This is a genomic window from Flavobacterium sp. (assembly GCF_965277525.1).
Taxonomy (GTDB): domain Bacteria; phylum Bacteroidota; class Bacteroidia; order Flavobacteriales; family Flavobacteriaceae; genus Flavobacterium.
Map to the genome: position 1 here is coordinate 230687 of NZ_CBDIDC010000014.1, position 115343 is coordinate 346029.

General features: G+C 33.2%; 103 protein-coding genes (1 of these 103 cut by a window edge). 32 read left to right on the plus strand and 71 right to left on the minus strand.

The window, feature by feature from the left end:
• Positions 1-113 precede the first annotated feature (113 nt).
• The 7 genes from ACQY44_RS25185 to ACQY44_RS25215 form a co-directional block, all read right to left on the minus strand.
• A complete protein-coding gene (locus ACQY44_RS25185; protein ID WP_428233023.1) occupies positions 114-1046 on the minus strand; it encodes a transglutaminase in 933 nt (310 codons plus the stop codon).
• Positions 1047-1064: 18 nt separating this feature from the next.
• The gene (locus ACQY44_RS25190) at positions 1065-1916 is read right to left on the minus strand and encodes a substrate-binding domain-containing protein (RefSeq protein ID WP_428233024.1); all 852 of its coding nucleotides are present in this window, start codon (positions 1914-1916) and stop codon (positions 1065-1067) included.
• A 49-nt stretch (positions 1917-1965) separates the two neighbouring features.
• Positions 1966-2439, minus strand: coding sequence for a DUF4265 domain-containing protein (locus ACQY44_RS25195; RefSeq protein ID WP_428233025.1), 474 nt, complete (start codon positions 2437-2439; stop codon positions 1966-1968).
• An 11-nt stretch (positions 2440-2450) separates the two neighbouring features.
• The gene (locus tag ACQY44_RS25200; RefSeq protein ID WP_428233026.1) at positions 2451-2843 is read right to left on the minus strand and encodes a VOC family protein; all 393 of its coding nucleotides are present in this window, start codon (positions 2841-2843) and stop codon (positions 2451-2453) included.
• 53 nt (positions 2844-2896) lie between these two features.
• Entirely contained in the window at positions 2897-3766 is an 870-nt protein-coding gene (locus ACQY44_RS25205; protein ID WP_428233027.1) for a nucleoside phosphorylase, read from the minus strand.
• Positions 3767-4026: 260 nt separating this feature from the next.
• Positions 4027-4359 (minus strand): translation initiation factor, encoded by a 333-nt coding sequence (locus ACQY44_RS25210; RefSeq protein ID WP_428233028.1) that lies wholly within the window; start codon positions 4357-4359, stop codon positions 4027-4029.
• A gap of 111 nt (positions 4360-4470) precedes the next feature.
• Entirely contained in the window at positions 4471-5421 is a 951-nt protein-coding gene (locus tag ACQY44_RS25215) for an isopenicillin N synthase family dioxygenase (RefSeq protein WP_428233029.1), read from the minus strand.
• Between the two features lie 175 nt (positions 5422-5596).
• Between ACQY44_RS25215 and ACQY44_RS25220 the strand changes: the two genes are divergently transcribed.
• Together ACQY44_RS25220 and ACQY44_RS25225 are read left to right on the plus strand one after the other, a co-directional pair.
• On the plus strand, positions 5597-7573 hold the full coding sequence (locus ACQY44_RS25220) for an alpha-ketoacid dehydrogenase subunit alpha/beta (RefSeq protein WP_428233030.1): 1977 nt from the start codon (positions 5597-5599) through the stop codon (positions 7571-7573).
• 68 nt (positions 7574-7641) lie between these two features.
• Positions 7642-9384: a DUF885 domain-containing protein gene (locus ACQY44_RS25225; RefSeq protein WP_428233031.1), complete on the plus strand. Its 1743-nt coding sequence runs from the start codon at positions 7642-7644 to the stop codon at positions 9382-9384.
• 165 nt (positions 9385-9549) lie between these two features.
• Here ACQY44_RS25225 and ACQY44_RS25230 read toward each other — a convergent pair whose 3' ends face one another.
• The 4 genes from ACQY44_RS25230 to ACQY44_RS25245 all read right to left on the minus strand — a co-directional run bounded on the left by ACQY44_RS25230 (position 9550) and on the right by ACQY44_RS25245 (position 13006).
• Positions 9550-10521, minus strand: a complete 972-nt coding sequence (locus tag ACQY44_RS25230) for a quinone oxidoreductase family protein (protein ID WP_428233032.1) — start codon at positions 10519-10521, stop codon at positions 9550-9552.
• A 79-nt stretch (positions 10522-10600) separates the two neighbouring features.
• A complete protein-coding gene (locus tag ACQY44_RS25235; protein WP_428233033.1) occupies positions 10601-11176 on the minus strand; it encodes a Crp/Fnr family transcriptional regulator in 576 nt (191 codons plus the stop codon).
• Positions 11177-11190: 14 nt separating this feature from the next.
• Entirely contained in the window at positions 11191-12384 is a 1194-nt protein-coding gene (locus ACQY44_RS25240) for a hypothetical protein (RefSeq protein ID WP_428233034.1), read from the minus strand.
• A 220-nt stretch (positions 12385-12604) separates the two neighbouring features.
• Positions 12605-13006: a glyoxalase gene (locus tag ACQY44_RS25245; protein WP_428233035.1), complete on the minus strand. Its 402-nt coding sequence runs from the start codon at positions 13004-13006 to the stop codon at positions 12605-12607.
• A gap of 60 nt (positions 13007-13066) precedes the next feature.
• Here ACQY44_RS25245 and ACQY44_RS25250 point away from each other — a divergent pair, with 60 nt between their 5' ends.
• Both ACQY44_RS25250 and ACQY44_RS25255 read left to right on the plus strand, forming a co-directional pair.
• Positions 13067-13450 (plus strand): acyl-CoA thioesterase, encoded by a 384-nt coding sequence (locus ACQY44_RS25250; protein ID WP_428233036.1) that lies wholly within the window; start codon positions 13067-13069, stop codon positions 13448-13450.
• An 85-nt stretch (positions 13451-13535) separates the two neighbouring features.
• Entirely contained in the window at positions 13536-13967 is a 432-nt protein-coding gene (locus tag ACQY44_RS25255; RefSeq protein ID WP_428233037.1) for a hypothetical protein, read from the plus strand.
• A 158-nt stretch (positions 13968-14125) separates the two neighbouring features.
• Here the strand turns inward: ACQY44_RS25255 and ACQY44_RS25260 are convergent, their stop codons facing one another.
• Together ACQY44_RS25260 and ACQY44_RS25265 are read right to left on the minus strand one after the other, a co-directional pair.
• Positions 14126-15382: a mechanosensitive ion channel family protein gene (locus ACQY44_RS25260; RefSeq protein ID WP_428233038.1), complete on the minus strand. Its 1257-nt coding sequence runs from the start codon at positions 15380-15382 to the stop codon at positions 14126-14128.
• Positions 15375-15662: a DUF3817 domain-containing protein gene (locus ACQY44_RS25265; protein WP_428233039.1), complete on the minus strand. Its 288-nt coding sequence runs from the start codon at positions 15660-15662 to the stop codon at positions 15375-15377. The genes ACQY44_RS25260 and ACQY44_RS25265 overlap by 8 nt, the downstream gene beginning before the upstream one ends.
• Before the next feature lie 104 nt (positions 15663-15766).
• On the opposite strand from ACQY44_RS25265, the gene ACQY44_RS25270 reads away from it, so the two are divergent.
• The 5 genes from ACQY44_RS25270 (at position 15767) to ACQY44_RS25290 (ending at position 21740) form a co-directional block, all read left to right on the plus strand.
• Positions 15767-16300 (plus strand): DUF6155 family protein, encoded by a 534-nt coding sequence (locus ACQY44_RS25270; RefSeq protein WP_428233040.1) that lies wholly within the window; start codon positions 15767-15769, stop codon positions 16298-16300.
• Positions 16301-16408: 108 nt separating this feature from the next.
• Positions 16409-17953 carry a DEAD/DEAH box helicase gene (locus ACQY44_RS25275; protein WP_428233041.1) on the plus strand — a complete coding sequence of 515 codons (1545 nt, stop codon included), beginning with the start codon at positions 16409-16411 and terminating at the stop codon, positions 17951-17953.
• Between the two features lie 466 nt (positions 17954-18419).
• Positions 18420-19754, plus strand: coding sequence for a DEAD/DEAH box helicase (locus tag ACQY44_RS25280; protein ID WP_428233042.1), 1335 nt, complete (start codon positions 18420-18422; stop codon positions 19752-19754).
• A 74-nt stretch (positions 19755-19828) separates the two neighbouring features.
• Positions 19829-20353: a GNAT family N-acetyltransferase gene (locus tag ACQY44_RS25285; protein WP_428233186.1), complete on the plus strand. Its 525-nt coding sequence runs from the start codon at positions 19829-19831 to the stop codon at positions 20351-20353.
• A 127-nt stretch (positions 20354-20480) separates the two neighbouring features.
• On the plus strand, positions 20481-21740 hold the full coding sequence (locus ACQY44_RS25290) for an NAD(P)/FAD-dependent oxidoreductase (protein WP_428233043.1): 1260 nt from the start codon (positions 20481-20483) through the stop codon (positions 21738-21740).
• Between the two features lie 164 nt (positions 21741-21904).
• Here the strand turns inward: ACQY44_RS25290 and ACQY44_RS25295 are convergent, their stop codons facing one another.
• The gene (locus ACQY44_RS25295; RefSeq protein WP_428233044.1) at positions 21905-23134 is read right to left on the minus strand and encodes a multidrug effflux MFS transporter; all 1230 of its coding nucleotides are present in this window, start codon (positions 23132-23134) and stop codon (positions 21905-21907) included.
• Positions 23135-23288: 154 nt separating this feature from the next.
• On the opposite strand from ACQY44_RS25295, the gene ACQY44_RS25300 reads away from it, so the two are divergent.
• The 4 genes from ACQY44_RS25300 to ACQY44_RS25315 all read left to right on the plus strand — a co-directional run bounded on the left by ACQY44_RS25300 (position 23289) and on the right by ACQY44_RS25315 (position 27065).
• On the plus strand, positions 23289-23708 hold the full coding sequence (locus ACQY44_RS25300; RefSeq protein ID WP_428233045.1) for a hypothetical protein: 420 nt from the start codon (positions 23289-23291) through the stop codon (positions 23706-23708).
• 96 nt (positions 23709-23804) lie between these two features.
• Positions 23805-24182 carry a hypothetical protein gene (locus ACQY44_RS25305; protein ID WP_428233046.1) on the plus strand — a complete coding sequence of 126 codons (378 nt, stop codon included), beginning with the start codon at positions 23805-23807 and terminating at the stop codon, positions 24180-24182.
• 367 nt (positions 24183-24549) lie between these two features.
• Positions 24550-26466 carry a DUF294 nucleotidyltransferase-like domain-containing protein gene (locus tag ACQY44_RS25310; protein WP_428233047.1) on the plus strand — a complete coding sequence of 639 codons (1917 nt, stop codon included), beginning with the start codon at positions 24550-24552 and terminating at the stop codon, positions 26464-26466.
• A 2-nt stretch (positions 26467-26468) separates the two neighbouring features.
• Positions 26469-27065, plus strand: coding sequence for a 3'-5' exonuclease (locus ACQY44_RS25315; RefSeq protein WP_428233048.1), 597 nt, complete (start codon positions 26469-26471; stop codon positions 27063-27065).
• Between the two features lie 133 nt (positions 27066-27198).
• Here the strand turns inward: ACQY44_RS25315 and acs are convergent, their stop codons facing one another.
• From acs to ACQY44_RS25350, 7 genes are all read right to left on the minus strand, one after another.
• Positions 27199-29109, minus strand: coding sequence for an acetate--CoA ligase (acs, locus tag ACQY44_RS25320; protein ID WP_428233049.1), 1911 nt, complete (start codon positions 29107-29109; stop codon positions 27199-27201).
• A 496-nt stretch (positions 29110-29605) separates the two neighbouring features.
• Positions 29606-31075 (minus strand): ketol-acid reductoisomerase, encoded by a 1470-nt coding sequence (gene ilvC, locus ACQY44_RS25325; RefSeq protein ID WP_428233050.1) that lies wholly within the window; start codon positions 31073-31075, stop codon positions 29606-29608.
• Between the two features lie 66 nt (positions 31076-31141).
• A complete protein-coding gene (ilvN, locus tag ACQY44_RS25330; protein ID WP_428233051.1) occupies positions 31142-31663 on the minus strand; it encodes an acetolactate synthase small subunit in 522 nt (173 codons plus the stop codon).
• Between the two features lie 119 nt (positions 31664-31782).
• Positions 31783-33480, minus strand: coding sequence for a biosynthetic-type acetolactate synthase large subunit (gene ilvB, locus ACQY44_RS25335; protein WP_428233187.1), 1698 nt, complete (start codon positions 33478-33480; stop codon positions 31783-31785).
• 126 nt (positions 33481-33606) lie between these two features.
• On the minus strand, positions 33607-35280 hold the full coding sequence (ilvD, locus tag ACQY44_RS25340) for a dihydroxy-acid dehydratase (protein ID WP_428233052.1): 1674 nt from the start codon (positions 35278-35280) through the stop codon (positions 33607-33609).
• A gap of 267 nt (positions 35281-35547) precedes the next feature.
• Positions 35548-36666, minus strand: a complete 1119-nt coding sequence (gene leuB / locus ACQY44_RS25345) for a 3-isopropylmalate dehydrogenase (RefSeq protein ID WP_428233053.1) — start codon at positions 36664-36666, stop codon at positions 35548-35550.
• An 82-nt stretch (positions 36667-36748) separates the two neighbouring features.
• Positions 36749-37924 carry a 2-isopropylmalate synthase gene (locus ACQY44_RS25350; RefSeq protein WP_428233054.1) on the minus strand — a complete coding sequence of 392 codons (1176 nt, stop codon included), beginning with the start codon at positions 37922-37924 and terminating at the stop codon, positions 36749-36751.
• Positions 37925-38079: 155 nt separating this feature from the next.
• On the opposite strand from ACQY44_RS25350, the gene ACQY44_RS25355 reads away from it, so the two are divergent.
• Positions 38080-39624 carry a hypothetical protein gene (locus ACQY44_RS25355; RefSeq protein ID WP_428233055.1) on the plus strand — a complete coding sequence of 515 codons (1545 nt, stop codon included), beginning with the start codon at positions 38080-38082 and terminating at the stop codon, positions 39622-39624.
• A gap of 107 nt (positions 39625-39731) precedes the next feature.
• On the opposite strand, the gene ACQY44_RS25360 is transcribed toward ACQY44_RS25355, so the two are convergent.
• Positions 39732-39914 (minus strand): hypothetical protein, encoded by a 183-nt coding sequence (locus ACQY44_RS25360; RefSeq protein ID WP_428233056.1) that lies wholly within the window; start codon positions 39912-39914, stop codon positions 39732-39734.
• Positions 39915-40218: 304 nt separating this feature from the next.
• Entirely contained in the window at positions 40219-41874 is a 1656-nt protein-coding gene (locus tag ACQY44_RS25365; RefSeq protein ID WP_428233057.1) for a M1 family metallopeptidase, read from the minus strand.
• 179 nt (positions 41875-42053) lie between these two features.
• On the opposite strand from ACQY44_RS25365, the gene ACQY44_RS25370 reads away from it, so the two are divergent.
• Entirely contained in the window at positions 42054-42752 is a 699-nt protein-coding gene (locus tag ACQY44_RS25370) for a sugar-binding protein (protein ID WP_428233058.1), read from the plus strand.
• Positions 42753-42767: 15 nt separating this feature from the next.
• Here ACQY44_RS25370 and ACQY44_RS25375 read toward each other — a convergent pair whose 3' ends face one another.
• From ACQY44_RS25375 to ACQY44_RS25435, 13 genes are all read right to left on the minus strand, one after another.
• Positions 42768-43376 carry a hypothetical protein gene (locus ACQY44_RS25375; protein WP_428233059.1) on the minus strand — a complete coding sequence of 203 codons (609 nt, stop codon included), beginning with the start codon at positions 43374-43376 and terminating at the stop codon, positions 42768-42770.
• A 134-nt stretch (positions 43377-43510) separates the two neighbouring features.
• Positions 43511-44110 carry a bifunctional phosphoribosyl-AMP cyclohydrolase/phosphoribosyl-ATP diphosphatase HisIE gene (gene hisIE, locus ACQY44_RS25380; RefSeq protein WP_428233060.1) on the minus strand — a complete coding sequence of 200 codons (600 nt, stop codon included), beginning with the start codon at positions 44108-44110 and terminating at the stop codon, positions 43511-43513.
• A gap of 112 nt (positions 44111-44222) precedes the next feature.
• Positions 44223-44978 carry an imidazole glycerol phosphate synthase subunit HisF gene (gene hisF, locus ACQY44_RS25385; protein ID WP_428233061.1) on the minus strand — a complete coding sequence of 252 codons (756 nt, stop codon included), beginning with the start codon at positions 44976-44978 and terminating at the stop codon, positions 44223-44225.
• Between the two features lie 102 nt (positions 44979-45080).
• Positions 45081-45392: an NIPSNAP family protein gene (locus ACQY44_RS25390; RefSeq protein ID WP_428233062.1), complete on the minus strand. Its 312-nt coding sequence runs from the start codon at positions 45390-45392 to the stop codon at positions 45081-45083.
• A gap of 72 nt (positions 45393-45464) precedes the next feature.
• Positions 45465-46208 carry a 1-(5-phosphoribosyl)-5-[(5-phosphoribosylamino)methylideneamino]imidazole-4-carboxamide isomerase gene (hisA, locus tag ACQY44_RS25395; protein WP_428233063.1) on the minus strand — a complete coding sequence of 248 codons (744 nt, stop codon included), beginning with the start codon at positions 46206-46208 and terminating at the stop codon, positions 45465-45467.
• A 126-nt stretch (positions 46209-46334) separates the two neighbouring features.
• Positions 46335-46928, minus strand: coding sequence for an imidazole glycerol phosphate synthase subunit HisH (gene hisH / locus ACQY44_RS25400; RefSeq protein WP_428233064.1), 594 nt, complete (start codon positions 46926-46928; stop codon positions 46335-46337).
• A 66-nt stretch (positions 46929-46994) separates the two neighbouring features.
• Positions 46995-48131, minus strand: coding sequence for a bifunctional histidinol-phosphatase/imidazoleglycerol-phosphate dehydratase HisB (gene hisB, locus ACQY44_RS25405; protein ID WP_428233065.1), 1137 nt, complete (start codon positions 48129-48131; stop codon positions 46995-46997).
• Between the two features lie 34 nt (positions 48132-48165).
• Positions 48166-48600: a hypothetical protein gene (locus ACQY44_RS25410; RefSeq protein WP_428233066.1), complete on the minus strand. Its 435-nt coding sequence runs from the start codon at positions 48598-48600 to the stop codon at positions 48166-48168.
• Between the two features lie 4 nt (positions 48601-48604).
• Positions 48605-49663 (minus strand): histidinol-phosphate transaminase, encoded by a 1059-nt coding sequence (hisC, locus tag ACQY44_RS25415; protein ID WP_428233067.1) that lies wholly within the window; start codon positions 49661-49663, stop codon positions 48605-48607.
• 78 nt (positions 49664-49741) lie between these two features.
• The gene (gene hisD, locus ACQY44_RS25420) at positions 49742-51034 is read right to left on the minus strand and encodes a histidinol dehydrogenase (protein ID WP_428233068.1); all 1293 of its coding nucleotides are present in this window, start codon (positions 51032-51034) and stop codon (positions 49742-49744) included.
• Positions 51035-51251: 217 nt separating this feature from the next.
• Complete coding sequence (gene hisG / locus ACQY44_RS25425) at positions 51252-52109, minus strand: ATP phosphoribosyltransferase (RefSeq protein ID WP_072963464.1); 858 nt, start codon at positions 52107-52109, stop codon at positions 51252-51254.
• Between the two features lie 313 nt (positions 52110-52422).
• A complete protein-coding gene (locus ACQY44_RS25430) occupies positions 52423-53820 on the minus strand; it encodes a HAMP domain-containing sensor histidine kinase (RefSeq protein WP_428233069.1) in 1398 nt (465 codons plus the stop codon).
• Entirely contained in the window at positions 53821-54486 is a 666-nt protein-coding gene (locus tag ACQY44_RS25435) for a response regulator transcription factor (RefSeq protein WP_428233070.1), read from the minus strand. It lies immediately after the preceding gene.
• Positions 54487-54687: 201 nt separating this feature from the next.
• Here ACQY44_RS25435 and ACQY44_RS25440 point away from each other — a divergent pair, with 201 nt between their 5' ends.
• Positions 54688-56778 (plus strand): LTA synthase family protein, encoded by a 2091-nt coding sequence (locus ACQY44_RS25440; RefSeq protein ID WP_428233071.1) that lies wholly within the window; start codon positions 54688-54690, stop codon positions 56776-56778.
• A gap of 296 nt (positions 56779-57074) precedes the next feature.
• Here the strand turns inward: ACQY44_RS25440 and ACQY44_RS25445 are convergent, their stop codons facing one another.
• Both ACQY44_RS25445 and ACQY44_RS25450 read right to left on the minus strand, forming a co-directional pair.
• On the minus strand, positions 57075-58073 hold the full coding sequence (locus ACQY44_RS25445) for a zinc dependent phospholipase C family protein (RefSeq protein WP_428233072.1): 999 nt from the start codon (positions 58071-58073) through the stop codon (positions 57075-57077).
• A 169-nt stretch (positions 58074-58242) separates the two neighbouring features.
• Positions 58243-59259 (minus strand): glycoside hydrolase, encoded by a 1017-nt coding sequence (locus ACQY44_RS25450; protein WP_428233073.1) that lies wholly within the window; start codon positions 59257-59259, stop codon positions 58243-58245.
• A 340-nt stretch (positions 59260-59599) separates the two neighbouring features.
• On the opposite strand from ACQY44_RS25450, the gene ACQY44_RS25455 reads away from it, so the two are divergent.
• Positions 59600-60550: a hypothetical protein gene (locus ACQY44_RS25455; protein ID WP_428233074.1), complete on the plus strand. Its 951-nt coding sequence runs from the start codon at positions 59600-59602 to the stop codon at positions 60548-60550.
• 18 nt (positions 60551-60568) lie between these two features.
• Here ACQY44_RS25455 and ACQY44_RS25460 read toward each other — a convergent pair whose 3' ends face one another.
• The 20 genes from ACQY44_RS25460 to ACQY44_RS25555 form a co-directional block, all read right to left on the minus strand.
• Positions 60569-61534, minus strand: a complete 966-nt coding sequence (locus tag ACQY44_RS25460) for a YeiH family protein (RefSeq protein ID WP_428233075.1) — start codon at positions 61532-61534, stop codon at positions 60569-60571.
• Between the two features lie 73 nt (positions 61535-61607).
• Positions 61608-62504, minus strand: coding sequence for a LysR family transcriptional regulator (locus ACQY44_RS25465; protein ID WP_428233076.1), 897 nt, complete (start codon positions 62502-62504; stop codon positions 61608-61610).
• A 217-nt stretch (positions 62505-62721) separates the two neighbouring features.
• Positions 62722-64749 (minus strand): hypothetical protein, encoded by a 2028-nt coding sequence (locus ACQY44_RS25470; protein ID WP_428233077.1) that lies wholly within the window; start codon positions 64747-64749, stop codon positions 62722-62724.
• 79 nt (positions 64750-64828) lie between these two features.
• Positions 64829-65575 carry a 3-oxoacyl-[acyl-carrier-protein] reductase gene (fabG, locus tag ACQY44_RS25475; RefSeq protein ID WP_056253259.1) on the minus strand — a complete coding sequence of 249 codons (747 nt, stop codon included), beginning with the start codon at positions 65573-65575 and terminating at the stop codon, positions 64829-64831.
• A 706-nt stretch (positions 65576-66281) separates the two neighbouring features.
• On the minus strand, positions 66282-67625 hold the full coding sequence (locus tag ACQY44_RS25480; RefSeq protein WP_428233078.1) for a DUF4302 domain-containing protein: 1344 nt from the start codon (positions 67623-67625) through the stop codon (positions 66282-66284).
• Between the two features lie 30 nt (positions 67626-67655).
• Entirely contained in the window at positions 67656-68513 is an 858-nt protein-coding gene (locus tag ACQY44_RS25485; protein ID WP_428233079.1) for a zinc-binding metallopeptidase, read from the minus strand.
• Positions 68514-68533: 20 nt separating this feature from the next.
• The gene (locus tag ACQY44_RS25490) at positions 68534-70021 is read right to left on the minus strand and encodes a RagB/SusD family nutrient uptake outer membrane protein (protein WP_428233080.1); all 1488 of its coding nucleotides are present in this window, start codon (positions 70019-70021) and stop codon (positions 68534-68536) included.
• A gap of 14 nt (positions 70022-70035) precedes the next feature.
• The gene (locus ACQY44_RS25495; RefSeq protein WP_428233081.1) at positions 70036-73752 is read right to left on the minus strand and encodes a SusC/RagA family TonB-linked outer membrane protein; all 3717 of its coding nucleotides are present in this window, start codon (positions 73750-73752) and stop codon (positions 70036-70038) included.
• A 240-nt stretch (positions 73753-73992) separates the two neighbouring features.
• Positions 73993-75108, minus strand: a complete 1116-nt coding sequence (locus ACQY44_RS25500; RefSeq protein ID WP_428233082.1) for a FecR family protein — start codon at positions 75106-75108, stop codon at positions 73993-73995.
• Between the two features lie 90 nt (positions 75109-75198).
• Positions 75199-75810, minus strand: coding sequence for an RNA polymerase sigma factor (locus ACQY44_RS25505; protein ID WP_428233083.1), 612 nt, complete (start codon positions 75808-75810; stop codon positions 75199-75201).
• A gap of 263 nt (positions 75811-76073) precedes the next feature.
• The gene (locus ACQY44_RS25510) at positions 76074-78719 is read right to left on the minus strand and encodes a DUF7619 domain-containing protein (protein ID WP_428233084.1); all 2646 of its coding nucleotides are present in this window, start codon (positions 78717-78719) and stop codon (positions 76074-76076) included.
• Positions 78720-78847: 128 nt separating this feature from the next.
• Positions 78848-79273 carry a hypothetical protein gene (locus ACQY44_RS25515; protein ID WP_428233085.1) on the minus strand — a complete coding sequence of 142 codons (426 nt, stop codon included), beginning with the start codon at positions 79271-79273 and terminating at the stop codon, positions 78848-78850.
• Positions 79274-79412: 139 nt separating this feature from the next.
• A complete protein-coding gene (gene sucD / locus ACQY44_RS25520) occupies positions 79413-80285 on the minus strand; it encodes a succinate--CoA ligase subunit alpha (RefSeq protein ID WP_056253252.1) in 873 nt (290 codons plus the stop codon).
• 84 nt (positions 80286-80369) lie between these two features.
• The gene (locus tag ACQY44_RS25525; RefSeq protein WP_428233086.1) at positions 80370-80732 is read right to left on the minus strand and encodes a nuclear transport factor 2 family protein; all 363 of its coding nucleotides are present in this window, start codon (positions 80730-80732) and stop codon (positions 80370-80372) included.
• Between the two features lies 1 nt (position 80733).
• Complete coding sequence (locus ACQY44_RS25530) at positions 80734-81663, minus strand: UDP-3-O-(3-hydroxymyristoyl)glucosamine N-acyltransferase (protein WP_428233087.1); 930 nt, start codon at positions 81661-81663, stop codon at positions 80734-80736.
• Between the two features lie 134 nt (positions 81664-81797).
• On the minus strand, positions 81798-82364 hold the full coding sequence (gene efp / locus ACQY44_RS25535; protein WP_072970794.1) for an elongation factor P: 567 nt from the start codon (positions 82362-82364) through the stop codon (positions 81798-81800).
• Positions 82365-82457: 93 nt separating this feature from the next.
• A complete protein-coding gene (lpxA, locus tag ACQY44_RS25540; protein ID WP_017497513.1) occupies positions 82458-83243 on the minus strand; it encodes an acyl-ACP--UDP-N-acetylglucosamine O-acyltransferase in 786 nt (261 codons plus the stop codon).
• Positions 83244-83317: 74 nt separating this feature from the next.
• Complete coding sequence (locus ACQY44_RS25545) at positions 83318-84706, minus strand: bifunctional UDP-3-O-[3-hydroxymyristoyl] N-acetylglucosamine deacetylase/3-hydroxyacyl-ACP dehydratase (RefSeq protein WP_428233088.1); 1389 nt, start codon at positions 84704-84706, stop codon at positions 83318-83320.
• On the minus strand, positions 84699-85742 hold the full coding sequence (gene lpxD, locus ACQY44_RS25550) for a UDP-3-O-(3-hydroxymyristoyl)glucosamine N-acyltransferase (protein ID WP_428233089.1): 1044 nt from the start codon (positions 85740-85742) through the stop codon (positions 84699-84701). Before lpxD ends, ACQY44_RS25545 begins: the two co-directional genes overlap by 8 nt.
• Positions 85743-85781: 39 nt before the next feature.
• Positions 85782-87011, minus strand: a complete 1230-nt coding sequence (locus tag ACQY44_RS25555) for an HD domain-containing protein (RefSeq protein ID WP_428233090.1) — start codon at positions 87009-87011, stop codon at positions 85782-85784.
• 221 nt (positions 87012-87232) lie between these two features.
• Between ACQY44_RS25555 and ACQY44_RS25560 the strand changes: the two genes are divergently transcribed.
• From ACQY44_RS25560 to ACQY44_RS25585, 6 genes are all read left to right on the plus strand, one after another.
• Complete coding sequence (locus ACQY44_RS25560; protein ID WP_428233091.1) at positions 87233-88786, plus strand: response regulator; 1554 nt, start codon at positions 87233-87235, stop codon at positions 88784-88786.
• A 134-nt stretch (positions 88787-88920) separates the two neighbouring features.
• Entirely contained in the window at positions 88921-89328 is a 408-nt protein-coding gene (gene tsaE, locus ACQY44_RS25565) for a tRNA (adenosine(37)-N6)-threonylcarbamoyltransferase complex ATPase subunit type 1 TsaE (RefSeq protein WP_428233092.1), read from the plus strand.
• A gap of 102 nt (positions 89329-89430) precedes the next feature.
• Positions 89431-89910 carry a GNAT family N-acetyltransferase gene (locus ACQY44_RS25570; RefSeq protein ID WP_428233093.1) on the plus strand — a complete coding sequence of 160 codons (480 nt, stop codon included), beginning with the start codon at positions 89431-89433 and terminating at the stop codon, positions 89908-89910.
• 251 nt (positions 89911-90161) lie between these two features.
• On the plus strand, positions 90162-90425 hold the full coding sequence (locus tag ACQY44_RS25575; RefSeq protein WP_428233094.1) for a hypothetical protein: 264 nt from the start codon (positions 90162-90164) through the stop codon (positions 90423-90425).
• A 121-nt stretch (positions 90426-90546) separates the two neighbouring features.
• Complete coding sequence (locus ACQY44_RS25580) at positions 90547-91746, plus strand: alanine dehydrogenase (RefSeq protein WP_072963546.1); 1200 nt, start codon at positions 90547-90549, stop codon at positions 91744-91746.
• 36 nt (positions 91747-91782) lie between these two features.
• Positions 91783-92157 carry a DUF4258 domain-containing protein gene (locus tag ACQY44_RS25585; RefSeq protein ID WP_428233095.1) on the plus strand — a complete coding sequence of 125 codons (375 nt, stop codon included), beginning with the start codon at positions 91783-91785 and terminating at the stop codon, positions 92155-92157.
• A 150-nt stretch (positions 92158-92307) separates the two neighbouring features.
• Here ACQY44_RS25585 and ACQY44_RS25590 read toward each other — a convergent pair whose 3' ends face one another.
• Positions 92308-92973, minus strand: a complete 666-nt coding sequence (locus ACQY44_RS25590; protein WP_428233096.1) for a uracil-DNA glycosylase — start codon at positions 92971-92973, stop codon at positions 92308-92310.
• Between the two features lie 132 nt (positions 92974-93105).
• Here ACQY44_RS25590 and ACQY44_RS25595 point away from each other — a divergent pair, with 132 nt between their 5' ends.
• Both ACQY44_RS25595 and ACQY44_RS25600 read left to right on the plus strand, forming a co-directional pair.
• The gene (locus ACQY44_RS25595) at positions 93106-95271 is read left to right on the plus strand and encodes an endonuclease MutS2 (protein ID WP_428233097.1); all 2166 of its coding nucleotides are present in this window, start codon (positions 93106-93108) and stop codon (positions 95269-95271) included.
• A 399-nt stretch (positions 95272-95670) separates the two neighbouring features.
• Positions 95671-96084, plus strand: a complete 414-nt coding sequence (locus ACQY44_RS25600; protein ID WP_428233098.1) for a thiol-disulfide oxidoreductase DCC family protein — start codon at positions 95671-95673, stop codon at positions 96082-96084.
• Positions 96085-96317: 233 nt separating this feature from the next.
• Here ACQY44_RS25600 and ettA read toward each other — a convergent pair whose 3' ends face one another.
• The 3 genes from ettA to holA all read right to left on the minus strand — a co-directional run bounded on the left by ettA (position 96318) and on the right by holA (position 99349).
• The gene (ettA, locus tag ACQY44_RS25605) at positions 96318-98012 is read right to left on the minus strand and encodes an energy-dependent translational throttle protein EttA (RefSeq protein WP_428233099.1); all 1695 of its coding nucleotides are present in this window, start codon (positions 98010-98012) and stop codon (positions 96318-96320) included.
• Between the two features lie 82 nt (positions 98013-98094).
• Entirely contained in the window at positions 98095-98277 is a 183-nt protein-coding gene (locus ACQY44_RS25610; protein WP_035680915.1) for a CAL67264 family membrane protein, read from the minus strand.
• A gap of 67 nt (positions 98278-98344) precedes the next feature.
• Entirely contained in the window at positions 98345-99349 is a 1005-nt protein-coding gene (gene holA / locus ACQY44_RS25615) for a DNA polymerase III subunit delta (RefSeq protein ID WP_428233100.1), read from the minus strand.
• A 96-nt stretch (positions 99350-99445) separates the two neighbouring features.
• On the opposite strand from holA, the gene ACQY44_RS25620 reads away from it, so the two are divergent.
• From ACQY44_RS25620 to ACQY44_RS25630, 3 genes are read left to right on the plus strand one after another with little or no spacing between them, the layout of a single operon-like run.
• Positions 99446-99892, plus strand: coding sequence for a type I restriction enzyme HsdR N-terminal domain-containing protein (locus tag ACQY44_RS25620; RefSeq protein ID WP_428233101.1), 447 nt, complete (start codon positions 99446-99448; stop codon positions 99890-99892).
• Positions 99893-99921: 29 nt separating this feature from the next.
• Positions 99922-100941 (plus strand): glycosyltransferase family 2 protein, encoded by a 1020-nt coding sequence (locus ACQY44_RS25625; protein ID WP_428233102.1) that lies wholly within the window; start codon positions 99922-99924, stop codon positions 100939-100941.
• 34 nt (positions 100942-100975) lie between these two features.
• Positions 100976-101809 (plus strand): OmpA/MotB family protein, encoded by an 834-nt coding sequence (locus tag ACQY44_RS25630; protein ID WP_428233103.1) that lies wholly within the window; start codon positions 100976-100978, stop codon positions 101807-101809.
• 205 nt (positions 101810-102014) lie between these two features.
• On the opposite strand, the gene ACQY44_RS25635 is transcribed toward ACQY44_RS25630, so the two are convergent.
• The 4 genes from ACQY44_RS25635 to ACQY44_RS25650 all read right to left on the minus strand — a co-directional run bounded on the left by ACQY44_RS25635 (position 102015) and on the right by ACQY44_RS25650 (position 107535).
• A complete protein-coding gene (locus tag ACQY44_RS25635) occupies positions 102015-103052 on the minus strand; it encodes a carboxypeptidase-like regulatory domain-containing protein (protein WP_428233104.1) in 1038 nt (345 codons plus the stop codon).
• 80 nt (positions 103053-103132) lie between these two features.
• Positions 103133-103753 (minus strand): L-threonylcarbamoyladenylate synthase, encoded by a 621-nt coding sequence (locus ACQY44_RS25640; protein WP_428233105.1) that lies wholly within the window; start codon positions 103751-103753, stop codon positions 103133-103135.
• Positions 103754-103977: 224 nt separating this feature from the next.
• A complete protein-coding gene (locus tag ACQY44_RS25645; protein WP_428233106.1) occupies positions 103978-106317 on the minus strand; it encodes an ATP-dependent helicase in 2340 nt (779 codons plus the stop codon).
• 450 nt (positions 106318-106767) lie between these two features.
• Entirely contained in the window at positions 106768-107535 is a 768-nt protein-coding gene (locus ACQY44_RS25650) for a sulfite exporter TauE/SafE family protein (RefSeq protein WP_428233107.1), read from the minus strand.
• A 123-nt stretch (positions 107536-107658) separates the two neighbouring features.
• Here ACQY44_RS25650 and ACQY44_RS25655 point away from each other — a divergent pair, with 123 nt between their 5' ends.
• The gene (locus tag ACQY44_RS25655; RefSeq protein WP_428233108.1) at positions 107659-108180 is read left to right on the plus strand and encodes a hypothetical protein; all 522 of its coding nucleotides are present in this window, start codon (positions 107659-107661) and stop codon (positions 108178-108180) included.
• A gap of 15 nt (positions 108181-108195) precedes the next feature.
• Here the strand turns inward: ACQY44_RS25655 and ACQY44_RS25660 are convergent, their stop codons facing one another.
• From ACQY44_RS25660 to ACQY44_RS25670, 3 genes are all read right to left on the minus strand, one after another.
• Positions 108196-108639 (minus strand): hypothetical protein, encoded by a 444-nt coding sequence (locus tag ACQY44_RS25660; protein WP_428233109.1) that lies wholly within the window; start codon positions 108637-108639, stop codon positions 108196-108198.
• Positions 108640-108662: 23 nt separating this feature from the next.
• Positions 108663-109562 (minus strand): patatin-like phospholipase family protein, encoded by a 900-nt coding sequence (locus ACQY44_RS25665; protein WP_428233110.1) that lies wholly within the window; start codon positions 109560-109562, stop codon positions 108663-108665.
• Positions 109563-109815: 253 nt separating this feature from the next.
• Complete coding sequence (locus tag ACQY44_RS25670; protein ID WP_428233111.1) at positions 109816-111876, minus strand: M1 family aminopeptidase; 2061 nt, start codon at positions 111874-111876, stop codon at positions 109816-109818.
• Positions 111877-111970: 94 nt separating this feature from the next.
• Between ACQY44_RS25670 and ACQY44_RS25675 the strand changes: the two genes are divergently transcribed.
• Positions 111971-112714 carry a diphthine--ammonia ligase gene (locus ACQY44_RS25675; protein WP_428233112.1) on the plus strand — a complete coding sequence of 248 codons (744 nt, stop codon included), beginning with the start codon at positions 111971-111973 and terminating at the stop codon, positions 112712-112714.
• Between the two features lie 29 nt (positions 112715-112743).
• A complete protein-coding gene (locus ACQY44_RS25680) occupies positions 112744-113250 on the plus strand; it encodes a hypothetical protein (protein ID WP_428233113.1) in 507 nt (168 codons plus the stop codon).
• A gap of 86 nt (positions 113251-113336) precedes the next feature.
• Here ACQY44_RS25680 and ACQY44_RS25685 read toward each other — a convergent pair whose 3' ends face one another.
• Positions 113337-113879: a DUF1697 domain-containing protein gene (locus ACQY44_RS25685; RefSeq protein ID WP_428233114.1), complete on the minus strand. Its 543-nt coding sequence runs from the start codon at positions 113877-113879 to the stop codon at positions 113337-113339.
• An 83-nt stretch (positions 113880-113962) separates the two neighbouring features.
• On the minus strand, positions 113963-114391 hold the full coding sequence (locus ACQY44_RS25690) for a hypothetical protein (protein ID WP_428233115.1): 429 nt from the start codon (positions 114389-114391) through the stop codon (positions 113963-113965).
• A gap of 347 nt (positions 114392-114738) precedes the next feature.
• On the opposite strand from ACQY44_RS25690, the gene recG reads away from it, so the two are divergent.
• Positions 114739-115343, plus strand: the 5' end (the start) of a protein-coding gene (gene recG, locus ACQY44_RS25695; protein ID WP_428233116.1) for an ATP-dependent DNA helicase RecG. Its footprint extends 1504 nt past the window's final position; only the first 605 of its 2109 coding nucleotides appear in the window; its start codon is at positions 114739-114741; its stop codon lies off the right edge, out of view.

Genomic DNA, 115343 nt, shown 5'->3' on the forward strand with positions numbered 1-115343 from the left:
ACTTTGCGAACTTTGCGTAAATCTTTGCGAATCTTTACGGTTAAATCTAAATCCGTAATCTCTAGTAAAAACCTTTGTTCCTTTATTCCTCAGAACCTTAGTGCCTTAAAAAACTATTTCAAAGTCAATGCCCCCAAAATTTCTTCATACATAAAAGGGCCTCCCGGATATTTGGCAGTATAATCAAGATTCATCCAGACTTGTCCGCGTTCATCCATGTGGTAATGAATTTTCTTTCCGTAACTTTCTTTTACAAAGAGTACATTTTTGATCAAATAATTGACCTTTTCCAAATCAATTAAAGAACCTATTAATATTTCAGGATAAATATGACCTTTGGTATGAATTAATCTGGGAGTTCCGCCAATAGAACGAATCGCAGCAGCCATTAAAATAGAATGGTCGTCGCAATCACCTGAAAAATATTCCAGTGATTCGCTTGCAGTGGCAATATAATCACCTTCTTTGGGGTCATTTACATAATTCCAACGGCTATTAATCTCTTTAAAAACTGCAAAACACTGAATGATCGTTCTGTAGTCCGAATATCCTTTTATACCTTTAAAATGCTTTGTAGTGGCCATTATGGCAAAATTTCGAACCTTTGGATTCTGATATTCTATCGCATTAATGATTTTTGATTTATTTGGAAACGGAAGCAATTTCGCCACAATAATATCTTGCGGAAAAGGATTGTCAGACATGGTATAAATCATCGAATTATAATCCTCAGAGATTTCACTAAAACCATAATTTCCAATAACGCTTCCGTAAATCAAAACCAATAAATAGACTGCAATACACAGAATAATGATGGTTCGCAGATACATTAAGAGAAAGAAAAGAGCAGTAAAAACAAAGATAAAAATAAAGACACGGTCTAAATTAAAAGGCCATTCTAAATCGATCAGGTTTTGATGCAGTATGATAAAAATTGGTATCGTAATCAAAAGACTCAACAGCATGATAATAACCCTATCCCAGGGTGATTTCACCTGTAATTTGGATTTTAATTGCGGAAAGTCAATTTTAGGAAATTTTATCATAAGAATCAAAAGCAGTATTTACAGCGCTTTTACAGTTTCAACAAAAGTACTTTTTTTATCAATAATTCCGAGATCAAATAACTGATTTTGAATTTTAATAAAGGCTTTTTCACTCAAATTCTTTTGTGACCATTGCGTAAGTTTTAACCATTCCTGAATATCTTCAATTTTTTGATTGAAAAGCCCGGATAAGGTTTTGTCTATATTAGGAATCTGAGTAAAATCCTCTGTTGTTTTATTTATAATTTCGAGTATTTTTTCTACAGTCTTAGGATTTTTTTTCAGGAATTCATCACGAACTGTAATAACAAATGACGGCCATGGAGTAGGACAATCCTCAACACGTCTAAAAATACCCTGGTCTACAAGTGGTTTAGTCATAAAACGCTCCCACATAAAGTAATCTGCAGTTCCCTTTGTCAAAGCTTCAACGGCTCCGTCGATTGTATTTATGATTTCAAATGACAAATCATCCGTTTTCCAGCCATTTTCATGTGCATTTACATAAGCCATCAGTTGTGATCCTGAACCAATTCTTGAAATTGCTACTTTTTTATCCTTAAGGTCCGCCACAGTATGATAATCTGATTTTGCGGCAACGTGAATTCCCCAGATTAAAGGCGACTGTACATAAATTTGAACAATTTTGCTTTTGTTACCTCCAACAATGTCCTTTATAATTCCTTCGGTTAAAATTACAGCGATATCGGCTTCACCATCACGAAGCATCTGACACATCTTACCTGTACCTTCAGGAATGTTTTTCCATTGTAAATCAATGTTTTCAGCCTCAAATTCACCATTTTCAATACATAAATGCCATGGCAAATTGAAGTGTTCCGGAACACCTACAATTTTTACAGTTTTCATTTTTAGTTAAGTTTAAGTTTGGTAAGCGTATTCTAAGTTTGTTTGTTGATTAATTTTTTAATAAATCGGCTCTGTGTTTTTCAGAAAGGCAAGGTTCAGTAAATTCTATTACTGAATTCGATTCGTACTCATCCAATAGACTTTTTACGATCGAGTAGTCAACATTTTTCACAATTTCAACAGCAAAAAAAGTGTCATTTAAAGCCTCTGACAGGCAGTTAATCGTTTTTAATTTTTCCCTGATAAGTGTTGCGTCGAATTCTTTTTCCAATACTAAAACCTGAAGAATTGAATTTCCGGAACTTTCTATTGTTTCCCTGTGCATAAAGTTTTTTTCAGCGTCATCATATTCTGCACGAAAAATATCGTCAGTTGCGATCAAAGGCCCAAAAAACGGAATGTTATCTAATTTGAAGTGTCCTTTCTCCAAATCAACAATTTCTGCCCACATTGTTTCTGAAACAATTTCCTCTAAGTAAGTACTATAATATTTAAATACTATTTTTTTATGTGATTCCTGCATTATTCAATTTACTAATTTATTTCACTTATTATTGCCTTCAACGGCGACAAAACAATTCGGTAACCATCCGGATCCAGAAACATTTTTCCGTTTTCATTCCAAAAAGGATTATTTGAAGTTATCATTGAAATGTTGTTATACATAAGCTTGTTTATCAATTCATCATAATCTAAAATTGATTTCGGATAAAGCACAATTACATCATCCTTATCAAAGGTATGATTTGCTTTTTCTTCAGATTTCGTGAATTCAAAATGCCAGTCCAAACCTGATTTACCAATAAAGACACCCTCGTAATTATTATGATTCTGAAAATCACCTAAGAATTCAAAACCCAGAATATTTACGTAAAAATTTGAAATTCTCACCAAATCATCGGTATGTCGCGCGACTCTCAAAAACATAAACTTAGTTTATTAGTGTAATTATCTAATTCTCAAATTGACAAATTCGCTACTTAATTTCCTGCGAGTTTATTCAATGTATAAGTAATCAATTCATCAACAGCTTTATAAGGATCTTCACTAAAAGTTCCTGATGCACGATTGGCAATAATAGCATTCAACGACAAGGCATTATGCCCTAAAAGTGCCGAAAGCCCATAAATCGCAGCTGTTTCCATCTCTAAGTTAGTAATTCTTTCGTCATTAAAATTAAAATTATCCATTTTACTGTTTAATTCTTCATCCTGAATATTCAAACGCAAAACACGTCCTTGTGGTCCATAAAAACCTCCGGCAGTTGCCGTAATTCCTTTGAATATTTTATCTGATTCTATGATTTTTTCTAATTTTTCAGAACAGGCAATTGCATAAGGCCTTCCTTTTCTAATATCCCAATTCGTATGACTGATAAAAGCATCTTCGACTGCTGCATTCGACACTTCATCAATCAAATAGGAGCGGAGCATATTGTCTAATCCTAATCCAAATTTAGACATTACAAAACTATCTACAGGGATATCTTTTTGTAAAGATCCCGAAGTTCCAATTCTGATAATATTTAATGAGGTAAGATTTTCTTTTGGCTCACGTGTTTTCAAATCGATATTAACCAAAGCATCTAGTTCATTTACAACAATATCAATATTGTCAGGACCAATTCCTGTTGACATTACAGAAATTCTTTTGCCTTTATAAATTCCCGTTTGGGTTTTAAATTCTCTTTTTTGAGTTGAAAATTCAATAGAATCAAAAAACTGAGTGATTTTTTCGACTCTGTTTTGGTCTCCAACAAAAATTATATCGTTTGCTATATGTTCAGGAAGAAGGTTTAAATGGTAAACACTTCCGTCCGGATTAAGTATTAATTCTGAAGATTGTATCATTTTTTTTAAGTTGCTAAGGTTCTAAGTTACAAAGTTGCAAAGGTTTTCTGTAGAGGTACATAATTTTTTTTGCCTGCAGATTTTTTTCTAAAATTTAATTTTTTTTCAAGTTCCAAATTCTAAAACCCGAAATCTAAAACATTTCAGGCCAAAGCTTTGCAAACTCTGCGTTTTTATAAAATCTTAAGATTAAATTTCTTTGCGTTCTTTGCGGTTAAATTTTTATAAGATTGGTATTTAAAAAATTGGATTTTATTAATTTATCCACCAACTCTTTTCGTTTTAAATCCTTTTGCTTTAAGGATTTCCATTATTTTATCGCGATAATCACCCTGAATGATGATTGATGCATCTTTGAAAGTTCCGCCAACGCTCAATTTTGTTTTAATTTCTTTAGCCAGAATTTTAAAATCTTCGTCGGATCCTTCGTAACCTTCGATAATAGTGGTTGCTTTTCCTTTTCTTTTTTCGAATTTACAAATCATAGGTTCTTTTTGAATAAAAAGAACATGATCCTGTTCCTGAACTTCTTCAGGTTCATTTGATTCGATATGATCCGGAAATAAATTTTTTAATTGATCTTGTAAGTCCATAAATTTTTACGCTAAAAAATAAATTTCAAATATTAAATGTGATTAAAAATTAAATTCCAAATCCCAATCAGAATTGGAATTTGGAATTTTAATATTGGAATTTGTTTAAGTTTATTTTTTAATTAAACCTAAATCTACTAAACGTTCGTATAAATAGTCTCCTGCAGTAATATCTTCGAATTTCTTAGGATTCTCAGCATCAATACAGTTCTCTAAACAATCCAGACGCATATCACTTACAGGATGCATAAAAAACGGAATAGAGAAACGTGAAGTTCCCCATAATTCTCTTGGAGGATTTACCACCTGGTGGATCGTTGATTTTAGTTTGTTATTAGTATGTCTTGATAACATATCTCCTACATTAATAACCAATTGATCGTCCTCAGCGATAGCATCAATCCATTCGCCATCATGATTCTGAACTTGTAATCCTTTACCCTGAGCGCCCATTAAAAGCGTAATCAGATTAATGTCTCCATGAGCTGCTGCACGAATCGCGTTTTCCGGCTCAGAAGTAATTGGTGGGTAATGGATAGGTCTTAAAATAGAGTTTCCGTCTTTTGCATACTGATCAAAATAAAACTCATCTAAACCTAAATGCAGCGCCAAAGCTCTTAACACATAAACACCTGTTTTTTCAAGCATTTGATACGCCTCTTTACCCACAACATTAAAACGTGGCAATTCTGTTACTTCAACATTTTCAGGATATTCTGAAGCATATTTTGAAGTCGCATCCACATACTGACCAAAATGCCAGAATTCTTTCAAATCTCCCTCTTTACGTCCTTTAGCATGTTCTTTTCCAAAAGAAACATAGCCTCTTTGCCCGCCAATTCCGGGAATTTCATAATTATGCTTAGTTTCTACTGGCAAAGCGAAAAATTTTCTAATTTCGCTATAAAGCTCGTCTACCAACTGGTCGTCTAAAAAGTGACCTTTTAGGGCTACGAAGCCAATGTTTTCAAATGCACTGCCGATTTCATTTACAAATTTTTGTTTACGTTTCGGGTCGTCCGAAAGGAAATCACGTAAGTCTACACTAGGAATGTTTTGCATACTTTACATTTTTATTTAAAAGGATAAAAGGTGTTATAAGGGCCTTTCAGTAACAAAGGTAGAGAATATTTTAGATTTGAATTTTAAAAGTTATATTAAAATTAAAAAAATATAACAAAAATAAATAAAATTGTTATATTTTTCTATATTTGAAACACCAAAAACAACAAAGCCAATGATCTATTACAGACAAAACCTTACTGATACACAATTATTAGATTTATATAAAAAAATACTCAAACCCCGTTTGATCGAAGAAAAAATGCTGATCTTAATCCGACAGGGAAAAGTGTCAAAATGGTTTTCCGGAATAGGGCAGGAGGCAATTGCAGTAGGGGTGACGGCAGTTTTAGACGAATCAGAATATGTATTACCGATGCATCGAAACCTGGGGGTTTTTACCACCCGAAACATTCCTTTGCACCGATTGTTCTCACAATGGCAGGGAAAAGCAAATGGCTTTACAAAAGGCAGGGACCGAAGCTTTCACTTTGGTACACAAGAATATAAAATTATTGGTATGATTTCGCATCTGGGACCACAATTAGGGATCGCAGACGGAATCGCATTAGCGGATACACTTCAAAAAAATAAAAAAGTAACTGCTGTTTTTACAGGAGAAGGCGCTACAAGTGAAGGGGATTTTCATGAAGCACTGAATATTGCCGCTGTTTGGAAATTGCCTGTAATGTTCATCATCGAAAACAATGGCTACGGACTTTCAACACCTACAAACGAACAATATGCCTGCGAAAACTTAGCAGATAAAGGAGTAGGTTATGGTACTGACAGTTATATAATCGACGGAAACAATATACTGGAAGTTTACAATAAACTGTCCCAGTTAAAAGAACACATGCAGGAAGATCCACATCCGGTTTTATTAGAGTTTAAAACTTTTAGAATGCGCGGCCACGAAGAGGCGAGTGGTACCAAATATGTTCCGCAGGAATTAATGGACGAATGGGCAGCCAAAGATCCTGTAACCAACTATAGAGATTATTTGATCGAAGCTGGCGTTCTTACTAAAGAATATGACGAGCAATTGCATGCAGCAATCAAACAGGAAATCGACGAAAATTGGGCAATCGCAAATGCCGAGCCGGAAATTATTCCAACTTATAGCGGAGAATTAGATGATGTTTACAAAACCTATCAACATGAAGAAGTTAGTCCTTCAGAAGAAATAAAAAACATACGATTCATAGATGCTATCAGATATAGTTTAGAGCAATCTATGAAACGTCATGGGAATCTTGTCATTATGGGCCAGGATATTGCAGAATATGGTGGTGCCTTTAAAATCACAGATGGCTTCGTAGACTTATTTGGAAAAGATCGCGTACGGAATACACCAATTTGTGAGAGCGCAGTGGTGTCTACTGCAATGGGACTATCTATAAATGGTTATAAAGCAATTGTCGAAATGCAGTTTGCTGATTTTGTTTCTACAGGATTTAATCCAATTGTGAATTTATTGGCCAAATCACATTATCGCTGGGGCGAAAAGGCTGATGTTGTGGTTCGCATGCCATGTGGCGGCGGAACTCAGGCCGGACCTTTTCATTCGCAAACCAATGAAGCCTGGTTTACCAAAACGCCGGGTTTAAAAGTAGTCTATCCGGCTTTTCCGTATGACGCAAAAGGTTTATTAAATAGTTCTATAAACGATCCAAATCCTGTTTTGTTTTTCGAACACAAACAACTGTATAGAAGCGTTTATCAGGACGTTCCTGTTGATTATTATACGATCCCGTTAGGTAAAGCAGCTTTATTAAAAGAAGGAAATCAAGTGACGATTATCGCATTTGGAGCTCCGGTACATTGGGCGCTGGAAACTTTATCCAAAAATCCTGAAATTGAAGCTGATTTGATCGATTTAAGAACTTTGCAACCGCTGGACACTGAAAGTGTTTTTACTTCGGTTAAAAAGACCGGAAGGGTAATTATTTATCAGGAAGACACTTTGTTTGGCGGAATAGCAAGTGATATTTCGGCTTTAATTATGGAAGAATGTTTTGAATATCTGGATGCTCCTGTAAAAAGGGTGGCGAGTTTAGATTCTCCAATTCCGTTTACAAAAGCATTAGAAGATCAATTTTTACCTAAAAATCGTTTTGAGGAAGTTTTATTAGAATTATTGAAATATTGATTACAAATAGCAAATTGTTTTGCATAAAGAACATTTTTTCTATCTTTAAACCATTAAAAAATTAACTTATGAAAAAACTATTTGTTTCAATTTTTGCAATTTCGCTACTTTTTTCCTGTAACAAAAGTGGTAAGTCTAACGATGATAAAGCGTTAGACGGAAAATTCGACAAGTATAAAGACGGTTTTGTAACTTCTTTATGGAAAATTAATCCAGGCTGGGCTTCTGGCGTTGGCTACCATAAATATGATAATGTTTTGTCTATTCCGGATGCTAAGGAAGAAAAAATCCAACTTGAATTTGTCAATGCACAATTAGATTCTTTAAAACAATTTAATGTTGAAAATTTGTCGGATAATAACAAGACAGATTTTTATATGATAAAAAATCAGCTTGAAGCTACGATTTTCAGTATCAAAGAGATGAAATCATCTGAGTGGAATCCTGCTGAATATAATGTGTGCGGAGCATTTGCTGAAATTTTAAATGGAAAATATGATTCTTTAGAAGTTCGTTTGCGTGCTTTTAATGCTAAATTGAATAACGTTCCGGCTTATTATGAAGCAGCAAAAAAGAATATTAAAAATCCAACTATCGAGCATACTGAGCTTGCAATAGCACAAAACCTTGGTGGTTCATCCGTTTTTGATACTGACTTAACTACTGCTTTACAACAAAGTAAATTAAGCGCTGCAGAGAAAAAAGAAATCCTGGAGAAGGCAAAAACTGCTAAAAAAGCTATTACAGATTATGCTGAATGGTTAAAAACTACTCCAAACAAAACACCACGTTCTTTCAGATTAGGAGCTGCATTATATGCTAAAAAGTTCAATTTTGATATCCAGTCAAGCTATACTGCTGATGAGATTTTTAAAGTAGCAAACGATCACAAAAAAGATTTACACGATAAAATGTTTGTTTTGGCCGATAAACTTTGGACTAAATACAAAGGAAATGAAGCAAAGCCAACCAACAAATTGGAATTAATCAAACAAGTTATTGATAAGATCTCGTTGCAACATACAACTCCTGAAAAGTTTCAATCTGAAATTGAGAAACAAATTCCGGAATTAACGGCTTATGTAAAAGCAAAAGATTTATTATATATAGACCCATCAAAACCTCTTGTAGTGCGTAAAGAACCAGCTTATATGGCCGGAGTTGCAGGAGCATCTATTTCTGCACCAGGACCTTACGATAAAAACGGTAATACTTATTACAATGTAGGAAGTTTAGCGGGCTGGACTCCAGAAAATGCAGAAAGTTATCTGAGAGAATACAACGACTACATCCTTCAGATTTTAAACATTCACGAAGCTGTGCCGGGGCACTATACACAATTGGTTTACAGCAATCAATCACCAAGTATCATTAAATCTATACTAGGAAACGGTGCAATGGTTGAAGGCTGGGCTGTTTATGCAGAGAAAATGATGCTGGAAAGTGGCTATAAAAATTCTGACGAAATGTGGTTGATGTATTACAAATGGAATTTAAGAGCAACTTGCAATACGATCTTAGACATTAGTGTTCATACAAAAAATATGTCTAAAGAAGCGGCAATTGATTTATTGACTAAAGAAGCTTTTCAGCAACAAGCGGAAGCAGATGGAAAATGGAAACGTGTAACGTTATCACAAGTTCAATTATGCTCTTATTTTACAGGATATACTGAAATTTATAACCTGAGAGAGGAACTTAAAAAACAAGAAGGAGATCAATTCAACCTGAAAAAATTTCATGAGAAATTCTTAAGTTTTGGAAGTGCTCCGGTGAAATACATTAAAGAATTGATGTTGTCTAAAGAGTAAGTTCTAGCAATATTTTATAATAAAAAGGTTTGATGAGAATTATTTCTTATCAAACCTTTTTATTTTCCTGATTTTGTTTGAATTTAAGAGACAAAAATCCAGGTTTTATTTGTAAAATTCCTAAGGAATAAATAGCAAAATTAACGTTCAATTCAACAACATTTTTTAGATAGTCACTACCAATCGTTTCCCATCAGAAACTTCTCTTGCCCAGGCTTCTTCAATATCCACCAAGGGAACAGTTTCAATATTCACCTTCAGCTGGTTCTGAGCCGCCAAAAGAAACATTTCCGGAAGAATTTCTGAGAATAATAATTTCACATCCTCTTTTGCCCAGCTTCCTAAACCGGAACCTGATAATTGCAGGTTAACACTTCTTAAAATTCCTGATGACAATTGAATACTATCACCAGCCATTCCTCCAATAGTAACATATCTTACTTTAGTCGTAAACGATCCGTTACCTTTTAAAGCGTTAAGAATTAATTCTGCAGGATGTCCCCATAAATAATCCAAAACAATATCGATAGGAGTATTGACATGAATTTCTTTAAGCATTTCGATAATTTTTTCATCATTTTGCTTTAGAGAAATAACTTCATCAGCACCCAAGACCAAAAGACTTTCAAGCGTTTTTTCGTTTCTTCCCGTAACAATTACCTTTTTTGCTCCATAATGCTTTGCAAGCTGAATCGCCATTTGACCTGTAAAACCTGTAGCGCCATTTATTAAAACCGTTTCACCTGATTTTATTCCGGCTTTAAATTTTAGCGCCATTGCTGACCCTGCAACCGCGTTGGGCAATGAAGCTGCAACTGCATCACTGATTCCTTCAGGCAAAGGCACAACTATATTTTTATCAATAATCGCTTTTTCGGCAATTGTACCATTAATTCCACGCGCATAAACCCTTGTTCCGTCTTCTAACAAACCAACACCATCACTGCCAACAACAAAACCATTTTGATAATTGTTTTCAGAAGAATAATGTTTACCACTAGCTTTTCCTTTATCCAGATTGGTAATCGCTACTGCTTTGACCGAAAATAAAACCTGATTTTCGTTTTGTACAATGGGATCTGTAAATTCTGCATATTTTGGCAATTCGCCTTTTTTATAAACTACTGCTGCTTTCATAATTATTAAATTTTATGATGCAAATTTAGACTGCTGTTTATTGGCTGACGATAACATTTGTTATCAAATACAATCAGAACTATTTATTGTGAACTAATTTACTTTTAATCCTGCTCAAATGGACGGTGCTTATGCCAAGATAAGACGCAATATAGTGTTGCGGAACACGCTGAACAATTTGAGGTCTTTCTTCAATTAAATTAAGATAACGCTGAGTAGGAGAGTCCTTTATAAAAGAAACAAAATATTTCATATAATCAAATGTACGCTCAAAAAGCATATTAATTAAACGATCCCTTAGCTCCGGAATTCCCTTAATTTCTTCCAGAATTTTATCCAGGTCCTTTTTATGAATCCACCACAAAACAGAAGGCTCAATGGTTTCTATGCTAGCCGGACTTACAGACTTCTTCATAAAACTTTCGATAGAAGCCACGCTTTGATTTTCAAAAAAGAACTGAGTGGTTAGATCTTTTCCGTTATTATTAAACCAAACCCTGACACACCCTTTTTCAATTATAAAAAGCTTTTTTGAAATTTCGCCTTCTTCTAAAAGTGTGGTTTTGGCCGGAACTTCGATAAGATTAAAACAATTAATGTACGAATTCCAACGTTCTTCTTCGATTGGGAATTTATTTCGGAATTGATCAAACATATAGCGCGATTTGGTTATTCTACAAATTTATCTCCTGTAGCCTTATCAATAAGCAACAACAAATCATATCCCAATACATATGATTTTAATTTAGGATCGTCAATTTTTAGTTTATCTTGCTTTAAAAGGCGCCTAATCGGTCTTAAATCATAAACAGCCCACTCATCCTGACCCACTTTTTCAAAAAACGTTAAGAATTCTTTGAATTCCTTAAGCCCGTCATAAGCGACTATTGCCTTGCTGTTATCTGTAGGAGCCATTTCGTTAATAGTACCTTGTTTGCCTATAACCATAATATGTAATGACTTTTTTCCGGCAGCATCAGCTAAGTTATCAGCAAGATTACTGACTTCAAAACTTCCACGCGATGCGTGGTTTCCTCCAAGTTTAAAAAGTAATTTTGGAATTTTAATTTCATCTGCCGTAATGTAAGGATATAAGTAATTAAGCAGGTTTTTTTTCATGAGACCTACTCGTTTTTCATAACTTTCATTGGCAAAAATAGGAATACTTAATTTAAGATCTCTCAGCATTTTTTGACTGATCTGACTTTCATTTCTAAAATCATAAAGTAATGAATCTACTTCTGACACTTTCATACGATAAGCCTTAAAATTACTGTATTTATTAGCATCACCAAAGAGCGGGAAATCATTTTTAGCAAATTCGGCAGCCTTTTTTAATGCTATTTTTTTATTAGAATCTTGTTTCGCAGTCGCTGCAAGTGTTTCAAAAAAAGTAGGCATGGATAAAAAATTAATTTCATTGACTCCCCAAATGGAAATGTTCGAAAGTGTCATTTGATGCGCCAAATTCATTTCTGCCTGCCAGCTGTAAAAGGCAAAATCATACGGTTTGCGTTTAAAATAATCAGAGTATCCTGCCGGATTTTTAGCTGTTTTTTCTAATTGCACCGCAGTATAAGGATCGATTTCAACAACCAAAGCTTTAGGTTGTAAAATGTCTGCAATTTTTCCGGTAAAAAGTGGGACTTCAGCAACGCCATGCTGTTCACCTACAAATACAATCTGCGAATTAATTAATTCTTTTTTAATTAAATCCCAGCCCTTACCTTCAAAATTTCCATTTTTATAAAGAAATACAGTTTTAGTAAGAAGACTATCAGGTAGTTTATTAACAGTTTGAGAAAATCCAGAAGATATACATGCTGTAACGGCAAGAGCAAGTAAAATATTTTTTAGGTTCATTGGTAAGTTTTTAGAGTAAGACTCTGGTTGATCTTATTTGTTACAAGCTTTAATTGAATAAAAAGCCTTAATTTAAATGTGATTCCAACTTCCTAAAAAAACTGTTTTTAAAATAAATCAAATACAATCAAAAAGCTTATAAATACTTAATTATCCGCTCTTTTTAAAAACAGTCTCTATAATTTCATAAAATAAATAGCGATAAACTTTTCATCATAGTTTAATTAGATTCCAGTTCAAATAATTGCACCTGACTTTTTAATCGCTCAACTAACAAATTCATCATTCTTTTGTTTAAACTTGAGGAATTCTGAATGTAGATATCGTATTCTTCAATAGTAAAAAGCGCCATGACAATCCCCTTTAAAGAATTTCTGAACTTAATATCTTTCTGAATAGAATTTTCGATCGTCTGCAACTTCTTTTCAACAGTATAGGAATAAAAATCAGCTTTGTTTTTATTGACGTAATTGATAAAAACTGCTACAAATAAATCATTCTGAAGTTTCAAAATAGGCCTAATGGTTTGATTTTGAAACAACTCGTCAGGTGAAGATTGAGCACTTACAGTTCCTAAAGTCTCTCCTCTGAATTCTCTTAAAAAAGCGTCTCTATCTTCCATGTTTTTTCTTTAAATTTAGAAAAAATTCCAATACAAAATTCTTTTATCTAAATTAAAATTATGAGATTTCATACCAGAAAATGGGTAAAACCTGAAGATTTAAATCCAAACGGAACTTTATTTGGCGGAAAATTATTAGCCTGGATTGATGAAGAACTCGCATTGTACACCATCATACAATTAGAGAATACCAGAGTGGTGACCAAATACATGTCAGAAATCAATTTTAAGAGTTCTGCAAGGCAAGGAGATATTGTTGAAATTGGAATTGATGTCGTAAAATTTGGAAATACTTCTTTGGTTTTAACCTGTGCGGTTAGGAATATGATGACCCGGGAAATCATTATTACAATTGACCAAACTACAATGGTTAATTTAGATGAAAGCGGAAAACCCAAAGCACACGGAAAAACACAAATAGAATTCGTAAAAGACCGATTATAAAACTCACCATATGACTGATATAAGTTCATTTAAAAACAAGCTCTCAAATTTTCTTATTCACCTTATAGGGTTAAAAAATACAACAATGAATATAAAAACTTTATTTTTTCTTTCTTCTGTTTTGATATTTCTTTTTTCATGCAATTCTAAAGATGAAAAAAGCAAATACAATCATATTGTATATCAGGCCATCAACGAAAAAGATACCGCAATTTTAGCTATAAATATTAATGACAAACGGTTTTATGGACGTTATGAAAGAACTTATTACCAACAAGGCAAAGATTCCGGAGACGTTAGGGGAGATATAAAAGGAGATACTCTAAGAGGTGATTTTCATTATATCTCGAACGGAGGAAACTGGAAAAGAATACCATTGGCATTATTAAAAAAAGAAAACAAACTATTTTTAGGAAGCGGTATAATTACAACCTATTTTAATCTTCCCTGTTTTATGCCCGGAACCCCAATCGAATATCATAATTCGAAGTTTATCTTTGAAGAGGTGAAGAAATAGTTTCAGGTTTCAGGTTACCATGCTTTGAACTTAATTTAACGGCAAAGGTCGCAAAGATTTTTCGCAAAGTCCACAAGGAATACCCTTGCGTTTATAGCATAAATCTTTGCGACCTTTACTGTTAGAAACTTGAAACCTGAGACAAAGAAAACCTGAAGCTAATTAAGTGGTCCTATTGTCGATGGTAATTCGAAAATTTCAAGATCAAAATAGATGACAGAAGCCATAACGTGATCAAAAATATCCGCCATAATATATTCGTAATTTGCCCAGCGTTTATCGCTTGAGAAAGCATAAATCTCCAACGGAACTCCATGTGCCGTTGATTGCAACTGACGACACATCATGTGCATATCTTTATTTAGTCCGGGATGTGTAATCAAATACTGAATAATATATTTTCTAAACAAACCCAGATTGGTCATATTCCGACCATTAAGCGACAGTGATTTATCTATATCACGTAAATCATTGTATTTTTCGATTTCAGCCTGTCTGGTTTCAATATAAGAACTGATCAGTTGCACACGTTTCATGTGATTGAGATCATCATTATTCAAAAAACGAATACTACTGCTTTTAATCAAGATATGTCTTTTTATACGTCTTCCATCAGACTTCTGCATACCGCGCCAGTTCTGGAACGAGTCTGAACTTAATGCATAAGTTGGAATCGTGGTAATTGTATTATCAAAATTCCTGACTTTTACAGTCGTTAAATTAATCTCGATAACATCTCCATCAGCACCAAATTTATCCATTGTAATCCAGTCACCAATACGAACCATATCGTTTATGGCAACCTGAACACTAGAAACAAATCCTAAAATAGTATCCCTGAAAATCAAGATAATAATTGCTGAAAGTGTTCCTAAAATAGTCAACAATTCACCTTGTTTGATTCCGAATAAAGTTGAAATAATAAGAGCAACCCCAAAAATCCAAAGGACAATCATAATAACCTGAATAAAGCTATCAATTGGTTTGTCGCTGTATTCCGGTTTTTGTTTTAAATAATCCCGTAAAGCATTAAAAATCGTCCTGATGATCCATAATGAGATTAAAACGATATAAACACCAACTATCTTCCCGAAAACAGATTCCCAATACTCATATTTGTCCAAAATAATAGGAACAGCTTTGTATATAAAGAAAAACGGAATTAAATAGGCCGTATATTTTGTGGTCTTGTTATGAATTAAATAATCGTCAAACTTCGTTTTGGTTTTTTGTGCAAAAACGGCCGTTAAGGTGACTAAAACAAATTTCGCAATATAATAAATAGCAAAAGCCAAAGCCACCAGAATGGCAATATTGAGAATGAGGCTAATATAAGACGCAAAATTGCGACTCATTCCCCAATCTCTAAAAAGAGGGTATAAAAAATTAAATATCTTATTCAAAAGCTTATGCATTACTTTCTAAATATTTTTTCTCGATGTAAAAAGTTCCAAAAGGAATAAGTGAAGCAATTTGTATAATCCCGAAGGTTTTCAAATCCCAATTTTGAGGTTTTCTGAGCAAAAACGCCAACAAAACATAACCAATAAACAAAACACCATGTGTCATCCCTAAAGGACGTAATAAAGTATGATATAGTTCCGGATTATTGTTTTTGATAACGAGCATATTAGTGAATAATACCAAATAAGAGATTCCTTCTAAAATTGCGGTAACTTTGAAAATCTTGAGCATGTATGTATTTTTTTAAATTTAAACAAGCAAAATTAAGTATTATGGTTGGTTTTTGCGGTATGAATCAAGAAAGTAATTTACTTTTGTATACTTAAACTTTTATAATGAGTAAACGCGATTTAAAAAAATATTTGACAGAATTGAGCAAAGAACAACTCGAAGAGCAAATTATTGAGTTGTATGAAAAATTCAGTCCCGTAAAAGTCTATTATGATTTTGCTTTCAATCCCAAAGAAGATAAACTGCTCCAGGAATCCAAGGTCAAAATTTCGCACGAGTATTTCCCTGTTAAAAAACCAAATGCAAAGTGGCGTCCAAAAGCAAAAATGCGTCGTTCAGTAGCGCAGAAATTCATTAAACATTTTATATCACTAGGAGTAGATCCTTTTGTGATTGCTGATGTTATGCTTTACAATATCGAAATAGCACAAACTTACGCATCAAATAATTTTATTAAACAGGAATTATTCTACAAAAGCATGCTGAACTCCTTTGAACAAGCTGTAAATTTTGTTATCTCTAATGGAATTTTAGGTGATTTCAAGGAAAGAATTATAGCAATTCAACGAGAAACTATTCAACAAAAATGGAAAAACAAGTATGAATTTGAGGCAATTTTAGAAAAAACCGACTTATAAAGGCTTTTCTCATAAAAAATCTTATTTAAAAAAATCATTTATTTTACGTTAAAATAAGATGAATAACTGTTTTTTCGGTGTATTTTTGCAAAAATCCAAAAATAAACAATGTCTCAAAACACTTTAGAAATAGAAAGAGAAGAGAAAAAAGAACTTTATGCATATCAAAAAGGCGATATCGATGCCATTTTTGAACGTTTAGATAATGCTCCTTCGAAACATCATTTATTGTACCAATTACCTACTGGTGGTGGAAAAACAGTTATTTTTTCTGAAATCGTACGTCGTTATTTAGCGAATAATGATAAAAAGGTAGTGGTTTTAACGCACCGTATCGAACTTTGTAAACAAACCTCAAAAATGCTAAAAGGATTTGGTGTTTCTAATAAAATCATTAATAGTAAAGTAAAGGAATTACCTGACCAAAACGAATTTTCTTGTTTCGTGGCGATGGTAGAAACTTTAAAGAACCGTATCAATGATGAAAAATTGCATCTTGACAACATTGGTTTGGTTATTATTGATGAGGCCCATTACAATTCATTCAGAAAATTATTAAACTCATTCAAAAATGCTTTTATTCTTGGAGTAACAGCAACGCCATTGAGTTCAAATATAAAATTGCCAATGCACCAAAGTTATGATGAACTTATTGTGGGAGACACCATTAGTTCATTGATCGACAAAGGTTTCCTGGCCAGAGCAACAACTTATAGTTATGATGTTGGATTAACATCATTAAAAGTAGGTATTAACGGAGATTATACCGTAAAATCATCTGATGATTTATATACGAATACCATCATGCAGGAAAAATTATTGCATGCGTATACAGAACGTTCATTAGGCAAAAAAACCTTGATTTTCAACAACGGTATCCATACATCATTATATGTATACGAAACCTTTAGAGAAGCGGGTTACGACATCAGACACCTTGACAACACCAGTAGTTCAGAGGAGCGTAAAGATATTTTGGCATGGTTCAAAAAGACCCCGGATGCGATTTTAACATCAGTCGGAATTTTAACGACCGGTTTTGACGAACCAACAGTTGAAACTATCATTTTAAACAGAGCGACAAAATCGCTTACGTTATACTACCAGATGATTGGTCGTGGATCTCGTAAATTACCGGGTAAAGACGAGTTTACAGTGATTGATTTAGGTAATAATGCAGCTCGTTTTGGTTTGTGGAGTGAGCCTGTAAACTGGCAGCATATCTTTAAATCACCTGAATTTTATTTAGAGAATTTACGTGATGATACTGAAATCGAATTGTATTTCAAATACAGTATGCCACCGGAATTACGCGCAAAATTCAGCAAAACAGCAGATGTTACCTTTGATGTTGATGAAGAACACAAACTAATCATCAAACAAAATTTACGTTCTAAAGTAGTGTTAGACAAATCATTAGAACAACACGCCGCAATGTGTGTCGATAATACAGAAACCTTACAGGAGGCAAAATCATTAGGAAAAGAACTTGACGATGATATCGATTGCCGTATCAAACGTTACTCTAAATGTTTAAGCCAATGTAGTAAAAACTACCGTGAGTGGCTGGTTGACGATTATAAACTAAAATTAGTCCTGTTGATAGGTAAAAAGTATCGTGAAAAAATCATGAACGAACCGGATGAGGAATAGAAAAATTTGTTTCATTTTTTTTTAGTTTCAGGTTTCAGGTTGTAAGACTGAGCGAAGTTGAAGGCCGCTTTTCCATTGAAATTTGGGATTTTAAAAAATTAAAATTTCAAGAATTAGGAGCTGTTTCCTGCTGTCCGCTATATCTTTTCCTTGCTAAAGAAGCAAGAAAAAGGATGCCGCTCCCATCAGGGCTAGGGCTTTAGTTTTCATAAGAAGTAATAGTAAAAATTACACATAATATATGTCATCCCGAAGAACGAAGGATCTCCGCAGGAAACTAACATAAAGTTTTTCTTAAATTGTCGAGCTTCTAACGGAGATCCTTCGTTCCTCGGGATGACAAAAATGAGAGTAAAAAAAGAAAAAGAACCAAAGGTTCTAAAAAAATCATTTTAATCTGAGTCATCTGTGGCAGAAATCAGATCTCTAAATCATCCCGATAGCTATCGGGACTAAAATAAAAAATATGTCTAAACAATTCTCAGCATTAGGAATTTCAGCACCAATTATAAAAGCGTTAAGCGAATTGAACATTGTTGAACCAACAGAAATCCAACAAAAAACAATTCCGTTGCTTTTATCTGAAAGCCATGATGTTGTAGGTTTAGCCAAAACCGGAACCGGTAAAACAGCTGCTTTCGGATTACCGTTATTGCAATTGATTGATACCGAATCTCTAATTGTTCAGGCTGTAATTTTGGTTCCGACCAGAGAACTTGGACAACAGATATTCAGAAATTTGGAAGATTTTGGAAAACACATTCCAAACCTGTCTATAGCTGCAACTTGTGGCGGAATTCCAATAAAACCTCAAATAGAGCGTTTATCACAACCTACACATATTGTTGTAGCAACACCGGGACGTTTAATCGATTTGATTCAGCGTAAAGCAATCGACTTAAAACAAGCACAATATTTAGTATTAGACGAAGCCGATGAAATGGTTTCAATTCTAAAAGAAAGCTTGGACGAAATCGTTGCTGAACTTCCTAAAAAACACCGTACTTTATTATTCTCTGCTACTTTGCCGGGAACGATCAAGCAGCTAGTTCAAAATTACTTAGATAAAAACGTAGTTCAGGTTAGTGCCAGCATGGAAACTGTAGGCAACCAGGGAATTGATCACGAATACATCGTTGTTGACCCTATCGAAAAGCTGGATGTTTTGATGCATTTCTTAAATTCAAAAGAAGGCGAACGCGGTATTATCTTTTGTAAAACTAAAGCTGCAGTCAATAAATTAGCAAAAAACCTGGCGATCAACCGTTTTTCTTCGGGAGCGCTTCACGGAAGTTTATCTCAGGGAATTCGTGACAGAATCATGGAACAATTCCGCGAGGGACACATTAATATATTAGTTGCTACTGATTTAGCAGCAAGAGGAATTGACGTAAAAGAAATTTCTTATGTGGTCAATTATCATTTGCCGGATACCTATGAAAATTACGTTCACCGAAGCGGAAGAACAGCCAGAGCAGGAGCAAAGGGACTTTCTTTGACCGTTTTGCAACAAGAAGAAGTAATTGAAATTCCGGAATTTGAAAAAGAATTAGGCATTAAATTTACTCAATTTCAAAAACCGTCTGTAGTAAGTTTAGAAGAAAACAATACGCTTTTATGGGCAAAACAAATTTTCAAAACAAAGCCTAATCACGATATTTCAGACGATTTAAAAACAAAAGTAAAGACCGTTTTTCATCATCTTACTAAAGATGAATTAATTGAAAAATTATTGGCGAATTACGTGCTGCAAAACAAAGTCGAAGTAACTGAAAAACCTGTTAAAAAATTCAAAAAGTAGTATTTCAACCCACTTCTTTTCGTAATTTATATCGTAATTTTATAGTGTAAAAACGCACTATAGAAGCAATTATGATGGCAGATATTGAAGTAAAAAGAATTACATTAAACGAAATCACACAATTACAAAAAATTGGCAGGCAAACTTTTCAGGAAACATTTTCAGACGCAAATTCTGAAGAAAACATGCAAAAATATTTAGATGAAAGTTTTTCTACAGAAAAATTATCAGCTGAACTCAATAACAAAGATTCTGAATTTTATTTCGCTACTCTTGAAAATGACGTAATTGGTTATTTAAAAGTGAATTTTGGAGAATCCCAAACAGAATTAAAAGACAATAAAGCCCTCGAAATTGAACGAATATACGTTTCAAAAGAATTTCACGGTAAAAAAGTCGGGCAATTGCTTTATGATAAAGCAGTAGAAATTGCCAGACAAAAAAAAAATGACTATGTGTGGTTAGGTGTTTGGGAGAATAACGTGAGAGCCATTTCTTTTTATAAAAAAAATGGTTTCGTTGAATTTGACAAGCACATTTTTAAATTGGGAAATGACCAACAGACAGATATTATGATAAAGCTTAAATTAACTAATTAAACCTTATTAATTCGTTAAATAAAGTAAATTGAATTTTGTATTTGGAATTATTAGTGATAAATTTATACATCTGCTGCTGTAAGTTGCAGAATTTTTTTTTCACAAACCCCACTTAAAGAAAACATATATGAAGATAGTCATCATAGGAGGTGGTTTTGCAGGAATAAATCTTGCAAAAGAGCTTGTAAACCATCCTCAAATACAAGTAACCCTTGTAGACAAAAACAATTATAATTTTTTTCCACCACTTATATATCAGGTTGCTACAGCTTTTTTAGAGCCCTCTAGTATCAGTTATCCCTTTAGGAAATTCTTTGCAGGCAAAAAAAACCTTCAATTTCGTTTGGGCGAGTTACAATCTGTAGTTCCTGCCGAAAATAAAATAATCCTCAATAACGGTGAATTAACATACGATCATTTGGTTTTTGCCACAGGAGCTGAAACCAGCTATTTTGGTATGGAAAACGTAATGAAAAATGCCATCCCGATGAAAACCTTAAATGATGCCATCGAAATGCGTAATACATTACTTAAAAACCTTGAGAAAGCTGCCATTACAAAAGACATACGCAAACGACGTAAACTTTTAACAATTGTAGTTGCCGGAGGTGGGCCAACAGGCGTAGAGGTTTCAGGAATGTTTGCCGAAATGCGTAAAAACATCTTACTTAAAGAATATCCTGAATTAGAAACATCTGCCAGCAATGTGTATTTAGTCGATGGGGGAGATGCCCTACTCGCTCCCATGAGTAAAGCTTCTCAAAATGATACTTTAGAGGCACTTACGAAATTAGGGGTTGTAGTCAAACTTCATACTCGTGTTACAGATTATATTAACGATACAGTACATTTTGAAAACGGAGAAACCATCCAAACCAAAAATTTAATTTGGGCTGCGGGAGTTTCTGCAAAAATATTTGAAGGAATTCCAACTGAAAGTTATGGACGCGGAAGGCGTATGGCAACAGATGAATTCAGTAAAGTAAATGGTCTTGCAAATGTTTATGCAATTGGTGATACAGCAATTACAGCCGGAGATAAAAATTTTCCTGACGGACATCCGCAAGTGGCTCAGGTAGCGATCCAGCAAGGACTAAATTTAGCAAAAAACTTTAAAGCATTAACTCAAAACAAAGCTTTAAAACCTTTTACTTATAATGATAAAGGTTCTATGGCAATCATCGGGAAAAATAAAGCTGTAGTTGATCTACCAAGTCCAAAATGGCATTTTAAAGGCTTTTTTGCCTGGGTTATCTGGCTGTTTATCCACTTGATATCTTTAATTACTTATAGAAACAGATTAAATACATTCTGGAACTGGATGGTTGCTTATTTTGCAAGAGATCAATCACTCAGAATGATTATCAGGCCGGATAAAAGATCTTAATTTTTTGAATCCCCGGAATTTTAAATTTCAAACTCCAATGGATTGTGAATATTAATTGAACACAAAAAAGCCAGAATTTAATAATTCCGGCTTTTTTTATAGGTATAGTTTTTAATTTCTCCTCCTTGAAATTTGGAATTTAAAAAGATTGGAATTTATTCATTTTAGTGCCCAATAACAACATCATCCCCGGAAGAAACTTCAATTTTTTCTTTAATAAAACGTTTTCCAATATTTAAAACAATAAAGGCAATAATTGTTGTTACCGTCATAATAAGCACCATTGGCGCCACAGAATCTTTTACAAAGACCCCAACCGCAAATGAAGCCAAAGCTCCCAAACCTAATTGAATTGCTCCCATTAAAGCTGAAGCACTTCCTGCATTCTTAGCAAATGGAGCCATTGTAAGTCCGGCTGTATTAGGGTTTGAAATTCCCAGGCATCCTAAAAACAAGAAAAGCATCGTAATCGTCTGGTATAGCCCTAAAAGATTGTTCAGGGAAAGTATCAGAAAAACTATAGCAATAACAGATTGTGTAATTAGCGCTCCGAAAATCATCTGTTCACTTGAGAATTTCTTTAATAAAACCGAATTCAACTGACTGGAACCAATAAAACTAACAGACATAAAAGCAAAAATCCATCCGTAAGTTTTGGCATCTACATGGTAAATATCCATGAAAATTATAGGGGAGGCCGCAACGTAAGTAAATAAGCCTGAAAAAGCAATAGAACCTGTAAACGCATAGGTAAAAAACTGCGGTTCCTTAAGTACTTTTAAAAAATTTGCCAAAATAGGTTTTGGCTTTAATGAAATTGAAGTATCTGGTTTATAGCTGTTTGGCAAACCAACCATAGCAGCAATTAAAATCGCAATTCCCATACACATCAAAATAAAAAATACCGTATGCCATCCATAATCTTCTGTTACATAACCTCCAATTGTTGGTGCCAGCATTGGAGAAAGTCCAAGAACCAACATTAATAAGGAGAAAACTTTTGGAATATCTTTTACCGGAAACAAATCCCTAACCATTGCCACTGAAGCAACTGTAGCCGCACAACTACCGATAGCCTGAACAAATCGTAAAAGAATAAACGAATCAATATCAGCTACGTAAACACAACCTAATGAAGCTAATATATAAACCAAAAGACCTATAAATAAAGGTTTTTTTCTTCCAAAACGATCTAATAATGGTCCGTAAAGCAGTTGCCCTGCCGAAATTCCGATAAAATAACTTGATAAACTCATAGAAACTTTTGCAACTGTAGTGTGTAAATCCTTGGCTATGCCTGAGAAACCAGGTAAATACATATCGATTGAAAAAGGACCAAGTGCTGTTAAAGAACCTAAAATAAGGATGAGCTTAATATATTTTTTTGTTGTCATTTTCTTAAAAAATTGCATTTCATTTCCTGCAAAGGTAAATATTTACTACCTTGTTATATAATTAAACGTCTTTTTATATAGAAATGGCGTCTATTTATATCAAATTGAATTTCAAAAACTGATTTCAATATTAATCCTTAAAATTTAAAAATTTATGAAAAAATTCACTTTACTATTCGCTCTTATTTTTACGTCAATTTCATTTGCTCAGACCATTACATCAAAAAAAGAAGATGCAAGCCCTGAACAATACGCGCTTTTACAGAAAGTTAACCAATATTATCCGGATATAACTTTAAACAAAACAGTTACCAATTTTTATGCTGATGGCGTAATTATTGACACACAGCAAGAATTTAATTTAGATACGTCGAAATTTTCAAGTTATAAAATTGGAATAGAGCCAGGTAGTAAAAAATTATTATTTGAATATGTTTCTGATGAAACCGGAAAAGTTTATGGTGATGTTACCATTTTTAAAGGAAACGCACTCAGAACAACTTTCTCAGAAAAAAACAACGAAATCAATGTTGCGTTAAACGGAAAATCTGTTTACCTGAAAAAAATCAAATAATACATATTGTATTCAAAATAAAAAGCATCCGTTATAGCGGATGCTTTTTTAGTTTATATTTGAAAAATTATTTATTAAATAAAATTTTAAGCCATAATGAAAAAAATTATTTTATTACTTGTATTAATTTCTTTTTCAGCGCAATCACAAACCAATCGATTTACCGGAACATGGAGTAATGAAAATTGTAAAGATTGCAGCAAAGAATACGTTTTTACATTAAACATAGCGCAATCAAACAATAAAATATACGGAACTGCTGAAATTACCAGCAACAATGAAAAATTTGTTACCGGTGTTATGGATATTACGGGATACGTATATGTACTTGGTGAAAAAGCCCAAATTAATATTAAATCTAAAAATGGCTCTGTAAGCGCAGTACTGTATGCTAATGAAGGGAGTTTGCAATTTAACAAAAGAGGCGGTGCTGATTTAGTTCCAAAAGAAATAATTCTAACCAAACTATACTAATAAGCTATTATTGAGTTCAACCCTATCTTTTAAGATAGTTCGTTTTGAACTATAATTTATATTATGTAAAATAGAATATTTTAAAATCCCTCTTAAGCTCGTATCTCTTTATTAACAAATCAAAAAAAATAGTAACAAAGATTCTATGACTGTTAATCGATCCTTAGCAAAAGACTATACTTTCAGATTCGTAAGTAGAATTTAAATAAGAAATAAAATTTTAAATAAGAAAATGCCTTTTATAAAGCTTATAAATCTGGAAAATTTAGCATTCTTATAAAATATTCATATTCTCGCAAAGATGCTTCATTGTAAGACTTTATTTTATTATTTTTACATTCGATACTTTAAAAAATTTATCAAACATATGAATACAATCGCTGAGCATATTGCAGATTTTTTAAAAGAATACCCACCATTTGACAACTTAACTTTTCAGGAATTATCTGACATTGCTACAAATATCCGTGTGATAAATTTAGAAAAACACGCTGTATTGTTTCAAATTAACGATTTGCTTCATGATAGTTTTTATGTTGTAGCTTCTGGTGTTATAAATCTAACAACAATTGCTGATGCTGAAGAAACCATTATAAACAAATGTCACGAAGGTGATATTTTTGGTTTACGTCCATTTTTTGCTAAAAACAATTATATGATGACAGCAAAAGCACGAGAAGAAAGTATTATTTATGCGATTCCTATAGCGGTTTTTAGACCTTTTGTTGCGAATAATTCAGATGTTTTAAACTTTTTACTGGAAAATTTTGCCATCAATTCAAGACATGCAAAAGACAACGTAAATTCTAATGGAAAATTAATTTCTGATACTGCTTTTTATGTCGATCAGCAATCAGAAATGCAATACATTCAATCTCTTGCTTACAACAATTCGCCATTAACAACTGAATCTAACTGCATTGTCAAAGATGTCGCTATTTTGATGACGGAATCAATGGTAGATAATATCATAATTTGCGAAAAAAATAATCCAATTGGTATTGTAACAAATGCTGATTTATCTTCTAAAATTGCAACAGGTCGTTATCCTATTACGGAAACTATTGATAAAATCATGTCTTCGCCTGTTGTTACTGTGATTGAAAACGTTTCTTTGGCCGAAGCGCAATTATTAATGTTAAAACATAATGTAACGCATTTATGTGTTACCAAAGACGGTACAAGTAAGTCTGCTGTAAAAGGAATTATTTCTGAGCATGACTTAATTGTGGCTCAGGCCAGTAATCCAGGTGTTTTAATAAAAGAAATTAAACGTTCTCAGCTTCCAAAAGATTTAAAACAAATACGTGACCGTTTGTCTGATCTGATTCAAAATTCAATTCAGAAAAATATTCCGATTTCCCACATCAGCAATATTGCCAGTGAAATTAACCTCGCTATCATAAAACGTGCTGTAGAATTGTCTATTTTAGATCTGGGCTCACCTCCTGCCCGATTTGCATGGTTAAGCATTGGAAGTCAGGGACGTAAAGAACAATTACTGCTCACAGATCAGGATAGCATCCTGATTTTTGAAGATGTTGCACCTGAAAAATACAGAGAAGTAAAAGATTATTTCTTAAGATTAGCCAAAAGAACCACTTCTATCTTAGAAAAAGTAGGTTACGAGTATTGTCCAAACGGACATATGGGAAGCAACATGTTGTGGTGTAAATCATTGACAGACTGGACAAAACAATACAACAGCTGGATGAATACTCCAGGTGAAAACAGCAATGATTTAAGCAGTATTTTCTTTGACTATGAAATTGTTTTTGGAGAACCAAAAATTGAAGAAGTAATAGAAAATGTCATTTTCAAAAATGCTGTAAACAATACTTTATTCTTTGACTTTTTAGGAAACGACGCTTTAAAAAGAAATTCGCCTTTGAGCTTTTTCAAAAAATTTATTATTGAAGAAGAAGGACCGCACAAAACAAAATTTGATATAAAAACCCGTGCATTAATGCCATTAATTGACTCTGCCCGATTATTGATTTTAAATGCCAATATCAAAGGAATTAAAAATACTTATTTAAGATTCAAGCAATTAGCCATAACAGATTCTAAGAATGCGGAAATTTATTTAAGCTGTGCGGAAGCATTCTTAACGCTATCAAAATTTAGAACTGTAGAAGGATTAAAAAATGACGATTCCGGACAATATATTAATTTACGAGAAATGTCTAAGACAGACAAAGAAAAGTTAAAAAATGCCTTAACCCCAATGAGAGACCTTGAGGAACTGATTAAGAGTAAATTTCAACTTACACAATTCTCATAAGTATGCTAGACTGGATTAAAAATATCAACAAAGACTATCCTGATTTCTGGAAAGAATACCTGACTAAATTCGAAACAAAGCCTCACCGGTTTGTCGTTTTATCAACTGAAACTTCCGGGCTAAATCCGAGTAAAGATGTTATCCTGTCCTTAGGGGCTTTTTCAGTAATTGATGACGGCATTGTTATAAAAGATAATTTTGAAGCTGTTTTACTGCAATATAAATTTTTACAGGATAATGGTCTTTCTAATGAGTTTATCATTGAAAGTAAAATGATCAAAATGCCTGAGCCGGATGCCATTGAAGCATTCGTAAATTTCATAGGCAATTCTATCTTAGTGGGCCATCATATTAATTTTGATATTGAAATGCTGAATGCTGCATTAGAGCGCCTGGATTGTGGAAGATTAAAAAATGAAGCCCTGGATGTAGATATGATGTATCGCAAACTTATGGACATCAACGATAAACAATTTTCACTGGATGATCTAAGTGAGATCTATAAAATACCAAAAAGCGACAGAAACTCATCTTCTGAAGATGCGTATAAAATTGCGCTTTTGTTCCTGAAATTAAAATCAAGATTGGGAATAAAGTAAAATTTTTAAACCATATAAGATAATTTAAGTTTTTAATAGTCAGACTGAGCGAAGTCGAAGTCCTGCAATTAGTAAAAGACAAAAAAATGCCTCTTAAATTTTAAGAGGCATTTCTGATTCTATGTAATAAGAATTATGAAATTCTTTCTTTCTGAATTTCGTCTACAATTTCAGGATTCAATAAAGTTGAAGTATCTCCAAAATTTGAGAAATCTCCTTCAGCTATTTTACGTAAAATTCTACGCATGATTTTTCCTGAGCGTGTTTTTGGTAAACCGGAAACAAATTGAATTTTATCTAATTTTGCAATTGGTCCAATGTGATCAGAAATATATTGATTAATTTCTTTAGTTAAATTGGCTCTGTCTCTGTATTCTCCTGTTTCTTTTAGAATCACAAAACCATATAAAGCATTTCCTTTTATTTCATGTGGGAATCCAACAATTGCAGATTCAGCAACTGCAGGGTGCTCGTTGATTGCGTCTTCGATAGGAGCTGTTCCTAAGTTGTGTCCGGAAACAATAACAACATCATCTACTCTACCTGTGATTCTGTAATACCCTACTTCATCTCTTAATGCACCGTCTCCTGTAAAATATTTTCCAGGGAAAGCAGAGAAATAAGTGTCTTTATAACGCTGATGATCTCCCCAAATTGTTCTGGCGATTCCAGGCCATGGGAATTTGATACATAAACTGCCCACTACTTGGTTTCCTTCTATTTCATTACGTTTTTCATCCATCAAAACAGGCTGAATTCCCGGTAATGGCAAAGTTGCATAAGTTGGTTTTGTTGGAGTAACAAAAGCAATTGGGGAAATCATGATTCCGCCAGTTTCTGTTTGCCACCACGTATCTACAACAGGACATCTTTTATCTCCTACGTGGTCATTGAACCAGTGCCAAGCTTCTTCATTGATTGGCTCTCCTACTGATCCAATTACTTTAAGCGATTTTAAAGGATATTTTTGGATGTAATCTAAACTTTCTTTTGCTAAAGAACGAATTGCTGTGGGTGCAGTATAGAATTGAGTTACTTTATGTTTTTCGATAATTTCCCAAAAACGGCTAAAATCAGGATAAGACGGAACACCTTCGAAAATTACAGTTGTTCCTCCATTCAATAATGGTCCGTAAAGTATATAAGAGTGACCGGTAATCCAGCCAATATCAGCTGTACACCAGAAAATATCATTTTCTTCGTGACTGAAAACATTTTTAAACGTATATGCTGTATAAACCATATATCCGGCTGTGGTATGCACCATTCCTTTTGGTTTTCCTGTTGATCCTGAAGTATATAAAATAAATAACGGATCTTCAGCATCCATGATTTCAGCAACGCTGTTATCTAAAGCTACATCTAATAAAGGTTGCAACCATTCGTCACGGCCTTCTTTCATTTTGATTTGGGTATTGGTTCTTTTTACAACCAAAACTTTAGAAACAGTTGGACAAGTATCCAACGCCTCATCAACAATACCTTTTAAATCAATATTTTTATTTCCTCTGTAACCTCCGTCAGAAGTAATAACCATTTTACATTCGCAATCATTGATTCTTGCAGAAACCGCTGAAGCTGAAAATCCTGCAAAAATGACAGAGTGAATAGCTCCAATTCTGGCACAAGCCAAAACAGAAACTGCTAATTCCGGAATCATTGGCAAATAGATACAAACTCTATCACCTTTACGAACACCTTGCTCGCGCAACACATTCGCCATTTTTGAAACTCTTTCGTATAATTCATTATACGTTATATGTAAAGCACTTTCAGAAGGATCGTTCGGTTCAAAAATAATAGCCGTTTTTTCTCCTCTTTTGCTTAAATGTCTATCGATACAATTTTTGGTAATATTAACTTTTGCTTCAGTAAACCATTTCACTTCCGCATCAGCCATATTAAAATCTACTACTTTTTCCCATTGTTGGTACCAGGTAAAATTTTCTTCTGCGATCTTCCCCCAAAACTTTCTTGGCTCCCTTATTGACTTATTGTAATGTTTAAAATATTGTTCTAAATTTTCAATTTTATAATAACTCATACGTTTTTGGAATTTTTTTATAAATGTATTAAATATCAGCGTATTCTTAAAATTATTTAATTCATAAATTTTATCAAAAAAAAACACATATTAAAAAAAATATTGTCTTTTTCTATAGATACTATAAATTTTTACTTTTTCAAGTAAAAAAGCGTATTACAAAAAAGGCACGATAAATAAATATCATGCCTTTTTATTTTTAACAATTTCAATAACAATTAATATTGTAATCTGCATTACAATGCCCTACTCTATTTTGAAAATAGCAGCATCTTTATTAATCAAAATGAAACTTCAACAAGTATATCTATTTTACTAAATATACCCCCTTCATCAGGGATTAGCTTCACTTAACCAGCCTGCTAGAAGAAGTTAAGTGAATGCAATATGCATCTATATCCATTTTTCTTAATAAGTGCTTACTAATTCAAAATATTATACAAAACAGAGATACAGTGCAAATTCCACAATCGAATGTGTGGTAATTCCCAATTTATTATCCAATTTTTTTCATTGCAGTCATAGATTCTCTCAACCATGCCCCTACTTCTTCTATAGGATGCTGACGAATTTCTTTGTTTACTGCAATTAAAATAGCATTGTCTACTCCGTTAGAAGTTGAGAATGGTTTTCCTATAACGTTAGTTTCTACGGTTTTCATGAATTCAGTCAATAATGGTTTGCATGCATGGTCAAACAAATAACAACCATATTCTGCTGTATCCGAAATAACGCGATTCATTTCAAATAATTTTTTTCTTGCAATTGTATTTGCAATCAATGGCAATTCGTGTAACGACTCGTAGTAAGCTGATTCTTCGATAATTCCGGCTTCTGTCATCGTTTCAAAAGCCAATTCAACACCGGCTTTTACCATTGCAATCATTAGAACTCCATTGTCAAAATATTCTTGTTCAGCAATTGGAGCATCTTGTGGCGCTGTTTTTTCGAAGTTAGTTTCTCCTGTTGCAGCTCTCCATGTCAATAAATTTTTATCATCATTAGCCCAGTCAATCATCATGGTTCTTGAGAATTCTCCTGAAATAATATCATCCTGGTGTTTTTGGAATAACGGACGCATGATGTCTTTTAATTCTTCAGCAATTTCGTAAGCTTCAATTTTTGCAGGGTTTGAAAGACGGTCCATCATATTGGTGATACCTCCATGTTTCAACGCTTCTGTTATAGTTTCCCATCCGTATTGAATTAATTTTGAAGCATATGCAGGATCAATTCCTTTTTCAACCATTTTATCAAAACATAAAATAGATCCGGTTTGCAATAATCCGCAAAGAATAGTCTGCTCACCCATTAAATCTGATTTTACTTCAGCTACGAATGATGATTTTAAAACTCCTGCTTTATGTCCTCCTGTTGCAACAGCATACGCTTTTGCCTGATCTAAACCAAAACCGTTTGGATCATTTTCAGGGTGAACAGCAATTAAAGTAGGTACACCAAATCCTCTTTTGTATTCTTCACGAACCTCAGATCCGGGACATTTAGGAGCGCACATAATAACAGTGATATCTTTACGAATCTGCATTCCTTCTTCAACAATATTAAATCCGTGAGAATAAGATAAAGTCGAACCGTTTTTCATTAATGGCATAATGGCGGTAACTACAGCAGTATGTTGTTTATCCGGTGTTAAGTTACAAACTAAATCAGCAGTTGGAATTAATTCTTCATAAGTACCTACAGTAAAACCGTTTTCAGTAGCATTTTTATAAGAAGCTCTTTTTTCAGCAATTGCATCTGCACGCAATGCATAAGAAATGTCTAAACCAGAATCTCTCATGTTTAAACCTTGATTCAAACCTTGTGCACCACAACCTACGATGACAACTTTTTTTCCTGCTAATGCTGAAATTCCGTCTGAAAATTCTGATTGCTCCATAAATTCGCAAACTCCTAATTGTTCTAATTGTAATCTAAGTGGTAATGTATTGAAATAATTTGCCATTTTGTTTTTAATATTTAATGAATGTGTAATTATAATAATTGAGTTAATAAGTAATTTAAAATGATACTAGTTGAATGTTTCTAATAGTGATGAAATTTCCATTTTTTGTTTAGAAACTGATATTCTGCCCGAACGCACAAACTGCATAATGCCATACGGTTTAAATTTTGCATATAATTCTTCAATTTCAGAACGTCTTCCCGATTTTGAAATCACGAAGAAATCACGGGAAACAGTGACAATTGTCGACTGACTATCTTTTATGATATTCTGAATTTGTTTTTCATCGAATAATAAACTTGATGCAATTTTGAATAAAGCATTTTCCAGATAAATAGTTTCTTCGTCTGTATGGTAAAAAGCTTTTATTACTTCGATTTGTTTTTCGATTTGGCCTACAATATTTTTAACCCATTTTTCAGTTGTGTCTACCACAATAATGAATCTTGAAACATTTTCTATTTCTGATTCTGAAACGTTTAGGCTTAATATATTAATGTGACGCTTTAAGAATATTCCTGATATTCTATTCAACAAGCCCACGTTATTTTCTGAATATACCGATATGGTGAATGTTTTATCTTCCATTTGTTTTTTTAGTTTTTTTTTGTTTCAGGTTTGCTCCGTCAGTTCAGCTTTCAGCCTCGTGCCACGTTTCAAGTTCTACGACCTGAAACAAATAAACCTGAAACATGAAACTTTTTTCTTTAGCTTAATCTAATTTCAGAAACGCATGCTCCTGTTGGAATCATTGGGAATACATTATTCTCTTTTTCGACCATAACTTCTAAGAAATAAGAATCTTTAGAGGCCATCATTTCTGCAACAGCTGCATCTAAATCTTCTCTTTGGGTTACTTTTTTAGATTTAATGTAATATCCTTCCGCAATGGCAACAAAATTTGGATTAATCATATTTGTCGAAGCATATCGGTTATCAAAAAACAGCTCCTGCCATTGTCGTACCATTCCTAAGAATTCATTGTTTAAAATGACAATCTTCACCGGTACTTTAGTTTGAAAAATAGTACCCAATTCCTGAATCGTCATCTGGAACCCACCGTCTCCGATAATCGCAACTACTTCACGATCTGGCCTTCCCATTTTAGCTCCAATTGCAGCCGGCAAAGCAAATCCCATTGTTCCTAATCCTCCGGACGTAATATTACTTTTGGTAGAATTAAATTTAGCATAACGACAAGCAAACATTTGGTGTTGTCCAACATCTGAAACAATAATTGCATCACCTTTGGAGTGTTTGTTAATCATTTCCATAGTTTCACCCATAGAAATTCCTTTATTATTTGTTGGGTTTAATTCTTCGTTTATAACCGTTTCTACTTCGATTTTGTGCAATTCCTTAAATTCATTGTGCCATGCATCGTGAGAATTCTTTTCAATTAAGGGCAATAGCGCTTTTAAAGCTTCTTTGACATCTCCTAAAACTGCCACTTCTGTTTTTACATTTTTATCAATTTCTGCAGGATCAATTTCGAAGTGAATTACTTTTGCCTGTTTGGCGTAAGTATTCAGATTTCCTGTAACACGGTCGTCAAAACGCATTCCAAGTGCAATTAAAACATCGCACTCATTCGTCAACATATTAGGACCGTAATTTCCGTGCATTCCTAGCATACCAACATTTAAAGGATGGTCTGTTGGCAAAGCCGAAAGTCCCAAAATTGTCCAGCCGGCAGGAATTCCTGATTTTTCAATAAACACCTTAAGTTGTTCTTCGGCCTGGCCAAGAATAATTCCCTGACCAAAAACAATAAAAGGTTTTTTTGCACTATTAATTAAAGCAGCGGCTTCGGCTACTTTATCTAGTTTTAATTTAGGAACCGGAATATAACTTCTGATTGCCGTACATTTTTCATAACTAAATTCGAACTCATCAAACTGAGCATTTTTAGTAATATCAATTAATACAGGTCCCGGACGTCCGGAACGTGCAATATAAAATGCTTTTGCAATGATTTCCGGGATTTCGGAAGCTTCAGTTACCTGATAATTCCATTTGGTTACCGGAGTCGAAATTCCGATAATATCTGTTTCCTGAAAAGCATCCGAGCCTAACAAATGTTTTCCAACCTGACCTGTAATACAAACCATAGGCGTTGAATCGATTTGAGCATCTGCAATTCCGGTGACTAAGTTTGTAGCACCCGGTCCTGAAGTAGCAATTGCCACCCCTACTTTTCCTGTAGCTCTGGCATATCCCTGAGCTGCATGTGTGGCACCTTGTTCGTGACGCACTAAAACATGATGCAATTGATCCTGAAATTTATATAATTCGTCGTAAACAGGCATTATGGCTCCCCCGGGATATCCGTAAACCAAGTCTACTCCTTCTGCTAATAAACATCTAATAACGGCTTCGGCACCTGATATTTTTATCTTTCCCATTTTGGTATCTTTTTCTTCACTCCCAACTTCAAATGAAGGGGAGCTGAGATCTATATTATTTTCTTTCAATAATTCCTTCATCTTTTTTGATTTTTGAAATTAAATTTTTGAAATTGTAATTGAATACTATTTATCGGTAACGCAACCTGTAGAAGCACTTGAAACCGATCTTGCATATTTAAGCAAAACTCCTTTTGTAACTTTTAGCGGTGGTTGCACCCAAGCCGCTGCGCGAGCTGCAAATTCTTCGTCAGATATCTTCAGGTTGATTGTATTTTTTACAGCATCAATTGCGATTAAATCACCATCTTTTACTAAAGCAATACCTCCACCGTCATAAGCTTCCGGTGTTATGTGGCCTACCACAAAACCATGTGAACCTCCAGAAAACCTGCCATCTGTAATCAGAGCACAGCTACTTCCTAATCCTGCGCCAATAATGGCCGATGTTGGTTTTAGCATTTCAGGCATTCCCGGACCACCTTTTGGTCCACAATACCTGATGACGACTACATTCCCCGGTTTAATTTTTCCGGCCTCAAGTCCTGGAATTACTTCAAACTCACCTTCAAATACAACAGCCGGGCCTTCAAAGTATTCCCCTTCTTTTCCGCTGATTTTTGCAACAGCACCTTCAGAAGCAAGATTTCCGTATAAAACCTGAATATTTCCTGTTGGTTTTAAAGCTTTTTGAATTTCATGAATTACTTGCTGTCCATCTTGTAAATCCGGAGTATTGGCTAAGTTCTCTGCTACTGTCTTTCCGGTAACCGTTAAACAATCACCGTGAATCAATCCTACCTTTAATAAATATTTCATAATCGAAGGAATACCTCCAACTTCATGAATATCCTCCATCATGTATTTTCCACTTGGTTTCATGTCCGCTAATACAGGTGTTTTATCATTGATTGCCTGAAAATCATCTAAGGTAATTTCGATATCTACCGCGTGCGCCATGGCAATTAAGTGCATTACTGCATTTGTAGAACCTCCTAGAACAGCAACGATTGTTATTGCGTTTTCGAAAGCTTTACGAGTCATGATATCTCTTGGCTTAATATCTTTTTCTAATAATATTTTAATAGCTTCTCCTGCGGCAAGACATTCGTCTCTTTTATCCTGGCTCAAAGCAGGATTGGAAGAGCTGTAAGGCAAACTCATTCCTAATGCTTCAATTGCTGAAGACATTGTATTTGCAGTATACATTCCGCCACAAGCACCAGCTCCGGGACATGCATTTTGAATTACACCTTTAAAATCTTCCGGAGTAATTTCGTTTTTAACTTTTTTTCCTAAAGCTTCAAAAGCAGAAACAATATTCAAAGATTCTCCTTTCCATTTTCCGGAGTGAATTGATCCTCCGTACACCATAATAGAGGGACGATTTACTCTTCCCATTGCTATTAAAGCTCCAGGCATATTTTTATCACAACCGGGAATTGCAATAATACCATCGTACCATTGTGCACCAACAACTGTCTCAATAGAATCAGCAATTACATCACGGGAAACCAATGAAAAACGCATTCCCTCAGTACCGTTTGAAATTCCGTCACTGACACCAATGGTATTAAAAATAAGTCCGACCAGATCCGCATCCCAAACACCTTTTTTAACATCTTTTGCTAAATCATTCAAGTGCATGTTACACGTGTTACCATCGTAACCCATGCTCACAATACCAACTTGTGCTTTTTTCAAATCTTCTTCAGTTAAACCAATACCGTACAACATCGCTTGCGCCGCAGGTTGTGTTTGATCTTGAGTGATGGTTTTGCTGTACTTATTTAATTCCATTATGTATTATTTTTTTTAATTTTTATTCCAAAAAAAAACCTTCCAGTATTTGGAAGGTTTCTAATATATTTTTTCAATTATATTTATACCATTCCCGATGCAGATGTGTGAATCACATTGACAACAACGATAGAAGTAATAATAATTGAGATTTGCATCATTTATTTTTTAGTGTTACAAAAGTATGAAAACTTATAGGACTAAAAAAATAAAATCTCAACATTTCACATACTTCTTGTTATTTATTTCATTATTTTAATAAAAAACCTAAACAATTGTCGATTGCCCGATGTGTACATTATCATTATTAAAATACAACAAGTCATCTTTGCTGAAAATAAAATTAGAGACAAACTCCCCTACTTCATTTGTGCCAAATTTTGAATCTGGTTTTAAATCAACTGTCACGACTTTAAATTCGATTGCTTTTTCAACTGCCTGATAAATTAAATTAGCTTCTTTAAATAAACCAAAATGCTCTAATAACATTCCCGCTGATAAAATTGAAGCAATTGGATTGGCGATATTTTTTCCTTTTGCCTGAGGATAAGAACCGTGAATTGGTTCAAAAAGCGCATTTTTTTCACCTAAAGATGCTGAGGCCAATAATCCGATAGATCCCGTAATAACACTTGCTTCATCTGATAAAATGTCTCCAAATAAATTCTCTGTCAAAATCACATCGAATTGTTTTGGATTTAAAATGATTTGCATAGCTGCATTATCCACAAATAAAAAATCTAAAGCTACATCCGGATAATTCAGACTCACTTTCTGAACCACTTTTCTCCATAATCTTGAGGTTTCCAAAACATTTGCCTTATCTACCATTGTCAACTTTTTACGTCGGTTTTGTGCCGATTTAAAAGCTAAATGTGCAATTCTGTTGATTTCTTCTTCTGAATATTCGCATAAATCCGAAGCATGTGTTCCTTCTTCGTTTAATGTCTTAGCTCCAAAATAAGCCCCACCTGTTAATTCTCTGAAAATAGTAAAATCAGCTCCTTCAATAATTTCTCTTTTTAAAGGAGAAGCGTCAATTAATGCTTTGTACGGTTTTATAGGACGAATGTTCGCAAACAAGCCCAATTCTTTACGAAGTTTTAATAATCCCTGCTCCGGACGAACTTTTGCATTTGGATTGTTGTCGTATTTAGGGTCTCCAATAGCACCAAATAAAACTGCATCTGTGTTTAAACAAAGATTCAAAGTTTGTTCCGGCAATGGATTTCCCGTTTTGTCAATAGCAATTGCTCCCATGAGCGCTTCTTCAAAAACAAATTCATGATTGTACACTTCGCCAATTGCATATAATGCTTTTTTAGCCTGTGCGATTACCTCTGGTCCAATTCCGTCTCCCGGTAAAACTGCTATTTTCAAATTCATAACGTCTCGTTCTTTATGTATTTAAATCCTTATTTTTCTTTTTCTTCTTTGTTCTATTCTCTATTCTCTATTCTCTTCCCAACTAACTCCTAACTAAATCTCCTTCAATTTTAGAAGCTTCAATAATTTGATGAATATCGGCGTCGATAACTTCTTTTTTGATATCCGCAAATTTCAAAAACTCAACATACACGATATCTAATTGTACTTTTGTCAATTCGTAACCTACCTTTTTTGCGCGGTAAGCCAAAGCAGCTCTTCCGCTTCTCGCTGTCAAAATGATCGAAGACTCATTTACACCCACATCAAGCGGATCCATGATCTCGTATGTTGCTCTGTTTTTGATCACACCATCCTGGTGAATTCCTGAACTGTGTGCAAAAGCATTTGCCCCAACAATAGCTTTGTTTGGCTGAACGATCATTCCCATACTTTCAGAAACCAGTCGGCTCATCTCATTCAATTCTCTTGTATTGATATTAGTATCAAGATTTAAATAAGGATGCTGCTTGAAAATCATCACTACTTCTTCAAGAGCGGTATTTCCGGCTCTTTCTCCAATACCATTAATAGTGCATTCTATTTGTCTTGCTCCATTTATCGCACCTGCAATAGAGTTTGCAGTGGCCATTCCTAAATCATTATGACAGTGACATGAAAGGATCACATTTTCGATTCCTTTTACGTTTTCTCTTAAATATTTAATTTTGGCTCCGTATTCATCCGGCAAACAATATCCTGTTGTGTCAGGGATATTTAATACGGTGGCTCCGGATTTGATCACTTCTTCACAAACTCTTGCAAGGAAAGCGTTATCAGTTCTGCCCGCGTCTTCTGCGTAAAACTCAACATCTTCTACATAAGATTTTGCATGTGATACAGCGTATTTTGCTCTGGCAATAATATCTTCTCTTGTGGTATTTAATTTATGGAGAATGTGAGATTCAGATGTTCCGATTCCTGTGTGGATTCTAGGTCTTTTAGCGTGCTTTAGAGCAGCTGCAGCAACATCAATGTCATTTTTTACGGCTCTTGTCAGTCCGCAGACGGTTGCGTTTTCTACAATTTTACAAATCTCAGAGACCGATAAAAAATCGCCCGGACTTGACACAGGAAAACCAGCTTCGATAACGTCAACTCCCATTTTATCAAGTCGTTCTGCGATAACTAATTTTTGCTTAGTATCTAACTTACATCCTGGAACTTGTTCGCCGTCGCGCAAAGTGGTGTCAAAAATTTGAACTTTCTCTCTATTCATATTCATTTATTTAATGTAATTTCACATCTTGATAACAAATATATATTGTACTTCTTCAGTACGAAATTCATTTTAATGAAATTATACTGTTCATAACGCAATTTATAACGTGTTAATTAACTAAAAACCAATAAGTTATATTATTATATTTTACAATGGCTAACCATCAAAAAGATTTCTTATTTGTATTAATAAAATCACTTTCTAAATCCGAAAAAAGACAGTTTAAGATTTTTGCAAGCCGTTTAGAGACGAGTTCTAACACTAAATTCATTGAATTATTTAATATTTTAGACAAGTCTGAAAACTACGATGAAAAGCTTATCCTGAAAAGCGGAATCATTAAAAAAGTACAGCTATCTAATTTAAAATCATACTTGTACAAACAAATCCTTGTGAGTATACGTTTGAATATCCCGAGTCAGAACATTCGTTATCAGTTGCGTGAGCAAATCGATTTTGCCGGTATCTTATATAATAAAGGATTATATAAACAGAGTTTAAAGATTCTGGATAAGACCAAAATCATTGCGCTTGAAAATGATGAAAAATATATGGCGTATGAGATTGTAGAATTCGAAAAACTAATCGAATCACAATATATTACCCGAAGTATTCAGGGGCGTGCGGATGAATTGGTTATTCAGGCCAAAGAATTGAATTACAGAAATACAATTTCAAGTAAATTATCGAATTTATCGCTTCAGCTTTACGGAATCATGCTTAAAACGGGTTATGTAAAAAATGACGAAGAATATAAATATATTGACGACTATTTTAATAAACATATTGCCAAATTAGATGAAAGCAAATTTGGCTTCCGCGAGAAGTACTGGTTTTATAACGCTAATCTCTGGCGAAGTTTTCTGGTACAGGACTTTCTTGCAAGTTATAAATTTGCGTATAAATGGGTACGCTTATTCTATGACAATCCCAATATGATTTATCAGAATCCGGTATTTTTTCTAAAAGGAAATCATTACTTTTTAGAATCTTTGTATATGTTGAAATACAAATCAAATTTCAAGAAGTATTTGACGCTTTTAGAAGAAACCATTGAAGATCCTAAATTCCCGGTAAATGATAATATTGCCTCACTATCCTTTTTATATCTCTATAATAATAAACTAAATTATCATATTCTGGAAGGTACTTTTGCAGAAAGCGAATATTTGATTCCTGAAATTTTAGAGAAAATTAAAATTCACAACGAACATCTTGATGAACATCACGAAATGTTATTTTTCTATAAGATTGCTTCTATTTATTTTGGAAATGAAAAGTATACTGAATGTATTTATTATTTAGATAAAATCATCAATAACAAAAACTTGTCTATGCGTGAAGATTTAATGTGTTTTGCCAGACTACTGTCTTTGATTGCACATTATGAACTGGGAAAAGATTATTATTTAGAAAATCACCTTAAAAACACTTATAAGTTTCTAATAAAAATGAACGACTTGCACGAAGTTCAAAAAGAAATTATCAAGTTTTTGAGAAACCTGAATAACTTGTATCCTGCCGATATTAAAAAAGAATTCATCAAAATGCGTTTGCGTTTTATCGAGCTGGAGAAAAATACTTACGAAAAAAGGGCTTTCCTTTATTTAGATATTATTTCATGGCTGGAAAGCAAAATCCAAAACCGAAAAATTGCCGATATCATAAAGGAAAAAGCGAAATTGAATAGTCGTTAGTAAATAAAATGACAAATATAAAAATTTCAAATTCCAATAAAAAATGCAAAACCCGACAGGTTTTTGGAACTTGTCGGGTTTACCTTAAATTATAAACTTGCTGAAATTTATCTGCAATAACAACAAACCGTAGTTCCCGGCTGACAAACATCTCCTCTACCCGGCGTATTCGAAATAACTCCTCCCGCTTCACCGCATAATATACTGCATAAAGGAATACCTCCGGAAATAGATTTCTGAGCATTCTTACTTAAAATTTCAAGATTTTTCAGGTTTTTTAAATTTTTCATAATTGTTTGATTTGATTTGTTTCCTACTCTTTTAGCTTTTCGGATTACGCTTATTCAACCTATCTGAGCTAAGTTACTCAGATGTAGATTATTGTGTCTAAGTTAAAAAATAAAAGGTAATATTCGTACAAACAAAAAACATATGCTAAGCAATTCCTGTACAAACAATTTGACTAACTTTGCCGGGATTTCTTTAGAAATAAAAAGGAGCAGAATTCTCAACTATCTGCTTTACTAAACAAAAAAAATCCCAAATTCCAATTAATGGGAGTTTGGGATTTTAAAATAATGGAATTTTATAAGTCTATTCTACAATATTAGAACTCGTTACATAAAAATCCTTATCAACTTCAATTGTTCGCTTATCGTTGGTTGTTTTTTCTGATTTCCATTCTGTGGTTGGCTTTAACCAAATTTCTTCACCGTTTAATTTTACTCTTAGCGGCATATCAAATTTAGCTACACAATTGGTCCAGTGATATCCAAAAGTTCCATTTTTAAAGATGTATTCAAAAACCGGAATTTGAGTGGTTGTTAGATACTGTGCAAAAACTCTATTAAAATTAATTCCTGACTCTGTATTAATGCAATCTTCAATTTGCTTACTGGTGACAGTTTGATGATAAAAAGTTTTATTTAAACCTCTTAAAATTGATTTCCATTTTGCATCGTCATTGATTACCTGACGGATCATGTGCAACATGTTTGCTCCTTTTGGGTACATATCCCCTGACCCTTCGTTATTTACATCATAATTCCCGATAATTGGTTTATCATTATGAATGTTTTTTCTGCATCCAATGATATATTCTGCAGCTGCATCTTTGCCGTAATAAAATTCAATAAACAAACTTTCAGAATAATTAGTGAAACTCTCATGAATCCACATGTCTGCAATGTCTTTATAGGTAATGTTATTCGCGAACCATTCGTGTCCGGATTCGTGGATGATGATAAAATCAAATTTTAATCCCCAACCTGTTCCGCTTAAATCGCGTCCTAAATAACCATTTTTATAACCATTTCCATAAGTTACACTGCTTTGGTGCTCCATACCTAAATAAGGTGCTTCTACCAATTTATAGCTGTCTTCATAAAAAGGATATGGTCCAAACCAGTTTTCAAATGCTTTTAACATTCTTGGAACATCCTTAAATTGCTCTTTAGCCAAATCTAAATTATACCTCAAAACGTAATAGCTACAATCTAAATCCCCTTTTTCTCCTTTGTATTTCTCTGAAAAATTAACATAATCACCAATATTAATGTTTACGCCATAATTATTAATGGGGTTCGAAACATACCAATTAAAAGTTTTTGTTCCGTCTTTTTCTTTTTTAACGCTCTGTAATCTCCCATTAGACACGTCAGTCAAATCTCCCGGAACATTTACAGAAATCAGCATATTTTCTACTTCATCATACATGTGGTCTTTACAAGGCCACCAAACACTTGCGCCTAATCCCTGACAAGATGAAGCAATAAAATCTTTTCCGTTTTTATCTTTTTTCCAGGTAATTCCTCCATCCCACGGTGGCTTAATGGCTTCTTTAGGTTTTCCTCCAAATGAGATTACGATTTCTTTCGTTTCGCCTACTTTTTGTGCTGATGTTAACTGAATAAAAAAAGCATTTCCGTCTCTTTCAAATTTCAATTCTTTTCCGTCCTGCGTCACTTTGTAAATTTGCATCGGTTCCTGCAAATCGATCTGCATTTTATTATAATCCTTTAAAACTGTGTAGCGAACAGTATTTGAACCTGTAATCGTTTTTTCTTTTGGATTTACTTTTATATCTAAATGATAATATTTTAAATCCCACCAAACTCTTTCTTTTGTAATGCTTCCGCGTAAAGAGTCCTGATGTGTAAAAACTGTTTCAGACTTGTTCAAAAGTCCTTGAGCATGAGCTGTAAAACCGAACAAAAAGGCGATAAAAACGCCACCAAAGTATTTTTTCATACGAAATAGATGTTTTCTTTTAATCGAAATTAAGGAGTCTTTCAACCTGCTTAACCTTCAACAAATGTAAACATTCGAATTAAGTTTTGAATGATTTTGTAATCCTGATTCGGAAAATTTAATGTTAAAATTCATTTATTCTTCTGTATTTTAGCTGATCAAATTCATTTATAATATTTATGAAAATTAATTCAATCACTACTGTCTTATGTCTCATGTATTCGATGACAAATTTTGCACAAACGATTCCTATCTATAAAACGACTGAAAAAATAACTATTGATGGGGATTTATCAGATTGGAAAAAACCTTTTCTAGGTTCCTTTGTGATTCATAATTCCGGAGAAAAAGCAATTCAAAATACCTTCGTTTCACTTTCGTGGAATGACGAAAACCTCTATATCGCCTATCATGCTGCCGATACTAAAATAGTAGGATCAGCTCAGAAAAAAGATTCCCCGATTTTTAGTACTGATGATTTAGTAGAAATTTTTATAGACCCCGACGGAGATGGACAGAATTATATAGAAATTGGAGTAAATGCTTTTTCTTCTAATTATGATCTGTTGCTCAAGTGCATTTCGCCCAATTGCGGTGGCTGGAATACTTCTATGGCTTTTGATATTACAGGATTGGAAACTGTAAGCAAAATAACTCCTGAAGGTTTTAATACTGAGATTAAAATTCCATTTTCCAGTTTAGAAGGGATTAAAAATGGTCATTTTTTCAAACCAAAAGCAGGAACAAAATGGAGAGGAAACACTTTTAGAATTGATTACGGTAATACAACTGAATATACTGCATTACAATATTATAAGAGTTTAAAATTTGGATTTCATCAGCCGGAAGAATTTGCGACTTTTGAATTTGTGGAGTAATGTTTATTTGATTGATTAATTGTTTAATTGGAACCTCGCCGGGACTTCGTTTACTATATAATCTCCAACTCCGTTATGTACTAAAAACTTAAAAGTCGGATTGTTTTCTGTCATTCTATAAATTTCAAAAATAGATTTATTAGAAATAAAATAAACATTCTGTAAAAATCGATCCTTTAAATCCCCACAAACATTAAAGGTTTCAATAAACATTGATACTCCTTTTTTAAAAACTATGGGATTAGAAAATTCTTTAGGAAGAAATATATTTATAAAAGCATCACTATCAATGTATATCTCTCCGGTACTCTCATTAACCGGAGTAAAAATACCATAAGACGTTTTTTCTAAAAACAAAATAAGTCTCTGACCGGCTTTTAATTCTTTAATCCTTGGGTCACATAACCATTCTTTCCAAATTAAAACTTTAATTTTTGACCCTGATTTTCCTTTTAGAAACTGACCTATCTCAAATTCGTATTCATTTTTTGAAACTTTAGAAATAGTTCCGTCTACAATTAAATCTGCTTTTGAAATAACAATTGAATACGGCAATTCACGTTTTTTAAATCCATAATTAAAAGAAGTATTTATAAGCAAGAGTAAACAAATATAAAATTTCATAGGCTTGATATTTTTTACCAAGATACTGTTTTTGTCAGACTGAGGCGAAGTCGAAGTCCCGCAAAGTAATTCAGCAAACGTGACTTCGACTTCGCCTCAGTCTGATAAGAGAAAATTAAAGACATTTCTAAAAACTATTTCTGACGTTTTTTCAAAACATCAACAACATCATTCAATTTAAAACCTTTTGCCTGTAGCAAAATCAAATAGTGAAACAATAAATCAGCACTTTCGCTTAAGAACAAATCATCGTTATCATCTTTGGCTTCAATTACTACTTCTACGGCTTCTTCCCCGACTTTTTGAGCAATTTTATTGATTCCTTTTTCGAATAAGGAAGCTACGTAACTTTTCTCAGAATCAGCATTTTCCCTTCTGATTTTGATGGTATTTTCTAAACCGGAAATAAAACCATAACTCTCTTTGTTTTCTTCCTGCCAACACGTATCAGCGCCTGTGTGACATGTTGGCCCTACAGGTTTTGCCTGAATTAAAAGCGTATCACCGTCACAATCATTCTTGATGTCTACCAGATTCAAAAAGTTACCACTCTCCTCTCCTTTTGTCCATAGTCTTTGTTTGGATCGGCTAAAAAAAGTTACTTTTTGTGTTTCTATAGTCTTTTGAAGTGATTCTTCGTTCATATATCCCAACATCAGAACATTTTTTGTTTCTGAATCCTGAATAATAGCCGGAATCAATCCGTGTGCGCTTTTTGTGAAATCTACTTTCATGTTGTATTTTATATTTTAGCCCCGATAGCTATCGGGATAGATTTTTGATTTGTTTTCTTTTATTTTTGATATTGCAATTGGCATTTAGGATTTAAAAATTGCGATTTAACTTTTAGATCCTTACCTCGATATCATTATTTCTTAATTCTTCTTTCAAAGCTTTAATTTCAATTTCTTTAAAATGAAAAACGCTTGCTGCCAAAGCGGCATCGGCTTTTCCTATTTTAAATGAATCTACAAAATGCTGAATATTTCCTGCGCCTCCGGAAGCAATAATCGGAATGTTAATCAATTCAGATAATTTAGCCAAAGCCTCATTGGCAAAACCATTTTTAGTTCCGTCATTATCCATTGAGGTAAATAGAATTTCTCCTGCGCCTCGTTCTGCGACTTCAACAGCCCAATCGAATAAATTCAATTTTGTTGGGACTTTTCCACCAACTAAATGCACGATCCATTGTCCCTCAATTTGTTTGGCATCAATAGCTACTACAACACATTGGCTTCCGAATTTCTGTGCCAAATCATTGATTAATTGTGGATTTTTGACTGCCGATGAATTGATCGAAACTTTATCAGCCCCATTATTCAATAGGATTTCAACATCTTCTACAGACGAAATTCCGCCACCAACGGTAAACGGAATATTGATTTTTTCAGCAACACTTCGCACCATATTGACTAACGTTTTACGACGTTCTTCAGTAGCCGAAATATCCAGAAAAACCAATTCATCAGCACCTTCTGCCGAATAAATTTCTGCCAGTTCCACCGGATCTCCTGCATCACGCAAGTCAACGAAATTAACCCCTTTTACGGTTCTTCCGTTTTTTATATCCAAACAAGGAATGATTCTTTTTGCTAACATTTTTTTTTTAATGTGTAAATTTGAGAATTAGATAATCAGATAATTTTGAACACAATGTAAAGAATTATCTAATTAACTAATTTTCTCATTATCTAATTCTTTCTACTCAAATACAGGACTTAAAAACGTTCTCTCATAACTTACGATACATCTGGTCTCTTCAGCAATTTTAAAAGCTTCTACGCACTCCTGATCGTCCTTTGAAAACATTTTTTTTCGGTAATTTTCATAATCTGTCAGACTTGGAAAAGAAAATAAAGCATACGCAACATTATTTGCCCCTTCCGAAGGCATAAAATAACCATGGTGCTGACCGCCTAAACGATTTACGATTTTAATCCATCTTTTACCATAATCTTCAAAAGCCTCTAATTGATAAGGATCTATAATGTATTTTAAATGACATGTTATCATAGCATGTGTTTTTAATGTTTAATTAGATAATTTTGAGCACAACTTACAGAATTATCTAATTGACTAATTATCTCATTTTCTAATTATATAATTCTCCAGTTGCTTCAAAGTAATTCTACCTTCGTAGATCGCTTTTCCAATAATTGTTCCTTCGCAACCCAAATGTGCCAATTTTGGCAATTCATCAAAAGTCGAAATTCCACCGGAAGCAATTAATTTAATCTCGGCTCCGCTCGATTTGACATTGCATTCTTTCAAAATTTTACCATACAAATCAAAACTTGGGCCTTCAAGCATTCCGTCTTTTGCAATATCCGTACAAATAACGTACTGAATTCCTTTAGTTTGATATTCCTGTATAAACGGAATCAAATCTTCGTCTGAATCTTCTAACCAGCCTGAAATGGCTACTTTTTCATCTTTGGCATCAGCACCCAGAATAATTTTTTCTGAGCCATACTCTGAAATCCATTTTTCAAAAATTAACCTGTTTTTTACTGCGATACTTCCACCTGTAATCTGACTTGCACCGCTTTCGAAAGCAATTCTTAAATCATCATCTGATTTTAAACCACCACCAAAATCAATTTGCAAACTTGTTTGAGTTGCGATTTGTTCCAGGATTTTATAATTGACAATTTTACTCGATTTTGCCCCGTCTAAATCTACTAAATGCAAATATTCGATTCCGTGTGCCTCGAATGATTTCGCTACTTCAAGTGGATTTTCGTTGTAAATTATTTTAGTATCGTAATCGCCTTTTGACAAACGAACACATTTTCCGTCGATGATATCTATAGCCGGTATTATTCTCATTTTTTTTAAATCTTAAAGTTAGAAAGTCTAAAGTCGCAAACTCTTTATTTTGATTGTTGATTAACGATTTTTGATTTCGGTTGATATTGTAATTGATTTTTGATATTGCTATTGGGATTTGGAATTTTAAAAATTGGCATTTAACTTTAAAAAATTGTCCAATATTTTCTCTCCTACAGCCCCGCTTTTTTCCGGATGGAACTGCGTTCCGTAAAAATTTCCTTTCTTCAAAGCGGATGCGTATTCTAATTCATAATTTGTCGTAGCAATAGACTCTTCACAATTTGGGGCATAAAAACTATGCACTAAATACATGAATTCATTCTCCGAAATCCCTTTAAACAAATCCGATTTTAAATCATAGATTTGATTCCATCCCATTTGTGGTACTTTTACTTTTGAGGTAAATTTAATCACATCTACATCAAAAATTCCCAAACCCTTCGTATTTCCTTCTTCAGACGAATTACACATCAATTGCATTCCGAGACAAATACCTAAAACAGGGTTTTTCAAAGTGGGAATCAAACTATCCAAGCCGCTTTCTTTCAGTTTTTTCATCGCCGAACTTGCTTCCCCAACTCCCGGAAAAATGACTTTATCTGCCGCTAAAATTTCTTCTGGATTATTACTCAAAACGGCTTTAAATCCCAGTCTTTCGATAGCAAACATAATACTCTGAATATTTCCTGCCCCGTAATTTATGATTACTAATTTCATTTGTTTTTATTTCAGGTTTCAAGTTTCAAGTTGCTACAGAACTGGAAACTTGAAACAATTTTTAACCTAAAGCATGCCTTTAGTCGAAGGCAAAATCATTTTCTCCGTATCTCTTTTTACAGCTACTTTTATGGCTTTTGCGAAAGCTTTAAAAATAGCTTCAATTTTGTGGTGTTCGTTTGTTCCTTCGGCTTTTATATTGATATTGGCTTTTGCACCGTCAGAGAATGACTTAAAGAAATGATAAAACATTTCTGTTGGCATTTTACCTACCATCTCACGTTTGAATTCGGTTTCCCAAACCAACCAGTTTCTTCCGCCAAAATCAATTGCTACTTGTGCCAGGCAATCGTCCATTGGCAAACAGAATCCGTAACGTTCAATCCCTAATTTATTACCTAGTGCTTTTGCAAAAACTTCACCCAAGGCAATGGCAGTGTCTTCAATCGTGTGATGTTCATCAACTTCTAAATCCCCTTTTACAAGAATTTCCAAATCCATTTGACCATGACGCGCAATCTGATCTAACATGTGATCAAAAAAAGCAATTCCGGTTTCAATTTTACTTTTTCCGATTCCGTCAAGGTTCAGGTCAATAAAAATATCTGTTTCGTTGGTTTTACGTGTAATCGAAGCCGAACGCGCTTCTAGTTTCAAAAACTCATAAATCTCCTTCCAACTCATCGTTTGAAGAATAATAGTATCGTCTAATTCTTCGCGCTTCGATGAAATTTCGTTGCTTCCAATTCCATCATTTTCATTTATAAAAATGGCTTTTGCGCCTAAGTTTTTTGCCAATTCCACATCCGTTAAACGATCTCCTAAAACAAACGAGTTGGCCAGATCATACTCCGGATTATCAATATATTTTGTCAACATTCCCGTTCTCGGTTTGCGTGTTGGTGCATTATCTTCCGGAAACGATCTGTCAATAAAAATATCATCAAACAAAACGCCTTCATTTTCAAAAGCTCTCAAAATAAAATTCTGCGTTGGCCAAAACGTATCTTCCGGAAAACTGTCCGTTCCTAAACCATCCTGATTGGTTACCATCGCTAATTCGTAATCTAATTCACTGGCAATTTTAGCCAGATAGTGAAAAGCTTTTGGATAAAATTCTACTTTCTCCAAAGCATCTAACTGATAATTTTCAGGTTCTAAAACAATCGTTCCGTCACGATCGATAAAAAGCACTTTTTTCATATTACATTCTTATATAAATAAATTCAGAATAAAATTACAGGCATTTTACATCTTCCTTCATTTTCTTTATTTTATTTTTTGCATCATCCTCTGTAATTTCTTTGCAATAAATTTTATAGCCTAAAATTCCATTGTCTAAAAAAAACTGAACATAAGTTATTTTGTTTTCTTCAACCTTAATTTCGCATTTTTCAACTTTTTCATTAATCTTTAATCCGCCAAACAAAACATAGCATTCGTGATTTCCTTCAAAAACTTCATGAATCGAGTATTTTTTATTACCTAATCTACAAACAAGTTCACCATCAATATATGTTTTAAAGGAAACTCCTGATCCAACAAAACCGCTAGACCTTAAAAAATACACTTTAGCTTTTTTTGGAATACGTAAACTATCTTGCGCTTTCAGTAAGGAAGTAATACTCAAAAAAAATATAATTAAAATTTTATTTAGTTTTATTATTCCCATTTTTTTAAATTTCCTGCTTATTTAATCTCAATAACACATCCATTAATTTATAATTTTCCTCCGGTATTCCAATCGTAAAACGCAGACAATTTTCGCATAAAGGCTGAGTTGTTCTGTTACGAATTACAATTCCTTTTTCAATTAACTGATCATATCTCTTATTGGCATCATCTACTTTTACTAAAACAAAATTAGCTTCAGTTGGATAAACTTTCACTACAAAACCAACTTCAAGTAAAACTTTAAGTAATTCTTCTCTTTGCTCAATAATAGAGACGATTTCTTTTTTTATTTTATCTGAATCATTTAAACGAACAATTGCTCTTTGCTGTGTTAATTCGTTTACATTATAAGGAGGCTTTATTTTGTTTAAAACTGAAATTACAGCTTCTGAAGCATAACAAATCCCCAAACGGATTCCGGCTAAACCATACGCTTTAGATAACGTTTGTGTAATGACCAAATTAGGATATTCATCGATTTCTGTCAGCCAGCTTTCCTTATCCGAAAAGTCAATATAAGCTTCATCAATTACTACTAAACCTTTAAAATTCTGAAGCAATTTTACCACGCCTTCGTCCGAAAAAGAATTACCGGTTGGATTGTTTGGCGAACATAAAAAGATAATTTTTGTATGATCATCAACAACATCTAAAATTTTATCAACATCTGGCTGAAAATCAGCAGAAAGCAAAACTTCTCTGTTTTCAACCGCATTAATATTCGCCAGAACACTATACATGCCGTATGTGGGCGGCAACGAAATAATATTATCTGTTTTGGGCTCACAGAAAGCTCTGAAAAGTAAATCCAAAACTTCATCACTCCCGTTCCCTAATAAAATCTGACTTGCCTTTACATTGTTATTCCTGGCTAAAATCGCTTTAACCGAATTTTGTTGCGGATCCGGATAACGGTTCACACCGTTTTGAAACGGATTTTCATTGGCATCCAAAAAAATCATTTTAGCGGTATCAAAATCTTCAAACTCATCACGTGCAGACGAGTACGGTTTTAATGTTTTTACGTTTTCACGTGTTATGTCATTTATATTAAAGTCCATTTTTTATTTTTATTTTTTAGAATTAAGGTGCAAGAGTATAGAAGCAAGATGACAGACTTTATCTTTATTCTATTCTCTTTATTCTATTCTCTTTATTCTCTCTAATCTCAGCGTTACAGCATTTTTATGCGCTTGTAAACCCTCGGCTTCAGCCATAATTTCAATCGCTTTTCCTATGTTTTGAATCCCTTTTTCAGAGATTTTCTGGAATGTCATTGATTTCATAAAGCTATCCAGATTTACTCCACTGTAATTTTTGGCATACCCGTTTGTTGGCAACGTGTGATTGGTTCCTGAAGCATAATCTCCAGCGCTTTCCGGAGTATAATTACCGATAAAAACCGAACCTGCATTCAAAACTCCGTTACAATAAAAATCATCAAATTCTGAACAAATAATAAAATGTTCCGGTCCGTACTCGTTGATTAAATCCAAAGCAATTTGATCACTCTTGACATAAATCAATTTTGAATTTTCGATTGCTTTTTTAGCAATTTCCTTCCTAGGCAGAGCTTCAACCTGAATTTGTACTTCTTTTTCTACTGCATCAATCAGTTTTTTAGACGTCGAAACTAAAATAACCTGACTGTCCGTTCCGTGTTCTGCCTGAGATAATAAATCCGAAGCTACAAAGGCAGGAACCGCTGTATCATCTGCTACAACCAATAATTCTGAAGGTCCGGCTGGCATATCAATTGCTACGCCAAATTGCGTTGCTAATTGTTTGGCTACCGTTACAAATTGATTTCCGGGTCCGAAAATCTTATATACTTTAGGGATCGATTTTGTGCCAAATGTCATTCCTGCAATTGCCTGGATTCCGCCTACTTTTAAAATCTTTGTAACACCACATAAATTTGCAGCATACAAAATCGCAGGATTTATTTTTCCTGTTTTATCCGGTGGTGAACATAAAACAATTTCTTTGCAGCCCGCAATTTCAGCAGGAACAGCCAACATTAAAACCGTTGAAAATAAAGGAGCAGTTCCACCCGGAATGTATAAACCTATTTTTTGAATCGGTCTTTTTTCCTGCCAACAATTCACTCCTTCTATAGTTTCAATAGAAATTCTTTCGGTTTTTTGTGCAGTGTGAAATTTTAAAATATTTTCTTTGGCTAACTGAATAGCGTCTTTTAATTCAGAAGAAATTGAATTAACGGCTTCCTGAATCTCTTCTGATGAAACCTCGTAATTCTCTAAAGCAATTCCATCGAAAATTGAAGTGTATTTTGCTACAGCTTCATCTCCTTTTTTCTGCACTTCTTTGAATATTTCTTTGACTGTAACTTCGATATCATCGATCGTTTTCGTTGGCCTTTTTAATATTTCTGACCAGGTATCTGGTTTTGGATTGTCTATTTTATTCATTGTGTATTGTTTTTAACCGCTAAACTTTATGTTTTCACCGTAAAGTTCGCAAGGTTTTTTTATCTATTCTTTGCCTTGAAAAACACAAAGTTCGCAAAGCTGTTGTCTATAATTATTTTAACACAGAGAACGTTAAGTTTTCTTTATATTCTTTGAACTTAAAATGACTGGCTGTTGCCGACGTTTGGAATTTGGAATTTAAAAAATTGGAATTTGATTACAAGACCATTTTCTCAATTGGGCAAACTAAAATTCCTTCGGCACCTGCTTCTTTTAGTTTATCGATTACGTCCCAAAAGGTATCTTTATCAATTACCGAATGAACACTGCTCCAACCTTCCTGTGCTAATGGTAAAACGGTTAAACTTCTTAAAACCGGTAAAATTTTTCCAATTTCATCAATTTTATCGTTTGGCACGTTCATTAAGATGTATTTTGAATTTCGTGCTCTTAAAACAGACTGAATTCTAAATTTTAAAGTATCTATGTGTTTTTGGATTTCAGGAGAAACTTTTGGAGAAACCGCAAGTACTGCTTCACTTTTCAGGATTACTTCTACTTCTCTTAAGTTATTCTTGAATAATGTGCTTCCGCTTGAAACAATATCAACGATTGCATCAGCAAGACCAATGTTTGGAGCGATTTCTACAGAACCTGAAATTTGGTGAATATCAACTGTTAATCCAAAAGAACTAAAGTATTCCTTTACCGTATTTGGATAAGAAGTAGCAACACGTAAACCTGCTAAATCCTGAATAGAATTGTATTCGAAGGTTTTAGGTACAGCAACAGAAACTTTGCATTTTGAAAATCCAAGTTTTTGAATGACTTCAATATGTTTTCCTTTTTCTACTAATAAATTATCTCCAACAATAGCCAGATCTACGACTCCGTCAATTAAATATTGTGGAATATCTGAATTTCTCAGGTATAAAACTTCTAAAGGAAAATTGGAAGCTTCGGCTTTTAACTGATCGTTTCCGTTATTGATCGAAATACCGCAATCCTTTAAGATTTGAATGCTGTCTTCGTTTAAACGACCTGATTTTTGAATTGCAATTTTTAACGTACTCATTTTTTTTTAGTTTTTCTTGGATTAATAGTTTGAGTACAAAGAATTGGAATTAAAAAACCCGTTTGATGTACTCAAACGGGTTTTAAAATATGATGATTTACATGCATACCATTAACACATCGCCTGAGAGCAATAATGAAAATGATGGTGATGTAATTGAATAGAAATCATGACTTGGTTTATTTTATAATTCTTTGATTCGGTTGCAAATATACTAGTTAATTTCATAAAAAAGCAATTTTTAATTTAACTTAACAACAGTTTATTGTTAAAAAAAAGCCGACGCCTCCATTTAATACACTTTTTAAATTTACTATAACGATTTCATATTTTCGTTAAAATTCAGTAAAACAGTTGTTCCTACTCCTATTTCACTCTCAATTTTAAACTTAATATGAAGCAATTCTGTGATTCTTTTTACAATTGACAAACCTAATCCATTTCCTTTGATTTCAGGATGATCCGTTGAATTTGATCTGAAGAAAGGATTAAATATAGCTTCTAAATCCTGTTTTGCTATTCCGATTCCGTTATCTGAAATTTTACAAATTATTTTTTCACTTTGTTTAGACAACAAAATACTTACTTCTCCTTGGGTATTACTATATTTAATCGCATTCGAGATAATATTCCTCAAAATTGTAATCACTAAGAAATTATCGGATTGGATGTAATAGTCTTCCTGAGCGTCAAATTTGATATTGATTTTACGGGTGTTTATTTTATCTGAATTTAGTTTCAGCACATCTAAAATGACAGCATTTAGATAAACTGACTCTGCCTTTATATTTTTTTTCTGATTTTCAAAACGTGCCATTAACAGCAATTGATCGACCAGTGTATTTAGGTGATCTACTTCTTTTATACAATAATTTATTTTCTCTTCATATTCCTTATTATCACGAGGTTTACGAATAAGAACTTCAAGAGTTCCTTTTATTACTGTAAGTGGCGTTCTTAACTCGTGGGAAGCATCTGAGGTAAATTGTTTTTCACGTTCGATTGCATCTTCAATTCGGTTCAGTAAATTGTTTATCGTTTTAGAAAGTATGTGTAATTCATCCCTGGTTTTGGGCAATGGGATACGGGTTTTCAAATTATCTTTTGTGATAATCTTTGAGGTATTGATTATTGCGTTTATCGGTTTTATACTTCGTCCTGCAAAAAATCTGGCGACAAAAAACAACAATAATAAAATACCTAAAAAGGACAGGCACATGATGTCAAACAAATTATTCAGTACCATTTTTGAATCTGCCAAAGACATTGCCACAAGTACATATCCTATCTTTTTCCCTTTCAGATGAAGAGGTACTTGTATCTGCCTGATCGCGTGATCCCCCATTCTTGTATCAAATAACTCAAAATCTTCTACGGAATCATTAAACTGTAATGTTTCTGTTTTAAGGTTAGGCGCTTTTTCAATAATCTTTTTATTCAGATCCAGAAACTCTACAAACACAGGGTTTACGTCGACTGTATTGTGTTCCCGCTCGTTCCATTCTTCTTCATCAATAAGAATTACCTTTCCTCCTTCTTCCTTGATTTCATCTAAATGATTTTGAATTTCGACATGAATATTGTCATCAATATGACTATAAACAGTATGTTTTACAATAGAATAAATAACTGAAAATACCACTAAAATCAACAATCCCGTGGTGATAATATAATTTAAAGCTATTCTGTTTTTAAAGGAAAGTTGTAACATCTATAAATCGTTAGCGATATAGCCAATACCGCGAATTGTTTTGATATAATCTTCTTCAATTTTTAAATTGAGTTTTTTTCTGATCGCATTCATAAAAACGTCAATTACACCAGTGTCATATTCAAAATTAATCTCCCAGACATCTCTTAAAATTTGATTTCGGGTGCACACTTTTCCTTTGTTCTGAATTAGATATTTCAACAATTCAAATTCTCTCTGCGTAAGGGCTACTTCTTCATCATTTTTTATAACAATATGTTTTGACAAATCAATTTTAATCGTTCCCAGTGTGAGGGTTTCTGATTTTTTTTTATTTCTAAAATGAATTTTTATACGTTCAACCAATTCTTCAAAACTAAAAGGCTTTTTGATGTAATCATTTGCCCCGGCCTTTAATCCTTCAATCGTTTCCTGAACGGTATCTTTGGCTGTTAAAAAAATAATAGGGGTTGTCTGATCCTTTATCCTAATCGCTTTACATAAATCTAAACCATTGATTTTAGGAAGCATCCAATCGAGTAAAATTAAATCAAATCGCTGATCCTGAATTAATTCAAAACCTTTAGAACCATCATTTGCAGTAGTAACCTGATAGCCTTCTTCCTGCAAACCCTGTTGCAAAAACTGAATTATACCTAACTCGTCCTCAACTATTAAAATGTGCATTTAATTATGTAATTTAGATGAAAAATTCTTTTTTTGATGGTCAAAGATAAAAATTTTGACTTCAGAAATTACTTAAAACCACTATAATAAGGCAAATAAAATCATCTTAAGCGAATATTAAGACAAAGTTAAGTAATGTGAAAGTAGAACTTAATCCAGAACTAATTTATAAGGATTATTTTTGCTTAAAAAAATAACTCTATGAATTTTTACAAGAAATTATCTCCATTTTATAATCTTGCTTTGTTCTACTTCGCCGTAAGCTTTGTATTACGAATTGTTTTATTTTTTCACCCGATAACACAAAGCTCATTTACAATTCTTGAGAGCCTTAAAATCTTTGTGCTTGGACTTATTTCTGATTTTTTTGTTTTTATAGTGGCGAGTATATTTTTGTATTTGTATTTGATTTTTATTTCAAATTGTAAATACAATAAGCCGTACGGTTATATCATTTTAGGCTTGTTTATTTCTTTGTTTCTTTATATCGCTTCCGGAAAAACTATTCTGGATGAATACGGCGGTGCACTACCGAAAATTGTTTTGATATTTATCGGGATTAAAACGGCACTTTTTGCCCTTTTACTTTTTCTTCCAAAGCTAAGGGACAAAATCAGATATTGGTTATTTGCTTTCGTGATCTTCTTATATGTTTTATTAATTCTGCAAAATGGCTTAAGTGAGTATTTCTTTTGGAATGAATTTGGGGTTAAATACAACTTTATAGCTGTAAATTATTTAATTTATACCAATGAAGTTATCGGGAACATTATGCAATCTTATCCTGTTATTCCTTTATTTTCTGCTTTATTTATAATAACTGGAATCTTTACTTATTTTATTGTAAAAAGATCCAGAAACTACATAGAGAATGTTCCGTCTTTAATAGAAAAAATAAAAATTAGTGGCATTTATATTATTTTGTTTGCTGCTTCTCTCGTTGCAATACCTACTTTAGCAAAAACCGAAAACTCTAAAAATGTCTTTGTTAATGAATTACAAGCAAATGGGCTGTATAAATTTTACCTGGCTTTTCAAAATAATAAACTCGATTATTTTAAGTTTTACAAAACGCTTCCAGACGAAAAAGCTTTTGAACTTCTAAAACAACAATTACCATCGATTTCCGGAGCAACTACACAACGAACTATTACAAGTGATTCTCTGGAAAACCATAAAAATGTAGTGCTTATTACGATTGAGAGTTACAGTGCTGAATTCATTAAAATGTATGGAAATAAGCAAAACATTACGCCTTTTTTAGATAGTCTGGCACAAAAAAGTTTGCTATTTACCAACCTATATGCCGCAGGAAACAGAACTGTTCGCGGACTTGAGGCGGTAACGTTATGCCTGCCGCCTACGCCTGGTGAAAGTGTCTTAAAAAGAGAGGACAACAAAAATAAGTTTTCGACAGGAGCTGTTTTCAAACAAAAAGGTTACAATGTAAAATTTATGTATGGCGGAGATGCTTTCTTCGATAATATGCAGGATTTCTATTCCGGAAATGGCTATGAAATTGTAGACAAATCGAGTTTTTCTCCTGAAGAAATCACTTTTGAAAATGTTTGGGGAGTGTGTGACGAAGACATGTACAACAAAGCGATTAAGGTTATGAATGCTGAAGTAAAAGAGAACAAACCGTTCTTTAACCATATTATGACAGTAAGTAATCACAGGCCTTTTACATATCCAAACAATAAAATTGATATTCCGGGTGATATTAAATCTCGTGATGGTGGTGTAAAATATACCGATTATTCTTTGCGAAAATTCTTTGAAATGGCGAGCAAACAACCTTGGTTCAAGAATACAGTTTTTGTAATTGTTGCGGATCATTGTGCTTCAAGTGCCGGAAAAACAGAACTTCCTTTAGATAAATACAGAATTCCGGCTTTTATTTATGATCCAACCGCTAAACCAAAACAGTACAATCAGGTAATGTCACAAATTGATCTAATGCCTACTCTTTTTGGGTTATTACATTTTAATTATGAAAGCAAATTTTTTGGTCAGGATGTTTTAAAACCGGATTATAAACCAAGAGCTTTTATCGCTACTTATCAGGATTTAGGCTTAATAAAAGATAATGTTTTGACTATTTTATCACCTAAACAACAAGTCAAACAATTTGATTTGCAAATAAATACAAAACCTGGAATTACTCCGGAATATCAAATTGATTATAACGAAATCCCGATGAAAACCCAAAGAACAGATTTGGTTAATGAGACAATTTCTTTTTATCAAACGGCTTCGGATATGCTGAAACATAAGAAATATCAGAAGTAAGCCTACTTAAAATTGAATATAAAAATTACAAATTTAAACTTTTTTTGAGAGAGGAATTAATACAAGAGATAACAATTATATTACGTAAATTTAAATGTTTTTTTGCTAAATATCTAAGCGTTCTTGTCATTTCGACGTAGGGAGAAACCGCACAAGAAATTCCGTAAAGAAAAACCACTCTTTTTTGATCATCGCATGTTATTCCTCCTTACATCGAAATGATAGAATAACAAAAAAAGCCTCAAATTCAATGAATCTGAGGCTTTTTTAAATTTGTATTTAAACAAAAAACCGTCTTAGTCGTTCTGATTCTTCATTCCAAATAAGTTTCCTTGTTGGAACAATTTTAAATCGTCTCTTAAAGCCTGGTTGTTTCTTTGTGTAACCGCTGGTGCGTCTAAGTCACTTAGATCTGGCTTTCCTGCATTTACCCATGCAGTGTACCAAAAACTCGCAGTTGCTGTAATCGCTTTTCTCATTTGACTTTCCACCATTCCGTTTAAGTCTTCATGTAATTTTTTAGCGTATTCATCAGAGAAAACAGCTGAATTGTATTTGCTCTTCAATACTTTCCCTTCAGCATCCATTTTAAAAACCTTATTTTCAGGAGTCGCGGTTCTTAGTTTTTTATCAATATCTAATAATGGTTTAACTAAGCTATGTGTATCATTAATCATATCCCAGGTTGCTTTATGAACATCTTCATAATATTGTGCCTGTGGAACATTTAATTTATAATTTTTAGCAAATAACTCAGGAAGTCTGCTTTCCCAAAGAGAATGAATTCCTTTTTGGTCACTCAATTGTCCGTCGTGATTGGCAGAAGTATGCAGCGGCATGTGTGCATCACCTATGTAATGTCCTAAATCTGCAGCAAGAAATAAAATTTCTGCTCTGTTTTTATCTTTAAAAGCTTTGGTTAGTTTACCCATCATATCTTCGATATACCAAGGTAAAATCCCATTTTCGTTCAAAAATTTAGTATCGTATTTTTTCTTTGCCTCTTCCATCGTTTTTGGCAGGCTGTCAGCAGCGCCAAAATTTTCCATATCAAAATAATGTCTTGGATTCTCTTCTTTATAATTTAAGGCATATTTACGAATATCGGGGACAGAAGCTTCTTGTGTAATAAAATCGATATGATTGTAGAAAAAAATCTGAAGCGGATGCGGCAAAGCCATCACTGCAGCTTTATTAATACGCTCATGGCCAACGATTCCCCATGATAATGTCAAAAATCCAATTCCTAATACAATAAAAGCGATTAGTCTTGGTTTCATTTTAAAATTTTTCATTTGCATTTTTTTGTTTGTTGCAAATTTATCTCATTTAAAGATAATTCAAAACAATACTTGCTAATATTGTGATAATTTAATTTTTGACATTAAAAAGATCCTTAATTTTTAGATTTTTCAGCCACAAAACATTTCTTACAACATTGTGGCTGAAAAAAAAAATCAATTCTTATAATTTGTTGTAAACAACATTAAAATAAGAAGATTGAGTGTACGTTTTCGGGCTTCCGCTAACATAAGACTGGAACTGAGGTGAAATCATATTCATAGAACCTCCATCCCCATTCCAGGCCCAGCCTAAAATAGTCCATCCTTTATTTTTAGCATAATCTACGATGCCGGACCAATCTGCGCCAGATCCGCCGCTATTACCGAATTCGCCAATCATGCATGGTCTCCCTGATGAGGCCAGATCATCAATGTCTGATGTATTCATATAACGTCCTTTAGCCTGATTATAAGCTCCCGGATAGATATGTGCCGAAAGAATGATTTTAGTATCATTGATTTTAGTTTGCCCTGTTGCACAACCTTTTACAGCACAGGCTGCGGTAGCAGTTTCTTGTCCCCAACCCGGAATGTCAATAATAATTGTGCCACTATATACTTTACGAACTTCTGTAATGGCGGTATTGTAAGCTGCCGCGTATGCCGCTGCCGTGATATTATGGCTCCCCCACTCGTTCGAAAGATTAATGATAAAATTACCGCCTAAAGAACTGTAATTGTTTTTCCACCAAGTAGCAGCTGCATTTAATTCGGCTGTACTGTCAGATCCTAACACACTTGATTTGTGATAACTTACAATTACTGTAAATCCATTTGATTTCGCTTCAGAAATCCATCTTTTGGCATTGGTTTCCTGACCGGGCTCTACTTCGATACGAACTGTTTTGATTTTGGTATTCTGCTTCATTAGATTCCAGCCCAAATCGCAATTTCCTCCGTTGTAATAAGAAGGCTGTAAATTAACCCCATTGCCAATATCACCAAATGTTGAGGTTGTTTTCGCTGTTAAATTTGATTGTACTGCAGAAATCTCAGGTATTGCCGTTTCTGTTTTTGCAATTGATGCAGTTTCCTCTGTATCAGATTGTTCGCAGCTTACAAGTACCGTCATACTCAGCGCTAAAAATAAAACACTTGCAGCTTTAAAGCTTTGTGTCATAAAATGTGGTTTTTTCATAAATTTTGGTTTTAATAGTTAATAAAGTTTTTGTGGTTATTAAATTTCTATGCAAATATTTAGTTTTCAGTAAGATAAAACTGATGCTATTTCATCAAACTATAATACGAAAAATGCATTTTTAACTATTTAAAATAAATTTATCATCTCATTACTGTTAAAATAATAGAACAACAATAATTTTACTTATTTAATTCAAGAAAAAACATCTCGCTTAATCTTATTAAAAATCCCATTAGGAATTTCTTGTAAAACGATAGGTTCTAAAAACATATAATTATTACATTTTTACTTGAGAAAAACTATGTAAATTTGAATTTAAATTATTCTTACCAACACAATGAACTGGACAACTTCTTTTCTCTTTTATTTTCTAGTGCTATTTTCTTGTCAGGCACAAGATAGTGTACAACTTAAAAATGTTAACGACACAATTTTAAATACCAAAAGAACACTAAAAATATCGGATCCCTTAGATGGGGTAAAAACGATGCAGAAGTTGTTCGCTGGAAAATTATACAACCTCTCTGATCATAATACTTTTATAAGCTGGAACTGTAAAAATTGTAAAACAACTTCTTATACTGATGTTAATGGTGTCGAGGGTGATCAAATATTTCCTTACTCAACAGGTGTTGCGACAAGACTACTTTCTAATATTGATTACACGGATTCAAAAGGAAATCAATTCAAATTGTTGTTATTTAATCATTCCGTTTATGATGAAGACGGATTGCAAACCGGAAGATTTTCCGGCGGCCTTGTAGGTGTTGCCAAGTTTGCTAAAAATGATAAAACCTGGGAGATGAGATCTTTTCAGCCGGGTGTTGCGGCTTTTGGTGCATTTGCTCAGGCCCCTAAACCAAAATTAGTAGAAATTGGAGAGGATCAATATGCCTTTACTTTACTGCATGTCAACGGTGGTGCCGGTGGCCCTTTTGAAGGTGTTCTCTATCTGGTTGCCGGATTTGATGGTAAATACCAGCCCATTATGGAAGTTTATGATTATCAGCTTACAAATGTAGCAAGTCTAAAATGGTCAAGTTCTTATAAAGTGGTGAATGATAACAATAAAAAACATTTTAGAGATATTATCATTAAAACAACCGGTTCTTTTAGTAAGGCTGAAAAAGCAAATGACGAATTTGAAACTGCTCCACCACAAGAAATAGCGGCAATGGCTAAAACAAAAAAGCAATTCAACTTTGAGATTGAAAAGCATTTTTCTTTTAAAGGAAAATTCTATAAGATGGTCGACAAACCAATTGTCAAGTTCTCAAATGTAAAATAGTTTTAAGCTCTTGCTTCTTTAATTCAAATATAAAATTGATGCCAGACCTAGGCAGGCTATAAATACCCATAGTAAAACGCCTTGTAATAACGGTTTTACTCCTACTGATTTTAAGGTATTTATATTCAGTGTCGCTCCTATCAAAAATAGCGTTATGGTTAAACCAATTTTAGCAAGACTAACAATGTACGGAGAAATAATCGAAGTCGCAGGCACATAAGAGTTAAAAAGCATTGCCAAAATAAACAGACCAATAAAATAAGGAATTTTTATTTTTTGAGATTTATTTTTAAAAATTACTGCTGTTAAAAGCGAAATTGGAATAATCCATAATGCTCTGGCTAATTTTACAGTTGTTGCGATTTGCAAAGCTTCAGCTCCGTATTTATTGGCTGCTCCTACAACTGAACTCGTGTCGTGAATGGCGATGGCGCACCACAGGCCAAACTCTTTTTGAGATAAATCTAACTGATGGCCAATAAACGGAAAAACAAATAATGCAATTGAATTCAAAATAAAAATAACCCCTAAAGCGATTGAAGTTTGATTTTCGTTTGATTTGATTACAGGAGAAATTGCTGCAATAGCACTTCCACCACAAATCGCTGTTCCGCACGAAATTAAATGGGATGTTTTTTTATCAGTTTTAAACCATTTCCCCAGAAATGTTCCCAACAATAAAGTGCTGAAGATTGAAAATACGGTCAGTAAAAAGCCTTCTTTTCCCGCAGATACTGCATTCGCTGCATTCATTCCAAAACCTAAACCCACAACTGAAAATTGTAATAGATAAGTAATGGCTTTATGATTGAATTCAACAAACGGGTTTCCGAAAACATTGACCATAACCACTCCTAATAATAATGCAATTGGCGGAGAAATAATAGAAAACAGACACAATAGAATTATTAGAGCAAAAATAGCTTGTTGCATGTAAAGATTAATTTCGAAGAGATGTGCGGATGAATGTTGTTTTGTTTTCAAAATAGTGAGTTTGATATTTCTCTGCAAAGTTCCGTTGTTTATATCGTAATCACCAATCGTAAATTGCAATCGACTATAACTCTAAGTTATAATAAGAAGACATGTTTTGAATAAAAAGTTCTGATAAGGCAGCTGGTTTACCTAATAAAGTAATAATATAAAAGTATCTTTCTATGGCTAACCCTTCTATATCTAAAACTATTAATTCATTATTTTTAAGCTCTTTACCTACTGCATGTATCGACATAAAAGCGAAACAATCTGAATTCAGCAAATATGATTTTATACTTTCTGTAGATCCTAATTGCATTTCAATTTGCAAGTCGGTAATTTTTACATCTACTTGTTTTAAAGCGAATTCAATAACTTCAAGTGTTCCTGAACCACGTTCGCGGCTTATAAATTTCATTGTTTTTAAATCTTCTAATGAAATTTTGTTTTGCTTTACCAAAGGATTTCTTGTGTTACAAACTAAAACCAATTCGTCTTTTAAAAACGGAATATATTTAATCGACTGATTTTTAGATTGTCCTTCTACAATTCCAATTTCGATTTCTTTGTTGATTAAAGCATTTTCGATTTGCTCTGTGTTTCCGTTGAGCAAATTAACTTTTATGTCTTTTTGCTTTTGATGAAAACGAGCCAAAACCGGAGAAATAATATATTGCGAAATAGTGGTACTTGCTCCTAACCGCAATAATCCCTGACGCTCATTAATAAAGGAGCTCATATCAAAATCAATTTCACGATAGATTTCGAAGATGTTTTTGGTATGTGTAAGAAGAATTTCGCCTGCGGGAGTTAAAGCGATTTTAGAACCATTTCGTTCAAAAAGCTTTGTTTTATAGGTTTCTTCAAGTTCCTGAATATGCTTAGAAACGGCTGGCTGCGAGATATATAATTCTGTTGCCGCTTTAGTAAAATTTAAGCGGAGTGCAACGGTGTAGAATACTTTTAGCCTGAAATCCATTAATTTAGTTGTTTTTGTTTCATGTTTAAAGTTTCAAGTTAAGCAAAAACTTTGTGGTTTGTTGCTATGAACTTTTGTGAATATTCATGTCATTAAATTAACTTCTTCAACCTTTAAGCTTCTCTGTGAAACCTTTGTGAAGCTATTGTGTAATAATATTTTGCAGAGATTCACTAAGATTTCACAAATTTACACTAAGCAAATAAATAATCGAACTCTATAGCAATCCGTTGTACTTTCTGACAAACCATTCTGTAGTCAATAAGACTGCAATTAAAATCAGCAACCAAATCCAGTCAAGTAGAGGCGTTTTTGTTGAGATGTTTTTCTCAATCGATTTATACTCTTTATTTTCAAGAAGTTGCTCAATCAAATCATCGGCTTGATTTTCGAAAAAGGCTTTTCCGTTGGTTTGCAATGCCAATTGTTTTAATTTTAAAACATCAGGATTCACAAATTGTTTTTCGATATCAAAATCCAGAATTTCAAAATGACCTGAATAGGATGTATTTGTATTTAATTCCTTTACCGTGAAATTATATTTGCCTGTAGATAATCCGTCTAAATTAACTGAGAATGAATTATTCCCTTTTAGCAAATCGTAATTTTTAGCTTGTTTTGTTTCGTTGTTTGTAACTGTAATGGTAAGTCTTGCTTTTTCGTCAAACTCATAGTTTTTATTGAAGTATTGTGCGTTGATTACAATGGCTTCTCCTGAATTATAAAAGCTTTCATGTGTTACCACTAATGATTTTCTTGAAGTTGTCGAAGCTAAATATTGAATAATCTTATCTATAAAAACATCATATTTTTCAAATGACTGATTGTCAATGTGACTTTGCAAACGCCATTTCCAACTGTTTTCTCCCAAAAGAAAAGCAGTACGTTTGCCTTGGTTTTCGGCGAAAGCCAACAAAGGAGCATTTGTAGCAACATTTCTTATTTTGGATGAAAGTAGAACTGATACGTTTCCGTTTGTTGTGATTGTACCGAATAAATTTTGCAAAGGCGGAAAATTTTCAAAACCAATATTGTCGATCGCAAACAAATTAAACTGTGATTGAAACTCGGATAAATAATCTTCTCTTTGATTGCTCATTTTAAAAACCAGGTTATTTTGGTGTTGGTTCAAAAAATTAAAATCAGTATTGTTTCCCGTAATAATAAATGTATTTGTTCCGGCTAATTTATTATTGTCAAAAATTGCTTTAAAAGCTGCATTGGGCTGATATAAAACTAAAACTGAAACATCTTGTAACTGATTAACATCGTTTGGCTTAACTAAAATGACTTTACGTTGCGCATTCACTTCAACAGAACGTTTTAACGCAGCAATATCCGGATGATTAATTGATGAAACTATCGCAATTGTCGACTTTTGATCGATAACTTCAACCGCAAAATTCTTGATATTGTTATAACTGTTTTTCTCTTTTGAACCTGATGATACGCTGGCTTTGAAAATTTGTAATCCTACTTTATCAGCTGGTAAAAGCAAGTTTAAAGTCGCCGTTTTTTTAGAAGCTGAAAAAGAAACTTTCTCTTTCGCAATTACTGTATTTCCCTGTGTAATGGTAAAATCAGCATTTGTATTTTTATCTCCTGAATATTGTAAAAAAACTTCAACCGGAAATTTATTTTTATGAAAAGCGTATTTATTTACGTTAAGCTGATTGATTTTTAAATCCAAAAAAGTAGTTGTATCTCCCACAACCAAAGGATAAACTTTATTAACAGGATCAAAACGATATACATAATCGTTTCCTGTAGTCTGATTTCCATCTGTAATAATAACTGTTGGAAAAATCAGGTTTTTATTGATGCTTTTTAAGTTCTTGGCAACTTCATCAAGATTGGTTTGTTTTCCTTTAAAATCAAATTTGTCCGAAGGTTTAAAATCACCATCAAATTGATAGGATTGAATTTCAAATTTTTCCTTAAGTGCAGGATTTGAAATTAATTTCTGGTATAATTCAGTTACTTTCTTATCCGATTTTAAAACCGTAATCGAGCTTGAATTATCAACAGCAATTGCCAAAGGAGTTTTGGTAATTTCCAAAGAGTTCTTAGTTATTATTGGGTTTATCAATAAAACTAATATACCAAAAATAACCAGAAAACGTAAAAAAGCCAAAAACCAAATCACATTGGATTTGTTTTTGGCTTTAAAAAAATATTGAAAATACGATAACCCACCCGCTATTACTAAAGAAAGTAATAATAATAGAATCGTGTTTGTAGTCATATTTTATATAGTTTGTAGTTTATAGTTTTTAGTTTATGGATGCAGAACAATAAACAACAAACCATAAGCAATTAACTTTTTAAGTAAGCATTCCTCCGCAAACATTTAATACTTGCCCTGTAACATAAGCACTCATATCTGAAGCTAAGAAAAGACATGCGTTAGCAACATCTTCTACAGTTCCTCCACGTTTCAACGGAATACCATCTCTCCACCCTTTTACTACATCTTCCGGTAATTTTGCAGTCATTTCAGTTTCGATAAATCCCGGAGCGATTGCATTGCAACGGATATTACGGGACCCTAATTCTAATGCTACAGATTTTGTAAATCCAATTGCACCTGCTTTAGAAGCGGCGTAGTTAGTTTGCCCGGCATTTCCGGATACTCCAACAACTGAACTAATATTAATGATAGAACCTGCGCGTTGTTTTAAGAAAGTCTTCTGAATTGCTTTTGTCATATTAAATACTGACTTTAAATTGACATCAATAACCTGATCAAAATCAGCCTCAGACATACGCATTAATAAGTTGTCTTTTGTAATTCCGGCATTGTTAATTAAAATATCAACCGTTCCAAAATCAGCCAAAACAGCATCAACGAAAGTTTGTGCTTCATTAAAATCGGCCGCATTCGATTGGTATCCTTTTGCTTTAATTCCTAAACCATTCAATTCAGCTTCTAACGCCTGAGCTGACTCTACAGACGAGCTATATGTAAAAGCTACATTTGCACCATGTTTAGCAAAAACTTCAGCAATTCCTCTTCCAATTCCACGACTAGCGCCTGTAATAATGGCAACTTTTCCTTCAAGTAATTTCATATTCAAAATTAATGTTAATATTTATTTCTAGCTATTCCTGCTATTCGCTTTATCTTTTTTTGGTACAAAAACCAGAAAAAGGATATCGCTTCTATCAGGGCTATGAATGACTTGTCAAATATATGATAATTCCCTTTTTAAAAAAATAACAATTGCAATAACCTTTCAACATTAGTCAAAACTAATAAGCCCACAAACATTTATAATTAAAAAAGCAGCTCAAATTGAGCTGCCCCTTCTTCAAAATAAAAATTAAAACTGATTTTTGACAATGCGATTAGATCATGAAAACAACTGAAATAATGATTAATCAAAATGCACTTTTAAATAAGATTCTGTTTTGTTATAAAAAAGAAGATCACGAGAAATAATGCCATAATTAGCATCCTGTAGATTGCTAAACGAAAGTTTATAGTATCGTTTAGTCTGTCTTCTCTTTTCATTTTTATAAGGTTTACAACTGCTATAGGAATAATCACTGCAATTGACAGATACAAATAATACCTTGTATACTCAGGATATAATATAGATACAGTTAAAAGCAATAAACCCCATAGAAAGAAAGCAATATTTACTGGTGTGATATACTTTTTCGTCATAGTTTTAAGTTAAGAATAGCAATAAAATGATTTATTTTTAAGTCATCGGATTAGATAAAAGCAGCGCAAAATGAGCTGCTTTTAGTTCAAAATAAGTATAAAATAATTTACAATTGATAACTTGTCATTCTAAAACTACTTGCAGCACTTGTAAAAGTATAAATAACGTTAGAGTAGGTAATTTTAAAATTTTCTTTCTTAACATACAGCCCTTTTGGATTTGTCAATTCATTGTCTATATCTTTTAAGAAAGCGTATGCTGTAGGTGCTACCGTCCAACCTGCATCTTTTAAGATAATAGTTTTATTTGCAGCATCTTCAACAGTTGTCACTAAATGGCTTATAGCAGCTTTACCTCCATTAAATTGATATTGAATAAAAGTCTGATTAGCAGTATTATTAAAAACTATTTGCACTCTGGCAATAGACTGAGTTGCAGGCAATGTAGCATTTACTTTATTAATTAAGAATCTAAAATAATCCGAAGTACTTGGAGCTGTATATAAATTAGCTGCGATATATCCCAAAATCATTTGAGGATTTCCTTTTCCATTTAATAAAATCTTATAGTCATCTGTTACTATTGGTGGTGCATTTGTGTATTTAATAGTCGCTTTAACTCCATCTTTTCCTGTTGCCACAAAAGTATTATCTGTACTATTATAAAGGAAATCTGAAAGTTTTTGACCTTTAACCTCTAATGGAATCTTTGAATAAGCGCCTTTAGGATTAAATGAAAAAGCTAAATCATAACTAGTATTAACGGCAGGATCTAAAGGATATCCTGTACCAAAACGTGCATCGGTATTATAATCAAAATCATAGCTTTTAGTTGTTGTTCCGTCGTTAATTTCCAATAATCTGAACAGCGGACTTGTCATATCACCAGTAATATTATTGATAATTGGCGTATTTTTTGGTAAATCTGCCCAGTCTTGTGGCGTTGCTTTTACAAACCGCAGAAAATGTCCGTTCCTGTTAGTTCTAAAAATAATATCACCATTTTTTTGCCCATAGTAGTAAAACTGAAAGTCACCTAAATACCCTTTTGCAAGAAGCCCGGCAGTAGGATAATCAGCTGCATTAGACAAAAGATGAATTCTGTTTTCTGTTGTAAAGACTAAACTTACCGTGCTTCCTACCTGAATATCATATTGACTTGTATAAATTCCTGTATCACTATCAAAATCTGATGCCATATTTACTTTTTTTCCTGGCAAGAACTTAAATAAATGGGTCCATCCTCCTAATTGTGTACTATCTGTATAATAAACAGCTTTCCATCCTTCTCCTGAAGAAAGCAGCAAATCATTTAATTCTTTTTGACGAGCGCTTAATCGATCGGTTGCATTTTGATCAAATTTTGACTCTACCTCCGGGCTTGAACATGACCCCAATAGCAAGGCTGCAAAAGAAATCATTAAGCACTTATATATATATTTTGCTTTCATAATATTGATTTTTATAAAAATTTAATTTCCTTAATTATTTATTACAGCATCTGTATTTTTCTGAGCTTCATCTCTTAAAGCGTAGAAATCCACATTATAAGCATCTTTATAATATTTAACAACAATTGCCTCTTTTGCTTTAATATTAGCTTTGGCAGTTGCGTCTGTAACACCTGCTAGTATTGCATCATATTCTGCTTTTGAACTTGTTAAAATTGTAGCTGCAGTTTCAGCAAAATCCTCATAAATATTTAATCTCGCATAACTTGTTAAAAATCCTAATGATCTTGAAGTAGCAATTGCTTCATTGTACCATGTTGAAGTATATCCTGATGGTGTAAGTTTTGACCATGCCTGCTCATCAAAAGGTTTGGTCTGGTTTAAAATATGTACATATTCGTGCTGAATAGTATGAATAAATTGTGTTACACTTGTTCTGCTCTTCTTGTTCAGGTTATCAATCTGGAAAAGAGAAACTCTCTGTCCTGCTTCTGCAAGTCCTAATGTAACGGTACCATTTGTATTTAAGTTTACGCCTCCAACAAGCACAAATTCTCTTGGAGCAATTTTTTTAACAAAATTTACTCCCCCAATAGTACTATAACTATCGATCCAGATTTTCTTAACCACTTCCATTGCCGGCTGTACTTTTGATACTAAAGGCGGAAATAAATACTTGTTATTGTCTACCAAATTCTGATTCCACTCATAGTATACAGCGATATTATAAGGATCTAAGAAATTAGTACCAATCCATTTGTCTAAATCTGTTTTTACCGGTACTGAAAAATCTAATTGGCTTTCTTTTGGCTGATCCTCCTGAGCACAAGACGCAAGGAGTAAAACTCCTGCAATTACAACTGCTTTATATGTTTTGAATATTTTCATAATACTTTCTAATTAAAAATTTATCTAGGATTTTTTTCAATACCGTTATCTGAAGCTCTAAGCGGAATTTGTAACACCCTTCTTTTATCGTCTTTCTCCAAAATGTTACTTCTTGTTATTTTACCGAATTGAAGCGTATTATGGGTTACTACAAGATTAAAACGTTTAACATCAAACCATCTAAGTCCTTCACGAAGAAAATCTTTTCTTCTTGCTTCAGCGATTGCTTTAATATAAGAAGTCTGAAGAGGACTTAATGCATAGTATGGAGTAAACTCATTTGCAAGTACAGGATATTTTGTCGCTACTACTGTTTCATTCAATATATCTGTTACAGGATTATATCCAGTAGTTCTGGTGCCTAAAAAGTATCCCAGCTCTGTATTAACTTCTGTAAATCTGTTTTTCATTACTAATGCTTCGATACGGTTCAAATACAATTCGTCATTACTAAATAATACTGACGCTGTATAAGGTATCCCTGTAGCAGATGTTAAATTAGTATATTTAAAATACTCATAAAGCTTAGGTGTAAAAACATTTGTACCTCCAAAATATTGACCATTAGCTCTGATTAAATTGGCTTTACCCCACATGTTTGTCTGGGTTCCCAATAAATCATCTGATTTATTTCCCGGAAGACTAAATCTGTAAGTTGCCACTCTATTAGCAATTGAATTTGGATAATTGATCAACAAATTTGTCTCTTGTTCTACTTTGGAATATTCAATAGCCATTTGAGCATAAGCTACAGCATTAAAAGCGGTCCAGTTTCTGATCTTTGTTGGTTTAGAACCAATTCCTTCAGTAAATTCAAGTACTTTATCCCAATCTCCTTTTATTAGGTAAAAACGAGCTGCAAAAGCTTTAGAGGCATCAATGTTAAAATGAAATTTAGGTTCTTTATAGTTATTTGTAACATATTTCAAACCTTCATTGAGATCTTGTTCAATAAAATCAAATACTTCTTTAACTGTATTACGTTTGTATTTTGCTAATAATTCTGTTTCTGGTTTTGTTATATAAGGAACACCTAAATCTGTAGCTGCTGTTGCAGGATTATAACGGTTTGCCCAAAACGAAACCAACATAAAATGATTGTAGGCTCTTGCTATTAAAGCTTCTCCTTTTTGCGGATTTAAAGTAGCAGGATTTCCTAGTTTTTCAATAGCTTCTAAAGCTTGGTTTGCTGCAGCAATTGCCTCGTAAGATGCTGTCCAGAATTGACTTTCACTATCGGTTCCAATCTGGGTGTGCATTTCCCAGTTAAAACTTTCCTCATTAATGACACTGGTTACAACTGTAGACTCTGTGTCGAAAACATTGTCTGACATTACCTCTCCAATTGGAAAATAAGATTTGTTTGGATAAGCTGTAACTAGTAATTCTGATATTTTTTCAGGCGTATCTATTTGAGTTCTGTTATCTGGTACTTCTGAAAGAAACTCATCACAGCTGCTAAAGCCAATCAGTAATAATAATGACAGTGTTATTTTTATATTTTTCATAATCAATTTTATTGTTAAAATGAAAGATTTATTGCAAATGTATATTGTGCCGTAATAGGAAAAGCTACTCCTCCTGTGTTACGGAATTCAGGATCTTGTCCGTTTAATTTTTTGTCAGAATAAATCAACCATGGGTTAACTGCTGATCCTTTTAGATTAAAAGTGCTTAATCCTATTTTTTTCTTGAAATCATTTGGAAACTCCCATGCAAGAGAGATGTTTTTTAGTCTTACAAAATCACCGCTGGCAATTCTAACATCAGAAAAGTTATAAGTATTATATGCAATTTGTAAATCGCTCGAACCATAATTTCTATTCAATAATCTATCTGCAATAACCGGAACATTTGTGTAATTTTCGTCACCAGGATTGATCCATCTGTTTGCAAAATCTTTTGTAAAAACAGTTTGGTCCGTATAAGTATTGCTATACACTGGGTTTAATCTTACCTTATTTCCTCCAGATCCTACGATAAATACATACAACGTCAGGTTTTTGTACGTAAGTGTATTAGCAAGACCAACTGATTTATTTGGCTCAACAGATCCTTCATATTTCAAGTACTTTGTAACATCATTAGTGTCCTGGAAATTAGCATCAACAATATTACTTGTAGCGCCATCTTGTAATTTAAAAGTTGGTAATCCTTCATTATTTAATCCTGTAAATTGGTAAGAGTACAATGAGTTTCTAGGATGTCCAACTGTATTACCTCCATTTGTAGCAATTAAATCAAACACAGCTGGTTTGTTAGCTAACTTTGTGATTTCTTGATTATAGATTGAAAAGTTCAACGTAGTAGACCATTTAAAATCATGAGAAGCTATGTTTTGAGTAGTAATACCAATTTCAAGACCTTTAGTCTCCATATCAGCATTATTTCCTTGTTTAATTTCTTGTCCTCCAACTCCTGATGTAATTACATAATCGATCAAGTCAAACGCCTTACGACGGTAAACATCTGTAGTAAGTTGTACTCTGTTTCTAAACATTCCTAAGTCTAAACCAATATTCGTTTCATATTGTTTTTCCCATGTCAAATTCTTGTTTTGCAAATCTTCGATACGTATCGCATTTTCTCTATCGCTAGTATTGAAACGGTCTGTGATATAACTTTTATAAATAGCTAATGAATTTGTAGCTGGCCCTGCTGTTGCTGTTAAACCATAAGAAGCTCTAAGCGCCAAAGTATTAACAGCTTCTACATTTTTCATGAAGCTTTCTTCCTTAATATTCCATTTACCACTTACGGTATAAGTAGGCAACCATCTCGAAGAACCACTATCCCCTTGTCTGTTAGATCCATCATAACGACCTGTAAAAGAAGCTGTATAACGACGATCGTACGTATATCCTACTTTTCCAAAGAAACCAACTGTGCGCTCTCTTTCTGCTCCAAAATCATAATAAGAGTTTCCATCATTTATCAATTTTTCAATTAATTTAGGATCCGTAAAAGCGCTAAGTCCTTTTGCAAACTGAATTCCTGCCGCAGTAAAGTTGTCATTATTTCTGTCTACAGATCTAAACTCTGTACCAAAAAATCCTTCAACTTCATGTTTGTCATTAAATGTATTTCTATAAGTAATACTATTTCTAATATTGTATGAAGTCATATCATTAGTGTATTTTCTTAAGAAACCGCCATTTGGCAATACAGAAATTTTTGGAGCTGTTAAATCATTTGGGTTTTGATACAAGAATACGTTATCTTTCTGAATTTGAGTATTTAAAGTTTCACCTACGCCTGCATTGTAAGCAGCAACAACATTTGAATCTTCGTAAATTTTGTGTTCTCTTGATGTATTAGCATAACGTGCAGAACCTGTAAAATTATAAGTTAAGTGCTTATTGATTTTATAATCTATATCACCTTGAAAACGAATATCATTCACTTTAATTCCAAGTGTATTATTTTTCAATTCGTTCAGAATGTTCATTGGTGCCCAGTTGTTTTGATAATATTCGTAATTACCATTCTCATCATAAGGTCTAAGCGTTCTGCTTGTACTTAATACATAGTTGAATGGATTGATATCAAAATCTCTGGTGATTTTACCAAATACAACGTCATTTTTACTTTCGTAAGTACCAGGAGCTTCCTGATCACGAATAGATCCTAAAGTAGATAAAGTAACCGTTAATCTGTCATTAATAAAGAATGTACCTTTAATATTTGATGACAATTGTTTTACATTATCAGCCAAAGTCCATCCCGGATCTGTATAGTATCCTAAAGAGGCATAGAACGTATTGTTTTTTCCTCCTCCTGAAAAACTCAAAGAGTGATTCTGAGTAATAGATGGTCTAAATAAAACTTTAAACCAGTCTGTATTTCCTAATTCATATTTTTTTAAGAATTCATTGATATAAGGTTGCTCATTTCTAACTCCAAACTGACCGCTAGTTTCATTATAGCGATTAATTTCTTTCGCCAATATACCATAAACACCGCTAAATCTGGCTGTTAATGATGAACTTTGATCTAAATAACCTTTTGATCTCATTTCCTGAAAAACACTCATCGATTCCTGAGAATCTAAAATATCGTACTGAGTGTAGCTTGGAACTGTTCTTACTGTATTTTCTACAGAATAATTGATTTTTAAAGGAGAATCTCTGCGTCCTTGTTTAGTTGTAACAACTACCACCCCATTTAATGATCTTGAACCGTAAATAGAAGTAGCCGATGCATCTTTAAGAATTTCAATACTTTGAATATCATTTGCGTTTAATCCTGCTACAGCAGAACTTAATAATGTGGCTGAATTTCCTGAAGCTAAATCTGCAAAAGAAACATTGATGATATCTTCCTGAACAATACCATCAATAACCCATAATGGTTTAGTATCTCCAAAAATAGAAGAAGATCCACGTACTGTAATTTTAGGAGTAGCTCCAAAAGATCCTGTAACGTTTTGAACAGTAACCCCGGCAGCTTTACCTTCGATCATTCTGCTTACATCTACAACACCATCTACTTTTAATTCAGCACCTGAAATTTTGCTGACAGCACCTGTAAAGGTTCTTTTTGATGTTTTTTCGTAACCTGTAGTAACGACAACTTCTTTTAAGTTTTGTCCTTCTTCGCTTAAAACAATAGTAGGATTAACATTTGTTATACCAATTTCTTTAGACTCCATACCTACATAAGAAATTACCAATCGATCACTGTTAGTAGGTACTTCTATAGTAAATCTACCGTCAAAATCAGTAAGTACAGCAACTTTAGTTCCTTTTACCAATACAGTAGCTCCCGGTAAAGGGCTGCCATTTGCATCGGTAACAATACCTTTAATAACTGGTCCTGCAGTTAATATTTCAAATAAAGAATTATTAGCATCCGAACTTACAAAAGGATCTGTACCAGCACTTTTTTGAAGTACAATTTGATTGCTTACTTCTGTATAAGTAATGTTAAATGGAATTAAAATTCGGTTTAAAATACTTGATAGTACCTCCTCATTTGCATCTATAGTTACTTTTTGAGTAAGCTGAGGCAGTCTTGAGTTGTACGAAAATTTTACATGAGCAGACTTTTCCAACTTAGATAACGCGTTGTCTAAAGTTAAATTAGCAACATTTATAGTGACCTTAGTATCTAGTTTTTTTTGTCCACTTACATCATTTGCCATGGCAACACTTGAAAATACAAGCGCCAGAACAAACTGAAATAGTGTTATTTTCATGATTCGATGGAGTAATCGTTGTTTAACAACTGGTTTTTTCATAATTTTGGATTGTTTTGATTAATACTGATTCGAGTGTATTTTAAGAAACGTTAATGAATTACTCTTTACAGAGAGGAATTCAACTAATTTAAGTGTCGATAATGTTACAGCATTTCGGCACTTTTTTTTGCATTATCATCTTTTACATAGGCATTCATTATTGGTTTTAGTTTTTTAATTAGTTTTTGGTTGCTTTTTAAAATTCAAATCCAACTTTATAATTACAGTTATACAGTAAGATTAATTACATCCTTCAGATGTTATAATAATTTGATTTCCATTCATTTCAAAGCTGGTTTTATTGCCAATGCTATTGCAAACAATTTTTAACTTCTCCATTAAGGGCTGATCACTAAGTGAAGTGGTAAGATGACAATCTTTTAATTTATTCTTAGGATAATCAATGTCTACCAGATAAGCTTGTTCTATAGTTTGGAAGATCTGCGATACGGGAATATCAGTAAACTCAAAGCTTAATTGTTCAATATTGCCAACACTCCGTACCAATGTCTCGTCCTCGGTAATGTTTGTGATTTTGTTAAAACTTAAATCACTGCGTAAAAAACGTAATGCCTGATTTGGAAGTAAAATAACTTCTTCCTGATTTGATTTAGAAACTAAATCATTTGATTTTACCCTAACTTTACCGGTGCGCACAAGAACTTCTACATCAGGCTGGTCAGAATAAGCTCTGACTCTAAAACTAGTCCCGACTACCTTCGTGACGATTTCGTTTGCATAAACAAAAAAAGGCTTTTTAGGATTTTTACTAATTTCAAAGAAACCTTCGCCGGATAAATACACCTTTCTTTCGTTTCCGGTAAAGATTTTAGGATAACTTAATTTACTATTGGGTTGTAATAAAACAGAACTACCATCAGACAGTGTGATAATTTGCGGTTTATTCGAATTATTGGTTTGTTCTACCAATCCTTCACTGTTTTCATCGATAAGTTCTTTGTAAGTTACCACTTTACTTTGCGGACTAACCTGATTTTGATAAAACCAAATTGATACTAAGCCGACCACTAAAGCAGCTGCAACTCCGCTGAGGAGATATTTTCTGAAAAATTTTAATTTAGAATTATGAATTGAATGGTTTTGATTTTCTTTTTCTTCAATTTTAATCCATGTAGTTTGTAACGCATTGTGAATATCCGATGCTGACAAATTAGAATCCTGCACTTTCATAGCCAGTAACAATAATCTTGCATCTTCTACCAACTTGGCACGTTGGAGACTTTCTAAAGTCCATTCTTCCCAACCATCTTCATCAATTTTAAATAAAATCCATGACTGGAATGACTGGTCAGATAAAAAATCTTCAATTTCGGTATATTTATTACGTTTTTGCATCTAAAAATAAGGTTACAAAAACATAGAGGACACATTTCTTATTATATACTCACTAAATTGTGATTTTTTTTTATTTTTTTTAAAACAAATTTAACATGTAGTTAAAGATAGTAGTAAAATTAACGAAAAGCTACCTTTCCATTCCTTACGCAATGTAAGTAAACCGCGATGTAACAGATTGCTTGCTGATTGATAATTAACTTCTAACATTTCGGCAATTTGCTCTACAGTTAAGCCTTGGTGATAACGTAAATACAATGCTTCTTTTTGACGTGCAGGCAAATCATTTAATAATTTATTCAAATGAATAACTTTCTCTTTAGTAGCATAGTCGTCATCAATCAAGTCGTTTTCTACCGAAAATTCTAAAAGAAATGCAATAGCATCTGTACTCGTTGTTTTACGAAAAATGCGATCACGCTCATGTAATCGTGCAATTCGTTTACGTACACTTGATAACAAATAGGCTTTTACAATAACTGAGTTTTGCAGCCCGTTGCGATAGACCCAAATATCCGTAAAAACATCCTGCACGCAATCTTGTACTTTTTCAGCAAACGGAGAAAGGGAATTTCCGTAATTTACTAAATCTGCATAATATTTCTCAAACAACATTGAGAATGATTTTTCATCTCCATCTTTCAAGTTATTCCAAAGTGTAATATCATCAAAAGTCTTGAATTGTAAAATTTTGGTCTTCATATTAGTTTGGCATAGAATTCTTGAAAATAAGCACTTGGTTTTAACATAAAGAATACGTTTTTTTAACATTATCCTTCAGTTGTGTGCGATAAATATATAAAAGCAAATAATATAAAACCAATTTTTTTACACAAAAAAGGCAGCTTCTTTACATAGAAACTGCCTCTTTTATTGACCTGCCGTGCGTTAGCCCAGTTTACAGGATGTTTTATTATTTAAAAAATATTTCTATTTGTCAGATTTTACTACCATCGTTTTTAAGTCTACTTTTTAACAAATTTTATGCTTGATGTTCCTTTGTCAGTTTTTACTTTTAAAAAATAATTTCCCGTTCTTAAACTTGACACGTTAATTGATGAAACATTTTTAGCATGTGGAACCACAATTATTAGCTGTCCTAAAATATCATATATTGAGATCGATAATACCTCGATTGAATTCTCATAAGTAATATTTAAAACATCGGCAGCAGGTATTGGAAAGACTTTAAAATAATTAGAGAAAGCAAAATCCTGTGTCCCTAAAGTTTTAAATGTTGAGCTTGGTTTATTCGTTAGAATTGGAAAATTATAATCAAAATAAATATTTGCTTCATTTGTAAAAGAATCGCCCGTTTTTAGCGTTGGTAGCGTTTTAATTTTAAACGCTATATAGCCATCATTATGAGCGTCATCAAATAGTAAATTAATATTTTCGAAGATAAACTCCACTTTATTTCCATCTGAGATTTTAGTAATATACGAATGACTTGCACTGGTTGGAATTAATGTCGAAATATCAAATTTAGACAAATCGATCATGTCTTTTACTACAATGTTTTGCGCCTGATACGTTCCGGTGTTTTCAAAACGAATCAAATAATGAACATATTCGCCAATTAATTCCGGTTTAATAACATCTCCTTCTAAACATGTTTTATCATTAGGATCATAAGAACCAATAACTTTTTGACTTAAGGTAAAGGTGTTGTCTATTGGAGTTTCATCCATTTCTACAGAATTGATTGAAGCTGTGTAATTAAGAATATCACCGTTATTTACAGCTGGAGTTTCCATTGGGGAATTTACATTTAATACAAATGAAATCTCTCTGCTTTCAAAAGGTTTTAAATAAGTAAAAGCCCAGGATAAATTATTTAATGACTGATTTGAAATAGCAGGATTTGCACTAACCAAATCCAAAACATCATCTTTGAATATTAAATTAACAGTACCCGACTGAGATACGTTTCCTTTATTCTTATAAATTATTTTATAATTTGTATCAAAACCTGGTCTGGCGGCTTGCATTGAAATCATATTAACTTCTAAATCTTTATGAGAAGCAACTGCAGTAACACAAAAATCTTGTGTTATTGAATTTGATGCATTTGTAAAATCAACTTTTATTGATGACGGAGTGACAGAAAAATACTCTGGATTTTCAAGTATTGGCTTAATTGTATACGCTCCTATTGGTACTTGTACAATATAATTTCCTGTATTATCAGTTATTAAATTTGATGTTTTAGGGCCTGTAATAAGAAATTTTAAATTTGAAACAGCTTTGTCTGAAACATTGCAGCCATTATTATCAAGATCTAATTTTGCACTTCCTTTGATTACATAATTTTCCTCACCGGAAACAAAAGAACAATATCCTCCAACTACACAATTAGTGTAATTATATACCGAAATTTTTTGAGTAATTGCTTCAATTTGTGAGTCATCAGCACATATATACTTTAAATTAGGACAATTACGAAAATTAATCATATCGTATCCATAAGCTACATTATCAACATCATCAGCAACATCTTCTGCGTAATTTAAATCCTCGATACTACCGTTTTTTAAATTTATAGATTCTAAGTTTGGGCAACTCGCAATATTCATTCCCGCTAGCTTTTTTGAATTACTCAAATCAAATGTGTGTATAGCTGTATTACCAAACATTATATATTCAAGATCCTTCAAATTCGAAAAATCAACAAATTCTATTGGGTTCTTCGATCCAACTATGGTATTTAATTTTGAGTTGTTCGAAAAATCAATACTCGCTATTTTATTATTTTGAAATGCTAAAGATTCTAAATTTGGTACTTTGGTAATATCTAAATTTGTTAATAAATTAGTAGAACAGTGAAGCGTGGTTAAGCTTCTTAAAGTTTTTACATCTAAATTTGTTAATTCATTTTCTGAACAAGATAAAGTTTCAAGATTAACCAATCCATTTAAACTGATAGTGGTAATTTTATTATTGCGACATGTTACATAATTAAGCTTAGGAAAAACCGTAAGATTTAATGAGGTAATTTTATTATTACTACAGCTCAATTGTGTAAGATTTGGCGCTTCAACAGTGCTGAAATCTGAGATCTGATTATTTATGCAATATAAACTATTGAGTTGAGGAACATTATTAATAATTAAATCTGTTAGAAGATTGTGAGAACAACTAAAATCAGAAAGATTGGCTAAATTCCAAACATTCATTACTGTTAATTTATTACTACCACAATAAAGAGATTTAAGATTTACTAAATAATTTAAATCTAAAGCAGTCAATTGATTACTCGAACAATCTAAAAAAGATAATTTTACTAAACTTTTTAAATCTAACATACTAATTTTATTGTTGTTGCAATTTAAATCAATAAGATTTACGAAATATTTAATACCTTCTAAATTTCCTATATTTGATTTTTCGACATTTAAAGTTTTAATCTGTAAAGCTTCTAATTGATCAATTTCCCCATCTCCGTTTAAATCTATCTTAGTATAATTATTAGTTATATCAAGAGCTATATAATTAGAAGAATTAGCAGCGAGTAATTTTGCCTTAAAATTAGCATCCGGAAAATTAATAACTTGAGCGTTAGCCGAAGAAAACAGGCATAAAAATAATAATAGTAAGTAGTTTTTTATCATTGTATTAGTTTATTTTTTTTTTAATTTTTAAATATATAAAACTTAGAATCAAAAAGCCAATAAAAAAAGCCTTACTAAATAAATAGTAACGCTTTTGATTCATTTTTATGTAAAAAATAGCTTTTTTTTTAGAAAGCTACATTCCATCTTGGTAATTTTGCATTTGCATCTAAGAAACTTTGCAAAACTTGTCCTTCAACTGCAGTTGGAATTGCTTTTACATCTGCGTTAAAAGTTTCGTACCAAACCACTTCAAGAGCAGAAATACCTTCTAGCTTCATTTGTGCCGGCCATGAATATTTTCTTCCTGTTTTTGCAAATTGGTGTCCGTTTACGATTTTATCATATAAACCACCGTTTTTACTTTTCAGGGTTCCGTCATTCTGAACAGTTCCTGTAGAACCCACCATAATCAATTCTTTTGCATCACCTTCAACAGCATAAACTACAAATACACCTGCGCCTTCCGAAGCATTGCAAACTTGTTCTAAACTGTCTTCAATTGTAAAAGTAAAACTATTAGTTACTTTAAATTTTTCTAATTCTTTGTACATATTTCTTATTTTAAGCTTCTAAGAAACTAAAGTTCTAAGTTGCTAAGTTTTTAAATTATATTCCAACATTTTAAAAATGTAAAAAAGTCTCAACAAAATATTGAGACTTTTTGGAATTTATTATTTTAAATATTAGAGATTATCCTAATATTTCTTTTACTTTTTTACCAATTTCAGCTGGTGAATCAACAACGTGAATTCCGTTGTCTCTCATAATTTGTTTTTTAGCAGCAGCTGTATCATCAGAACCACCAACAATAGCACCTGCGTGACCCATTGTTCTACCAGCAGGAGCAGTTTCTCCAGCGATAAAACCAACAACTGGTTTACGGTTACCATCAGCTCTAACCCATTTAGCAGCATCAGCTTCTAATTGACCTCCAATTTCACCAATCATGATGATAATTTCAGTTTCAGGATCATTCATTAATAATTCAACAGCTTCTTTAGTAGTAGTTCCAATAATTGGATCTCCACCAATACCAATAGCTGTAGTAATTCCTAAACCTTGTTTTACAACCTGGTCAGCAGCTTCGTAAGTTAAAGTTCCTGATTTAGAAACGATACCAACTGTTCCTTTTTTGAAAACAAAACCTGGCATAATACCAACTTTAGCTTCACCCGGAGTGATAACTCCCGGACAGTTTGGTCCGATTAATCTGGAATTTCTTTCTTTAACATAATTATTTGCTTTAATCATATCTGCTACAGGAATTCCTTCTGTAATAGCAATAATTACTTTGATTCCAGCATCAGCAGCTTCCATAATTGCATCAGCAGCAAAAGCCGGTGGTACGAAAATGATAGATGTATCAGCTCCAGCTTGGTCAACAGCATCTTTTACTGTATTAAAAACCGGACGATCTAAATGGCTAGTACCTCCTTTTCCCGGAGTAACACCACCAACAACATTAGTACCGTACTCAATCATTTGAGAGGCGTGGAAAGTTCCTTCGCTTCCTGTAAATCCTTGAACAATTATTTTGGAATCTTTATTAACTAAAACACTCATGATATATATTTTATGTAGTTTTTAAAATTGTGATGCAAAAGTAAGGTTTTGTAACGTATTTTAACCTTTTTGCCTTTAAAAAAATTAAGAAAATTGACTCATTTGATAACCGCGATATAATTTATCATCTTTTATTTGCCAAATTGTAGCAAAATGAGCTAATAACATCTCTTCTCTTGGGTTTTCAATCGTTTTCACAAAATGAGAATATCGTATAGAAACCAAGTCTTCTTCGGCAATAATATGACTAATTCTTACTTTAGAACGAACATAAGCACGACTGAGCTCATTGGCCATGTCAAGCAGCAAATTATGATCCATCTGAATCAATCCTTTGCTACTGTTCCACTCTACTAACACCTCAGGATGCAAATAAGTTTTCATTATTTCACTATCAATCAAGGCATCTGACTTATAAAATTTCTGAACAAATTCTTTAATAGACATATTACTTCAATTTATTTAAAATTTCAGGAATCTTTTTGATATTGGCTAATTGTTTTAACTTTTCTCTTGATTCTTCGATCGGGGTTCCAAAATATGATTTCCCACCTTCAACCGATTTAGTAACTCCGGTTTGGCCAAGAATAACAGCCTTTGCTCCTATCGTGATACCACTTGTGGTACCAACTTGTCCCCAAATTGTAACTTCATCTTCTATAATAACACAACCTGCAATACCGGTTTGCGAAGCGATTAAACACTTTTTACCAATAACAGTATCATGTCCAACATGTACTTGATTGTCAATTTTTGTTCCCTCACCAATAGTCGTATCTCCGGTAACCCCCTTGTCAATTGTGCAAAGGGCACCAATGCCGACATTGTCTTCTATTACTACTCTTCCCCCTGAAATTAACTGATCGAAACCATCGGCACGTTTTTTATAATAAAAAGCATCAGCTCCTAAAATAGTTCCGGCATGAATCATTACATTATCACCAATTACCGTATGGTCATAAATTGTAACATTAGGATGTATTACGCAGTTTTTACCAATTGTAACATTGTTTCCAATAAAACAATTAGGCTGAACTACAGTTCCTTCTCCAATATTTGCAGAAAGCGCTATGGATACGGTTGTAGCCTGAAAAGGTCTAAAATGTTTGGTCAGGGTGTTAAAATCTCTGAAAGGATCATCAGAAATCAAAAGGGCTTTACCTTCCGGGCAAGCTACTTTTTTATTTATTAAAACAATAGTAGCTGCTGATTGTAAAGCTTTGTCGTAATATTTTGGATGGTCCACAAAAACGATATCTCCAGCTTCAACAACATGTATTTCGTTCATGCCTAAAACCGGGAAGTCTGGGTCACCTATAAATTCGCATTCAAGCAAATTTGCAATTTCTTGTAAAGAATGAATCTTTGGAAATTTCATATTTTATAATTAGAAAATTTGTCAATCAGAAAATGTGTCAATTAGAAAATGTGTCAATTAGAAAATAAAACGATTCAATTTCTGGTATGTATCAATTTTCTAATTGACTCATTGACAAATCATCCAATTAAAAATTACTCTTTTACGCGCTCCATGTAATTACCTGAAGCGGTATCGATTTTAATTTTATCACCTTCATTGATGAACAAAGGAACGTTTACAGTTGCTCCGGTTTCTACTGTAGCAGATTTTGTAGCATTGGTAGCTGTATTTCCTTTTACTCCCGGCTCAGCGTAAGTAACTTCAAGAATTACAGAAGATGGCATATCTACAGATAAAGGCAAATCAGTTTCAGTGTTTACCTGAACCATTACACTTGTACCTTCTTTCAATAATCCTGGAGCATCCAAAATGTTCTTGTTCAAAGAAATTTGCTCAAAAGATTCTGTATTCATAAAATGAAATTCGTCTCCTTCAGCATATAAAAATTGATAATTATGCGTCTCTACACGCACATCGTCTATCTTATGTCCTGCAGAAAATGTATTATCCAATACTCTTCCTGTAGTTAAACTTCTCAATTTTGTTCTTACGAAAGCTGGACCTTTCCCAGGTTTTACGTGAAGAAATTCGACGATTTTATAAATATCATGATTAAACTTGATACACAACCCGTTTCTAATATCTGATGTAGATGCCATTTTGTTTTGTTTTATTAATATTTTGTTGAATAATTAAATCGTTTATCTGTTTTTCGACTAAACGATTTAACAAATAAACGATTTAACTTTTATCTAATAATTTCCTGAATAACCCTTCATGATTCCTCTTGATGAATTTCGGATAAAATCTAAAATTTCATCTCTCTCAGGAGTAGCTTCCATTTCTGCTTCAATAATACTTAAAGCTTGTGTGGTGTTGTAATTCTTTTGGTATAAAATTCTGTAAATTTCCTGAATTTCTCTAATTTTTTCAGTACTAAATCCTCTTCTTCTTAAACCAACTGAGTTGATTCCTACATAAGATAACGGTTCTTTTGCCGCTTTTGTATAAGGCGGAACATCTTTTCTTACCAGAGATCCACCGGAAATCATAGCGTGATCACCGATATGAATAAATTGATGAATAGCTGCCAAGCCACCAATAACAGCGTGGTTCCCTACCACAACGTGACCTGCTAAAGCAACACCATTTACAATAATAGCATTATTTCCAATTTCACAATCGTGTGCTATGTGGGCATAAGCCATAACCAAACAGTTGTTCCCTAAAATGGTTTGTCCTGAAGCAACCGTACCTCTATTGATCGTTACACACTCTCTAATGGTGCAATTATCTCCTATAATAGCTAAAGAATCTTCTCCTCCAAATTTTAAATCTTGTGGTACCGCAGAAATTACTGCTCCTGGAAAAATATTGCAATTTTTACCAATTCGGGCACCTTCCATGATGGTTACATTTGAACCAATCCACGTTCCATCACCAATAATAACATTATTGTGGATTGTTGTAAAAGGCTCAATTACAACGTTTTTAGCGATTTTAGCGCCGGGATGAACATAAGCTAATGGTTGATTCATCTGTGAGTTTTATATTTTATATTAAAATAGTCTAATTTGGGCAACAAACGTAAACAATAAAATCGATTAAATTATTATTGTTTTCTTGCAATTTGAGCCATTAATTCTGCCTCTGTTACCAATTTTCCATTTGCGTATGCATTTGCCTGCATGTGACAAATTCCTCTTCTGATAGGAGAAATCAATTCGCATTTGAAAATTAAGGTATCGCCAGGCAATACTTTGTGTTTGAACTTAACATTGTCAATTTTCATGAAATATGTTAAATAATTTTCAGGATCCGGAACCGTACTTAGTACTAAAATCCCGCCTGTTTGCGCCATTGCTTCAACAATTAAAACACCCGGCATAACTGGAGCTTCAGGAAAATGTCCAACGAAGAAATTTTCATTCATTGTAACGTTTTTCATCCCCACAACATGACTGTCAGACATTTCTATGATTCTGTCAATCAATAAAAATGGAGGTCTGTGAGGCAAAACTGCCATGATTTTATGAATATCCATCAACGGCTCCAGATTTAAATCATAAACCGGCACATGATTTCTTTGTTCAATTTTAATAATTTTTGCTAATTTTTTGGCGAATTGCGTATTTACATAATGCCCTGGTTTATTAGCGATAATTTTTCCTTGAATTCTAACTCCAATCAAAGATAAATCCCCCACAACATCAAGTAATTTATGTCTTGCTGCTTCATTTGGATAATGTAAAGTAAGGTTGTCTAAAACACCATTTGGCTTAACTGAAATTTTGTCTTTGCCAAAAGCTTTCTTTAAATTTTCCATTGTATTTTCAGATATTTCTTTATCTACATATACAATTGCATTATTTAAATCTCCACCTTTTATTAATCCGTTTTCTAAAAGAGATTCTAATTCATGCAAAAAACTAAAAGTTCTTGAATTGGCAATTTCTTCTTTAAAATCGGCTATGCTTTTCATGGTTGCATTTTGAGTACCCAAAACTTTAGTACCAAAATCAACCATTGCAGTTACCTGATAATCATCGCTTGGCATCACTAAAATCTCGCTTCCTGTAGTTTCATCAGTAAATGAAATTACTTCTTTTACTACATAAACGTTTCGTTTAGCATTTTGCTCTTCAATACCGGCATTTTCAATCGCTTCAACAAAATATTTTGAAGAACCATCCATAATAGGAAGCTCAGACGCATTTAACTCTATAATAACGTTATCCAAATCGCAACCAACTAATGCAGCTAAAACGTGTTCAGGAGTTTGAATTTTTACACCTAATTTTTCTAAATTAGTACCTCTTTGCGTATTAACAACATAATTAGCATCTGCTTCGATCACGGGATGACCTTGCAAATCTACTCTAACAAAAGTGAAACCATTATTAATTGGAGCTGGTTTAAAAGTCATTGTAACTTCTTTTCCAGTGTGTAATCCAACGCCTGTTAGTGAAATTTCATTTTTGATGGTCTTCTGTTTAACCATTATTTCCATTTTTTGGGTTTATTATTTGTTTTTTTATTTCATCAATTTCGGACACAATCTTAGGCAGGTTTCTGAAATGAACATAAGATTTGTTAAAATCACTATATCCAAGCGATGGCGATCCTTGTAATGTTTCATCATCTTTAATGTTTCTTGCAACTCCCGATTGAGCCTGCAATCTAACATTGTTTCCTATAATTAAGTGCCCTGCGATACCTACTTGTCCGCCAATCATACAGTTTTCTCCAATTTTTGTAGAACCCGCCACACCTGATTGTGCTGCAATCACAGTATTTCTGCCAATTTCTACATTATGGGCAATCTGAATTTGATTGTCTAGCTTCACTCCTTTTCTAATTATCGTAGAACCCAGAGTTGCTCTGTCTATGGTAGTATTTGCTCCTATATCTACATTGTCTTCAATGACAACGTTTCCGATTTGAGGAACCTTACTATATACACCTTCGTCATTTGGCACAAAACCAAAACCATCTGCACCAATAATAGTTCCTGAATGAATCGTACAATTGTTACCAATTATGGTTTCAGAATAAATTTTAGCGCCTGCAAAAATATATACATTATCCCCAATAACAACATTATCTCCGATAAAACTGTTTGGATAAATTTTTACGTTGTTTCCTAAAACTACATTTTGGCCTATATAACTAAAGCTTCCCAGATATAAATTTTCTCCATATTTAGTTCCTTCAGATATAAAAGACTGTGCTTCTATTCCGTTTTTATTCAGTTTAACCTGATTGTAAAATTCTAAAAGTTTAGAAAAAGACGCATAAGCATCTTCTACTTTTATTAAAGTTGTAGTAATTTCCTGTTCGGGTACAAAGCTGTCATTAACAATAGTTACTGATGCTTTTGTCGTATATATGTAGTTTATATATTTGGGATTAGCCAAAAAAGTAAGTGATCCTTCCTCGCCTTCTTCGATTTTAGACAGCCGAGAAACTTCTGCATTGGGATTCCCAACAACTTCTCCTTCTAAAATTCCTGCTATTTGTTCTGCTGTAAATTTCATTGCGACAAAAATATAAAAAATAGATTTTAAATGTTAATTTTAGATAAGTTGTTTTGGAAAACAGATGTAATATTTTGTCACCAATTTAGATAACGATTTCAAATTCAGCTGATCAGATGCTTCTACAACATCCTCAATTGTTTTATCTTTTTTCAAGATTCGTATCGGTTCAGCTTCTTTACTGTAAGCCTGATTTTTTATTTTTCCTCTAAAAATAAAATACCCCGCTTCTAATTGTGTAATATGGTGGTCGTTAGCAAATTTTTCTTTTAAAGATTGAGATTCTTCCGCCGATATTTTCTCGGCGCTTAATTTAATTTTTAGTAAGTCTCTGTTAATTAGCATTTTACTCAAAGTAGACAATACAAAGTCCTCTTGCTTTTGCCAGGTTTTTAAAGCGCTAATAATATCAAAATCATCTAATTGCGAAAATAAATCTAATTTTTCAGCATCAAAATCCTCTAAAGAAACTCTGTTTTGCATAAAATACAAAAGCGGCTCGCTACAAGGTAAATTAATTCCTTTTAATGTTAATTCTTTGGCTCTTTTTAAAACATTCATCAAAATTAACTCGGCAACTAAACTTGTTTTATGCAAGTAGGCCTGCCAGTACATTAATCTTCTTGAAAGCAGGAATTTCTCTACTGAATAAATTCCCTTTTCTTCAATAACCAATACATCATCAACCACATTCATCATCTGGATCAAACGCTCAGAATTGACATTTCCTTCTGCAACTCCGGTATAAAAACTATCACGCTTTAAATAATCCATTCTGTCCATATCCAATTGGCTTGAAATCAATTGTAACATAAATTTTCTATGGTAATCACCTTTAAAAACCTGAATAGCCAGACTCAATTTCCCATCAAATTCATCATTGAGCTGGTTCATGAATAATAATGATATAGCTTCATGATTCACATCTTCCACAATGCTTTTTTCCATGGCGTGCGAAAATGGCCCATGACCAATATCGTGTAGCAAAATAGCAATGAGTAAAGCATTTTCTTCTTCGGTTGAAATTGCAACTCCCTTAAAACGAAGTGTTTCAACAGCTCTTTGCATTAAGTGCATACACCCTAAAGCATGATGAAAACGGGTATGATTGGCTCCGGGATAAACCAAATACGACATTCCCATTTGCGAAATGCGGCGTAAACGCTGAAAATACGGATGTTGAATTAAATCGTAAATAAGTTCGTTCGGGATTGAAATAAACCCGTAGATAGGGTCATTGAATATTTTTAACTTATTGATATGAGTCACTATTTGATTCTTTTTAGATCAACAAATATAAGTAAATAACTATAAACCACTTTGTGTTTTTCATTTAAAAATCGACATTAAATTGTCTTGATTTCCAGAGCGATACAAAATTCTAAAAAAAAGTTAATATAAAAATCACCTTTTGTTATTCTGAAATTTATACTATTTTTAATACTTTTTAAGTTCTATACATCTAAATTGCATTAAAATTAAATACGTTTATGGATAAGATAAAAATACTTTGGGTCGATGACGAAATCGATCTTTTAAAGCCTCATATATTATTTCTGGAGAAAAAAAACTACGCTGTAACTACTTGTAATAACGGCCTAGATGCTATTTCTTTATTTGAAGAAGACAATTTTGATATTGTTTTTCTGGATGAAAATATGCCCGGAATGAGTGGTCTGGAAACCCTTTCAGAAATGAAAGAAAAAAAATCAGCTACTCCGATGATTATGATCACAAAGAGCGAGGAAGAATATATAATGGAAGAAGCCATTGGCTCTAAAATCGCTGATTACCTGATAAAACCAGTTAATCCAAATCAGATTCTATTGAGTCTGAAGAAAAATCTGGATCATTCCAGATTAATTTCAGAAAAAACGACTTTAGATTACCAAAAGGAATTCAGGAAAATTTCGATGGAAATGGCAATGGTTAATTCTTATGAGGATTGGGTTGAATTATACAAAAAGCTAATATTCTGGGAATTAGAACTTGAGAATATCAACGATCAGGGAATGATTGAAATCCTTGAGTCTCAAAAAGTTGAAGCCAATTCGCAGTTCGGAAAATACATAGAAAGAAATTATGAAGATTGGTTCGCTCCAAAAGCCGATAAACCAATTCAGTCCCATAATTTATTCAAGGAATTAGTAGTTCCTGAAATCAAAAAGAAAGACAAGCCTATTTTGTTCGTTGTTATTGATAATTTACGTTATGACCAATGGAAATCTTTTGAAACTGTTGTGGCCAATTATTATAAATTAGAAAAAGAAGTTCCTTATTTTTCAATACTTCCAACTGCAACACAATACGCAAGAAATGCTATTTTCTCAGGTTTATTGCCAACAGAAATGGAAAAACAATTTCCGCAATATTGGAAAAATGACGTTGAAGACGGTGGAAAAAACCTCTATGAGGCTGAGTTTCTTTCGGCTCAATTAAAACGTTTGGGATTAAACATTAAAGAAGATTATTTCAAAATCACCAATTATGCCGGTGGTAAAAAATTAGCCGAAAACTTCAAAGCTTTAAAAGGCAATGATCTGGTTACAGTTGTTTATAATTTCGTAGATATGTTATCGCATGCTAAAACCGAAATGGATGTTGTTAAAGAACTTGCTTCTGATGATAAAGCGTACCGTTCGCTGACTTTGAGCTGGTTTAAGAATTCGCCGCTTTTAGAGATCATTCAGCAAGCGCAGCTTTTAGGCTTCAAATTAATCCTGACCACAGATCACGGGACAATTAATGTAAAAAACCCGTCAAAAGTGGTTGGGGATAAAAATACAAGCTTAAATTTGCGCTATAAAACCGGCCGTAGTTTGACTTACGAGCAAAAAGATGTGTATGTTGTAAAAGAACCTAAAGACATTGGTTTACCTGCAATAAACATGAGTAGCTCGTTTATATTCGCAAAAAATGATTTCTTTTTGGCCTACGTAAACAACTACAATCATTATGTAAGTTATTACAGAAATACCTATCAGCATGGTGGAATTTCACTGGAAGAAATGATTATTCCGTTTCTGGTATTTAACCCAAAATAACCAAGTATTCGGTCTAGATTAACAGTAAAAAGTTGTCGCGAATTTCGCAAATTACCACGAGTTATTTTTTAAATTCGTGAAAATTCGTGAAATTCGTGGCAAAAAAACTGACAACCATAATTAAACACAACAGAATGAATATCGTTTTTTCATTAGATCAAATTCAGGAAGTAGCAGAAAAAATTTTAGCGCAAAACCCAAAGAAAATCATCCTTTTTAATGGCGAAATGGGCGTTGGAAAAACTACTTTAATTAAACAATTATGCAAAAGTCTTGGCGTTAAAGATGCAACAAGCAGTCCAACCTTTTCTTTAGTTAACGAATACTATACTTCTAACAATCAAATCGTTTACCACTTTGACTTTTATCGGTTAAACAAAGAAACCGAGGCGCTTGATATGGGAGTTGACGATTATTTGTATTCCGGAAACTGGTGCTTTATTGAATGGTCTGAAAAAATCAAAAATCTCATTCCTGAAGAGCATTCAGTAGTTACAATTGAGTTGTTGGCGGATGAAAAAAGAGAGTTGAAATTAGGCTAAAAAGACCTCATAAAGATTCGTTAAGATCCCACAGAGAACATCAAATTATTTTACATCTTTGTAAACTTTGCAAAAGAATCTTTTATTTAAAAGCAATAATTAATGAACACTCAAAATACAGTAGAAATAATCCCTTTCTCTCCTGAGTTAAAAGAACCAATCAAAACCTTAAATAAAGAATGGCTTCAAAAATATTTTAGAGTGGAAGAAAAAGACGAAATAGTACTTTCGAATCCGCAAGAAGAAATTATTGATAAAGGAGGATTAATTTTTTACGCTAAATATATGGAGGAAATTCTGGGAACTGTTTCTTTAATGAAGATTGATAATACCACATTTGAATTAAGCAAAATGGCCGTTTCGGATAAAGCTCAAGGTCTCGGAATTGGAAATAAATTATTAATACATTGTTTGGCTGTAGCCGAAGAAAATAATATCAAAAAGTTATTTCTATACTCAAACCGGATTTTACTTCCAGCTATTCATCTCTATAAAAAGTTCGGTTTTATTGAAGTCCCGTTAGGAAATGTGAGCTACGAAAGAGCAGACATTAAAATGGAAAAAATAATATCTCATTTTTAATAATGTTAAAGAAAGCTATTTTCATTCTTTTAATTGTTCTGATTGTTTTGCCTTTATTCTACTGGAATCAAATATTAGGATTGTCTATTTTAATTCTTGAAACTCTTTTTATATTGTTCTATAAGAAGCAGACTATTTTTGTTAGAATATTTATTTCAGTTGTTATTTGCTTTTATTCCTATTGGATTTATTTTAATTTATCCGGTTTTTTGATCACACATTATTTTTCAATCAAACAGTTGGTTGAAAAAATGAACCAGACAGAATCAAAAATCTTTGAAATAAAAAATAAAGATTCAGATCCTAAAAATTATGAAATTCAAAAAGAAATGAAACGACTGGGATTTTATTACGCTTATATTGATGCTAAAAATAATAAAATCACGTTTAACATCCAGGGAAGCTGCTGGACTGGGACCGAATCAGCAGAAGAGGCCTTTGTTTATACTAATCTGACTTTTTTTACCGGAACTTCTTATCCAGTTTCAGTCTGGATTGAAGCAAATGGCGATTAAGAAAAAATTCGTTTATTTGGCAATAATGATTTCAAATTGAAAATTATGATTATAGTAACACATATAACCTGATTTTTTAAAACTTTTTACGTAATTTGTACTCTTAATTTTTGCACCACCCATGTCAATTACCTTAACTCCATTTACGAAGCAACAATTGTTGCCACAAGAAGAAAAACTTGAAATTGGCCGATTCAAAAGCGAACTTTTTATAGGAATCCCCAAGGAAACAAGTTATCAGGAACGTCGTATTTGCCTGACTCCCGATGCTGTAAATTCTCTTACCTACGAAGGTCATCGCGTTATGATTGAATCCGGAGCCGGAGAAAGTTCTAGTTATTCCGACAAAGAATACTCAGATGCCGGTGCGGAAGTAACAAAAGATACTAAAAAGGTTTTTGGTTGTCCGCTATTATTAAAGGTGGAGCCACCAACACTAGCCGAGATCAAAATGATTAATCCTGAAACGATTATCATTTCAGCTATTCAATTGAAAACAAAAAAGAAAGAATATTTTGAAGCTTTAGCTCAAAAAAAAATTACGGCACTTGCTTTTGAATATATTAAAGATGAAGACGGGTCTTATCCTGCTGTAAAATCGTTAAGCGAAATTGCCGGAACAGCTTCTATACTTATTGCTGCTGAATTGATGATTACAGATGAATTTGGAAAAGGGCTTTTATTTGGAAACATTACTGGCGTCCCTCCTACTGAAGTTGTTATTTTAGGAGCGGGAACTGTTGGTGAATTTGCTGCCAAAACCGCCATTGGTTTAGGGGCAAATGTGAAGGTTTTTGACAATTCGATTACGAAATTACGTCGCTTGCAAAACAACTTAAATCAAAGAATCTTCACTTCTACCGTTCAGCAAAAAGCACTATTAAAAGCTTTACGACGTTGTGATGTTGCGATTGGTGCTATGCGGGGAAAAGAGCGCTGTCCTATTATAGTGACAGAAACTATGGTGGAACATATGAAAAAAGGCGCCGTTATTGTAGATGTCAGTATTGATACCGGAGGATGTTTCGAAACTTCGGAAGTTACAACCCATGAAAAACCAACTTTCATCAAAAGTAATGTTTTGCATTATTGCGTACCAAACATTCCTTCCAGGTATTCTAAGACAGCTTCATTATCAATAAGTAACATCTTAACTCCATATTTGCTTCAAATCGCCGAAGACGGCGGTTTAGAAAGCGCTATAAGATGCAATAAAGGTTTAAAAAATGGAATCTATTTGTACCACGGAATTCTAACGAATAAAGCGATTGGTGAATGGTTTGATTTGCCTGATAACGACATTAATTTACTTGTATTTTAAGGGAACTTTAGCTTACCTTTGCAAAAAAATTATTTCATGAAGTTCGCACATCGTTTTGCTTATTATTTAGTTGGTTTGGTTATGGGATGCTTTTTTGTAGCCCTTGTCTTTAGTGGAAAAGACACTCGTTGCAACTATTTTCCAAATGCCCGTGTTTTAAATAATTTACGTACAAAACCTTTTCAATATTCTGAAAAAGCAATTCAGACTTTAAACGAAAAATGGATTGATACTGCCGACATAAAAAATACTTTAAAATTTGGAGATGTTGATTTCGATCAAAGTAATGTTCCATTCAAAAAAGGAAAACTTTATATTATCGAAGGAAAAACAGTTAAAAACCAGGAAATTATTCTGAAAGTCATAAATTACGAAAACAAAGCAGTTTTAGACGAGATTGTGAAGAAGTAATCTTTCCTGATCAATTGTCATCCGACTCAAAGAGGAAATTGCATCCAAATATTTAACAAAGTTGTCTAACAATAGGGTTAAGTACGCGATTCCTGTTTCCCGCAATGACAAGATTCCGAATTATTGATAGCTTGTGCAATCAATGTTTAGCTACCATTCAATCTCTTTCAATCCTTTTGATTTCAGAAATTCATTTGTTTTACTAAAATGCTTATTTCCAAACCAAAAACCTCTATTGGCACTTAAAGGAGAAGGATGTCCTGATTTCAAAATATGATGTTTTGAAGCATCGATTAGTGCGGCTTTCTTTTGGGCAAAACCTCCCCATAATAAGAACACAACATCTTTACTATTAGCCGAAATTTGTTTTATGACAGCATCGGTAAATTTTTCCCAACCTTTTCCCTGATGACTTCCTGCCTCAGATTGTCTCACAGTTAGAGTAGCATTTAAGAGAAAAACACCCTGATCTGCCCAGCGTTCTAAATTGCCTGTTTTGGGAATTGATATATTTAAATCAGATTCGATTTCTTTGAAAATATTTTGAAGAGAAGGCGGAAATGGAATTCCATCATTTACAGAAAAACACAATCCATTTGCCTGATTAGGTCCGTGATAAGGATCTTGTCCGATGATCACAACTTTTACCTGATCAAAATGACAATGATCAAAAGCTGAAAAAATCTGGCTTCCTTTTGGATAACAAACCTTAGTTGCATATTCAGATTTTACAAAATCAATTAATGCATTGAAATATGGTTTTTCGAATTCTTCATTCAAAACCGGTTTCCAGGAATCATGCATTTTTACGTCCATATCTTTTTTTATGCAAATTTCAGGATTTTTTTATTCAAATCATATTTACCAACCATAAATTTAGATATAAACTTTGTAGAATTGAATACTAATGTTTTCGTACTTTTGCGTGTACTTTGTTAAAGAAAATAAATGATATCCATTACCGAAAAAACATTACAAGACTTACAATTCCCTACAGTACTCGAAACTATTTCGGCGGGCTGTAACACAGATATAGGAAAAGAAAAAGCTTTAAAAATAACACCATTTAGAGACAAAGAAACTTTGATGCAGGCTTTGATGCAAACATCTGAGTACGTTTCGTCTTTTGAAAATAATAACGCCATTCCCAATCATGGGTTTGACGCGATAACACACGAAATCAAATTTCTGGCAATTGAAGATAGTTTTCTGGAAGTAGGAAGTTTTAGAAAAATAGCCACACTTTCGTCAACAGCTAATTTCTTGTTGAATTTCCTTAAAAAGTTCGATGATTATTATCCAAATCTTAACACAAGGGCTTCAAGAGTTGAGTATACTAAAGATATAGTTACTTTAATTGACGCCATTGTCGATAAATATGGTGAAATAAAAGACAATGCTTCACCAGCGTTGTTAAGTATTCGCCAAAATATGAATATTGTTCGCGGTAAAGTAAACCAGAGTTTTGGAGTTGCGCTTACACAATATAATAGTCTCGGGTATTTAGATGATATTAAGGAGAGTTTTGTGCAAAACCGTAGAGTTCTGGCGGTTCTGGCCATGTATCGTCGTAAAGTAAAAGGCTCTATTTTAGGAAGTTCCAAAACGGGGAGCATTGCTTATATCGAACCTGAAACAACGCTTCAATATTCTCGTGAACTAAGCAATTTAGAATACGAAGAAAAAGAAGAAATCACGAGGATTTTAAAACAACTATCAAATGCTATTCGTCCGTTCTTGCCAATACTAATTGAGTATCAGGAATTTTTAAGTGATATTGATGTAGTTGCGGGAAAGGCAAAATATGCTAACCGAATCAACGGAATCCTGCCGACTATTACAGAAGAAAGAAGATTGTTTTTCAGAGAAGCCTATCATCCTATTTTGTATTTGAACAACAAACAAAAGAATGAAGTTACGCACCCGCAAACTATTGAATTAAAACAAGATAACCGTATAATTGTGATCTCCGGACCAAATGCAGGAGGAAAAACAATCTCGCTCAAAACAGTGGGTTTATTGCAATTGATGTTGCAATCCGGTATGCTAATCCCGGTTCACGAACGTAGTGAAACTTTTTTGTTTGATAGAATACTAACAGATATTGGTGACAATCAATCTATTGAAAATCACTTAAGCACTTATAGTTACCGATTGAAAAACATGAATTATTTCTTGAAGAAATGCAACAAGAAAACTATGTTTTTAATTGATGAATTTGGTACTGGTTCTGATCCTGAGTTAGGTGGGGCGCTGGCTGAAATTTTCTTAGAGGAATTTTACCATCGTGAAGCTTTTGGTATTATTACTACGCATTATTCGAATTTGAAAATTCTGGCGAACGAATTGCCTTTTGCTACCAATGCAAATATGATGTTTGATGAAAAATCGCTCGAACCGATGTATAAACTTGCTTTAGGTCAGGCCGGAAGTTCATTTACTTTTGAAGTTGCCTTGAAAAATGGTATTCCGTTCGGATTGATTAATCGTGCCAAAAAGAAAATTGAAGTTGGGAAAGTTCGTTTTGATAAAACCATTGCAACACTTCAGAAAGAACGTTCAAAACTGGAGAAGACTTCTATTAATTTGAAAGAAGAAGAAACCCGTGCACGTGAAGAAAGCAAAAAGATGGAAAACATCAATGTAAAAATCAAGCAAAAACTGGAAAGCTATCAGGAATTATATGACAGCAACCAAAAGACAATTTACATTGGGCAAAAAATTGAGGATATCTCTGAGAAATATTTCAACAATAAAAACAAAAAAGAACTGATTGGAGAATTTCTGAAAATTATAGAAATTGAAAATTCAAAGCGTAAAAAAGCAACACCAAAAGAAGCCAAAGCCATAACCGAAAAGAAAAAAGAAGTTATAGCGGAAGTTTCAGTTCAGGTAGAAGAAATTCGAAAAGAGAAAAAAGAGAAAAAACTTAAACCTGTTATCGAAAAACCAAAGCCACTTTTAAAAGTTGGTGATCGTGTAAGAATGCTTGACGGGAGATCTGTTGGAAGTATCGATTCGATAGAAAAAAATAAAGCAACAGTAAATTACGGCATCTTTACTTCAAAAGTAAGTTTAGATGAATTGGAATTGGTTGAAGCTGCTAAGAAATAGTTTCTCGGTTTTCGGTCTCAGTTTTCAGTTACTAAAAATGCTAAAAATGACCAAAAATTAAAATAAAGCGATTTTAAAGGACATTTTAAAAAAGACAATTACAAAGATGGATATTTTTGAAAAAGAGCTTAAAAATAATTTATGAAAGCCATTTTTGATTCATAAAAACTATTTATTATTTAATTTTGATAGACAAAGTGAATAGTAGTGAAAAATGTTTAGTATTTAGAGTTTTATTATTTCATTGGAGAAATTGACAATATTATCATTTCCACGAAAGAGAAATCAAACACGGGTTCCGACAAGGATTGCAGATATTCTGAAAGAAATTATTAATGTGATTTCTCTGTCGAAATGACAAACAAGCTAAGAAAACTTAAAATTGAAACTTTTTCTAAAATGCAAGACTTACCAAAAAGCAAAAAAATAATCCTCTTCGATGGTGTTTGCAATTTATGCAACAGCGCTGTTCAGTTTATCATCCAACATGATAAAAAAGATGTTTTTAGGTTTGTAGCTTTGCAGTCAGAATTAGGGATTGAAATTTGTAATTACATTGGTGTTGATCAAACAAAAATTGATAGCATTATTTTATACCATCCGGCTGTTGCTTATTATTATAAATCTTCGGCTGTTCTCGAAATTGCAGAAGATCTAGGAGGATTTTATAGTTTAGTTTCCATTTTTAAAATTTTCCCAGAAAAATTTAGAAATTATATTTATTATTATATTGCTAAAAATCGTTACAAATGGTATGGCAAAAAAGAAAGCTGCATGATTCCCACTCCGGAATTGAAAGCGAAGTTTTTATAAAGACTGTGCTCACTGATGTTACAGATTAAACGGATTACCGACGACTTTTTATGATACAGAGAGAAGAAAAACTATAGAACTTGAATCCATTTACCAGGGTTTCGGCTTCAATCAGAGTGATGATCTTTTTTTTTATTTAACCGCAAAGAACACAAAGATTTACGCAAAGTTCGCTAATTAAAAAAGCCTCAAATTCAAAATGAATTTGAGGCTTTGCTTTTTTTAATCTGAAATTAGTTTCTGATTAATTTTTTGTATTTCAGACGTTTTGGAGTCAAATCTCCACCTAAACGTTTCTTTTTGTTTTCTTCATATTCAGAGAAACCTCCTTCGAAATAATAAACTTCAGAATCTCCTTCGAATGCCAAAATGTGAGTACAAATTCTATCTAAGAACCATCTGTCGTGAGAAATTACCACGGCACAACCAGCAAAATTTTCAAGACCTTCTTCAAGTGCACGAAGTGTATTTACATCCAAATCATTGGTAGGCTCATCTAATAAAAGTACGTTTCCTTCTTCTTTCAAGGTCATTGCCAAGTGCAAACGGTTACGCTCACCACCTGAAAGCATTGAAACTTTTTTGTTTTGATCGCTTCCGCCAAAGTTAAAACGGCTTAAGTAAGCACGGGAATTGACCTGACGTCCGCCCATCATGATTAATTCCTGACCATCACAGAAATTTTCCCAGATCGATTTATTAGGATCAATATTAGAGTGCGCCTGATCTACGTAAGCAATTTTTACCGTTTCACCGATAGAAAATTCACCGCTATCCGGTTTTTCTTCACCCATGATCATTCTGAAAATAGTCGATTTACCAGCACCGTTTGGTCCGATAACTCCAACAATTCCAGCTTGTGGTAAAGTAAAATTTAAATTATCATACAATAATTTATCTCCAAAAGCTTTTGCTACATTTTTAGCTTCAATAACATTGGTTCCTAAACGAGGTCCGTTCGGGATATAGATTTCCAGATTTTCATCCAGTTGTTTTTGATCTTCGTTTAATAATTTGTCATAATTCTGTAAACGCGCTTTTTGTTTGGTCTGACGTCCTTTTGCTCCCTGACGAACCCAGTCCAGCTCACGCTCTAAATTTTTACGACGTTTTGAAGCTACTTTTTCTTCAAGTGCCATTCTGCTTGATTTTTGGTCTAGCCAGGAAGAATAATTTCCTTTCCATGGAATACCTTCTCCTCTATCCAGCTCTAAAATCCAACCTGCAACATTATCCAGGAAGTATCTATCGTGCGTCACAGCAATAACAGTTCCTGCATATTGTGCCAAATGTTGCTCTAACCAAAGTACAGATTCAGCATCTAAGTGGTTGGTAGGCTCATCAAGTAGTAATACATCCGGTTGTTGCAATAACAAACGACATAAAGCTACACGACGACGCTCTCCTCCTGAAAGGTTTTTGATTGGCGTATCACCATCCGGCGTACGCAAAGCATCCATTGCAATTTCAAGTTTGGTATCGATTTCCCAGGCTCCTAATGCATCGATTTTATCTTGCAAAGCAGCTTGACGATCCATCAATTTATCCATTTTATCTGCGTCTTCGTAATTTTCCGGAAGACCAAATAAATCATTGATTTTGTTATACTCTTCTAAAACTGCCATAGTTTCGGCAACTCCTTCACGAACGATTTCGATAACGGTTTTATCATCATCCAATTGTGGCTCTTGCTCTAAATAACCAACGGTATAACCCGGAGCAAAAACTACATCTCCCTGATAATTTTTATCAACTCCGGCAATAATCTTTAAAAGTGAAGATTTTCCAGAACCATTCAAACCCAGAATACCAATTTTAGCTCCGTAGAAAAAGCTCAAATAAATATTCTTTAATACTTGTTTGTCGCTGCTTGAGTAGGTTTTACTCAATTTTGACATCGAGAAAATTACTTTCTTATCGTCTGACATGCTTATTTATTTTTTAATTTTTATGATTCAACTTTATTAAAACTTCTATTGAAATTTATTTTTTTTACTGCTCTTAAAAAGATTAAACCCTGCCTTTTAAAGCATTAAAAACCCAGGCATTAGCAAAAAAACCAACACCAACAGCTACAAATCCCCAGCCAGAGACATCTCTGTATCTAAAAGCGCCAAGACCTATAAGTAACAATCCCATAAGTACCATTATAAAAGTAGCCCATCCTAAAACGGTATTTTTATTCATTCCCATAATTGTGTAATTATTATTTTAAAGTAGTAATTTTTTTAGAGACGCAAATATCGTGAATTTTCATGGCTTAATTAAATATTTTGTACAGCATTTCTTTTAATAAATCTGCCTGAGGCAAAGCATTCGCTCCTACACCTTTGCTTTTAAGGTCGACATCACGTAATGCTCCTACGATCTGGCTCACTTTTCGCATTGGGTAATTCTTTATCGCTAAATCATATTCTTTCAAAAAATAAGGATTCACGCCAATGACAGTTGCTACATTTTTAGGATTCTTATCTTTAAGTCCGTGATATTTTAGGAGCTGAATAAAAAATCCAAAGACCAATCCGGTTGTCATTACTAATGGATATTCTTTAGGATTATGCGCAAAATTCTCCGCAATTTTATAGGCTTTCAGTTGATTACGTTCCCCAATGGCTTTTCGAAGTTCGAATACATTATAGTCTTTACTAAAACCAATATTTTCTTCGATATGTTGCGGTGTAATTACAGTTCCTTGCGGCAAAATAATCTGTAATTTTTCGAGTTCATTATTGATTTTACTTAAATCTGTTCCCAAAAACTCCACTAACATAGCATTTGCTTTTGGATCAATGGTATATTTTTTTCCTGCAAGAACACGTTTTATCCAATCACCAACCTGATTTTCGTATAGTTTTTTGCTTTCGTAAACAACTCCGTTTTGCGCTAATAATTTGGTGACTTTTTTACGTTTATCGAGTGTTTTGTATTTATAACAAAAAACAAGAACCGTAGTTTCCATAGGATTATTCACGTAAGACTCTATTTTATCAATTGTTCTGGATAAATCCTGTGCTTCTTTTACGATAACAACCTGACGATCAGACATCATAGGATAGCGCTTGGCCGTTGAAACAATATCTTCTACAGAAACATCTCTACCATATAATACGGTTTGATTGAATCCTTTCTCTTCTTCTGAAAGTACATTCTGCTCAATATATTCTGACAATTTATCAATATAATAAGGCTCCTCACCCATCAAAAAATAAATTGGTTTTATATTCCCGGCCTTTATATCATTAACAATCTTTACAACTTCGTCCATTCAATATTTTGTTTCAGGTTTCAGGTTTCGGGTTTTGATTTCAATAACTTGAAACATTAAACTTTGAAACCTGAAACTATTTTATATTTTTGCGCTATGCAGCAACTCAATTTTCCCTCTTATACTTTCCGATTCAAAAATAGCGAAAATAAAGTGTCTATTTTTGATGAAATCAGGAAAAAATTTATCATTCTTACTCCAGAGGAATGGGTCCGTCAGCATGTGGTTCATTATTTAATTGATGAAAAAAAATACCCTAAATCGTTGATCAATGTTGAGAAAGTTTTAACAGTCAACGGATTAAGAAAAAGATACGATGTGGTGGTGTTTAATCCGGATGGTTCTATACATATATTGGTAGAGTGTAAAGCCCCTAGTGTAAAGATTTCGCAGGCAACTTTTGATCAGATTGCCCGTTATAACATGACAATGCAGGCACGGTTTTTGAATGTCACAAATGGTCTGAATCATTTTTATTGTCAAATGGATTTTGAAAACGAAAAATATGAGTTTTTAAGAAATTTGCCAGATTATAATGAATAAAATAATATTAAAAATTAATAAAATTACTGTTGGATAAAATTGCTGTTGTCATCTTAAATTGGAATGGAGTAAAATTGTTAGAGCAATTTTTACCCTCTGTTGTTCAGTTTTCGCAAGGAGCTCAAATATATGTTGCTGATAATGCTTCGACAGATGATTCTATCCATTTTATCAGGAAGAATTTCCCGACTATCAAGATCGTTCAAAACGATGGTAATTATGGTTTTGCAAAAGGTTATAATGATGCCTTGCAACATATTGATGCTGAAATTTATGCCTTAGTTAACTCAGATATTGAAGTAACTGAGAATTGGTTGAATCCCATTATTGAAAATTTCGATCAGGAAAAACAGACGGCTATTATTCAGCCTAAAATTCTTGACTTTAAAAACAAGGAATACTTTGAATATGCTGGTGCAGCCGGCGGATTCATTGATAAATATGGTTTCCCTTTTTGTCGCGGACGTGTTTTTGACACTATCGAAAAAGATAATGGACAATACAATGATAATTGTGAAGTATTTTGGGCTTCGGGAGCCTGTTTCTTTATCAGAAGTGAAGTGTATCATGAACTGGGAGGTTTTGATGAGTCGTTCTTTGCGCATCAGGAAGAAATTGATTTGTGCTGGCGTGCCGCAAATGAAGGGCATATTATCAAATACAATTCAGGATCAACAGTCTATCATGTTGGCGGAGCTACTTTGCAACAAGGAAATCCCAAAAAAACATATTTGAATTTTAGAAATTCATTATTAATGCTAGTCAAAAATTTACCCAAAAAAGGTTTATTTTTTGTTATTTTCTTCCGAATGATTTTGGACGGTGTCGCCGGAATCCGTTTTCTTACACAAGGAAAATTCAAACATGCATTTGCAATTTTGAACGCCCATTTTTCATTTTACTGTATATCTTTGAAATATCTTAGGAAGCGAAAAGATTTTCAAATACAACAATACTATACCGTGAAAAGTATCGTTTACTTGTATTACATAAAGAAATCGCTTGTTTTTAAAGAAATCTTTAACAGTAATCAAAATATTAAGAACTAAATTTGTAATCAACGTTTAATTAAATATAATACCTATGAGAAAAATAGTAATCGCACTATCAGTATTAATGGCCTTAACTTCGTGTGTATCGAAAAAGCAATACGCAGCATTAGAAGCTAAGAACAAAGAAACCCAAGATTTATTAAACTCCTGCACCGTAAAACTAAATTCTTGTTTAGAGGAAAAAGCAGGATTAGCGGCTACAGCTGAAAGCTATAAAGCACATAATCAAGACTTAATAAGTACTTCTAAAGACTTAACTGTTTTGACAACTAAAGGAGCAGAAAATCTTGAAAAATCTTTAGAAAGTTTAAAAGAGAAAGATTTAAAAATATCTAGATTACAAGATGCATTAACTAAAAAAGACAGTGTAACATTAGCTTTAGTTACTAGTTTGAAAGGTGCTGTTGGAATCAATGATCCGGATATCGAAATTAATGTAGAAAAAGGTGTTGTATTTATTTCTATCGCAGATAAATTGTTATTTAAAAGTGGTAGCTATGATGTAACGGATAAAGCTAAAGGTGTTTTGGCCAAAGTTGCAAAAGTAGTAAACGATAAACCAGATTTCGAATGTATGGTTGAAGGTCACACAGATAACGTTCCTTACAAAAGCAACGGGATTTTGTTAGACAACTGGGATTTAAGTGTTAAACGTTCTACATCTATTGTACGTGTATTGACGAATGATCTTGGTGTTAACCCTGCTAAACTAATTGCAGCTGGTAGAAGTTCTTATGTACCATTAGTTGCTAATGATACTCCAGACGACAGAGCCCGTAATAGAAGAACTCGTATTGTTGTTATGCCAAAAATCGATCAATTCTATGATATGATTGAAAAAGAAATGAAAAAACAAGCGAAATAATTTAAGTTTTTACATTCTGTATAAACATAAAAAGCAGGTCAATTGACCTGCTTTTTTGTATTCTTAACTTCCTTAATAACCAATTAAACAGAAATTAAGAATAACATTCTCTTTAAACTAACTAAATTTTAACTAATCTAAGTTAGTTATTTTATTTACAATATTACACAATTTCAGTTTTTTTTTACAAATAGCTATTTTAAAATTATTTTACCCCATAATTCAAAGGCAACATATCGCCTACCTTCTTTTCTGAAATTTTACCTGAAAAAAGTATACTTTCAATATTGGAGTTATTTCCATACTTGTAGATATAAAAACTATCCGTTTGAAAAGTAATCCTTGATGCTTCTCTTTTATTAAATGTAATATTGTAAGAAGCTACTATGTCTTTTACATTTAAATTTTCATTTTCTCCTTTTGGTCGCGGAATTACTTCAACTTTTACAAAATCTTCTTCTTTGCTCATTTTGAAACATTTAACAGGATCAAGATTGTCTACATCATTAAATAATAAAAATTTCTTTGCTCCCCAATCGTTATTGGCGAAATTTCTAAAAAATTGCACTTGTGAGCCTTGAAAAGCTTTTTCTCTTCTCTCCAAAATTTCAGGTGAACTACCAATTTCTTCAAAACGGCTTACTCCTCCGTAAAAGTTTTTAATAACATCTTTAGAACTAATACTTAATTTGTTAAAAGCAATTTCAAAAACCACTAATTCAAAATTTATTTTATATCCTAAAGAAGAATTTATAATAGACAAGGGCTTATCTGAAGAAGCTCTAAAAATGAATTTTTCTTTATCGTATTTAAATTGGAGATCATCTTCATTATTTATTACAGCGGATTTTGCGTTATCGGTTTTGCCTAAAAAGTATTCTCTAAACAATTTTAATTTCTGAGCCCGGGTAAACAATTCGTTTCTATTAATAACAACTTCCTTAAGTTCATTCTTTGAAATTGTCATTGCAATGTTTAGCGGCTTGCCAGCATCCAGACCTGTAAGATATTCTGTTTGATATCCCATAAAACTTATTACCAAAATAGTATTGGTACCCGGTTCGTATTTTATAGTAAAATTTCCATTTGCATCGGAAATGGTAGAAATTGTAGTTCCGTCAAAATAAACATTAACACCTTCTAATGGGGTATTATCTTTGTTAGAAATCTTTCCTTTTAACGAATTCTGAGAAAATATCGGGGTAATGCAAAATAAAAAGAACAAAAAAATTATTTTTTTCATATAACAGAAATGGTTTGGTTAAATTATTAGCTAATTAACCAAACCATTTTTAATTATCCTAGATAATTAGTTATTTAATCTTACAAAATATCAATATCTCCTTTTCCTTCTCTTATAACTACCGGTTCAGAATCTGATAAGTCGATTATTGTCGAACCCACATTATCGCCATAACCACCATCGATAACAAGATCAACAAGATTTTGCCATTTTTCAAAAATCAATTCGGGATCTGTAGTATACTCAATTACATCGTCTTCATCGCGAATAGAAGTTGAAACTATTGGATTTCCTAATTGTTTCACTATTTCCAATACAATATTATTATCAGGAACACGGATACCAACTGTAGTTTTCTTTTTAAACTCTTTAGGCAAATTATTATTTCCCGGTAAGATAAAAGTATACGGACCAGGTAATGCTCTTTTTAAAATTTTAAAAGTCGATGTGTCAATCTGACGAACATAATCTGAAAGATTGCTTAAATCGTGACAAATAAAGGAGAAGTTAGCTTTTTCCAGCTTCACTCCCTTTATTTTTGCAATTTTTTCTAAGGCACGTGAATTGGTAATATCACAACCTAACCCGTAAACGGTATCTGTTGGGTAAATTACCAGCCCCCCGTTTTGAAGTACTTTTACCACTTTGGCAATTGCGGCTTCACTAGGTTTGTCAGGGTATATTTTTATGAACTCAGCCATTTTTTAGAATAAAGATGTTAGATTATAGAATAAAGACTACTCTTTACTCTTTTTATTTTTTTTAAGTAAATAACAACATTCCAATTGAAACAGATTTAATCTTAAATTTAAAAAAAACTTATTCTCTTGAAAAATAATAAAATTATGAAAGTCGAAAATCGAATCTTGTGATAAAAAATTGACTTTTTAAAATCTATTTTCTATCTTATTTTTTCTATTCTTTCCTATCCTACTACATCTAATTTAGCAAATCTTAATAACAATTTCTTGATTCCGCCAACTTCAAATTTTATTTCAGCTTTTTTATCAGCGCCCACACCTTCTAAATTTACCACTTCACCTTTCCCGAAACGTTCGTGCAGTACAATATTGCCAATAGTCAAACTATTATCGAACAAATTTGGTGCAGAACTATTCGGATTATTGCCGGCAACCGGTTTTAGTTTCCGAATATTTAAATCTGATTTGGGCTCATTATTTGTGTTATGTTTTACAGGAGGAGTTGACCCAATCGGTTTTGCCAAACGTAATTTTGATTTATCTACATCTCCAAAAATATCTCCGTCAATTGGTGATTTATATCGATAATTGGTTTCTGCAGGAGTCAAATATTCTAAATATTGTCCATCGATTTCTTCAATAAAACGTGATGGTTCGCTATCTGTCAATTTTCCCCAACGGTAACGTGATTGTGCGTAAGTCAAATAAGCCTGATGCTCTGCACGAGTTAAAGCTACGTAAAATAAACGACGTTCTTCCTCTAATTCACTACGAGTACTCATACTCATCGCGCTCGGAAACAGATCTTCTTCCATTCCCACCACAAAAACATGAGGGAATTCAAGTCCTTTTGCCAGGTGAATCGTCATTAATGCTACACGATCTTCATCAGAAGTGTCATTATCTAAATCAGTTGCAAGCGCTACATCTTCCATAAATTCAGATAAAGCTCCTCTTGCACCGTCAATTTCTTTTTGTCCTTCAGTAAAATCTTTTAAACCGTTTAAAAGTTCTTCTATATTCTGAATTTTCGCCATTCCTTCCGGAGTAGCATCTTTTTTTAGTTCCTGAACCAGTCCTGTTTTCTTCGCTACATAATCTGTAATGTAAAAAGCATCCTGATTTTGATCGATAACCTGAAAATTCTGAATCATCGTTACGAAGTCATTGATTTTATTTTTCGTTCCTGAATTTAATTTCAGGTCGATTTTATCAATATTGACCATCACTTCCCAAATAGAACGTTTGTAGTGATTAGCGGCAATTGTCAGTTTTTCAACGGTTGTATCTCCAATTCCACGTGCCGGATAATTGATTACACGAACCAATGCCTCTTCGTCTTTTGGGTTGATTACCAAACGCAAATAACACAAAACATCTTTAATTTCTTTACGTTGGTAGAATGATAATCCCCCATAAATTCGGTACGGAATATCTCGTTTTCTTAATGCGTCCTCCATGGCACGGGATTGTGCATTGGTACGGTATAAAATTGCAAATGAACCATTATGAAGCTGGTTCTGCATTTTTTGTTCAAAAATGGTACTTGCTACAAAACGACCTTCTTCAGCATCTGTTAAGCTTCGATGTACTTTAATTTTTTGACCAAAATCATTTGCTGTCCAAACTATTTTATCAAGTTTGGTTTTATTATGCTCCATTACAGTATTTGCTGCTTCAACAATGTTTCGGGTCGAACGATAGTTTTGCTCTAAACGAAACATTATTACGCCTTCATAATCTTTCTGGAAATTCAAAATATTATTAATATTCGCTCCACGGAAAGCATAAATACTCTGGGCATCGTCTCCGACGACACAAATATTCTGAAATTTATCCGATAATGCCCTTACAATCAAATATTGAGAGTGATTTGTATCCTGGTACTCATCAACCAAAATATAACGAAAACGGTTTTGATATTTCGCTAAAACTTCCGGAAAACGGGTCAGTAATTCATTTGTTTTTAATAACAAATCATCAAAATCCATTGCGCCTGCCTTAAAACAGCGCTCTACATATTGCTGATAAATTTCTCCTAATCTTGGTCTTTTTGCCATGGCATCAGCTTCAACCAATTCGGGATTATTAAAATATGCCTTTACCGTAATCAAACTGTTTTTATAGTTTGAGATACGTCCTAAAATTTGTTTTGGTTTATATACATCACGATCCAGCTGCATTTCTTTTATAATAGAAGAAATTAATCTCGCCGAATCCTGAGAATCGTAAATCGTAAAATTAGACGGATATCCCAAATGATCAGATTCTGCACGAAGAATACGCGCGAAAATCGAGTGAAAAGTTCCCATCCAAAGGTTTTTTGCCTCGGATGCACCCACAATATCAGAGATCCTGTGTTTCATCTCACGGGCTGCTTTATTGGTAAAAGTAAGCGACAAAATATTGAAAGCATCAATACCCTGGGCCATCAGATAAGCAATCCTAATTGTTAAAACACGTGTTTTTCCTGAACCTGCACCAGCAATAATAATCATTGGCCCGTCTTTCTTTAAAACAGGCTGTCTCTGTGCTTCATTGAGCTGGTCAATGTATTTTTGCATGAAATTTTTCTCCATAATTGATGCAAAAATAAGAATTATTGATTGAAATAGCTACTAAGTTGCTAAGGTTCTAAGTCGCTAATATTTTTTCTTTTTTTGTAGCAGAACAATTGGCTTTTTTTTTAGAAAAGTTGCTGAGCCGCAAAGTCACTAAGGCGCTAAGTTCTTTTTAATCTTAAAAACTTTTATAATTATTTCTATTGAATGACAAATAATTTAGACCATTTGATCTGGGGGTAATAAACTCAATCTTTTGATTTTAGAAGTTATACAGAGCTCGAAGTTTTTCTTTAAAATCCGAAAAATAGGTAATTCTACCTGCTTCTATATCTTCTTCGCTTTTTGCAATTCTTTTATCAATATCTCTAAACTATACCACGCAAAAAAAATCAGGTAAACCTTTTGGCTACAAAAAACTTAGAGCCTTAGCGACTCAGCATCTCAGAAACTTTATTTATAAAACACATCGTAAGCAAATCGAATCAACGTGCCTACAACCACAATCAAAAAGAAGACTCGAATAAAACCATTTCCTTTAGTTATAGCCAATTTAGCACCTATCCATCCACCCAGGCCATTACTAATTGCCATGGGAATTGCGATTGACCAAATGATTTTTCCTTTTATAGCGAACAAACAAATAGAGCCAAAATTAGTTGCGAGATTAACCATTTTAGCATTTGCGGAAGCGTGCAAGAAGTCAAAACCTAAAAGCGTAATAAAAGCAACCACAAAAAAACTTCCGGTTCCGGGACCAATAAATCCATCATAAAAGCCAACAATTATGCTAATCACAACGGCATACATAATTTGTGTTGTAGCCGAATGGTCTTTGGCAACATGCTGTCCGAAATTTTTCTTTGCATACGTATATATAAACAATAATGATAAAACCACAAGCAAAAGCGGTTTCATAAAATCATTACTCACCATGGTCAATAAAGTAGAACCTAAAAATGCAGATGGAACAGCCAGGCACATCATGATCAATAATAATTTCCATTGAATCACTACTTTTTTCAGATATTGAAAAGCGGCAAAAGCGGTTCCGGTAAAAGCCGGAATTTTTAAAGTTCCTACAACTGTCGAAACCGGTAAATTAGGCAGTAAAATCAATCCCATTGGGGTTTGTATCAATCCGCCACCACCCACAATAGCATCAATAAATCCTGCGGCAAAAGCAGCTAAACAAAGTAAAATGATGATATATGATTCCATTAATATTGTATTTCAGTCCCTTTTTAAAAGTTTTAGCAAAAGTAAACTTCCCTTTCTTTATTACAATAAATTTAAAGTGGATTTCTCCTCAAAAAGTATATTTTTGCTGAAAATTTAAACCAAATGGATTTTAATAAAATTATAGAGTTAGCCAGTTATACTTTACCGGCCATTGTTACCGGATTTGTGGCGTACAGTTTTTTTGAACTACACATTAAAAACAATGATAAAAAACGCAACTTTTTATTAAACAAAGAAGCGCATAAAGAATCTTTGCCAATACGTTTACAGGCTTATGAACGTATGACCTTATTTTTGGAACGTATTAATCTGACCAAATTATTGATCCGAATTGCGCCAATTTCAAACGAAAAGCACGATTATGAAAACTTCTTAATTGACCAAATCGAACATGAATTTGAACATAATTTGACACAACAAATTTACATGTCTGACGAATGCTGGACCATCATTACAACGGCTAAAAACTCAACCATACAAATCATCCGTAAAGCTGCTATGAGCGATCGTGTCGACAGTGGAGATAAATTACGTGAAGTTATCCTGAATGATTTATTAGAGAAACAATCACCAAGCAATGCTGCTTTGGGATATATTAAAAATGAGGTTTCAGAACTTTGGTAAAATCTGTTACACTTTTTAGTCCGGATATAGTATATTCAAAATTGTTTCTGTCCAATTTTCATCTGTTTCAGAAATTATAATGGTTTTGAATCCGTTTTTTTGCCCTTCCATTTCAACTCCAATTGAATCATCTACGTGTATATCAATGTTAAATAGTGGAGGGAACTTTGAGCAATGAATATTTTTTTTGCTAATTCTTCTGTTGTGTTTCTGTTGGTTTATTACAAAATCAACAGAAATTCCATAAGAATAAAACATCCACTTTATTCGTGATTCACTTCTGTACGAAGTTGTATAAATATAAATTTGATGTTTTTGTTTTTTTATTTCTTTAAATAGACTTATCGTTCCTTTTCTTATCCCTTCAATACCTAAAAATTGCTGCAATAAATTAGATTTTTCTAATTGGAAATTATTTTTAGATATTAACGTGTCGTCCAGATCAAAAGAAATTATCATATCTAATTCTTCCTATTCATTTGTTATCGATTATCACTCATAACCTCAGATTTATTCTGAGCATATTCATACCCTTGTTCCCACCATTCTTTCATGACTTCTTTATTAAAAATAAGGGCATTATCCGTCAGTTTAGTTGGGGTATAATATAAGTTAAGTTTTACATTTTTATTGTTTGCCATCAATTTTCCTATAGCAATATCATGTTTTTCAACCTGATCTAAGGCAATTCGGAACAGATCAATCATTAGAGAGAACGGGTTTTTACCAATGACGGTTTTGGTCATGTTTACTTCGGTTTCCAGGATAATGACGTCAATTTCGGTTGCGCCGCGATTTATAGCTTCACGGATAGGGACCAAACTTGAAAATCCACCATCACCATATTCGTAATTATTTTTTTCTACCAAACTCATAAACGGAACATAATTACTGGAAATCCAGGACCAATCACAGAATTCCTCATAGGTACAGTCTTTTACCGATTTATATTCCGATTCATTCTTAGTAAAATTTGTTACTGTAACCACGACATCACTTTTGAGTTTCTTAAGATTATTAAAATCTGATAGTGAAAAGTTTGCTTTAATATATTTGCGTAACCCTTTGCTTTCGCCAAAAGTTCTTTTTCCTTTAAAAAATTGACGTAAAACGTTGAAATGATTGATTGTCACAATATCAATTCCATCTTTGACTTTGATTACAAATGGGCAAATATTAAAAATCCCACTCATTGTAACATTGGTATAAATGGAGTGAATTTGTTTAATATGACCAAGCGCTAAATGCGGAATAAGCAAGCTTCCTGTCGAAGTTCCCAGAAACAAATCGTATTTGTGATTCTTTTCTTCTATTAGATACTGCGCTACGCCCCCGGCAAATGCGCCTTTACTTCCTCCACCAGAAATAACCAATGCTCTCATAAATATATTGTAGGTTTTGTTTTTTGGAAAAAGAATCAAGAATCAAGAAAATAGACCAAATAATCTATCCTCTTTCTTCTATCCTCTTTCTTCTATCCTCTTTCTTCTATCCTCTTTCTTCTATCCTCTTTCTTCTATCCTCTTTCTTCTATCCTCTTTCTTCTATCCTCTTTCTTCTATTCTCTTTCTTCTATTCTCTTTCTTCTATTCTCTTTATTCTATTCTCTTTATTCTATTCTCTTTCTTCTATAAATCACTCTCTCAGCAAACGATTCAATTGAAACTGTTCATCGGGGTTCAAATTACTCAAAATTCTTTCAAACGAAGCACGCATTTCAGAATTTTTTAATAAAAGCCGAATTGAATCTCTGCCAAATTTAGAAAATTGCCACATATGATGTGTTGTTGCATTTACTAAATTCGTCAATACCTGATCGTTTATAATTTTAAAAGATAATAATTTTTCAAGTGCATTTTGTCGGGTTGTAGCTTCATATTTTGTAGACGAAAAAGAAATTAATTCTTCAATCAGGGCTTCTGGATTGTCGCTGTAGTCAGGAGTTGATAATGCCAATGATAGCCATAATGTTCGAAGATTAAAATCGTTAAAACCAATCCAGTTTTTAGATTCATTCAGATATTGGACTCTATGATCCGGAAAATTTTTCCATAAATAATACAAAGCAATTTCCTGGGTTTGATACGACCTGTCATTCAGTAAAGTTTCGTAACTAGTTCTAAAATCTTCCGGAATCTTAGGCAAAGAAGCTGCAACAGCCTGTCTGATTTGCAAGTTGTTTGTCTGTAAAGCTATTCGCAAAAGTTCTTTTTTAGCTTCGTATTTTTCAGGTTCTAATTGGCTTACGATTGCTTCTTTTACCGTTTCGTAAACATTAGATTCTAAAGTCTTTCTTAAAAATTCTTCTTTCTCTGCGAAAGGAGTCTTCTTTAGTCTGTCAACTTCCAGTCGAACCTGAATTGCTTTATTTTTGCTCAATAAGGCATTCGCTGTCGGCGTATCAAAAGCAGTTGATTCTAACCATGTTTTCTGAAATTTATCCAAATCAAAATCAGATACTTTTTTAATTTCATCAAAGAAGTTTTGCGTATTCACGGTTTGATAAGCATATTTTTTTAAATAACTCTTTACAGCTTTTTTGAATGCCTTATCACCAATTGATTCATGCAAAACAAACAATGCCCAAGCGCCTTTTTCGTAAAAAGTCAACGAACTCGCTTTGGCATTCAAGACCGGAATAGTATCCGTTCTGGATGCAAACTTTATCTGTTGCGCTGTCTGATACAATTTCGAATAGAAAAAATCATCCCCGTAAATCTCTCTTTCTGCCAATGCTGCATAATAGGTTGCAAAACCTTCCTGAAGCCAATGATGCGTGCTGCTTTCGGCTGTAATTAAATCTCCAAACCAATGGTGTGCCAATTCATGTGCATCAACATTTGTATAATTACGATCTTCAAAACCTATTGAATCTACCACATAACGTGTTGCAAAAAGAGTTGTTGTCGTATTTTCCATTCCCGCATATAAGAAATCGCGAACCGGAATTTCCCTGTAAACTTCCCAAGGATACTTTACTCCTATTTCCTTCTCTAAAAAATCAAAAATACGTTTTGAGTATCTGTAAGTTGGCTCAAACCTATTTGCATCTTTATTTTCCAGATAATATTCTAACGGAATTTTAGATTTTGCTTTAAATTCTTTTTTATCATATTTTCCAATAGCCAGCATTAATAAATAAGAACTCATTGGATTTTCCATTTGGTATTGCCAATGAACTGAATTTCCATCTGTTTTCTTTTCTTTTAATACTCCATTCGAAACGACCTGATACTCTTTATTATAACTGATCCCCAGACTAAAGATTACTTTTTCGTTTACATCGTCAAAACTCGGAAACCAGTTACTGGTATACCTACCCTGTCCCTGTGTCCAGATTTGCACTTCAGAGTTTTCAATAGCAACAAAATATAAAGCTTGTTTGGGTTTAACCGAATATTCAAAAGTCAAATGATTTTCTCCTTTTTGAAAATTACCAATAATTTGCAATTCCTTTCCTGTATTGATAAAAACAGCCTCTTTCTGATCGATCTGAACACGAGAAAATTCCATGTTTTTAGCATCAATTTTAATGGTATCTACAGGTTTTAAAACCTTAAACTGATAATCCACAGTTCCTGAAACTGATTTTTCGGTTGCGTTTAATTTCAATTGCCCGTTAACCGATTTAAAATCGATAAATTGAGTTTGTTGTGCAAATCCGAAACTGGTAATAAATAGAAAGATGTATTTCATTGAAATAAATTTGAAGGCAAAAAACCAAAGTTACAAAGGTTTCACTAACAAATCGAATGAAATTTGTAAGTTTACCATAGAAAATTATAACAACGTGTCAACACTTAAAAAAGCCTTGTTTAACTGGAGCAGCGGAAAAGATTCTGCTTTAGCATTATACAAAACATTACAAAATCCTGATTTTAAAATCGAATATTTATTAACGAGCGTAAACCAGCAATTTCAACGAATTTCAATGCACGGCGTTCGTGTTGAATTACTTGAAGCGCAAGCTAAAAGTATTGGTATGCCTCTTAAAATAATGCAAATTCCAGAAATGCCAACCATGGAAGTGTATGAAGATGTGATGACTGAAACTTTAACTGAATTAAAAAACGAAGGCATTACGCATTCTGTTTTTGGTGACATTTTTCTGGAAGATTTACGTAAATATCGTGAAGATCAATTGGCAAGAATTGACTTTGAAGGTGTTTTTCCACTTTGGAAAATTCCAACGCAGGATCTTATTCGGGAATTTATTTTGTTAGGTTTTAAAACCATTGTTGTTTGCGTAAACGAACGTTATTTAGACAAAAGTTTTGTTGGCCGTGTAATTGATCAGGATTTTATCAATGATTTGCCTGAAAATGTAGATGTTTGCGGTGAAAATGGGGAATTTCATACTTTTACTTTTGATGGTCCCATTTTTTCAGCACCTATAGCTTTTGAAATTGGAGAAATCGTTTATCGTAAATATGAAAAACCTAAAACTACGGATGCATCCAATACTGCTTGCGATACCAATACAAATGATGCTTTTGACTTTGGATTTTGGTATTGTGATTTAATTCAGAATTAAAATATTAATTTTATTCCAAACATATTGATATGCCAACAAAAGAGGTCAGCCTGGAGATAAAAAAAGTTATCCTGTTCTTAAATGAAATAGGGATTGATATAATTGAAAAAGAATTGGACGGCACTTTTTTACCCGGATTAAGTTTAGGTCCAAATTGCATCTATATCGATTATGATAAATTATTATATCCGGGAGATATTTTGCATGAAGCGGGACATTTAGCTGTTACAACTTCTTCTGAAAGAAAAATAGCAGGTACAAGTGAAATGTCCCCCGAATGGCCTACTCAGTCTGAAGAAATAGGTGCTATTTTATGGTCATTTGCTGCTGCAAATCATTTGCAATTACCACTTGATTTTGTATTTCATCCTAATGGCTACAAAGACGAATCAGATTGGTTTATTTCTAATTTTAGTGATAAAAATTATATTGGTTTGCCTTTTCTGGAATGGATTGGGCTTTGTGTGGGCAAAGATCGTGCTCTTAAAGAAGGAAAAGAACCTTTTCCGATCATGCAAAAATGGTTGAGGGATTAATCTATAAATTAGAAAATGAGTCAATTGGGTAATTTTATTATCATAATTTTAAAACTATCCAATTGACTCATTTTCTAATTGGCTAATTATTCTCCATACATTTCAAGTAAATTCGTCACTGTATTCCAATTTCTGATGGTTGCTGTGACATTCAGTTTTTTCTCAATGTATTTTTGATCAAATCTTGTTTTTCCTGCGCCAACAGCATATTTAATAAAGATTCTGTTTCCGTCAATACTCGCTTCATCAGGTTTGAACTGACTGATTTTTAAATCGTTTATATTTTCACTTTTCAGGGCAACAGAAACAAAAGCAACGTAAAGTTTTTTAGTATCTGCATCTTTTTCGTTTAAAAAAGGACTGTTCTTAAAACACAATTGCAGATCTTCTTTTGTAATAACAATCGTAGGAACTTCATGTCCAAAAACCTTGAAAATTTCCTGTTTGATCATAAAGCCCACTTTCGAAGCGCTTTCCTCTTGGGAATCAACAAAAACATTTCCGGATTGCAAATAAGTGCGTACGTTTTGAAATCCGATATTTTCTAACATCGTTTTCAAAGCTTCCATCTTCATCATATTGTGACCGGAAACATTAATTCCTCTTAAAAGTGCTAAATGTGTTGTCATTTTTTCAAAAATTAAATAAAAAAACAAAGAGCATTTAATTATTTAAATACTCTTTATTTTTCTGCAAACTTAAAGCTTTTTTACTATTCTTTTTTAAAAATCAAACCCCAGCCGTCGCAATTTTGCCAGTCACTTGCTAATGTGTTGTCTTTATTAAGATGAAGATTTTCAGTTTGGTGCCCGTTGCAACTTTCGACTATGGAGCTGCTTTCTTTATAATTTAACTCGAAAAGGGTTTCGTTAGGAGGTGTAGTAATTTTAAATGTCCCAACGGCTGTTATAGTTGTATTATTTTCAGTCTTTGTTTTCGAAAATGTTCCGTCAGTATTAAAAATATAGGTCTCCTTCCATGCCATATTAGAAGTGGTATTGGTTACAAAATTACCAGTTATTTTTACTAAAGTCCATTTTCCGTAATACTCAGTTTCGACAGAAGATGAGGATTTTACATTATCACTTGAACAAGAAACAAGACTTAACATTAGAATGCAGATAATTACTAGTTTTTTCATTTATTTTTGGTTTTTTAAGTATTAATATACTTAATAGATTGTCATTGTGTTAAATGGTTGCGTTAATTTTCAACTAAAGTTATAAGAAACACTTATTTATTTTTCATACCAATGAAGACGGGCTTTGCGATCCGAATAAAAATAATTAAAATCATCCGGAAAACAGATAAGTAATCTTTTAAAGACTTTATTTCGAAAACAAATAACACTTTCAAATTTCCCAATTAAAATCTATCTTCGCTTAGCAAAAGAAAAGAGAACATAGAGCAAAGAATATAGAGCAAAATCTTTTTCTTTACTCTATATTCTTTATTCTTCAGTCAACAATCTAAACTTTAAAATTTTTAATGTCTAATAATCTGCTTGAAACTCCGATAGAATACCTGAAAGGCGTTGGCCCCAGTCGTGGTCAGTTGCTGCGCAAGGAATTAGGAATTCATAAATACGGAGATTTAGTTAATTTTTTTCCGAACAGATACATTGACAGAACCCGCTATTACAAGATTAATGAACTGCAAAATACAGGTTCTGAAGTTCAGATTATCGGAAAAATCATCAACATAAAAACGGTTGAGTTTGCTAAAAACAAAAAGCGTCTGGTGGCTACTTTTGTAGATGACACGGGCCAAATTGACCTGAATTGGTTTCAGGGCCATAAATGGATTCGTGAAAGCTTAAAACTCAATGAAGTTTGTGTGATTTTTGGAAAATGCTCTTTGTACGGAAGTCAGTTTAGCATGGCACATCCTGAAATTGAATTGTTGAGCGAGCACGAAAAAAGCCTTCGTTCCGCTATGCAGCCCGTTTATCCTTCAACCGAAACATTGACCAATCGTGGAATTTCAAACCGAACCATTAATAAGTTAATGGAACAATTGTTTCTTGAAACCCATGCATTATTTACAGAAACTTTCCCGGCATATCTGATTGAAGAATTAAAGCTAATCTCGAA

Coding starts and splice junctions, on each gene's coding strand:
- ACQY44_RS25185 (WP_428233023.1), bottom strand. CDS start 1,046: ATGATAAAATTTCCTAAAATTGACTTTCCGCAATTAAAATCCAAATTA.
- ACQY44_RS25190 (WP_428233024.1), bottom strand. CDS start 1,916: ATGAAAACTGTAAAAATTGTAGGTGTTCCGGAACACTTCAATTTGCCA.
- ACQY44_RS25195 (WP_428233025.1), bottom strand. CDS start 2,439: ATGCAGGAATCACATAAAAAAATAGTATTTAAATATTATAGTACTTAC.
- ACQY44_RS25200 (WP_428233026.1), bottom strand. CDS start 2,843: ATGTTTTTGAGAGTCGCGCGACATACCGATGATTTGGTGAGAATTTCA.
- ACQY44_RS25205 (WP_428233027.1), bottom strand. CDS start 3,766: ATGATACAATCTTCAGAATTAATACTTAATCCGGACGGAAGTGTTTAC.
- ACQY44_RS25210 (WP_428233028.1), bottom strand. CDS start 4,359: ATGGACTTACAAGATCAATTAAAAAATTTATTTCCGGATCATATCGAA.
- ACQY44_RS25215 (WP_428233029.1), bottom strand. CDS start 5,421: ATGCAAAACATTCCTAGTGTAGACTTACGTGATTTCCTTTCGGACGAC.
- ACQY44_RS25220 (WP_428233030.1), top strand. CDS start 5,597: ATGATCTATTACAGACAAAACCTTACTGATACACAATTATTAGATTTA.
- ACQY44_RS25225 (WP_428233031.1), top strand. CDS start 7,642: ATGAAAAAACTATTTGTTTCAATTTTTGCAATTTCGCTACTTTTTTCC.
- ACQY44_RS25230 (WP_428233032.1), bottom strand. CDS start 10,521: ATGAAAGCAGCAGTAGTTTATAAAAAAGGCGAATTGCCAAAATATGCA.
- ACQY44_RS25235 (WP_428233033.1), bottom strand. CDS start 11,176: ATGTTTGATCAATTCCGAAATAAATTCCCAATCGAAGAAGAACGTTGG.
- ACQY44_RS25240 (WP_428233034.1), bottom strand. CDS start 12,384: ATGAACCTAAAAAATATTTTACTTGCTCTTGCCGTTACAGCATGTATA.
- ACQY44_RS25245 (WP_428233035.1), bottom strand. CDS start 13,006: ATGGAAGATAGAGACGCTTTTTTAAGAGAATTCAGAGGAGAGACTTTA.
- ACQY44_RS25250 (WP_428233036.1), top strand. CDS start 13,067: ATGAGATTTCATACCAGAAAATGGGTAAAACCTGAAGATTTAAATCCA.
- ACQY44_RS25255 (WP_428233037.1), top strand. CDS start 13,536: ATGAATATAAAAACTTTATTTTTTCTTTCTTCTGTTTTGATATTTCTT.
- ACQY44_RS25260 (WP_428233038.1), bottom strand. CDS start 15,382: ATGCATAAGCTTTTGAATAAGATATTTAATTTTTTATACCCTCTTTTT.
- ACQY44_RS25265 (WP_428233039.1), bottom strand. CDS start 15,662: ATGCTCAAGATTTTCAAAGTTACCGCAATTTTAGAAGGAATCTCTTAT.
- ACQY44_RS25270 (WP_428233040.1), top strand. CDS start 15,767: ATGAGTAAACGCGATTTAAAAAAATATTTGACAGAATTGAGCAAAGAA.
- ACQY44_RS25275 (WP_428233041.1), top strand. CDS start 16,409: ATGTCTCAAAACACTTTAGAAATAGAAAGAGAAGAGAAAAAAGAACTT.
- ACQY44_RS25280 (WP_428233042.1), top strand. CDS start 18,420: ATGTCTAAACAATTCTCAGCATTAGGAATTTCAGCACCAATTATAAAA.
- ACQY44_RS25285 (WP_428233186.1), top strand. CDS start 19,829: ATGGCAGATATTGAAGTAAAAAGAATTACATTAAACGAAATCACACAA.
- ACQY44_RS25290 (WP_428233043.1), top strand. CDS start 20,481: ATGAAGATAGTCATCATAGGAGGTGGTTTTGCAGGAATAAATCTTGCA.
- ACQY44_RS25295 (WP_428233044.1), bottom strand. CDS start 23,134: ATGACAACAAAAAAATATATTAAGCTCATCCTTATTTTAGGTTCTTTA.
- ACQY44_RS25300 (WP_428233045.1), top strand. CDS start 23,289: ATGAAAAAATTCACTTTACTATTCGCTCTTATTTTTACGTCAATTTCA.
- ACQY44_RS25305 (WP_428233046.1), top strand. CDS start 23,805: ATGAAAAAAATTATTTTATTACTTGTATTAATTTCTTTTTCAGCGCAA.
- ACQY44_RS25310 (WP_428233047.1), top strand. CDS start 24,550: ATGAATACAATCGCTGAGCATATTGCAGATTTTTTAAAAGAATACCCA.
- ACQY44_RS25315 (WP_428233048.1), top strand. CDS start 26,469: ATGCTAGACTGGATTAAAAATATCAACAAAGACTATCCTGATTTCTGG.
- acs (WP_428233049.1), bottom strand. CDS start 29,109: ATGAGTTATTATAAAATTGAAAATTTAGAACAATATTTTAAACATTAC.
- ilvC (WP_428233050.1), bottom strand. CDS start 31,075: ATGGCAAATTATTTCAATACATTACCACTTAGATTACAATTAGAACAA.
- ilvN (WP_428233051.1), bottom strand. CDS start 31,663: ATGGAAGATAAAACATTCACCATATCGGTATATTCAGAAAATAACGTG.
- ilvB (WP_428233187.1), bottom strand. CDS start 33,480: ATGGGAAAGATAAAAATATCAGGTGCCGAAGCCGTTATTAGATGTTTA.
- ilvD (WP_428233052.1), bottom strand. CDS start 35,280: ATGGAATTAAATAAGTACAGCAAAACCATCACTCAAGATCAAACACAA.
- leuB (WP_428233053.1), bottom strand. CDS start 36,666: ATGAATTTGAAAATAGCAGTTTTACCGGGAGACGGAATTGGACCAGAG.
- ACQY44_RS25350 (WP_428233054.1), bottom strand. CDS start 37,924: ATGAATAGAGAGAAAGTTCAAATTTTTGACACCACTTTGCGCGACGGC.
- ACQY44_RS25355 (WP_428233055.1), top strand. CDS start 38,080: ATGGCTAACCATCAAAAAGATTTCTTATTTGTATTAATAAAATCACTT.
- ACQY44_RS25360 (WP_428233056.1), bottom strand. CDS start 39,914: ATGAAAAATTTAAAAAACCTGAAAAATCTTGAAATTTTAAGTAAGAAT.
- ACQY44_RS25365 (WP_428233057.1), bottom strand. CDS start 41,874: ATGAAAAAATACTTTGGTGGCGTTTTTATCGCCTTTTTGTTCGGTTTT.
- ACQY44_RS25370 (WP_428233058.1), top strand. CDS start 42,054: ATGAAAATTAATTCAATCACTACTGTCTTATGTCTCATGTATTCGATG.
- ACQY44_RS25375 (WP_428233059.1), bottom strand. CDS start 43,376: ATGAAATTTTATATTTGTTTACTCTTGCTTATAAATACTTCTTTTAAT.
- hisIE (WP_428233060.1), bottom strand. CDS start 44,110: ATGAAAGTAGATTTCACAAAAAGCGCACACGGATTGATTCCGGCTATT.
- hisF (WP_428233061.1), bottom strand. CDS start 44,978: ATGTTAGCAAAAAGAATCATTCCTTGTTTGGATATAAAAAACGGAAGA.
- ACQY44_RS25390 (WP_428233062.1), bottom strand. CDS start 45,392: ATGATAACATGTCATTTAAAATACATTATAGATCCTTATCAATTAGAG.
- hisA (WP_428233063.1), bottom strand. CDS start 46,208: ATGAGAATAATACCGGCTATAGATATCATCGACGGAAAATGTGTTCGT.
- hisH (WP_428233064.1), bottom strand. CDS start 46,928: ATGAAATTAGTAATCATAAATTACGGGGCAGGAAATATTCAGAGTATT.
- hisB (WP_428233065.1), bottom strand. CDS start 48,131: ATGAAAAAAGTGCTTTTTATCGATCGTGACGGAACGATTGTTTTAGAA.
- ACQY44_RS25410 (WP_428233066.1), bottom strand. CDS start 48,600: ATGGGAATAATAAAACTAAATAAAATTTTAATTATATTTTTTTTGAGT.
- hisC (WP_428233067.1), bottom strand. CDS start 49,663: ATGGACTTTAATATAAATGACATAACACGTGAAAACGTAAAAACATTA.
- hisD (WP_428233068.1), bottom strand. CDS start 51,034: ATGAATAAAATAGACAATCCAAAACCAGATACCTGGTCAGAAATATTA.
- hisG (WP_072963464.1), bottom strand. CDS start 52,109: ATGAGTACGTTAAAAATTGCAATTCAAAAATCAGGTCGTTTAAACGAA.
- ACQY44_RS25430 (WP_428233069.1), bottom strand. CDS start 53,820: ATGTTACAACTTTCCTTTAAAAACAGAATAGCTTTAAATTATATTATC.
- ACQY44_RS25435 (WP_428233070.1), bottom strand. CDS start 54,486: ATGCACATTTTAATAGTTGAGGACGAGTTAGGTATAATTCAGTTTTTG.
- ACQY44_RS25440 (WP_428233071.1), top strand. CDS start 54,688: ATGAATTTTTACAAGAAATTATCTCCATTTTATAATCTTGCTTTGTTC.
- ACQY44_RS25445 (WP_428233072.1), bottom strand. CDS start 58,073: ATGAAAAATTTTAAAATGAAACCAAGACTAATCGCTTTTATTGTATTA.
- ACQY44_RS25450 (WP_428233073.1), bottom strand. CDS start 59,259: ATGAAAAAACCACATTTTATGACACAAAGCTTTAAAGCTGCAAGTGTT.
- ACQY44_RS25455 (WP_428233074.1), top strand. CDS start 59,600: ATGAACTGGACAACTTCTTTTCTCTTTTATTTTCTAGTGCTATTTTCT.
- ACQY44_RS25465 (WP_428233076.1), bottom strand. CDS start 62,504: ATGGATTTCAGGCTAAAAGTATTCTACACCGTTGCACTCCGCTTAAAT.
- ACQY44_RS25470 (WP_428233077.1), bottom strand. CDS start 64,749: ATGACTACAAACACGATTCTATTATTATTACTTTCTTTAGTAATAGCG.
- fabG (WP_056253259.1), bottom strand. CDS start 65,575: ATGAAATTACTTGAAGGAAAAGTTGCCATTATTACAGGCGCTAGTCGT.
- ACQY44_RS25480 (WP_428233078.1), bottom strand. CDS start 67,625: ATGAAAGCAAAATATATATATAAGTGCTTAATGATTTCTTTTGCAGCC.
- ACQY44_RS25485 (WP_428233079.1), bottom strand. CDS start 68,513: ATGAAAATATTCAAAACATATAAAGCAGTTGTAATTGCAGGAGTTTTA.
- ACQY44_RS25490 (WP_428233080.1), bottom strand. CDS start 70,021: ATGAAAAATATAAAAATAACACTGTCATTATTATTACTGATTGGCTTT.
- ACQY44_RS25495 (WP_428233081.1), bottom strand. CDS start 73,752: ATGAAAAAACCAGTTGTTAAACAACGATTACTCCATCGAATCATGAAA.
- ACQY44_RS25500 (WP_428233082.1), bottom strand. CDS start 75,108: ATGCAAAAACGTAATAAATATACCGAAATTGAAGATTTTTTATCTGAC.
- ACQY44_RS25505 (WP_428233083.1), bottom strand. CDS start 75,810: ATGAAGACCAAAATTTTACAATTCAAGACTTTTGATGATATTACACTT.
- ACQY44_RS25510 (WP_428233084.1), bottom strand. CDS start 78,719: ATGATAAAAAACTACTTACTATTATTATTTTTATGCCTGTTTTCTTCG.
- ACQY44_RS25515 (WP_428233085.1), bottom strand. CDS start 79,273: ATGTACAAAGAATTAGAAAAATTTAAAGTAACTAATAGTTTTACTTTT.
- sucD (WP_056253252.1), bottom strand. CDS start 80,285: ATGAGTGTTTTAGTTAATAAAGATTCCAAAATAATTGTTCAAGGATTT.
- ACQY44_RS25525 (WP_428233086.1), bottom strand. CDS start 80,732: ATGTCTATTAAAGAATTTGTTCAGAAATTTTATAAGTCAGATGCCTTG.
- ACQY44_RS25530 (WP_428233087.1), bottom strand. CDS start 81,663: ATGAAATTTCCAAAGATTCATTCTTTACAAGAAATTGCAAATTTGCTT.
- efp (WP_072970794.1), bottom strand. CDS start 82,364: ATGGCATCTACATCAGATATTAGAAACGGGTTGTGTATCAAGTTTAAT.
- lpxA (WP_017497513.1), bottom strand. CDS start 83,243: ATGAATCAACCATTAGCTTATGTTCATCCCGGCGCTAAAATCGCTAAA.
- ACQY44_RS25545 (WP_428233088.1), bottom strand. CDS start 84,706: ATGGTTAAACAGAAGACCATCAAAAATGAAATTTCACTAACAGGCGTT.
- lpxD (WP_428233089.1), bottom strand. CDS start 85,742: ATGAAATTTACAGCAGAACAAATAGCAGGAATTTTAGAAGGAGAAGTT.
- ACQY44_RS25560 (WP_428233091.1), top strand. CDS start 87,233: ATGGATAAGATAAAAATACTTTGGGTCGATGACGAAATCGATCTTTTA.
- tsaE (WP_428233092.1), top strand. CDS start 88,921: ATGAATATCGTTTTTTCATTAGATCAAATTCAGGAAGTAGCAGAAAAA.
- ACQY44_RS25570 (WP_428233093.1), top strand. CDS start 89,431: ATGAACACTCAAAATACAGTAGAAATAATCCCTTTCTCTCCTGAGTTA.
- ACQY44_RS25575 (WP_428233094.1), top strand. CDS start 90,162: ATGAACCAGACAGAATCAAAAATCTTTGAAATAAAAAATAAAGATTCA.
- ACQY44_RS25580 (WP_072963546.1), top strand. CDS start 90,547: ATGTCAATTACCTTAACTCCATTTACGAAGCAACAATTGTTGCCACAA.
- ACQY44_RS25585 (WP_428233095.1), top strand. CDS start 91,783: ATGAAGTTCGCACATCGTTTTGCTTATTATTTAGTTGGTTTGGTTATG.
- ACQY44_RS25590 (WP_428233096.1), bottom strand. CDS start 92,973: ATGGACGTAAAAATGCATGATTCCTGGAAACCGGTTTTGAATGAAGAA.
- ACQY44_RS25595 (WP_428233097.1), top strand. CDS start 93,106: ATGATATCCATTACCGAAAAAACATTACAAGACTTACAATTCCCTACA.
- ACQY44_RS25600 (WP_428233098.1), top strand. CDS start 95,671: ATGCAAGACTTACCAAAAAGCAAAAAAATAATCCTCTTCGATGGTGTT.
- ettA (WP_428233099.1), bottom strand. CDS start 98,012: ATGTCAGACGATAAGAAAGTAATTTTCTCGATGTCAAAATTGAGTAAA.
- ACQY44_RS25610 (WP_035680915.1), bottom strand. CDS start 98,277: ATGGGAATGAATAAAAATACCGTTTTAGGATGGGCTACTTTTATAATG.
- holA (WP_428233100.1), bottom strand. CDS start 99,349: ATGGACGAAGTTGTAAAGATTGTTAATGATATAAAGGCCGGGAATATA.
- ACQY44_RS25620 (WP_428233101.1), top strand. CDS start 99,446: ATGCAGCAACTCAATTTTCCCTCTTATACTTTCCGATTCAAAAATAGC.
- ACQY44_RS25630 (WP_428233103.1), top strand. CDS start 100,976: ATGAGAAAAATAGTAATCGCACTATCAGTATTAATGGCCTTAACTTCG.
- ACQY44_RS25635 (WP_428233104.1), bottom strand. CDS start 103,052: ATGAAAAAAATAATTTTTTTGTTCTTTTTATTTTGCATTACCCCGATA.
- ACQY44_RS25640 (WP_428233105.1), bottom strand. CDS start 103,753: ATGGCTGAGTTCATAAAAATATACCCTGACAAACCTAGTGAAGCCGCA.
- ACQY44_RS25645 (WP_428233106.1), bottom strand. CDS start 106,317: ATGCAAAAATACATTGACCAGCTCAATGAAGCACAGAGACAGCCTGTT.
- ACQY44_RS25650 (WP_428233107.1), bottom strand. CDS start 107,535: ATGGAATCATATATCATCATTTTACTTTGTTTAGCTGCTTTTGCCGCA.
- ACQY44_RS25655 (WP_428233108.1), top strand. CDS start 107,659: ATGGATTTTAATAAAATTATAGAGTTAGCCAGTTATACTTTACCGGCC.
- ACQY44_RS25660 (WP_428233109.1), bottom strand. CDS start 108,639: ATGATAATTTCTTTTGATCTGGACGACACGTTAATATCTAAAAATAAT.
- ACQY44_RS25665 (WP_428233110.1), bottom strand. CDS start 109,562: ATGAGAGCATTGGTTATTTCTGGTGGAGGAAGTAAAGGCGCATTTGCC.
- ACQY44_RS25670 (WP_428233111.1), bottom strand. CDS start 111,876: ATGAAATACATCTTTCTATTTATTACCAGTTTCGGATTTGCACAACAA.
- ACQY44_RS25680 (WP_428233113.1), top strand. CDS start 112,744: ATGCCAACAAAAGAGGTCAGCCTGGAGATAAAAAAAGTTATCCTGTTC.
- ACQY44_RS25685 (WP_428233114.1), bottom strand. CDS start 113,879: ATGACAACACATTTAGCACTTTTAAGAGGAATTAATGTTTCCGGTCAC.
- ACQY44_RS25690 (WP_428233115.1), bottom strand. CDS start 114,391: ATGAAAAAACTAGTAATTATCTGCATTCTAATGTTAAGTCTTGTTTCT.